The sequence below is a fragment of the Blautia liquoris genome, from assembly GCF_015159595.1.
Lineage (GTDB): Bacteria > Bacillota > Clostridia > Lachnospirales > Lachnospiraceae > Novisyntrophococcus > Novisyntrophococcus liquoris.
On sequence record NZ_CP063304.1, the window covers coordinates 3,112,377 to 3,227,719 of the forward strand.

103 protein-coding genes, 3 riboswitches and 1 other annotated feature (2 of these 107 cut by a window edge) are annotated in these 115,343 nt (G+C 43.3%); of the genes, 20 read left to right on the plus strand and 83 right to left on the minus strand.

Features of this window, described 5'->3' with window-relative positions; all coding sequences use genetic code 11:
- The 3 genes in view from INP51_RS14145 to INP51_RS14155 are tightly spaced (at most 10 nt apart) and all read left to right on the plus strand, a layout consistent with a single transcriptional unit that may run on beyond the window.
- On the plus strand, positions 1 to 975 hold the 3' portion of the coding sequence (locus INP51_RS14145) for a DnaD domain protein (protein ID WP_193735426.1). The gene continues 102 nt to the left of window position 1, outside the view; the window shows 975 of its 1,077 coding nt (coding positions 103–1,077); the start codon falls outside the window, past its left edge; it ends in the stop codon at positions 973 to 975.
- A 10-nt stretch (positions 976 to 985) separates the two neighbouring features.
- Positions 986 to 1,990, plus strand: coding sequence for an ATP-binding protein (locus tag INP51_RS14150; protein ID WP_193735427.1), 1,005 nt, complete (start codon positions 986 to 988; stop codon positions 1,988 to 1,990).
- The gene (locus tag INP51_RS14155) at positions 1,971 to 3,152 is read left to right on the plus strand and encodes a ribose-phosphate pyrophosphokinase (protein WP_193735428.1); all 1,182 of its coding nucleotides are present in this window, start codon (positions 1,971 to 1,973) and stop codon (positions 3,150 to 3,152) included. The genes INP51_RS14150 and INP51_RS14155 overlap by 20 nt, the downstream gene beginning before the upstream one ends.
- Positions 3,153 to 3,212: 60 nt before the next feature.
- Here INP51_RS14155 and INP51_RS14160 read toward each other — a convergent pair whose 3' ends face one another.
- The 7 genes from INP51_RS14160 to ade form a co-directional block, all read right to left on the minus strand.
- The gene (locus tag INP51_RS14160) at positions 3,213 to 4,058 is read right to left on the minus strand and encodes a deoxyribonuclease IV (RefSeq protein WP_193735429.1); all 846 of its coding nucleotides are present in this window, start codon (positions 4,056 to 4,058) and stop codon (positions 3,213 to 3,215) included.
- 11 nt (positions 4,059 to 4,069) lie between these two features.
- The gene (locus INP51_RS14165; protein ID WP_193735430.1) at positions 4,070 to 5,614 is read right to left on the minus strand and encodes an ATP-binding protein; all 1,545 of its coding nucleotides are present in this window, start codon (positions 5,612 to 5,614) and stop codon (positions 4,070 to 4,072) included.
- A gap of 43 nt (positions 5,615 to 5,657) precedes the next feature.
- Complete coding sequence (locus INP51_RS14170) at positions 5,658 to 6,707, minus strand: metallophosphoesterase family protein (RefSeq protein ID WP_193735431.1); 1,050 nt, start codon at positions 6,705 to 6,707, stop codon at positions 5,658 to 5,660.
- A gap of 28 nt (positions 6,708 to 6,735) precedes the next feature.
- The gene (gene asnS / locus INP51_RS14175) at positions 6,736 to 8,127 is read right to left on the minus strand and encodes an asparagine--tRNA ligase (RefSeq protein ID WP_193735432.1); all 1,392 of its coding nucleotides are present in this window, start codon (positions 8,125 to 8,127) and stop codon (positions 6,736 to 6,738) included.
- A 95-nt stretch (positions 8,128 to 8,222) separates the two neighbouring features.
- Positions 8,223 to 8,831: an NUDIX hydrolase gene (locus INP51_RS14180; protein WP_193735433.1), complete on the minus strand. Its 609-nt coding sequence runs from the start codon at positions 8,829 to 8,831 to the stop codon at positions 8,223 to 8,225.
- A 9-nt stretch (positions 8,832 to 8,840) separates the two neighbouring features.
- Complete coding sequence (locus tag INP51_RS14185; RefSeq protein WP_331463460.1) at positions 8,841 to 9,476, minus strand: ECF transporter S component; 636 nt, start codon at positions 9,474 to 9,476, stop codon at positions 8,841 to 8,843.
- Between the two features lie 100 nt (positions 9,477 to 9,576).
- Positions 9,577 to 9,700: riboswitch (FMN riboswitch) on the minus strand.
- 50 nt (positions 9,701 to 9,750) lie between these two features.
- On the minus strand, positions 9,751 to 11,451 hold the full coding sequence (ade, locus tag INP51_RS14190) for an adenine deaminase (RefSeq protein ID WP_193735434.1): 1,701 nt from the start codon (positions 11,449 to 11,451) through the stop codon (positions 9,751 to 9,753).
- A gap of 345 nt (positions 11,452 to 11,796) precedes the next feature.
- On the opposite strand from ade, the gene INP51_RS14195 reads away from it, so the two are divergent.
- Complete coding sequence (locus tag INP51_RS14195) at positions 11,797 to 13,206, plus strand: glycoside hydrolase family 43 protein (protein WP_193735435.1); 1,410 nt, start codon at positions 11,797 to 11,799, stop codon at positions 13,204 to 13,206.
- Positions 13,207 to 13,333: 127 nt separating this feature from the next.
- On the opposite strand, the gene INP51_RS14200 is transcribed toward INP51_RS14195, so the two are convergent.
- From INP51_RS14200 to thrS, 28 genes are all read right to left on the minus strand, one after another.
- Entirely contained in the window at positions 13,334 to 15,499 is a 2,166-nt protein-coding gene (locus tag INP51_RS14200) for a HelD family protein (RefSeq protein ID WP_193735436.1), read from the minus strand.
- 230 nt (positions 15,500 to 15,729) lie between these two features.
- Complete coding sequence (locus INP51_RS14205; protein WP_193735437.1) at positions 15,730 to 17,694, minus strand: glutaminase domain-containing protein; 1,965 nt, start codon at positions 17,692 to 17,694, stop codon at positions 15,730 to 15,732.
- A gap of 51 nt (positions 17,695 to 17,745) precedes the next feature.
- Complete coding sequence (locus INP51_RS14210; RefSeq protein ID WP_193735438.1) at positions 17,746 to 18,705, minus strand: ArsR/SmtB family transcription factor; 960 nt, start codon at positions 18,703 to 18,705, stop codon at positions 17,746 to 17,748.
- Between the two features lie 698 nt (positions 18,706 to 19,403).
- Positions 19,404 to 20,291, minus strand: coding sequence for a sugar phosphate isomerase/epimerase family protein (locus INP51_RS14215; protein WP_193735439.1), 888 nt, complete (start codon positions 20,289 to 20,291; stop codon positions 19,404 to 19,406).
- A 134-nt stretch (positions 20,292 to 20,425) separates the two neighbouring features.
- A complete protein-coding gene (locus INP51_RS14220) occupies positions 20,426 to 22,564 on the minus strand; it encodes a Tex family protein (RefSeq protein ID WP_193735440.1) in 2,139 nt (712 codons plus the stop codon).
- A gap of 21 nt (positions 22,565 to 22,585) precedes the next feature.
- Positions 22,586 to 23,968 (minus strand): aminopeptidase, encoded by a 1,383-nt coding sequence (locus tag INP51_RS14225; protein ID WP_193737390.1) that lies wholly within the window; start codon positions 23,966 to 23,968, stop codon positions 22,586 to 22,588.
- Between the two features lie 62 nt (positions 23,969 to 24,030).
- Positions 24,031 to 25,170 carry an alanine racemase gene (alr, locus tag INP51_RS14230; protein WP_193735441.1) on the minus strand — a complete coding sequence of 380 codons (1,140 nt, stop codon included), beginning with the start codon at positions 25,168 to 25,170 and terminating at the stop codon, positions 24,031 to 24,033.
- Complete coding sequence (locus INP51_RS14235; protein WP_193735442.1) at positions 25,167 to 25,658, minus strand: Lrp/AsnC family transcriptional regulator; 492 nt, start codon at positions 25,656 to 25,658, stop codon at positions 25,167 to 25,169. The genes alr and INP51_RS14235 overlap by 4 nt, the downstream gene beginning before the upstream one ends.
- 96 nt (positions 25,659 to 25,754) lie before the next feature.
- On the minus strand, positions 25,755 to 26,546 hold the full coding sequence (locus INP51_RS14240) for an acyl-CoA dehydratase activase (RefSeq protein ID WP_193735443.1): 792 nt from the start codon (positions 26,544 to 26,546) through the stop codon (positions 25,755 to 25,757).
- The gene (locus tag INP51_RS14245) at positions 26,546 to 27,700 is read right to left on the minus strand and encodes a double-cubane-cluster-containing anaerobic reductase (protein WP_230406955.1); all 1,155 of its coding nucleotides are present in this window, start codon (positions 27,698 to 27,700) and stop codon (positions 26,546 to 26,548) included. The genes INP51_RS14240 and INP51_RS14245 overlap by 1 nt, the downstream gene beginning before the upstream one ends.
- 263 nt (positions 27,701 to 27,963) lie before the next feature.
- Positions 27,964 to 28,644, minus strand: a complete 681-nt coding sequence (locus INP51_RS14250) for a J domain-containing protein (protein WP_193735445.1) — start codon at positions 28,642 to 28,644, stop codon at positions 27,964 to 27,966.
- Between the two features lie 6 nt (positions 28,645 to 28,650).
- Positions 28,651 to 29,508, minus strand: coding sequence for a DUF5685 family protein (locus INP51_RS14255; protein WP_193735446.1), 858 nt, complete (start codon positions 29,506 to 29,508; stop codon positions 28,651 to 28,653).
- A 15-nt stretch (positions 29,509 to 29,523) separates the two neighbouring features.
- Positions 29,524 to 29,925 carry a zinc ribbon domain-containing protein gene (locus INP51_RS14260; RefSeq protein ID WP_193735447.1) on the minus strand — a complete coding sequence of 134 codons (402 nt, stop codon included), beginning with the start codon at positions 29,923 to 29,925 and terminating at the stop codon, positions 29,524 to 29,526.
- A 109-nt stretch (positions 29,926 to 30,034) separates the two neighbouring features.
- Complete coding sequence (locus INP51_RS14265) at positions 30,035 to 30,865, minus strand: HAD family hydrolase (RefSeq protein ID WP_193735448.1); 831 nt, start codon at positions 30,863 to 30,865, stop codon at positions 30,035 to 30,037.
- Between the two features lie 16 nt (positions 30,866 to 30,881).
- Complete coding sequence (recO, locus tag INP51_RS14270; protein WP_193735449.1) at positions 30,882 to 31,532, minus strand: DNA repair protein RecO; 651 nt, start codon at positions 31,530 to 31,532, stop codon at positions 30,882 to 30,884.
- Between the two features lie 22 nt (positions 31,533 to 31,554).
- Entirely contained in the window at positions 31,555 to 32,460 is a 906-nt protein-coding gene (era, locus tag INP51_RS14275) for a GTPase Era (protein ID WP_193735450.1), read from the minus strand.
- Entirely contained in the window at positions 32,457 to 35,360 is a 2,904-nt protein-coding gene (locus INP51_RS14280; RefSeq protein ID WP_193735451.1) for an insulinase family protein, read from the minus strand. The genes era and INP51_RS14280 overlap by 4 nt, the downstream gene beginning before the upstream one ends.
- Positions 35,361 to 35,375: 15 nt before the next feature.
- On the minus strand, positions 35,376 to 36,158 hold the full coding sequence (locus INP51_RS14285; RefSeq protein ID WP_193735452.1) for an SseB family protein: 783 nt from the start codon (positions 36,156 to 36,158) through the stop codon (positions 35,376 to 35,378).
- Between the two features lie 203 nt (positions 36,159 to 36,361).
- A complete protein-coding gene (nifJ, locus tag INP51_RS14290) occupies positions 36,362 to 39,916 on the minus strand; it encodes a pyruvate:ferredoxin (flavodoxin) oxidoreductase (RefSeq protein ID WP_193735453.1) in 3,555 nt (1,184 codons plus the stop codon).
- 148 nt (positions 39,917 to 40,064) lie between these two features.
- Positions 40,065 to 41,897, minus strand: coding sequence for an ABC-F family ATP-binding cassette domain-containing protein (locus tag INP51_RS14295; RefSeq protein ID WP_329602310.1), 1,833 nt, complete (start codon positions 41,895 to 41,897; stop codon positions 40,065 to 40,067).
- The gene (locus INP51_RS14300) at positions 41,888 to 42,325 is read right to left on the minus strand and encodes a GatB/YqeY domain-containing protein (protein ID WP_193735454.1); all 438 of its coding nucleotides are present in this window, start codon (positions 42,323 to 42,325) and stop codon (positions 41,888 to 41,890) included. The genes INP51_RS14295 and INP51_RS14300 overlap by 10 nt, the downstream gene beginning before the upstream one ends.
- A gap of 20 nt (positions 42,326 to 42,345) precedes the next feature.
- Complete coding sequence (locus INP51_RS14305) at positions 42,346 to 43,518, minus strand: NAD(P)-dependent malic enzyme (protein WP_193735455.1); 1,173 nt, start codon at positions 43,516 to 43,518, stop codon at positions 42,346 to 42,348.
- 221 nt (positions 43,519 to 43,739) lie between these two features.
- The gene (locus tag INP51_RS14310; protein ID WP_193735456.1) at positions 43,740 to 44,078 is read right to left on the minus strand and encodes a helix-turn-helix transcriptional regulator; all 339 of its coding nucleotides are present in this window, start codon (positions 44,076 to 44,078) and stop codon (positions 43,740 to 43,742) included.
- Positions 44,079 to 44,403: 325 nt separating this feature from the next.
- A complete protein-coding gene (gene rplT / locus INP51_RS14315) occupies positions 44,404 to 44,763 on the minus strand; it encodes a 50S ribosomal protein L20 (RefSeq protein WP_193735457.1) in 360 nt (119 codons plus the stop codon).
- A 26-nt stretch (positions 44,764 to 44,789) separates the two neighbouring features.
- Positions 44,790 to 44,987 (minus strand): 50S ribosomal protein L35, encoded by a 198-nt coding sequence (gene rpmI / locus INP51_RS14320; RefSeq protein WP_193735458.1) that lies wholly within the window; start codon positions 44,985 to 44,987, stop codon positions 44,790 to 44,792.
- Positions 44,988 to 45,017: 30 nt separating this feature from the next.
- Positions 45,018 to 45,512 (minus strand): translation initiation factor IF-3, encoded by a 495-nt coding sequence (gene infC / locus INP51_RS14325; protein WP_193735459.1) that lies wholly within the window; start codon positions 45,510 to 45,512, stop codon positions 45,018 to 45,020.
- Between the two features lie 339 nt (positions 45,513 to 45,851).
- A complete protein-coding gene (locus INP51_RS14330) occupies positions 45,852 to 46,166 on the minus strand; it encodes a DUF1540 domain-containing protein (protein ID WP_193735460.1) in 315 nt (104 codons plus the stop codon).
- A gap of 38 nt (positions 46,167 to 46,204) precedes the next feature.
- Entirely contained in the window at positions 46,205 to 48,112 is a 1,908-nt protein-coding gene (thrS, locus tag INP51_RS14335) for a threonine--tRNA ligase (RefSeq protein WP_193735461.1), read from the minus strand.
- A 58-nt stretch (positions 48,113 to 48,170) separates the two neighbouring features.
- Positions 48,171 to 48,370: a binding site (T-box leader), on the minus strand.
- Positions 48,371 to 48,479: 109 nt separating this feature from the next.
- Here thrS and INP51_RS14340 point away from each other — a divergent pair.
- The gene (locus INP51_RS14340; protein ID WP_193735462.1) at positions 48,480 to 49,196 is read left to right on the plus strand and encodes a histidine phosphatase family protein; all 717 of its coding nucleotides are present in this window, start codon (positions 48,480 to 48,482) and stop codon (positions 49,194 to 49,196) included.
- Here the strand turns inward: INP51_RS14340 and INP51_RS14345 are convergent.
- From INP51_RS14345 to INP51_RS14375, 7 genes are all read right to left on the minus strand, one after another.
- Entirely contained in the window at positions 49,187 to 51,568 is a 2,382-nt protein-coding gene (locus INP51_RS14345) for an ATP-dependent DNA helicase (RefSeq protein ID WP_193735463.1), read from the minus strand. The two genes, INP51_RS14340 and INP51_RS14345, sit on opposite strands and share 10 nt — an antisense overlap.
- Before the next feature lie 126 nt (positions 51,569 to 51,694).
- The gene (locus INP51_RS14350; RefSeq protein ID WP_193737392.1) at positions 51,695 to 51,922 is read right to left on the minus strand and encodes an HPr family phosphocarrier protein; all 228 of its coding nucleotides are present in this window, start codon (positions 51,920 to 51,922) and stop codon (positions 51,695 to 51,697) included.
- Between the two features lie 141 nt (positions 51,923 to 52,063).
- Positions 52,064 to 52,852, minus strand: a complete 789-nt coding sequence (locus INP51_RS14355; protein ID WP_193735464.1) for an Mrp/NBP35 family ATP-binding protein — start codon at positions 52,850 to 52,852, stop codon at positions 52,064 to 52,066.
- Between the two features lie 21 nt (positions 52,853 to 52,873).
- Positions 52,874 to 53,224, minus strand: a complete 351-nt coding sequence (locus INP51_RS14360; protein ID WP_193735465.1) for a metal-sensing transcriptional repressor — start codon at positions 53,222 to 53,224, stop codon at positions 52,874 to 52,876.
- 94 nt (positions 53,225 to 53,318) lie between these two features.
- The gene (locus INP51_RS14365) at positions 53,319 to 53,822 is read right to left on the minus strand and encodes a DNA-deoxyinosine glycosylase (RefSeq protein ID WP_193737393.1); all 504 of its coding nucleotides are present in this window, start codon (positions 53,820 to 53,822) and stop codon (positions 53,319 to 53,321) included.
- Positions 53,806 to 54,051: a hypothetical protein gene (locus INP51_RS14370; RefSeq protein ID WP_193737394.1), complete on the minus strand. Its 246-nt coding sequence runs from the start codon at positions 54,049 to 54,051 to the stop codon at positions 53,806 to 53,808. The genes INP51_RS14365 and INP51_RS14370 overlap by 17 nt, the downstream gene beginning before the upstream one ends.
- 13 nt (positions 54,052 to 54,064) lie before the next feature.
- Complete coding sequence (locus INP51_RS14375) at positions 54,065 to 54,763, minus strand: glycosyltransferase family 2 protein (protein WP_193735466.1); 699 nt, start codon at positions 54,761 to 54,763, stop codon at positions 54,065 to 54,067.
- A 117-nt stretch (positions 54,764 to 54,880) separates the two neighbouring features.
- Positions 54,881 to 54,986: riboswitch (TPP riboswitch) on the plus strand.
- A gap of 42 nt (positions 54,987 to 55,028) precedes the next feature.
- Between INP51_RS14375 and INP51_RS14380 the strand changes: the two genes are divergently transcribed.
- From INP51_RS14380 to INP51_RS14395, 4 genes are all read left to right on the plus strand, one after another.
- Positions 55,029 to 55,709 (plus strand): energy-coupled thiamine transporter ThiT, encoded by a 681-nt coding sequence (locus tag INP51_RS14380; protein WP_193735467.1) that lies wholly within the window; start codon positions 55,029 to 55,031, stop codon positions 55,707 to 55,709.
- Between the two features lie 49 nt (positions 55,710 to 55,758).
- On the plus strand, positions 55,759 to 56,793 hold the full coding sequence (locus tag INP51_RS14385) for a M42 family metallopeptidase (protein WP_193735468.1): 1,035 nt from the start codon (positions 55,759 to 55,761) through the stop codon (positions 56,791 to 56,793).
- A 153-nt stretch (positions 56,794 to 56,946) separates the two neighbouring features.
- The gene (locus tag INP51_RS14390; protein ID WP_193735469.1) at positions 56,947 to 57,330 is read left to right on the plus strand and encodes a desulfoferrodoxin family protein; all 384 of its coding nucleotides are present in this window, start codon (positions 56,947 to 56,949) and stop codon (positions 57,328 to 57,330) included.
- A gap of 38 nt (positions 57,331 to 57,368) precedes the next feature.
- Positions 57,369 to 57,881 carry a ferritin gene (locus tag INP51_RS14395; protein WP_193735470.1) on the plus strand — a complete coding sequence of 171 codons (513 nt, stop codon included), beginning with the start codon at positions 57,369 to 57,371 and terminating at the stop codon, positions 57,879 to 57,881.
- Between the two features lie 98 nt (positions 57,882 to 57,979).
- On the opposite strand, the gene INP51_RS14400 is transcribed toward INP51_RS14395, so the two are convergent.
- The 18 genes from INP51_RS14400 to INP51_RS14485 all read right to left on the minus strand — a co-directional run bounded on the left by INP51_RS14400 (position 57,980) and on the right by INP51_RS14485 (position 80,018).
- Complete coding sequence (locus INP51_RS14400) at positions 57,980 to 59,074, minus strand: iron-containing alcohol dehydrogenase family protein (protein WP_193735471.1); 1,095 nt, start codon at positions 59,072 to 59,074, stop codon at positions 57,980 to 57,982.
- Between the two features lie 161 nt (positions 59,075 to 59,235).
- Positions 59,236 to 60,213: an ABC transporter substrate-binding protein gene (locus tag INP51_RS14405; protein ID WP_207736882.1), complete on the minus strand. Its 978-nt coding sequence runs from the start codon at positions 60,211 to 60,213 to the stop codon at positions 59,236 to 59,238.
- A gap of 25 nt (positions 60,214 to 60,238) precedes the next feature.
- Positions 60,239 to 61,054, minus strand: coding sequence for an ABC transporter ATP-binding protein (locus tag INP51_RS14410; RefSeq protein ID WP_331463465.1), 816 nt, complete (start codon positions 61,052 to 61,054; stop codon positions 60,239 to 60,241).
- 18 nt (positions 61,055 to 61,072) lie between these two features.
- On the minus strand, positions 61,073 to 62,140 hold the full coding sequence (locus INP51_RS14415; RefSeq protein WP_230406819.1) for a FecCD family ABC transporter permease: 1,068 nt from the start codon (positions 62,138 to 62,140) through the stop codon (positions 61,073 to 61,075).
- A 200-nt stretch (positions 62,141 to 62,340) separates the two neighbouring features.
- On the minus strand, positions 62,341 to 63,549 hold the full coding sequence (locus tag INP51_RS14420; protein ID WP_193735472.1) for a GNAT family N-acetyltransferase: 1,209 nt from the start codon (positions 63,547 to 63,549) through the stop codon (positions 62,341 to 62,343).
- A 5-nt stretch (positions 63,550 to 63,554) separates the two neighbouring features.
- Positions 63,555 to 64,235, minus strand: coding sequence for an HAD family hydrolase (locus INP51_RS14425; RefSeq protein WP_193735473.1), 681 nt, complete (start codon positions 64,233 to 64,235; stop codon positions 63,555 to 63,557).
- Between the two features lie 46 nt (positions 64,236 to 64,281).
- Positions 64,282 to 65,046, minus strand: a complete 765-nt coding sequence (locus tag INP51_RS14430) for a GntR family transcriptional regulator (RefSeq protein ID WP_193735474.1) — start codon at positions 65,044 to 65,046, stop codon at positions 64,282 to 64,284.
- A 143-nt stretch (positions 65,047 to 65,189) separates the two neighbouring features.
- A complete protein-coding gene (locus tag INP51_RS14435; protein WP_193735475.1) occupies positions 65,190 to 66,002 on the minus strand; it encodes a PfkB family carbohydrate kinase in 813 nt (270 codons plus the stop codon).
- A gap of 7 nt (positions 66,003 to 66,009) precedes the next feature.
- Entirely contained in the window at positions 66,010 to 66,858 is an 849-nt protein-coding gene (locus INP51_RS14440) for a carbohydrate ABC transporter permease (protein WP_193735476.1), read from the minus strand.
- A 2-nt stretch (positions 66,859 to 66,860) separates the two neighbouring features.
- Positions 66,861 to 67,748 (minus strand): carbohydrate ABC transporter permease, encoded by an 888-nt coding sequence (locus tag INP51_RS14445; protein WP_193735477.1) that lies wholly within the window; start codon positions 67,746 to 67,748, stop codon positions 66,861 to 66,863.
- Positions 67,749 to 67,810: 62 nt separating this feature from the next.
- Positions 67,811 to 69,133: an ABC transporter substrate-binding protein gene (locus INP51_RS14450; RefSeq protein ID WP_193735478.1), complete on the minus strand. Its 1,323-nt coding sequence runs from the start codon at positions 69,131 to 69,133 to the stop codon at positions 67,811 to 67,813.
- 33 nt (positions 69,134 to 69,166) lie between these two features.
- Entirely contained in the window at positions 69,167 to 70,141 is a 975-nt protein-coding gene (locus tag INP51_RS14455) for an SIS domain-containing protein (RefSeq protein WP_193735479.1), read from the minus strand.
- A gap of 645 nt (positions 70,142 to 70,786) precedes the next feature.
- Positions 70,787 to 73,015 (minus strand): glycoside hydrolase family 88/105 protein, encoded by a 2,229-nt coding sequence (locus tag INP51_RS14460; protein ID WP_193735480.1) that lies wholly within the window; start codon positions 73,013 to 73,015, stop codon positions 70,787 to 70,789.
- 117 nt (positions 73,016 to 73,132) lie between these two features.
- On the minus strand, positions 73,133 to 75,691 hold the full coding sequence (locus INP51_RS14465) for a hypothetical protein (protein ID WP_193735481.1): 2,559 nt from the start codon (positions 75,689 to 75,691) through the stop codon (positions 73,133 to 73,135).
- Positions 75,692 to 75,810: 119 nt separating this feature from the next.
- Positions 75,811 to 77,430, minus strand: coding sequence for an extracellular solute-binding protein (locus tag INP51_RS14470; RefSeq protein ID WP_193735482.1), 1,620 nt, complete (start codon positions 77,428 to 77,430; stop codon positions 75,811 to 75,813).
- Between the two features lie 333 nt (positions 77,431 to 77,763).
- Positions 77,764 to 77,955 (minus strand): hypothetical protein, encoded by a 192-nt coding sequence (locus tag INP51_RS14475; protein WP_193735483.1) that lies wholly within the window; start codon positions 77,953 to 77,955, stop codon positions 77,764 to 77,766.
- 202 nt (positions 77,956 to 78,157) lie between these two features.
- Positions 78,158 to 79,036 (minus strand): carbohydrate ABC transporter permease, encoded by an 879-nt coding sequence (locus INP51_RS14480; protein ID WP_193735484.1) that lies wholly within the window; start codon positions 79,034 to 79,036, stop codon positions 78,158 to 78,160.
- A gap of 13 nt (positions 79,037 to 79,049) precedes the next feature.
- Positions 79,050 to 80,018: an ABC transporter permease gene (locus INP51_RS14485; protein WP_207736883.1), complete on the minus strand. Its 969-nt coding sequence runs from the start codon at positions 80,016 to 80,018 to the stop codon at positions 79,050 to 79,052.
- Between the two features lie 377 nt (positions 80,019 to 80,395).
- On the opposite strand from INP51_RS14485, the gene INP51_RS16230 reads away from it, so the two are divergent.
- On the plus strand, positions 80,396 to 80,599 hold the full coding sequence (locus tag INP51_RS16230; protein ID WP_230406820.1) for a hypothetical protein: 204 nt from the start codon (positions 80,396 to 80,398) through the stop codon (positions 80,597 to 80,599).
- 872 nt (positions 80,600 to 81,471) lie between these two features.
- Positions 81,472 to 83,322 carry a glycoside hydrolase family 2 protein gene (locus INP51_RS14495; protein WP_193735485.1) on the plus strand — a complete coding sequence of 617 codons (1,851 nt, stop codon included), beginning with the start codon at positions 81,472 to 81,474 and terminating at the stop codon, positions 83,320 to 83,322.
- Between the two features lie 109 nt (positions 83,323 to 83,431).
- Here the strand turns inward: INP51_RS14495 and INP51_RS14500 are convergent, their stop codons facing one another.
- Positions 83,432 to 84,025, minus strand: coding sequence for a helix-turn-helix domain-containing protein (locus INP51_RS14500; RefSeq protein ID WP_193735486.1), 594 nt, complete (start codon positions 84,023 to 84,025; stop codon positions 83,432 to 83,434).
- 251 nt (positions 84,026 to 84,276) lie between these two features.
- Here INP51_RS14500 and INP51_RS14505 point away from each other — a divergent pair, with 251 nt between their 5' ends.
- A complete protein-coding gene (locus INP51_RS14505) occupies positions 84,277 to 85,074 on the plus strand; it encodes a DeoR/GlpR family DNA-binding transcription regulator (protein ID WP_193735487.1) in 798 nt (265 codons plus the stop codon).
- Between the two features lie 326 nt (positions 85,075 to 85,400).
- Positions 85,401 to 85,970: an HD domain-containing protein gene (locus INP51_RS14510; RefSeq protein WP_193735488.1), complete on the plus strand. Its 570-nt coding sequence runs from the start codon at positions 85,401 to 85,403 to the stop codon at positions 85,968 to 85,970.
- 125 nt (positions 85,971 to 86,095) lie between these two features.
- Here the strand turns inward: INP51_RS14510 and INP51_RS14515 are convergent, their stop codons facing one another.
- The 3 genes from INP51_RS14515 to INP51_RS16235 form a co-directional block, all read right to left on the minus strand.
- Entirely contained in the window at positions 86,096 to 86,548 is a 453-nt protein-coding gene (locus INP51_RS14515; RefSeq protein WP_193735489.1) for an Hsp20/alpha crystallin family protein, read from the minus strand.
- A gap of 26 nt (positions 86,549 to 86,574) precedes the next feature.
- Positions 86,575 to 86,994 carry an Hsp20/alpha crystallin family protein gene (locus INP51_RS14520; protein ID WP_193735490.1) on the minus strand — a complete coding sequence of 140 codons (420 nt, stop codon included), beginning with the start codon at positions 86,992 to 86,994 and terminating at the stop codon, positions 86,575 to 86,577.
- A gap of 598 nt (positions 86,995 to 87,592) precedes the next feature.
- Positions 87,593 to 87,739 carry a hypothetical protein gene (locus tag INP51_RS16235; protein ID WP_230406958.1) on the minus strand — a complete coding sequence of 49 codons (147 nt, stop codon included), beginning with the start codon at positions 87,737 to 87,739 and terminating at the stop codon, positions 87,593 to 87,595.
- Between INP51_RS16235 and INP51_RS14525 the strand changes: the two genes are divergently transcribed.
- Positions 87,678 to 88,133: a TVP38/TMEM64 family protein gene (locus INP51_RS14525; protein WP_230406956.1), complete on the plus strand. Its 456-nt coding sequence runs from the start codon at positions 87,678 to 87,680 to the stop codon at positions 88,131 to 88,133. The genes INP51_RS16235 and INP51_RS14525 overlap by 62 nt on opposite strands.
- A 34-nt stretch (positions 88,134 to 88,167) precedes the next feature.
- Here the strand turns inward: INP51_RS14525 and INP51_RS14530 are convergent, their stop codons facing one another.
- The 8 genes from INP51_RS14530 to mutT form a co-directional block, all read right to left on the minus strand.
- The gene (locus INP51_RS14530) at positions 88,168 to 88,917 is read right to left on the minus strand and encodes a DUF4886 domain-containing protein (RefSeq protein ID WP_193735492.1); all 750 of its coding nucleotides are present in this window, start codon (positions 88,915 to 88,917) and stop codon (positions 88,168 to 88,170) included.
- A gap of 25 nt (positions 88,918 to 88,942) precedes the next feature.
- The gene (locus INP51_RS14535) at positions 88,943 to 89,641 is read right to left on the minus strand and encodes a metallophosphoesterase (RefSeq protein ID WP_193735493.1); all 699 of its coding nucleotides are present in this window, start codon (positions 89,639 to 89,641) and stop codon (positions 88,943 to 88,945) included.
- 6 nt (positions 89,642 to 89,647) lie between these two features.
- The gene (locus INP51_RS14540) at positions 89,648 to 90,256 is read right to left on the minus strand and encodes an SGNH/GDSL hydrolase family protein (protein WP_193735494.1); all 609 of its coding nucleotides are present in this window, start codon (positions 90,254 to 90,256) and stop codon (positions 89,648 to 89,650) included.
- 42 nt (positions 90,257 to 90,298) lie between these two features.
- A complete protein-coding gene (locus INP51_RS14545; protein WP_193735495.1) occupies positions 90,299 to 90,706 on the minus strand; it encodes a hypothetical protein in 408 nt (135 codons plus the stop codon).
- 58 nt (positions 90,707 to 90,764) lie between these two features.
- Positions 90,765 to 91,937 (minus strand): MFS transporter, encoded by a 1,173-nt coding sequence (locus tag INP51_RS14550; RefSeq protein ID WP_193735496.1) that lies wholly within the window; start codon positions 91,935 to 91,937, stop codon positions 90,765 to 90,767.
- A 26-nt stretch (positions 91,938 to 91,963) separates the two neighbouring features.
- Entirely contained in the window at positions 91,964 to 92,824 is an 861-nt protein-coding gene (locus tag INP51_RS14555; protein WP_193735497.1) for an AAA family ATPase, read from the minus strand.
- Positions 92,825 to 92,927: 103 nt separating this feature from the next.
- Complete coding sequence (locus tag INP51_RS14560; protein ID WP_193735498.1) at positions 92,928 to 93,923, minus strand: uroporphyrinogen decarboxylase family protein; 996 nt, start codon at positions 93,921 to 93,923, stop codon at positions 92,928 to 92,930.
- Positions 93,924 to 94,129: 206 nt separating this feature from the next.
- On the minus strand, positions 94,130 to 94,519 hold the full coding sequence (mutT, locus tag INP51_RS14565) for an 8-oxo-dGTP diphosphatase MutT (protein ID WP_193735499.1): 390 nt from the start codon (positions 94,517 to 94,519) through the stop codon (positions 94,130 to 94,132).
- 142 nt (positions 94,520 to 94,661) lie between these two features.
- On the opposite strand from mutT, the gene INP51_RS14570 reads away from it, so the two are divergent.
- Positions 94,662 to 94,838, plus strand: a complete 177-nt coding sequence (locus tag INP51_RS14570) for a ribbon-helix-helix domain-containing protein (RefSeq protein WP_193735500.1) — start codon at positions 94,662 to 94,664, stop codon at positions 94,836 to 94,838.
- A gap of 78 nt (positions 94,839 to 94,916) precedes the next feature.
- Here the strand turns inward: INP51_RS14570 and INP51_RS14575 are convergent, their stop codons facing one another.
- The 9 genes from INP51_RS14575 to INP51_RS14615 all read right to left on the minus strand — a co-directional run bounded on the left by INP51_RS14575 (position 94,917) and on the right by INP51_RS14615 (position 107,940).
- Positions 94,917 to 96,032 (minus strand): phosphotransferase enzyme family protein, encoded by a 1,116-nt coding sequence (locus INP51_RS14575; RefSeq protein ID WP_329602311.1) that lies wholly within the window; start codon positions 96,030 to 96,032, stop codon positions 94,917 to 94,919.
- Complete coding sequence (locus INP51_RS14580; RefSeq protein WP_193735501.1) at positions 96,029 to 96,958, minus strand: sugar phosphate nucleotidyltransferase; 930 nt, start codon at positions 96,956 to 96,958, stop codon at positions 96,029 to 96,031. Before INP51_RS14580 ends, INP51_RS14575 begins: the two co-directional genes overlap by 4 nt.
- Positions 96,959 to 97,051: 93 nt before the next feature.
- Positions 97,052 to 98,167, minus strand: coding sequence for a glycoside hydrolase family 88 protein (locus tag INP51_RS14585; RefSeq protein WP_193735502.1), 1,116 nt, complete (start codon positions 98,165 to 98,167; stop codon positions 97,052 to 97,054).
- Positions 98,168 to 98,202: 35 nt separating this feature from the next.
- Complete coding sequence (locus INP51_RS14590; protein ID WP_193735503.1) at positions 98,203 to 101,202, minus strand: glycosyl hydrolase family 95 catalytic domain-containing protein; 3,000 nt, start codon at positions 101,200 to 101,202, stop codon at positions 98,203 to 98,205.
- A gap of 36 nt (positions 101,203 to 101,238) precedes the next feature.
- Positions 101,239 to 103,254: a heparinase II/III family protein gene (locus INP51_RS14595; protein WP_193735504.1), complete on the minus strand. Its 2,016-nt coding sequence runs from the start codon at positions 103,252 to 103,254 to the stop codon at positions 101,239 to 101,241.
- A gap of 5 nt (positions 103,255 to 103,259) precedes the next feature.
- Positions 103,260 to 104,105 (minus strand): carbohydrate ABC transporter permease, encoded by an 846-nt coding sequence (locus INP51_RS14600; protein WP_193735505.1) that lies wholly within the window; start codon positions 104,103 to 104,105, stop codon positions 103,260 to 103,262.
- A 10-nt stretch (positions 104,106 to 104,115) separates the two neighbouring features.
- A complete protein-coding gene (locus INP51_RS14605; RefSeq protein ID WP_193735506.1) occupies positions 104,116 to 105,015 on the minus strand; it encodes a carbohydrate ABC transporter permease in 900 nt (299 codons plus the stop codon).
- A 123-nt stretch (positions 105,016 to 105,138) separates the two neighbouring features.
- A complete protein-coding gene (locus INP51_RS14610; protein WP_193735507.1) occupies positions 105,139 to 106,497 on the minus strand; it encodes an ABC transporter substrate-binding protein in 1,359 nt (452 codons plus the stop codon).
- A 180-nt stretch (positions 106,498 to 106,677) separates the two neighbouring features.
- Positions 106,678 to 107,940, minus strand: a complete 1,263-nt coding sequence (locus INP51_RS14615; RefSeq protein WP_193735508.1) for an ABC transporter substrate-binding protein — start codon at positions 107,938 to 107,940, stop codon at positions 106,678 to 106,680.
- A 149-nt stretch (positions 107,941 to 108,089) separates the two neighbouring features.
- Between INP51_RS14615 and INP51_RS14620 the strand changes: the two genes are divergently transcribed.
- From INP51_RS14620 to INP51_RS14630, 3 genes are read left to right on the plus strand one after another with little or no spacing between them, the layout of a single operon-like run.
- Positions 108,090 to 109,904 carry a sensor histidine kinase gene (locus INP51_RS14620; protein WP_193735509.1) on the plus strand — a complete coding sequence of 605 codons (1,815 nt, stop codon included), beginning with the start codon at positions 108,090 to 108,092 and terminating at the stop codon, positions 109,902 to 109,904.
- Positions 109,897 to 111,408 carry a response regulator transcription factor gene (locus INP51_RS14625; RefSeq protein WP_193735510.1) on the plus strand — a complete coding sequence of 504 codons (1,512 nt, stop codon included), beginning with the start codon at positions 109,897 to 109,899 and terminating at the stop codon, positions 111,406 to 111,408. Before INP51_RS14620 ends, INP51_RS14625 begins: the two co-directional genes overlap by 8 nt.
- Positions 111,409 to 111,431: 23 nt before the next feature.
- Positions 111,432 to 112,214 (plus strand): discoidin domain-containing protein, encoded by a 783-nt coding sequence (locus INP51_RS14630; RefSeq protein WP_193735511.1) that lies wholly within the window; start codon positions 111,432 to 111,434, stop codon positions 112,212 to 112,214.
- A gap of 102 nt (positions 112,215 to 112,316) precedes the next feature.
- Here INP51_RS14630 and gpmA read toward each other — a convergent pair whose 3' ends face one another.
- Together gpmA and INP51_RS14640 are read right to left on the minus strand one after the other, a co-directional pair.
- On the minus strand, positions 112,317 to 113,063 hold the full coding sequence (gene gpmA / locus INP51_RS14635; RefSeq protein WP_193735512.1) for a 2,3-diphosphoglycerate-dependent phosphoglycerate mutase: 747 nt from the start codon (positions 113,061 to 113,063) through the stop codon (positions 112,317 to 112,319).
- Positions 113,064 to 113,186: 123 nt separating this feature from the next.
- Positions 113,187 to 114,398, minus strand: coding sequence for a chloride channel protein (locus tag INP51_RS14640; RefSeq protein ID WP_193735513.1), 1,212 nt, complete (start codon positions 114,396 to 114,398; stop codon positions 113,187 to 113,189).
- Between the two features lie 55 nt (positions 114,399 to 114,453).
- Positions 114,454 to 114,525: riboswitch (Fluoride riboswitch) on the minus strand.
- Positions 114,526 to 114,650: 125 nt separating this feature from the next.
- Here INP51_RS14640 and INP51_RS14645 point away from each other — a divergent pair.
- A complete protein-coding gene (locus INP51_RS14645) occupies positions 114,651 to 115,088 on the plus strand; it encodes an RbsD/FucU family protein (protein WP_193735514.1) in 438 nt (145 codons plus the stop codon).
- 51 nt (positions 115,089 to 115,139) lie between these two features.
- On the plus strand, positions 115,140 to 115,343 hold the beginning of the coding sequence (locus tag INP51_RS14650) for an ATP-binding cassette domain-containing protein (RefSeq protein ID WP_193735515.1). Its footprint extends 504 nt past the window's final position; 204 of the gene's 708 nt are visible here — the first part of the coding sequence; its start codon is at positions 115,140 to 115,142; its stop codon lies off the right edge, out of view.

Below are 115,343 nucleotides of genomic sequence, written 5' to 3' on the forward strand. Positions count from 1 at the left end.
GTAAAGATCTATCTCTATCTGCTTCGCATCACTCATGACCCGGCATATGACATCAGCTTGTCATCGATAGCTGATGCTTTTTCGTGCACGGAAAATGATGTGAAGCGGGCTTTAAAATATTGGAAAAAGGCCGGAATCTTAAAGTTAGACACAGATGAGTCAGGCTTACTTAGAGGGCTTACTCTGCTTCCTGTCAGAGGAATCACCGCAGTTTCGGAGACAAAAGCTATCCGCGAAGCTGCTGCAAGCCAGATTTCTGAGCAGACTCCTGCTCCTTCGGGAGATGTTTCAGATACACAGCCAAAATATCTCTCTCCCGGAGATATTGAACAACTCCAAAAAGAGAATCCTGATATTGTCCAGCTTTTGTTTCTGGCGGAACAGTATATGAAGAAGACCTTGAGTGCTACAGATATGCAAAGAATTCTGTATTTCTATGACGAGCTGCATTTTCCCATTGATCTGGTGGAATATCTGATCGAATACTGTGTCTCCCAAAATCACAGAAGTTTAAACTACATCGAGAAAGTAGGACTGGCATGGCATGAGGAAAGCATACATACGGTGGAAGAAGCCAAGGCACGTGCAAAAACATGGAGTAAGGATTACTATTCCATCTTAAAGGCTTTCGGCATCCGCGGAAGAGATCCCGTCGACACAGAAATCGAGTATATGAATCGCTGGCTCCGACAATATGGATTTTCTTTGGATATCATAAGGGAAGCATGTTCGAGAACAATTGCCGCAACAGCAAAGCCAAGCTTTAATTACGCCGAAGGAATTCTCTCCAACTGGAAGCAAAAAGGTGTCACATCTTATGAAGATATCCGCGGTTTGGATGAACAGCACCAAAAAAGAGTAAAATCATCCGAAAAAGGAGAACAGGCAAAAGCTGGAAAGTCAAATAAATTCAATAATTTCCACCAGCGTGAATACGATTACGAGAAACTGGAAAAACAATTATTAAATAAATAGAGGGAGTTTCATGGCACTTTCGAATACACAATATGACGCAATTATGTGTGTCTACAGCGAGAGACAGAACAGACACAGACGCGAGCATGATGAACATATGAAAACTGCATACAAAAGAATTCCCCAGTTGTCGATGATTGACAAGAAGATTGCTGAGGTTAGCATCGCGAAGGCCCGGGCACATTTTCAGGGTGTCTCTGATTCGACAGATCTTTCTGAGATAATTCAGGAATTGTCGGATCAGAGAAAAATACTTCTTGTACAACATGGCTTCCCCGAGGACTATCTGGATATGAAGTATGACTGCCATCTTTGCAAAGATACCGGATATCACGACAATCAGAAGTGTTTCTGTTTTAAAAAAGCAGAGATTGAACTTCTCTACGACCAGTCGAATATCCGGGATATCTTGAGGGAAGAAAACTTTGAGCACTGCAACTTAAGTTATTACTCCAAAGATCTCAAAAATCAGGCTACACAGATGTCCTCTTATGAAACGGCTCGTCTTACGTTCAAACGCTGTCATCAGTTCGTGATGAACTTTGATAGTTCCTTTGAAAACCTGTTCTTCTACGGTGATACAGGAGTCGGAAAAACATTTTTTTCCCACTGTATTGCAAAAGAGCTGATTGACCGTTCGTACTGTGTCATCTACTTTACAGCATTCGATCTGTTTGACTTGTTTGCCAGGAATACTTTTTCTACAACATCCGAGGCCAGAGAGGTACACAACAGTATCTTTGACTGCGACCTGCTGATCCTCGACGATCTGGGCACGGAGCTTACGAATTCGTTCGTCTCTTCCCAGTTATTTCTGTGTATCAATGAGCGGATGCTCCGAAAAAAATCTACCATTATCTCGACAAATCTTTCTCTGAATAAATTTGCCGAGACCTACTCGGAGAGAACATTTTCCCGCATCTCAAGCAATTATACCATGATAAAGCTATTTGGAAACGATATACGTATCCAGAAAAAATTAATGGAGGTACAAGATGAAGAATCAGGAATCTGAAAATTATTACGATGGTTTACCCGTAGGAAGGCTCGGTATTATACCGATGGCGAACTGTTCCCCTCTCGGTAAAAAGGTCAACGATTATCTGGTCTCCTGGCGAAAAGAAAGAGCGCATCAGAACGAATCAATTCTGCATGACTACATGAGAGATAGTTTTATCATCCCTTCCAGTGTACCCAGATTCGGTTCAGGTGAAGCTAAGGGCCTGCTGCATGAATCTGTCCGAGGCGACGACATCTATCTTCTGACTGACGTCACAAACTATAGTCTGACTTATAAGCTGTTCGGCCGTGAAACTCCTATGTCTCCAGATGACCATTATCAGGATCTGAAACGTATTATCGCCGCCATAGGCGGAAAGGCAAGAAGAATCAACGTCATTATGCCTTTTCTCTATGAGAGCCGTCAGCATAAGCGTTCTGGAAGAGAATCCCTGGACTGTGCTCTCGCACTGAAGGAACTCGTTGACATGGGCGTGGACAATATCATCACTTTCGACGCACACGATCCGAGAGTTCAGAATGCAATTCCGCTTCATGGATTCGAGACTGTACAGCCTGCGTATCAATTCATCAAAAACATCTTGAGAAATGCACCGGATATGCAGATCGACAGCAAACATCTGATGGTGATCAGCCCTGATGAGGGCGGCACAAAGCGTGCGATTTATATGGCCAACAACCTGGGCGTAGACATGGGAATGTTCTATAAAAGAAGGGATTATTCTACGATCGTAGGCGGGCGTAATCCGATCGTCGCACATGAATTTTTGGGTGCCGACGTAAAGGACAAAGACATGATTATCATAGATGATATGATTTCCTCCGGCGACAGCATGATCGAAGTCGCAACACTGCTAAAACAACACGGAGCCAGAAACATCTATCTCTGCTCCACTTTCGGTCTCTTCACAAATGGACTACTGAAATTCGATCAGGCTTATGAGCAGGGCTTATTTACAAAACTTCTCACCACAAACCTCGTATATCAGACCCCGGAACTCCTGGAAAAGCCATGGTATGTGAGCTGCGATCTGAGCAAATATACAGCGCTGATTATCGACACACTGAATCACGATTCCTCCATCAGCGGACTGCTTGATCCAGCAGAGAGAATCCAGAGAGTACTGGGGAAATTCAAAAATCACGAGAAGATCTGATAAACAATTAGGAAATTGATAAAGCCCTCGTATCCTCTTTTCCAAGAGGGAACAAGGGTTTTATTCGTAAGAGCGAACAGAAGTAAATCCCTTAAGCAGTGCAATCTCTTTCTTGTACCCATCCAGATCATTCGGTGTCTCCAGGAAGAATGGAAGTTCTCTTAAGCTCGGATGATTGATGATCTTTTGAAATGTCTTAAGTCCTATGGAACCTTCTCCGATCTTCTCATGTCGGTCTTTGTGGCTGCCAATTGTATTCTTACTGTCGTTGAGATGAATCGCTTTCAGTCTGTCAAGGCCAACGGTCTCATCAAAATGTTCCAGAACACCGTCCAAATCATTTACAATATCATATCCCCCGTCATAGATATGGCAGGTGTCCAGGCAGACTCCGAGATGCTTGTCAAGATCCACCTGATTGATGATATCCCGCAGTTCCTCGAAGGTTCTTCCCACCTCGGTTCCTTTTCCGGCCATGGTTTCCAGCAGCACCGTAGTCGTCTGTTCCGGCTTTAGGACACGGTTCAAAAGTCCTGCAATCTGACGTATGCCCTCTTCGCTTCCCTGTCCGACATGACTGCCCGGGTGAAAATTATAATAATTCCCCGGAAGATACGCAAGCCTCTTCAGATCATCTTCCATTGCCTCGAAAGCAAACTCCCTTGTCCTTTCAGTTTTCGAGCAGGGATTTAAGGTATAGGGAGCATGCGCAAGGATCACAGGAATATCATGTTCCTTTTCGTATTGAAGAAATGCCTGTATGTCCTCAAGATTTAATGCCTTTACTTTGCTTCCGCGGGGATTTCTCGAAAAATACTGAAAAGTATTGGCACCAATCTGTGTAGCTTCCTCTCCCATATGAAGAAATCCCTTCGATGATGAGAGATGACAACCGATTGTTAACATATAATTCTCCTTTATGTTGGTAATGAAATCTTATGATATGGAATTCTTAAGTTATCCAGCACCCGCTCTTCTCTGTCCTGGCAGGTAAACAAAAGTACCTGACCGCGGTTTTTTGACAGCCACGAAAGTGCACGTCCCATGCGTTTTTCATCATACATGGCAAAAACTTCATCCAGCACTAGGGGCAGCTCCTCTTCCTGACACAGGACATCCATGACCGCCATTCGGAGCGCAAAATATACCTGCTCCACAGTTCCTTTGCTCGCCTGATAGAGTGGGACAACCATATCTTCTGTGTGTAATTCAATCTGAAAATTATCCTGTACGGAAACATGGCGATACCGTCCATCGGTCAATTCGCACATGATTTCAGATATTTTCCCTTTCAGCCGTTCACCAATCACATCCTGCATGGAATCGGCAATTTTCATGATCATATCCATCGCAGCCGTGATAGCCTCGATCTCTTCATCGTATTCCGTGGGCAGGGTCATCGTCTTTTTCAGATCCCGATCCTTTTCAAGGAGATCCTCCAGCTGAGCTTCCATATTCTGTATCTCGTCTTTCAGGTCTTCTGCCTTCCACTTAAGTTTTGAAATTTCCTCCTTGCGCTCAGCGGATATTCCGCAAGATTCCTCTTGTGACGGTGCAAATGTGTTCTTTCGATTCTTTTTATATCGAAGATACAGCGCCGCCAAGACAGCGATCCCCGCTATTGCCGACATTCGAACCGAAACTTTCGGGACAAAAAGAGCCAAGGGCAACAACGCCAAAAGAAGTACGAGAAAAACAACAAATCCCACATCTGCTCTGCGCTCCTTCGAAGAACCTGCATGCCGGCTTCGTTTGTCCTCTTCAAGGCGTGTTCTTTCCGCATGATAACTCTCCACTGTCTCATTCCTAAGTTCTGTCTTATGGCTTAATTCGTCTTGTACATAGTCTATCTGAGTGGCAATCTGATTTTCTTCTTCCTCAAGATTTTTTGCAGCCGCAGCTTTCTTTGCCTCCTGTGCCTTTTTCTTCATCTTCAGAGAAGCAAGGGCACTTCCCATATCAGTCTCCTGATCCTGGGATCCCTGGTAGTTTGCCATATAATTGCGAAGAACCCTCTCAAGTTCTTCGTCTGTCTTGCTCTTCATCTGTCCCACGGAGACGGTATTGTCATAAACTGCCTCTCCAATTCCTCCGAGCAGCATATGCAGATCACCGTCTTCGACAGACAGACGTTCGCCGTCATCTTCACAGATCAGTTCCTGCCGAAGGTTTTCGCGATTGAAGATCCTCTCTACGCGGAAATGCTTTCCTCCGCTTTCAAATTTTAGTGTGCCGGCATAATATCCGGGATTTTGGTATGGTTCATATTGGTGATATAAATCCGTTCTCGCTGCCTTTCCTCTCTGCCTTTTTACACCAAAAAACATGCTGCGAATAAATGTATGAATCGTGGATTTTCCGGTTTCATTTTCACCGTAGATCAGATTGATTCCCTCGTGAAAAGAAATCGTTTTATCATGGAACCTCCCGAAATTTTTTATTTCCAACTTCCTCAGTTTCACTGTAACCCTCCCGGTTTCCGCATACAATCTGAACGCTGTATATTCAACAATTGTCGAGAAGTGCATCGAGTCCATAATACAATGCCTTCTCACTGGCTGAATCGTCCAAGTCCCGCATCCGTTTGATGAACTCACCAATCAGGCTGCCCTCATAGATTCGGGAAAGCTCGTCCAGATCATAATAAGGATGTGTGTCATCCCTCACTCTCACAACTCTTCCCAGATTTTTCAGACGTTCGAGGTCAAATTCCACACTGCGGTCACGGATTCCGCTTAGATGCACATGGAAAATATTACGATTTCCCGCTTCTTTGGCAAGGTGTCCGGCAAGAAGCTGTTCGAGATCATATTGCGTGTTAGTTTCATCTACTACAAGATCCATCACCTTGTACTCACAGACAGCTGCGGGGACAAAACATGCCTGAATATTATCTTTTTCCAAAATTACTTCCATATACCCATGGGATCCAAAATCATTGCAGTCTATGGGTTCCAGAGATCCGGAATAGGCTATTCGGTTCTTTGCGATAATTTCCGGTTTATGAATATGGCCGAGAGCCACATAATCGAAACCAGCGTTTATCAGTCTGCGTCTGTCAATCGGACTGTGTGTGGCGTCACCGCCGTGGGCGACCAGAATATGATACCTGCAGAGACCCGACGGTTCGATATCATCATAGAGAGGTTCCGGTACTTCGCGCTCATAATAGCTGCATCCATACACTGCCAGATTCAGTTTTGAAATCTCTACTTTCTCGCAGGTATGACTCATAAGTACAACGACATTGTCGTTCCAGGAATAGTCATCGAAAAACCCGCCCCTTCTCAGATAGTCATGGTTTCCCGCCACGAGAACCACGGTTGTCTTTGGGATGCTTCGAAAATAGGAATTCACTTCTTTTAACTCCCGCTTTAAAGGAGGCCGGTGAAATAGATCACCGGCTATAAGTAAAAGGTCTGTATTCTCTTTTCGGCATCGGTCTATCACTTTTCGAAACGACTCCCAGATGTCTGTTTTTCTCTGTTCGCTCCAAGAGCAGCCTATATCAGGTTCTGCCCCGAGATGAACATCTGCTATATGAATTATCTTCATAATGACCTCAAGTATCTGTTAAAACTCATTATAGTTCACAGTTTCCAACCGTACGCGGAAATGGTATGACATCGCGAATATTGCCAATACCTGTCAGGTACATAACACAGCGCTCAAATCCAAGTCCAAATCCCGCATGCCTTGTCGAGCCGTATTTGCGAAGATCCAGATAAAATTCGTATCCCTCGCTGTCCAATCCAAGTTCGTCCATACGAGATTCCAGTTTTTTATAGTCGTCTTCCCTTTGACTTCCTCCGATAATCTCACCGATTCCGGGAACCAGACAGTCCATGGCGGCTACCGTCTTACCATCTTCGTTTAATTTCATATAGAAGGCCTTAATGTCCTTTGGATAATCCGTAACAAAAATCGGTTTCTTGTAAACCTCCTCCGTCAGGTAACGCTCATGTTCTGTCTGCAAATCCGTTCCCCAGTGTACCTTATATGAAAACTTATCGTTGTTCTTTTCCAGAATCTCGACAGCTTTTGTATAGGTGACACGTGCAAAGTCAGAATTCACCACATGTTCCAGACGTTCAATCAAACCTTTGTCCACAAAGGAATTAAAGAACTTCATCTCTTCCGGCGCTTCCTGCATCACATATCGGATGACGTATTTTAGCATATCTTCTGCCAGCTGCATATCGTCGCAAAGATCTGCAAACGCAATTTCCGGCTCAATCATCCAAAACTCCGCTGCATGACGAGTCGTGTTCGAATTCTCCGCGCGAAATGTCGGACCAAAGGTATAGACCTTGCCGAATGCCTGGGCGAATGCCTCTGCGTCGAGCTGTCCGCTCACTGTCAGGTTTGTCTCTTTCCCGAAGAAATCCTGGGAATAGTCTGTGTTTCCCTTTTTGTCTTTTGGCACGTTGTTTAGATCCATCGTGGTTACCTGGAACATCTCCCCGGCTCCCTCCGCATCGCTTCCCGTGATCAGAGGGGTATTGACATAGACAAATCCTCTATCCTGAAAGAACTTGTGAATCGCATATGCACACAGAGAACGCACACGAAATACAGCCTGAAAGGTATTCGCCCTCGGGCGCAGATGCTGCATCGTTCTCAAGTACTCCATGGTATGACGTTTTTTCTGCAGTGGATAATCCGAGGCAGAAGCACCTTCCACGCTAACCTCATCAGCCTGTATCTCAAATGGCTGTTTTGCCTTAGGCGTTGCAACCAACATTCCTTTTACTATAATTGCAGCACCGACATTTAACTTTGAAATCTTCTCAAAATTAGCCAGCTTGTCGTGATAGACGATTTGAAGAGGCTCAAAATAAGTACCGTCGTGCAGAACAATAAAACCAAAGTTTTTAGATCCTCTGACGCTTCGCACCCATCCTCCGACAGTTATTTTTTTGTCAAGAAATTTTTCTCTGTTCTTATATATTTCACGTACACTCGTGATATCCATGTCATTTCTCCTTAAATTTATCGTTTTTGGGAAAATATTTGACCCTAGTATTATAAGTATACCTTTTTCCGGCAAAGTGCGCAAGGCGGAATCTGTCAGGATTCCAGGAAAGAAAAAGGATCTTCGTCTTTTATAAAATGCATCAGTTGAAAAGCACAGCCGACTGCGACTTTTTCCTCTTCTAAGATCCGTCTGACCTCGCCCCGGTCAGCCAGCACAACCTCAATCTCTTCATTCTCCTCCTGATACTTTTCAGTTATCTCTCCTAAGGCATATCCATAGACAGTTGCACAGGATTCATCTGTCATTCCAATGGTAGTAAAATAAGGCTTTTCGTATCCTTCTTTGACCGAAATCGGTTTTAAGTCAAGCCCTGTCTCCTCGTGCATTTCCCTGACTGCTGCCTGATGAAAATCCTCACCATCCTCCACAAGCCCCGCAGGGAATTCATAGATATAATCATCAATGGAATAACGGTACTGACGGACCAGGACAACTTTATCCCTTTTTTCACCATACAGGCTGTAGATAAATACACCGTCTGCGCGGTTCTTTTTTGTATTGCACTTCAGATCCTCAAGACGCTTTGCACGGGACGCCACATAGTAATGACTTGTATGTCCCTTTTTATTCTCCCCCTCCAGATAATATAAATTCACGAATTTGCTGTCTGTCAGTTTTCTTATCTGTTTGATTGTAGCCATTCTTACTTATTACCTCCCAAGTAGTCCGCTGATGCGTTTATAAAGCAGCAGAGTGATCACTGAAGCAAACACCCCTTTGAGTATGTTAAATGGAGCAACTAAGAGCAGGCAGAAATCCAACAGGCTGTCAATCGAGCTGTGTATGGCTGCACCCGCTTTGATAAAAGAATCCTGCGACATGCCAAATGCTTTTCCATAAGCCGGAAGAAGTACGTAGGCATTCATCAGGACGGCTGCCGCAGTCATCGTCACAACGCCGATCACGAGACCTGCGATTGCATGTTTCCTCGTTTTATTTCGCTGGTAAATATAACCCGCAGGTATCACGAATGCGCAGCCGACAATCAGATTCGCCAGTTCTCCCACAAACATCGTCTTCGTTCCATTCAGCAGCAGATTAATCAAGATCTTGACAAGCTCAATGGCAGCACCTGCCAGTGGTCCCATGGCAAAGCTGCCGATCAGTACGGGAACCTCGCTGAAATCGAGTTCATAGAACGACGGTGCCAGAAATGGCAGTGGAAATGCAAAAAGCATCAAGACTGCTGCCAGTGCTCCAAGCATGGCAACCTTTACCATCGTTTTCGTCTTTGATGCTCTTTGTCCCGGATGCTTCTGTGGATTTGCAGCTGTATTCATTTTCATTTTAAAATATCTCCTTTTCTATTGGAGATCCTCTGCCGAGATGTCAAAAAATAAGCCCCTGGAATGAAAATCCAGGGGCATTGATTTTATACACCGACATGTGTATCTTCTTTCATCCAGACTATACTGTTGGTTTCGGAATCACACCGAATCAGCCGCTGCATATGCAGCAGGTCGCGGACTGTACCGCCAGTGGGGAATTACGCCCCGCCCTGAAGATCTCCTATCAATCTACATACATTATAGCTCACTGCGTTTTGAAATGCAAGAAATTTCAATTGCCATTTAAAAATTTGTTTTCCTTCACGCTGTATACACCCCTTGGGGTAATCCGGATCTCCGGTATCACAGTAAGGGCCATAAATGACAGCGTGATAAAGGGATCAATCCCCTCAGCGACACCCATCTCTCGTGCTTTTTGTATCATCCGTTGTAGCTTTGAGTGAACCTCAAAAAATCCAGCATCACTCATCAGCCCCATAATGGGAAGCGGCAGAGTATCGAAGACTTTATGGTCTGATACCACGCAGTATCCACCCTGGCTTGTTACCAGTTCTTTGACGGCAAGTTCCATGTCTTCATCGTTGTCTCCCACTACGATGATGTTATGGGAATCGTGTGAAACACTGGATGCAATAGCCCCCTGTCGGATTCCATAACCGCTCACCACGCCGACTCCTACTTTTCCGGTACTTTTATGTCTCTCCACGACTGCTATCTTCTGATATTGCTCATCTGCCCGGAAGTTGGTTCCGGCCTCAGTTTTTATTTTTTTATCCTTTGTCAAAATCTGTCCCTCCACCAGTTCTATCACATGTGTCTCAGCTGTGAGCGGCAGACAAAACCTATCTTTCGAAAAGTTCTTGATATGAACTGTATTTTTTAGTTCTTTGGGACAGTGCGCCTTTTTGATGGGCTCAGATTTTTGTATTTTTTCCCCCTTATAATATACTTCATCTACCTGAATGGTATTAAGATTACTCAATACCATCAAGTCTGCCTGGTATCCCGGAGCAATCGCGCCGATACCTTTCAGACCATAGCATTTTGCCGGATGGATCGTAGCCATCTGTATTGCGGTGACCGGGTCCAGTCCTAAGCCAATTGCTTTCCGGACGTTGTGATCAATGTGTCCCTCTCTCAATATATCTTCGATATGTTTATCATCGGTGCAAAAGCAAAAGCCCTCCGTACTGATCTGATTTTCAACAATTCCTTTCACGATCTCTTCCACATTCCTCGCGGCACTTCCCTCGCGGATCAGAATTGTCATCCCGTTTCTTCGCTCCCTCATCGCATACGCAAAGGTGGATGCCTCGTGTTCCGTCTCAATTCCCGCCATGGCATAGGCTTCAAGATCGCGTTCGGACAGCTCCGGGGCATGACCGTCGCGGATACGGTTTTCAAACAAGTGCAGTTTCCTATGCATTTCAGGGTCCGAACCTACCACAGATACATAATCCATGACTTCTCCAAGGCCAAGAATTCTCTCATTTTGCAGGTAGGGTTCCATCTCCCGGGCAGTAATTGCACATCCGTTGTCGTCTATGGACGTTGCAGGTACACAAGATGGCATCATGACATAGACATTCGCCTGGCAATCTTTCGTCTGCTGCAGAATGTAGTCGATGCCCGCAAGTCCGGATACATTTGCCGATTCGTGCGGGTCCGCGATAAATGTGGTCGTGCCGCACCGCGAGGCCGCTGCCACAAGCTCTGCCGGGGTGAGTAGTGTCGATTCCAGATGCAGATGTGCATCTATAAATCCGGGACATATGTATTTTCCGGTCATATCCTTTTCCACAAGGCCCTCATATTCACCGATACCTACGATGATCCCTTCCGCTATGGCAATATCACCGGCAATAATCTCTCCCGTAAAGACATTGACAATCTTTGCATTTTTAAAAACAATCTGTGCCGGCACTTCTCCTTTTGTGTACTGGACACATCTCTGATACATATCCAAATCCATAATTGATCCCCTTTCACATCATCAAAATCCATTTTAGTTATTATAACACAAAACCGAGACAAGAGAAACGTTGCGTTGTGATACTTCACAAGAAAGAATAACCTTATCAAAAGCCTTTCCTTTTAATTATTCCACATAATATGTATGATATTACCAAGTTGGTTTATCACATCATAACTGCGCAAATCTCATTGATATCACGGTATATATCACTAACAAACGGATCTATTATAGAACTGCTTATTTTCTATCAAATACAAATTATATGCCTGTTTTGATTGATTTATTACAGTATTTATGTTATATTCATTTTATCCAAATTTACAGCAAACAGGAGGAATTCTTATGGAGTGGAAAATACTACAAAACGAAACGCAAAAGCTTCCGGCAGACGGCAATGATTATTCTGTGAAAGCCACCGCCAAAACGTGTACTTCTCTCAACTGGTTCGGCATCCTATTCTGTGCTGACTCTCTGCACTCACCGAAAAGTGGATATCTTTTTCGATTGATGGATGACGGACACACAGAGCTCTTAAGATTTTCAGATGAGCCTAAAAATACGACCAAACTTCAGACGAGGATCGGAGAGACTCCCATAGACGGCCATTCTTACCAGCTGAGAATTGAGAAATCCGGGTCAGTCTACAGAGGTTATATTAGAGACGTTACAGATGAAAAATTGACAGACAGTCAAGACACAGGCGAAGAGCCCTGGCCGGTATTTGAGTTTCCACTTAAAGCTGCGAGGGGCCGTCTGGCAGCAGTTGTGGGTGATACCGTCTTGGATAATTCAGAACACAAAACCAAGACAGGCCTACAGATCGAAAGTTGTGACAGCACGAATACGACTGGATGCGCTATAAAAACATACCAAAATCCCATTCTGGCGGGCTATGCCGATCCGGATGTGCTGTATTATCAGGGCACTTATTATCTGTACGCAACATCTTCGACCTTAAAAACAGGCTACGAAGCTTATGCTTCCAAAGATCTGGTAAACTGGGAATATGCAGGTGTTGTCATGGGTGAAGCCTGGGGAATGGGGCAGTGCTACTGGGCTCCGGACATCATGGAGCGAAATGGGAAATTTTATATTCTTGCATCGGTAAATGAGCATCTGGGTATCGCCACCTCAGATTCACCGCTCGGTCCTTTCGTGCCCGAACCGAATTATCTCTTTGACAAGAGCATCGACGGACATTTTCTGATCGATGATGACGGTTCTGTCTACATCTACTATGTGTCCTGGCGCGAAGAAAAAACTTATGCATTATACGGAATGAAGATGGAGAATGACTGTGTGACACCCATCCTTTCTACCGAAACACTTCTCATCGAAGCAAAAGAGGAATGGGAATGCCAGAAAGCGCCAGTGGCGGAAGCACCTTACATCATTAAACACAAGGGAAAATATTATCTTACATATTCGGGAAGCCATTATGAGAGCAAGGGATATGCCGTGGGCTATGCCACTTCTGATCAGCCCTTGGGACCTTATAAGAAATATGAAGCAAATCCGATCCTTTCCTATCATTATCTCGTACATGGACCCGGACATCACTGCATCGTGACCTCTCCGGACGGGAGGGATCTCTTTATTCTGTATCATACGCATCACGATACGAAGGAAGTTCAGCCGAGAAGTCTTTGCATCGACCGTATGCGTTTCACATCCGTTTCCGGAAAAGAGGACAAACTGGAAGTATACGGACCGACAGTGACCCCACAGCCATATCCCCTGTTGAGAGAATGACCAAAGGAGACCTTCATCAAGCTGATGGCTCAGCAGCCATACGCAAAAGTCACCCTCAAACCGCAAACGGTTAGGGTGACTTTTACATTCTATACCAGATCAAACCACCGAATTCTCCGGCGCTAGCTTACAGTAAATGGCTGATTTCTCCTTTACAAAATAAATTCAATCTGTGAAGTGCCCTCGTGGAGGCAATGTATAAAAGGGTTTTATCTTCCTCACTCTTATAATTCTCGCTATCTGTGTCGCAGATCAGGACTGCATCAAATTCAAGCCCCTTCGATAAATACACAGGGATAATAAATACACCCTCTACATTCTCTGCCGTCTCGTCTTTGATTAAATGGATCTTCAATTTCCCTTTTAAAATTTCATATAGGAAAGAAGCATTCTTTTCTGTTTTACATAGCAGCCCGACCGACTGATATCCTGCATCCAAACACAACTTAACTTCTGAAATAATCTTCCCACATAGTTCAAACCCATCTGAGGCAGGATGAATCTCAGGTTTATCTCCATCTCGATTAAAGCTTTCCATTGCGGATGTTTCCTGAATAAATCTCGAAGCGAATTTAAGGATTTGGTTTGTGCTTCGATAGCTTTTATCCATTGTGACAAGTGTAGCTTTCTTCTTATTCAAGATTTTACCTATGTTCTCATACAAAGACAAGTCTTCTTTCTTTTCCAGCGTCTGATTCATATCCCCCAGAATTGTATACTTTGCATCTGGAAACAAAAGCTTTAATATTTCATAATGAAGCGGATAATAGTCTTGGGCTTCATCGACCACGACTTGCTTTATGCCCCTGTATTTATCTGTACCATATATCTTAAGTTTCAGCCAGACAGCTGCTGCTGCATCATCATAATAGAATCTATTAGATATTAAGTTATCCTGCGTAAACTCCATGATATTCCTGATATCGCAGGGAAGTTCTATGTCCTTTGCCAGATGATGGAAATACATCGCATCCTCAAACATCTTGCTGTAAAGACATGGAATATTCAGTTCAGTCAATCTTCGAATTTCTTCTTTTATTTTCATGTATTCCGCTTGATTTTCGTGCTCCCTGTGATACTCTTTTGCTGCTTCCAAAGCAAATTCCGCTGCCTGATTTAATCGAAACCCCAGAGAAGTGGTTTTTCTGCCCTTCAAAAGTATTTCCCTTAGCTCTTCTTTTTCGGCGATGCATTTTTCACCATAATATAAATCTTCAAAATCGATCCATCTATACGGTAAATCGTCAATAAATCTGTCTAATATTTTCAAAAACTCAGGAGAGGTCTTAAATTGCAGGCTGTCTTTCATTGTCCTCTCATAGCAAGAATTTGTCATCATTATCTCCAGAAATTGATTTTTTGTCTGCAGACACCTGCACTGTAGAACATCAGAAAGGATTTCGTCAAACACGACTGATATCACATTATCTTCACCCAATTCAGGCAGAACATCGGAAATGTACTGTTCAAATATAGTGCTTGGAGATATAACGATGATATTATTGGCAGATAAACTGGACGATGACCCTTGATACATCAGATAAGCTGCTCTGTGAAGTGCAATGGAGGTTTTCCCACTTCCCGCTGCCCCTTGCACCATCATTAAATCATATTCCATATCTCGGATTACAACATCCTGCTCTTTTTGTATCGTCTCTACGATAGTTTTCATTTTTGAGGAAGTATTTTGAGCCAACATTTTCCTCAAAAATTCGTCTGCGATTTGAACGTCCGCATCAAAGAAATATTCCAATTTACTTTTTTTGATTTCATACTGACGTTTTAACCCAATTTCTCCCGTTATCTTCCCAACCGGAGCTTCATACAGTGCCGAACCGGACGAAAAGCGGTAAAACATACTTGCTATCGGCGCCCTCCAGTCATACACCAAAATATCTTTTGTATCGTCTTCTTTTAAAGAAGAAAGTCCTATATATATTTTATCAAACGAATCCTCATCATCAAACCTGAAGTCAATTCGTGCAAAATATGGTGAGTCAATCACCTTTTTCAATATTGTAATCTTATTGGCTATTTTCTCATAGTCTAAAAGCTTTTCTGTGATCGGATTTTGATACTGGCTCAACTCTATTAAATCTTCAAAGTTCTGACTGTTCCAAAGATTTGTTATCGAATGGGCAGAATTCTCCCTCATTTCCTTTTTTAAGAAGACAATTTCTTCACTATTCCCCTCATTATCAAGCCTCGCCTGTTTAAGTTGGCTTTCAGCCAGTAAAATTGTTTCTTCCAGCCTGTATTTTTCAAAAGCTAATTCCGATTGATTCTTCTCCATAGCGAACGTTCCCTCCATTTAAAGAAACTTATTATCGACTTATAAGAATATATCATGTTGCCGATGAAAAAAACAGACTTATTATTTTCTGAAATATATGATATGATTAAAATAGAAAGGAACAAAACAGTTTTTCGTAAAAAAATAAGAGAGAGCAGTTTGTGCTCTACTCTCTCTTATTTTTACTTTCCATGATCAATAGAATTGTCTTATTGATCTCAATATTCCAATCAGGTCATGTCCATCAGTATTGGCATGAAGATTCCACCCTGTACGCTTCGAGCAATAAATCCACACTGTTTTCCGCTCTTCGTGTCATACCAGTCTGAAAATGGAATTCGCGACTTGGTCTCTCTTTGATATTCTGCCACTGGTTCAATGAGTTGTTTTCTCTTCTCCGGATCATCCGTAATTGCCGCCGACCACAAAATCCAGTCACTCTTTGTATAGGCCTTTCTGTTGTCAAGTGGGACACCATACTTCTGGTTTTTCTTAAGATAATATTCTATCTCCATCTGATACAGCTGATCGGAAAAGAGACCGCTCTTGAAGAACTTATCCCAGATCGTATTATATTTTAAGCTCCAGCTGCCTTCACCGTCGAAGGTCAATCGATAATGATCTTTGTCAAATGCACGATCTTCCCAGCTTTTTGCCATAGTTTTTGCTTTTTCGTGATAGGTCTCATAATCTTTTTCGCTTCCTGCAAGTCTCAAGATCTGTGCATAAGCTTCGATCCCCACAATCGCCTTTGCAGAGAGATTGACATTATGTGAAAGGTGGCCTGCGAAATCATCCGTGCAGAGCTGCTCTCCCGGATCATCACCATAATCAATCAGATACTTCGCCCATTGCTTTAGACTATCCATATAGGGAAGGGCAAAATCCGCATTTTTATCCAGAAGGCAGGCGGCGGCTGTCATAATCAGCATATTCCCACACTCTTCCACCGGCATCTGGAAGTGATGCTCGTAGACGTCACACCCTTTCGGGAATTGATAATAAAAAGGAGGTATGTTTCCATTTTCACCGTCGTACTCATCTTTATGATCTTTCAGTCCATAGACCTGACCGGACGCATAAGGATAACGACCAACGTCATGCGGTGCGAAGTCAAATTCCCAAACCGGAAGCCGGCTGAACCGAAAGACCGGTCTGAGCATTCCTTTCACATATTCGGTATTATGAAGCAGATACAGAGGAACCGAAGGATAACTGACGTCCACGGTTCCAATACACCCATTCGAATCATTTTCCTTGGAAAGGAAGATGATTTCCCCGTTTTCATCTGTGATCAGCTTGTGTGCGGCGATACTCTGCCTATAGCTGAGATTGCACAGGTAAGCATAATCTTTTCCACCGGACTTCTTTGCCGTCTCTTCCAGCCACTGGTCAAATTGCCGTGCTTTCATTAAAACGATTTCTCTGTCCTCGAAGCTTGCCGCGATCGCATCAAGGATCGTTGCATATTTTTCTGTCCAATAAGCCTTCTTCCAGTTTCCAAAATAATAGATCGACAACAAATCGTCGTAAGCGATCACAAAAGATACCTTCTCCTTTTGATCGCAAATTACAGTGCTGCCCTTTAAGCGCTCCTCTTCACTGTCAAACACAATCTGTGTGTCTTCCGAATCGGAAGCGAGATACAGGGATCCCCAATCAATGGTGATGTTGTCTCCACTGTGACCGAGGGGAGTCTGATTTGCCTTACTCATAGAGGAGTAATGAAAACTGCCACCGGATGGAAGAGAAGCCTGATGGTTTCCACCGATTATCTTTCCCTTGGTATACCTGACAAGATCTGCTGTTATTTCCAGGTTTAAGCTTACTTCTAAGTCTCGTTTCTTTTCAATTACAAAATCCACATAGGTACATGGTCTTGACACCAAAAGTGGGTCGTCCAGCAAAATCGGAGAGGTAAACTGTGCGCTAAGCTTTACATCTTCGTTTTCAAAATAATAAATTGTAGATGTCGCCGTAAGCTCCATACCTGTCTGCGCAAGTACTTTATTGTCATCGTGGTTTCCCATAAAAAAATATGTTTCACTGTCCACTTTCAGACTCCCATACATTCTCTGCGGTATTCTGCTCCAATGCACAGTATCCGCGTCATAAAGATGATCTGATGGTGACCAGACCGAGAAATATGGATCGTGCGTAACCAATGGTACACTGGCTGTTTTCATTATTTTCATTTCTTTCCCCTTCCATTCACTTCTATAGTTTTTTCAACCTATGTGCAGCAATTATATTTCGTCATCCTCATTGTTCTCCATCTTTACACTCATGATAATACCTTGTGCAAAGTCTCCAAACTTTTCCCCAAATAAATTCATACCTCCGAGATTCTCAGTATCCGGCTTTACGCCAATTTTAAAACTAATATAATATCCATCCGCTATTTTAAGTGTATTCAATGTTTCATCTGAACTTTTTCTCAAATCATCAAAGCATCCTTTTTCATTGATGCGTATCGTCTGCAGTTCCCCATACTGCGTCATCGTATCACTCCACCAGTCAGGATTGAGATGACCTCTTCTGCCTCCAAAATCACCCCTGGAATATATGGTAGAGATCTCCTTTCCGTTAACCCATATCGTGATATCAGACGGCCAGTCATTTTGAAATCCCGGAGCTTCAGAGCATACTTCAAAGGAAAATGATATTTCATGTATCTTGCCTTTTTTTATCATGTAGTTAGGAAAACGATACTCCAGATTTCCCGATGCAAACCAGATTAGCTGAGCCTCATGACGATTCTCAGCATAAAACCCATAAGGTGAATCCTCAACTCCAAGGTAGGTGGTGTCACTTATGATCCCGCAATTTTCATTCACCTTGCAGTCATAATAATTTCCGATTCCCATGGGAAAATGATATTCTTTTATATTTTCATGATTGGCTTTATGTCGAAACGCATTAAAATAAATATCTTCAAATGCGATCCCGCAGACCTTCTGTGAACCTCTCACCCCTGGTTTTTCAGTAGCTGTAATCATACCTGCCTCTTCCAGCACTTTCACATGTAAGGCCGCAGAAGACAAAGGAATCTGGAAGGCATTCGCAATTTCACTTACATTCGCTGACTGATCAATCAGATATTCTAAAATATGAAGTCTCACATCAGATGATATCGCTTTTCCCACAAGTACAATCTGCTCTTTATTGTCCAATCCCAGATTAATTCTTTTCTTGTTGACTTTCATCCAGCACCACCTTTGTGATATGAGGGTCATGTTGTCCCCAAACCCTTTTATACAATCTATACATTCATGATAACATTTATTCTATATACGGTCAATATTAATTATATTTTTTATGTATTATTAAAATTGTATATTAATATCTAAGTTTCTGTCTATAATTTAAGCTATTTATACAAATTTTCAAAACATTTCATCTGTTTTCAAAATTAATAAGGATTATATTTTCATTTAAGATTCAGTATTAAACAGAGTGTATTGAATTTTTCCGACTTCAAAAGGAACTCTTTTGTTTTATTACAGTATTATTGTTACTTATAGAGCTGCTGCTGAAAAAAGCCATCACAACACTGTATTTTTTATTATGCAGTACTGCAATGGCTTTTCTATTTCTCTATTGCTCTGATATTATGAGGTTGGGGTCAAAAGTAATTTGACCCCTTATGATACACGGATTGTTACGCTCTTCGAGCTCTCACAATCCTACAAACATTCGAAATACACCCTAATCGGGTTGCTTTCTCATGTTTGTTCGGGTCCCAAGGTCATGCTTTTTCATGCAAGCATGAAACGCAGGACCTTTTGACCCTGGTATCATATTATGAGGTTGGGGTCAAAAGTAATTTGACCCCTATGATACACGGATTACTCCGCACTTTGTGCTCACGTATCTTCGCTCCGCCCCGGTCGGTGCTATATTATTAGTCCTGGAACGTTCCAACAAGGTATCTTCCTACTTTCAGCATAAATCTGGAAGCGTCACAGACAAGTTCGTCTGGAAACTGCCTGAGGAAAGAATCTGCTTCAAACGTAAACACCCCATCATAATCGATCTCTTTAAGCGCCCTCATAACTTTGTCCCACTCAATCTTTTGAGTAAACGGAAGAGTGTGCAAATCATGTATCAAATCATTGTCATGTACATGTAATGCGTGCAGGCGGTCATGTCCAAGTGCAAGAATCATATCAGTCGGTGTATTGTTTTCTCTCTTTTGCATCGCCGCATGGCCGATATCAAGGCATGCCATAAAATAGTCTGGATCAAGTGCATCGAGATATGAAACAAAATCATCCGGGCTGGAACAGGCTGCGGGTAATGCGGTGTCTGACTCCCTATCCCAATTAAACATATTTTCCAGGGCAATTTTCACATGGTACTTTTTCGCGAACGGAAGCAGATCATGATACAGTTTCATGTTTGTCTCCCAACAGCAGCGGGAATCACCGTCTCCTATGTCGTTCGGATAAATGGCCGGATGTATGATAACATTGGTTCCGCCCAGCATCCCGGTTACTTCGATCGCCCGAACCAGAAGAGGAAACATTCGTTGATTGAATGCATCATCCCCGGGAATATAACTCGGAAACGGTGCATGCGACTGATTACACACAATGCCCACTTCATCTGCCGTCTCCCGGAGTTCTTTTACATACTCCACATAACGTTCTCCGCCAATCGGGTGATTATTCTCCCCAATGTCAAACATCGAAAAATCATAACAGTCATACCCAATATCCGCAAGAATGCGAATTGTCTCTTTTTCTCCATAAATCTTTGCAATATGATCAGTTAGTGTTGAAATCTTCATAAATACCCTCCTTTTTTGCATGCTGCAAAACATCATAAGTTACCCCATTCGTGCATGGAACCTTCTTGAGTATATCATAAAAATCCGCATATCACAAAAGGAATGCGGATTTTTTTACTTAGAAACCCTGGGTATCAGATGATCATGCTAAGCCCGATTCTGTTTTTCAAAAGATCTATGGATATTACCTTTACTTCCACAATATCTCCAACGCTGACTACTTCAAGCGGATGTTTGATGTATCTCTTTGAGATCTGAGAGATATGCACCAGTCCGTCCTGGTGTACGCCGATATCCACAAAAGCCCCGAAATCTATGACGTTTCTGACGGTCCCTTTCAGGATCATCCCCTCCTTCAGATCTTTCATCTCTAATACATCAGTGCGAAGAATTGGTTTTGGCATCTCATCTCTGGGATCACGACCGGGTTTTTTCAGTTCATTTACAATATCTCTAAGTGTAATTTCGCCGATACCCAGATCCTTTGCCATCTTCTTATAGTCCGGTATGAAGTATAAAGCCGTTCCGTCCAGAATCTGTTCCGTCTGAAGGCCAAGTTTGTCAAACAGCTTTTCGACTGCCTCATAACTTTCCGGGTGTACGCTTGACGCATCCAGAGGATTCGTTCCATCATTAATTCTCATAAATCCCGCACACTGCTCATATGCCTTCGGTCCAAGTTTGCTAACCTTTAAAAGCTGCCTGCGGTTCGTAAATTTGCCATTCTTTTCGCGGTATTCTACGATGTTTTTTGCAACTGTTTTGCTGATTCCAGAAATATATTCCATCAGCGGAGCGGAAGCTGTATTCAAATCAACTCCGACTTTATTAACACAGTCCTCTACGACGCCGGTGAGGGCTTCTCCAAGCTTTTTCTGATTCATATCGTGCTGATACTGACCGACACCGATCGACTTCGGATCTATCTTTACCAGTTCTGCAAGAGGATCCTGCACACGTCTTGCAATAGATGCTGCACTTCTCTGCCCAACATCGAAATTTGGAAATTCCTCTGTTGCCAGTTTACTTGCGGAATAAACAGATGCACCCGCCTCGTTTGTAATCACATACTGTACAGGCTCTTTTATCTCTTTTAGCATATCTACAATCACCTGTTCCGACTCTCTGGAGGCTGTTCCGTTTCCGACAGAAATAAGTGTAATGTTATATTTTTTGATCATATTGATCACAGCCTCTTTTGCCGCACGGATCTTAGTCTCATTCGTCGGTGCAGTCGGATATACAACTTTTGTATCCAGCACTTTTCCAGTAGAATCCACAACAGCCAGTTTACAGCCCGTTCTAAATGCCGGATCCCATCCCAGAACAACATGTCCTTCGATCGGGGGCTGCATCAGCAGCTGCTCGAGATTCTTACCGAATACCTTAATCGCCCCGTCTTCCGCCTTTTCTGTCAGTTCACTTCGAACTTCACGCTCGATAGCAGGAGCAATCAGACGCGTGTAGGCATCTGCAATTGTGGTTTTCAGAACTGGCGTTGTGTTCGGATTATCATGTACAATCACTTTGTGCTCCAGAGATCGTAAGATATCATCTTCCGGGGCCATCACTTTGACCGTAAGGATTTTTTCTTTTTCGCCGCGGTTAAGTGCCAGAATACGATGTCCGGCAATCTTTGAAACCGCCTCTTCAAAGTTATAATACATCTCATATACCGATGAAGCATTTTCATCCTTAGCAGTCGAGACAATCATCCCCTGCTTCATGGTTGTTCTGCGAATTTTTGCCCTGTACTCAGCCTGATCGGAGATCTCTTCTGCTATAATATCACACGCTCCTGCAATTGCATCCTTTACAGAGGCAACACCATTTTCCTCTGACAGATAGCAAGCTGCCTCTTCTTCCAGAGATCTGTCTGTCATCTGAAGCATAATAATGGATGCCAGAGGCTGCAGGCCTTTTTCCTTTGCTATTGTTGCCCTGGTCCGTCTCTTAGGCTTATATGGACGGTATAAATCTTCAACCACAACCAGGGTCTGTGCCGACTGAATCTCTTTTTTCAGTTTTTCTGTCAGCTTTCCCTGTTCTTCAATACTTGAGAGTACTTGTTCTTTGCGATCTTCCAGATTTCTAAGATAAGTTAGTCTGTCATAAAGATTACGGAGAATCTCATCATTCAAAGACCCCGTAGCCTCTTTCCTGTATCTTGAAATAAACGGGATGGTATTCCCCTCATCGATCAGTTTAACAGCAGCTTCAACCTGCTGTTCTCTCACATCCAGTTCATCTGCGAGTATCTTATTCATATCCATAAAAAGCAGTACTCCTTTAAGCTATCTAATGTCTTTTAAAAATGAAGTGTATCCTTTATAGGCTTCATACACATCAGCCTTGCTGGTAATCTCAAATGGCGCATGCATATTCAGAACAGCCACACCACTGTCAACAACTTCCATTCCATATTCAGCCAATATATAAGCAATGGTTCCACCGCCCCCGACATCTACTTTTCCAAGTTCTGCAGTCTGGAACATCACCTTGTCATCATTTAACACTTTACGTATTTTTGCCAGATATTCCGCATTTGCATCGTTAGATCCACCTTTTCCACGGGAACCTGTGTATTTGTTGAATACCAGTCCTTTCCCAAAATATGCGGCATTTCTCTTTTCAAATGCAGATGCATAATTCGGGTCGAAGGCAGCACTCACATCAGATGAAAGCATACAGCAGTTTTTCAAAGCCCTGCGGAGTGCCAGCTCGGAATACTCACCTGTAAGGTTCATAATTTCAGCGATCGTGTTCTCGAAGAACCTAGATTTCATTCCCGTTGCACCGACGCTTCCGATCTCTTCTTTGTCGACCAGCAGACAGATTCCCGTTCTCTTGAGATTCTCTGCTTCAAGAATTGCGAGAAGGGATGTATAGGCACAAACTCTGTCATCCTGTCCATAGCCCAGGATCATGCTTCTGTCAAAGCCACAATCTCTGGCCTTACCCGCGGGGACAACTTCGATTTCAGCGGAAATGAAGTCCTCCTCTTCGATTTGATAATTTTCCTTTAAGATTTTTAATATGTTTTGCTTTACAGCATCTTTTTCTTCGCCTTTAAGCGGCTGACTCCCGATGAGAACATCCAACGCTTCCCCTTCGATCACATCTTTTGCCTTTTTCTCCATCTGTTCGCCTGCAAGATGGATCAGAAGGTCTGTGATGCAAAAGACCGGATCATCCTCTTTTTCGCCAATGGATATCTGAACCTTTGTACCGTCTCTTTTCACTACCACGCCATGGAGAGCAAGTGGAAGGGCAACCCACTGATACTTCTTTACCCCGCCGTAATAATGGGTGTCAAGGAGAACCATTTCGGTATCTTCGTAGAGCGGATTCTGCTTAATATCCAGTCTGGGGGAGTCAATATGCGCTCCCAGAATATTCATGCCATCTTCGATCGGATCCTGTCCGATTACGGCAAATAACATTGATTTTCCCATAAATTGTGCATAAATTTTGTCGCCTGGTTTCAGAGCTTCTTTATTCTTTATCTTATCGTCAAGATTTTTAAAGCCCTTTTTCTCAGCTTCCTCAATTGCAAGGGTTACGCATTCACGTTCTGTTTTTGCATTAGAAATATAGTTTTTATATTCCTCCGCCAACACATTTACTTTCACTTTCTGAGCTTCATCATAAGTATTCCATGCATTATTATCACTCATTTTACTCATTTGTTTTACCTCCCATTCTAATCAAGAAAATCTTTATTCCCATATCTTGTTGTTCATTCTTCTAAGCTGCCCGGATAGACTCTAGGTACACGCTGTCCTATATTGCATAACATCTCATAGTTGAATCTGGAAGATGGGTCCGCTATCTCTTCAATGGGTATGATTTTATCCCCATCCATTCCCACTAAAGTTACAACGTCTTCCACCTGAACATCTGAAATTTCGGTGACGTCAACCATCATCTGATCCATGCATATGCGGCCAAGTATCGGTGCATATTGTCCGTGAATCAGTACTCTTCCAATGGATGAAAGAGCCCGGGGATATCCATCAGCGTATCCGACAGATATCGTCGCAATCTTCGTCATCGGTTTATCCGTGACATAAGTTGCGCCATAGCTTACTCCCACACCTTTTGGAACATCTTTTACATGAATTACATGGGCTTTCCACTGTAAGGCAGGTTTCAAATCCAGTTGACTCTTCTGTACTTCTTCTGATGGGTAAATGCCATATGTCACAATTCCACAACGTACCATATCGTACCGATAATCTTTGAATTCCATAATCCCGGCTGAATTGCAGATATGTTTCAGAGGAATCTGAACACCTCTTTTTTCAAGCATATCCAGCATCTTCCTGTACTTTTGTGCCTGAATCAGACTGTAGCTTTTATCCATCTCATCCGCACGGGAAAAATGTGTGTACAAACCTTCCAGATTAATCTCAGAAAGGAGACTTACCGCTCGGATCTCATCGGCATCTTCTTCGGTCACCTGAAATCCTATCCTTGTCATCCCGGTGTCCACTGCAACATGTACTCTGGCTTTTCTCCCCTGTCTTTTTGCTTCCTCATTCAGCTTTCTTGCAGTATCCATACTGTAAATCGTCTGTGCAATATCATATGTTACAAGTTCAGGATATTGACTGGGAGAGGTATATCCCAAAATCAAAATCGGATGTCGGATGCCGCCTTCCCGAAGCGAAACCGCCTCATCAATCGTCGCAACTCCAAAGTAATCTGCCTGGTCTTCCATGAAGCGAGCAACTTTTACAGCTCCATGTCCATAGGCATCCGCTTTTATCACAATCAGCAGCTTTGTCTCGGGAGATATCTGTTTCCTGACTTCACGGATATTATGTCCAATAGCCGAAAGGGAAACTTCTGCATAGCATCTGAGATAATTATTCATGACTTCTTGCCTTCGTTTTTTTCTGCGTATTTCTGATCCCTAGGTTCCAGGATCGACGAATAAATATTTTTTACTGTTTTCACAACAACATGTGTCCGTGTATCCTTGACGCCACTCTGACTCATAATCCAGTTATAAATATCTTCAAGTTCCTGTGAATCCCGGTAAGTAATCTTCAAAATCAGATCAAAATCACCCGTTAAGTAGTAACACGATACGATATTACTGACATCCTGAACAGCCGCTGCGAATGCATCAAAATATTTCGGATGCTCAAGGCTTACTTCCATCAGCATTGTCATCGCACCACCGGTCTTCTTTTCATCTACAACAATCGTATAATTCTTTATCAGACCCGTTTCTTCCATCTTGCGAATTCGCTCAATTACCGCGGAAACTGACAGGTGAATCTGTTTGCTGATATTGGATGCAGTTTCTCTTGCATTTTTCTGCAGGATCTTTAAAATTTTATAGTCTGTTCCATCCATTCGTTTTTGTCCTCCAACAAATACTCCACTAACTTTATATCCCTTTACTAGTATAACAAAAATTTTACGAAAGTCTAGTTTTACAGATGAAATACTTCATATTCTCTCGTTGTCACGGACTTGTTTTCTGCCCTGCATTCCAGTCAGCGCCGCCCCGACTGCACCTGCATATCTGCAAAGAGGATCGGACTTTACTTCACAGCCTAAGATCTCACTTAGAATTGTTTTTAGACCCTCCATCTCTGAAAGTCCTCCTGTCAAAAGTACTGGAGATTCTACACCAATCTTGTCGGCAAGAACCGCCGCTTTTACGGCAACAGATCGGACTACCCCGCCTGCAACCTCTTCCCTGCTTTTACCGGCAGCCAGCAAAGATACAATCTCCGAGTCGGCAAATACAGCACACATGCTGCTAAGAGAACAACTTTTCCCCGCTTTCAGACATTGCGCAAATTCTTCCATATCTAATCCCATTCTGTGAGCAGACATTTCTAAAAAGCGTCCCGTTCCGGCCGCACACTTGTCATTCATCCGAAAGTCAAGTACCTTTCCGTTCTGTACGGAAATCACTTTTGAATCCTGACCGCCAATATCAATTACTGTTCGAACACCAGGCAGAATATATTGTGCACCTTGCGCATGACATGTAATTTCTGTAACTTTTTGGTCAGCAAAAGGAATCGAAACCCTTCCATATCCCGTCGCAGTCACTTTTACATCGCCGCTTTGGAGCCCTGCCTTGCCGATGAGTTCTTCGAAGATTTCCCGCGCACTCGTCTGCGGGCTCCAGCCAGTGGGCCGAATGTATTGCCCGAGGATCCCATATTCGTTCATCAGAACACCTTTGCACGTGGCTGATCCGCAGTCAATTCCCGCATATTCTTTCATCACAACATCTCCACAAAGGCCCCCGCACGCGTGGCGAGCTGTCCGATATCTGCAGTGCCATAATCCGTCTCCAACTGCAGATAAGGTATCCCTTTTTCATGTAAATGGCGGCGAATAGAATATGCTTCGACCGCATACGTATGGCATGCCTGCAGCGTCATTTCAACGACACCATCCACTGAAAACTGCTGGCAGAGACGATCCAAAAGTTCCATTCGATTCGGATTCGGAGTCATAACCGAACATCCAATCTGAATGTAGTGATCAGCTATATTTGTAATCGGGTCTCCGTCCTCCTTACACTGGCGGTCCATCTGCTTCGCACCTGTGCAGTTTTCATATGCCACAACCACAGCCCCTGCATCTTCGATGACCTTTACAACCTTTTCTGTGACACCGCCCATCGGACATCCGGTCACCAGAATTCTGGGCGCATCCTCAGACACCGTACGTTCTCCATTCTCATACGCTGTTCGAACACTGTCAATCGCATGTTGTATTTCTGCGACCTTATCCTCCCAGTTAAACTTAAACTGTGAACCAAAAAGCACCTGAAGTTGTCTTTGTCCCGTCATAGGCGGAGGTGTCATCGTACTCAGTTCATAGAATTCTTTTAAAAGTCTGCGTTCCATATTTCTCTTATGAATTGCTTCCCGCAGTTTTTCATCTGTGATTTCTATGTCAAAATCCTTTTCGACTCGTTCCTTCAGACGGACAATTTCAGCACGCCAGAGTGCCTTCGCCTCAGGGGTATCCTGTTTATGAGGCAGCTCCAGAATATGTACATTTTTCGTCTCGCCCAGCAGCTCATACATCTTTTTCTTCCCGTCACAAGTCGTCTCGCCGACAATCAGATCCGAAAAATACATGTAAGGACATTTATCGGTAATCGCAAATCCATAGCTGGACTTAATCAGCGGGCAAAGGTTTGCGGGAAGTACTTTCTCCGCCTCCTTGATTGTCTCATCACTGGTTGAGCATAACCCAACCGTGACCAGATCTGCTGCCATAAATATCTCCTGCGGTGTATACGTGCAAAACTGACCGACAACACCTTTTCCGCTGTCTTTAAGCTCTTTCATAGCAAGAAATCCCTGCTGCCTTGCATCGGCAAAACTGTCAAATACCTCAGGAAGCTCTGTTTTCACCTTAATCATAATTCTAATCCTCCGTGTTTACTTTGTCTATGCTTATAAAAGTATAACGATTTCATCAGAAAAATGCAAGCACGCAAAGAAACGGCGCCGCGGAAGTTTTCACAAACTTCCGTGACGCCTTTAGGGGAGGATAAGTATTCAAGTCATCATTCGTACAAGTATCAGTCAAAAACAAATGCTAAAAGGTGTTTGTCTTCTTCTGATAGTAAGAGTATACCCTTCTGGATTTTTATTATACACCAAATAATAAAAAATTTATATCAGATGCAGCAACAGCAGTTAAGTGCTGCATTGCATGCCAGACACTGACAGCACCAACTGCCCCAGTTGTTGTCCTGCCTGTCATATCCATAATCCTGCCCCATATTGGTATACCATTCTCCGCCTCCCTGCAGCTGCTGCAAGAGCTGGCGGTACTGAAAATTGTCCGGTTCCAGATTGACAGCCTGCTGCGCATCCTGGACCGCATTTATGTTATTGCCAAGACCATAATTCGCCATGGCATGCAGATAATACCAGTATGCTGTTCGGCCGGAGATATTATTCAGTACATTCATAGCCTCACTGAACATCCGGTTATTGATATAATTGGCAGCGGCGCGCATCTGCACATCCTCTTCACTGTTTCCATAAGTATGTCGATCCTGCTGCTGCCCATACCCGCCGAAACCACCAAAACCACCGAATCCGCCGTATCCGCCGTAACTTTGACTCTGACCTTGGGTCTGACCTTGATATCCCGATGTTTTGCCATCTTTTTCATCCATAATCTGCTTATAAGCCTGCTGAACCTGCTTGAACATCTCTTCCGCCTGATCTTTATTCGGGTTATTGATATTTGCATCCGGATGATACTTTCGGCTTAATTTTCTATATGCTTTTTTTATTTCATCCGTGCTGGCATCCCTCGAGACACCAAGCACCTTATATGGATCTTCCATCTATATCTATTTCTCCTCATGCCCACCGCTCTGTGACATATCCTTATCCTTAGAAGTAGTAAGCGTATCATATTTTGTCCAGATTCCAATATACAATATATTTCGTAAAATGTCTACATTTTCTATAATAGGAAGACGTTCAAACGCTTTGGATGCGGATGCCGCCATCATCTTGAGAATTTCTTCAACTGTATTTTGAAAATCTGATGTATCTTCTATAAATTTCAGTGGATTATAATTTCCACTTTTTTTATCTTTTTCCAGATCTTCAAAAGCATCCATCAGATAAATAAATTTACCAATATAGAATCCAAGCTCCCTCAGATCCTCACTCCAAATATCATCACCTGTAACATAAAGTTCTCCGAGTACCTCGCCGGTCAGTCCCGATGCAAGATCCAGATCCTGTGAATTATCTTTTTCACATTCGTGAATTTTTTTCAGATAATCCAAAACTGCTCTTGTCTGTCTGGGATATTTCTCTGTAATATTTCGAACGGATTTCTCGAGCAGCTTGGCTGCGGCATAACTCGCCTTCTTGTTCTCGTCTTCCCAGTCATCCATCAGATTATAATATGCCAATAAAACATTCATGTCCGCCGCATACGAAGTATATTCATTGCGAAGACATGGATGTTTTTTAACAGGATGAACAGCGCAGAAACGTTTCTGTCTGTCTGTTTTTCTTTCATACAAAGAAGTGAGCAATATCGCCAGAAATGTCATATCATAAGTGAGTGTCAGCCGTCCGGACTGCCCATAGGACTCTTTTAGCTCCTGGCATACCCCACAGTAGAATGCCTGATATTTCTGATAGTCTTTCAGTTTCAGTTCTTCTTTGTTAATCATAACGTAACCGAACATTCGGATGCACCCTCCTTATGTACGCTTTATGAACTCGTGACTGCACTTGGGGCATCGGATAGATATCGTGCCTTTTCCCTTGGGGACACGAATTTTCTGATGACAGTTCGGACACCTGAAATAGCTGTGTTCCTTATCCTTTGCCTGTTTTGCACCACCTTTGAAAAAGCCCAGAAATTTATCCTTCCATTCGAGGAATTTATCATTTTCTGCATAGCGATTGGCATGATTTTTTGACAGCATACGCACATAAGTTGTGATAATTAGTATTAATGCAATCAAAAAGAACCAGTTGTTACGTGACAAAGCAGAAATCAGCAGGAAAGCCAAAGATGCATACATCGTAAATCTTCCCAGTTGATCCATTCCGTAACGTCCCATCATAAATTGTTGTAGTTTGTCTCTAAAATTATTCATTGAACTCCTACTCCTTTTCTGTTTCACAATGCTGATACATAATCGTTAATAGAACTGTATTCCTTTTGGACAGGAAATGCAATTGATTTCACATTAAATTTTTCTAAATTTATTCTGAACCAGCCGTCATAAGAAGCCGCTCCAGTGCAGCACTTGTGTCAGGATAAGTAGTAAAACGAAGTGCCTGAAGTCCGGCATTTTTTGCCCCGTCCACGTTGTCCTGCCTGTCATCGACAAACACGGCATGTGCAGGGTTGATGTGATAAGTTCGAATCAAATCCTCGTAAATCTCCCGATCTGGTTTTATCTTATTGCATTGAAAGGAGAACAGGGACCCGTCCACGAGGGGAAGAAAATCCAGTTCTTTCTGTGTCTGTTCAAAGATCCGTTTCGAATAGTTCGATAAAATATAGACTTTTATGCCGCGTTTTTTTAATGACCGTATCCAGTCTTTCGCATAATCAAAGGCCGTAATTGTCCCTCCTGGATTCTGGTATAAAAGCCGCAGTTCCGCTTCATATTCGGGGGCATTTTTTACAAATTCTTTCGTCAGTTCTTCTGGTGTAAGGATTCCTCTGTCAGCTTCCTGCCACACAGGGCTTAAAAACATTGCATTCGCCAGAACTTCCTTCTTTTTTTCATCGTATCCGAAACTGTCCAGATATTTTTTCCAGTTATAATCAACCAGAACATTTCCCACATCAAAGATGACGGAATCCAGTCTTTCTCCATAGATTTCCCTATTCTTCTCTTTCAGCTGACGGTATACCAATACCATGACATAGATCAGCACAGGAATTGCAATCGTGCAGTACAGGCAAATCTTAAACATCATATAAGCAAATGGGCTGTCTATAAGCGCAAACACTAATGTTGCAAGATACAATCCAAGTAAAAGCGAGGCCGCAAGAAGCGCCAGGAATCTTTTTTTATTTTTCATATTTATCCTCCAGGGTTTAACTGCCATCAATCATTTCCAGTATAGGCAGACTTTTGAACTTCTTATCGATCACTCTGTGAAGATACTGGTCCATCAGATGCTCCAGTTCTGTAAGCACCTCAGGTTTCAAAGTGAACGTGTAAAGTTTATCGATTGGAGCGGACACCACATAGCGGCAGGCATAACGTGCCTGAGGGCTCATATCCTGTGCCTCCGGCGTATAGTCACCATTAATCGTAAGTATCTTAATCTCAAATACTCTTCGCACCAGATGATTAGAAAATCTATGGCTCAGCAAGGCCTTGAGCGATACGTATAGCAGGTTTAGCATCATCGTTTCATCGATACCCTCCTGTCCATAATAATCCGCAAACTCCAGAAAATAGAATCCATAATATACCCCTGGCTGTTCATTAGCCAGTTCCATAAAATAGTCTCTTACATCCGCGCTTACAAGAGTAAAGGAACTTCTCCCTTCGTATACAGTAAATATTCCAAATACGAAGGGATTTGTCGCTGCCATCAACGTGCTGTTTGACTTACGCACACCCCTGGCAAACATAGAAATTTTTCCACGCTCTCTGGTGAGCAAAACAACTCTTTTATCATACTCCCCGATTGGCATAACGGACAGGATCATCCCTGTTACTTGAATAGGTTCACTCATATTTTATCACCGGAGATTTCCATCATATCTCTTTTTTATCGTATCCATAGTTTTTAATCAAAAAATCACTGTCTCTCCAGTCTTTCTTTACTTTAACCCAGAGTTTCAGATTTACTTTCTCATCAAGAAGGTGTTCGATCTCATAGCGGGCATTGCTTCCGATTTTTTTCAGCATCGCTCCCTTTTTCCCTATGATAATACCCTTGTGAGAATCTCTTTCGCAGACAATTGTCGCTTCGATATCCGTAAGTTTGCCATTCGGCCGCTCTTTCATGCTCTCGATGGAGACTGCAATCCCATGGGGAATCTCTTCATCCAGGGCATGAAGTGCTTTCTCTCTGATAATCTCTGACACAATCTGACGCATCGGCTGATCCGTAATGGTATCCTCATCGTAGAATCTTGGCCCATAAGGCAGATACTTGAAAATAGAATCTATAATTACATCTGTATTCTCTCCTCGCAGGGCAGAAGCCGGAATAATTTCGTCAAAATCGTAGATTTTCCGATAGGCATCGATAAAAGCCAGTACCTCTTCTTTTTTCACCGTGTCCACCTTATTGATTACCAGAATCACCGGTATCTGATTTTCTTTTAGTTCCTCAGCGATATGACGTTCCCCCGCACCTATGAAGGTCGATGGCTCCACAAGCCACAGAATCAGATCTACCTCCTGTAGGGTGTGTTCGGCCACATTGACCATATATTCTCCCAGCTTATTCTTCGCTTTATGGATCCCAGGAGTATCCAAAAACACAATCTGCCCGCGCTCACAGGTATAGACTGTCCGTATCTTGGTTCTGGTTGTCTGCGGCTTCTTGGATGTAATAGCGATCTTCTGGCCAATCAGATGATTCATAAGAGTCGACTTTCCAACATTTGGTCTTCCTATAATTGCCACAAACCCCGATTTATCTTTTTCATTCAAAGTTTCTTTACCTCTTTAAAATATTCTCTGTCTTCTTCTATTTTGGCGGATGTCCCAATTACACAGATATTATTCTGTGCGATCACCGCATCCACGATTTTTGAAAGTTTTCTGATATCCTCGCATCCGGCATCCAGTATCTCCTCACGTTCCTTTTGGAAATCATCTTCTGTCAGTCCCCCAAAGTATGCGTTTAAAGACAGTTCACCTTTGGCCGAAGGATTCATCGGTGTATCGAGTGCACTGATTGTACCTATGATATATTTTGTCATATCCCTTTCAGGGCAGCTGAATTTCTCAAGATAATCTTTTATTCCACGATATACTTTCAGGGTTTTCTCCAGATGAGGATCCCGATAAGAGACAACGTACGATTCACCATTCCTCTTAAAACCGCTCATACATCCATAAGCACCTCCCTTTACGCGCAGATTTGCCCACAGATAATCATAATCCAGAATCATCTTGAGGATCCTCAAAGCCCCGGTATATTCATAGCCTGCCTCTTTAAAGTTACCACATGAAGCGACATACTGAACTTGTCCAGATGTTATGAATGCTTCATTCTTCTGCTCAAGGCGATAATTGATACATCCCTTTGCCAGCTGATCATGGCACAAGTATTCTTTTACTGCGGCAACCCTTTCCTTTGTCCCTTCAAATGCCTTCCCATCGCAGGTTATGCTGACAAAAAGATTTTCCGGACGAAAAATATAGCGCATCAAAGTCTGCAGCTTTGTCACAAGATCTGATTTCATCTCATCGAAGTTCTTGTCCAACCTCTCGACCAGTTCATAGAAAGCAATTCCTCCTACCTGTTCCTGAAAATATGCCGACGGCGAGAAATAAGAACTGGCTCTTAAAACTGCACTCGAATGCCCCGCTCCGGGAATCGATTGCTGAAGATTTGCTTTCATACTTCCCAGTATTTCGCGGAGTCTCTTCTCATCATCAATCTTAGATGTTGTGAGAATCTCTTTTATCATGTCAAATGCAAAATTCACTTTGTCATTCAGGCATTTCATCCGAACCCCAAACATCCGCGTACAGCCCAGGTTAAATTTGGGCTGCTGAAAGACCTGAGTACTGCAGTAGATTCCGCCTGTATTCGCATTGATTTCATTGAACAGTTCGGAATAGCTATAATTTCTTGTGCTTACATATCCAAGAACTGACTTTAAGATTCCCATATAAGGGATTAATTCATCTGGCACATTCTTAGTATCAAACAGAAGTGCCGCATAGGTGATTCCATTCGTACATATCTTGTGATGCAAAATTGTGGTATCTTCCTGCCTGTGCTGTTCATTGTAGAGTCGAACAGATTTCCGGTCGATGTCTGTCCGTTTCAAAAGAGGTATCCGCTGCTTGTTCTCTTCGCTGTCAGCGCTCTCCTGATATTCGTTTAAACTCTTCGTGTCCTGTACAAGCTTCGCAATCTCTGCATCCTTCAATCCGGCCTTATATTTTGCAAGCTTTTCCTTTGTCTTTTTATCTTCCTCATCAGCAAGACCCTTTTGGGGTACTAACGTAATTACCGAAGAATGCGGGTTTGAAATCAGATATTTTCGAATCAGATTTTCAAAATATCCGCTGTAGGCGTCTTTTTTCAGTTCATCAAATACATCCAATTGTTTCAGATGCAAAAATGGCTTCGTATCATCATAAAGCCAACTGTCAAAGACCGTAATTCCATACATCAGTCCCTTTGGAAATGACGCGTAATCTGCCTCACGGAAACGGAATTCGAGATAATTGATTCCAGCAAGAATTGCTTTTTTATCAACACCTTGATCTGCGATGCCCTGCAAGGTATCGTGAATAACCTGAAGGAAGCGCTCTTTGTCGGAGACATTGGCATTCCTTGCCGTAATCTCAAAATACGGCTGTAAAATTCCATCCGAATAAGAACCGTCGACATCCTTTCCGATCTGCGCATCCAAAAGAGCCTGCTTTACCGGTGCACCAGGTGCATCCAGCAGTGCATATTCCAATACGGCAAATGCAATATTGAGTTTCAAGTCTAGTTCATCGCCTACAACCATACTCTCGGACAGATACGTATTGTTCTTGTCATCCTCCTGATCCAGAATCGGATAAGAGGCACAGATCTCTCTTCTCTTATCAAATGGCTTCTGGTAAGCAATCTTTGAATCAACAGAGATCGCTTCAAAATCGCTTAAATATTCCTTATCCAGCCATTCAAGTTTCTCCTTCATGTTCATATTTCCATAGAGATAGATGTAGCTGTTTGAAGGGTGATAGTATTTTCTGTGAAAATCCAGAAATTCTTCGTAGTCAAGAGACGGAATCACCTTTGGATCACCGCCAGATTCCACACCATATGCAGTATCCGGAAACAATGAATTCAATATTTGTCTTCCCAGAACTTCTTCTGCAGAAGAAAAAGCTCCCTTCATCTCATTATAGACAACTCCGTTATAGGTAACCGGATCTGCCTCCTTTTCCAAATGATAATGCCATCCTTCCTGCTTGAAGATATTTTCATTCTTATAGATATTCGGGTAGAAGACAGCGTCGAGATAGACATCCATTAAATTTTGAAAATCTGTGTCATTGCAGCTTGCTACCGGAAACATTGTCTTGTCCGGATAGGTCATCGCATTGAGAAATGTGTTTAGGCTCCCTTTTACAAGTTCTACAAAAGGATCCTTTAAGGGGAATTTTCTGGAACCGCAAAGTACGGTATGCTCGATAATATGAGCCACTCCAGTCGAGTTAGCCGGCGGTGTCCGAAACGCAATATTAAAGACTTTATTCTCGTCATCATTCGAAAGCAGCATAACCCTGGCACCACTCTTTTTATGCCTGTAAAGATACCCCATAGCATGAATATCCTTTATTTCTTCTTTCTGCAGCAATTCATATGCTTCAGTCATAGCAAAACCTCCTTCTTAATTTTCCGGAATGAGATCCTGAAAATTATCTGTTATCATATTAATCTGATCTTTTGAAAGAGGAAGATTAAACCCAGATGGATTTAGCACAAATCCCTTTGAATCTTCGATCAGATAAGATGAAAGCTGCGCAAGTGTCAGGGGCGCAAGTTTCATCTTCAATGCCTTTTGTTTATAATGTTTCTGAAATTCCGCAAAATCACTGAATATCGGCTGGAGTATATTCTCATCCTTGTCTTTTACAAAAGGAATACGGATCTTTTCCTTTGAATCTCCTTCTTTCTTTTCCACTTCCAAACCCATGATAAATCTCGATTTGGCGATATCTCTGATCATTTCCTCTTCCATGTCGTGCAGCTGCACTTGATCATGCTGTACCGGGCGTCTCAGCTCCTGTATAAAATAAAGTGCCGAAAGCTGAAGAGAAGGATTCATCACAGGTATCTTCTCCTTCAACAAGTTCTCGAAATCCGGCTGCCTGATCAGATCCTGCAGCTGAATCCTTGTGATCGAATCTCCGTCATGGAACATGACAGCATTGACACCGATTGAATAAAGGGAATTTAAAAAGGATTTCTTTTGCTCCACTGGCACTTTCACACCTGCAAGAAGAATCTTATCCTCAAGGAAAGATTTTGCAAATTCCTGTATCTTTGTGGCATCTGCAAATACATGAATCTGATCATCGAAAGTTTCCTCATCGCACTCTACGAATGGCATCCTTGTGAACTGAGAAAAAGCAACCAGCATCTCTTCTAGTCTTTGCAGTTTCTTAATCATAAATGTATTATCTATGGACATATTTTCCCCCCGCATATCTGATTTTTTTCGAATCAATATATTTTTATTTTCAAAACTGATTCTTTAAGTATACCATAAAAGCAAATTATGGTAAACCTTATCATATGATACAGGATTACTTTCCAGAGCAAAAAAGATCTGTCATTTTTGACAGATCTTTTTTGCTTCATACTATTATCCGATTAATCCTCTCCGTAAAGAGTAACCAGTTTCTGCAGATATTCATATCTCTCTTTTGCATCCTGTGCGGACTGAGTAAAGAGTCTCTCAGCCTTTTCAGGGTTCGCACGTTTCAGAGAATTGTAACGCACTTCTCCGTTTAAGAAGTCTTCATAACTTTCTGTAGGCGCTTTACTGTCGAGGATGAATGCAGCTTTTCCTTCTTCTTTCAAAGCAGGATTGAACCTGTAGTTATTCCAGTAACCAGCTTTCACTGCTTTTTCCTCTTCCATCTGTGATTTGCCCATTCCCATCTTAATACCATGATTGATACATGGAGAATAAGCGATGATCAGTGATGGTCCCGGATATGCCTCAGCCTCTGTAAGAGCCTTAACGGTCTGGTTGAAATCAGCTCCCATAGCGATGTGTGCTACATATACATAACCATAGCTCATAGCCATGCCGCCGAGGTCTTTCTTCTTTGTCTCCTTACCGCCTGCAGCGAACTGTGCAACAGCTCCTGTCGGTGTAGACTTCGATGACTGACCGCCTGTATTAGAATAAACTTCCGTATCAAATACCATAATGTTGATATCCTGTCCACTTGCGAGAACATGATCAACACCGCCGTATCCAATATCGTAAGCCCATCCGTCACCGCCAAAGATCCACTGAGATTTTTTAGCAAGGAAATCCTTATTGTCAAGGATGTCTTTGCGTACATCGCAGTCACAATCGCAGCCCTCTAAGGCTTTTACAAGTTTATCTGTGGCATCACCGTTCGTTGCGCCAACATCGAATGTATCCAGATATTCTTTGGATGCAGCTTTCACTTCATCAGAAACCTTTTCACCATTCATGACAGACTCGACCTTCTCTTTCAGTCCGGCCCTGATCGCATTCTGAGCAAGCAACATACCATATCCAAACTCTGCGTTATCCTCAAACAATGAATTCGACCATGCCGGTCCATGTCCCTGTGCATTCGTTGTATAGGGGGTTGAAGGTGAAGAGTTGCCCCAGATAGAAGTACATCCTGTTGCATTGGCAATATACATTCTGTCACCAAACAGCTGGGTGATCAATCGTGCGTATGGTGTCTCACCACAGCCCGCACATGCTCCTGAGAACTCAAGCAGCGGTTTTCTGAACTGACTCCCCTTTACAGTATTTGCCTTGAACTTCTCAAGGACGTCCTCTTTCAGAGGAAGATCGATCGCATAATCAGAGTATTTTGCACAATCTTCGTTCTCTTCAAAGCTCTCCATAGTAAGTGCTTTCACACCTTTCTTGCCAGGGCATGTGTTCGCACAGGAACCACAACCTGTACAGTCAAGTGCAGATACAGTGATTGCGAATTTGTATTCTTTCATACCGATCATCGGCAGTGTCTGCATACCTTCCGGTGCAGCCTCTGCCTCTTCATCTGTCAGTGCAAACGGACGGATGACTGCATGCGGACATACATATGCACATCGGTTACACTGGATACAGTTTTCCGGATGCCATACAGGAATATTAACAGCGATTCCACGTTTCTCATAAGCAGAAGAGCCTGATGGCGTGGATCCGTCTGCATAATCCATGAATGCAGATACCGGCAGATCATTACCCTGCTGAGCACTAATTCTGGACTGAACATTGTTTACGAAATCTACAACATCTTTTCTGCCCTTATCGGCATGTGTCAGATGAATTCCATCTTCCTTGTCAGCATTCTTCCAGCTTTCAGGAACCTTGACTTCTACCACCTGTTTTGCACCTTCGTCAATAGCCGCCCAGTTCTTCTGAACAATATCATCACCCTTACGTCCGTAAGTCGCCTTTGCAGCAGCTTTCATCAGTTCGATTGCCTTATCTTCAGGAATGATATCAGCCAGTTTGAAGAACGCAGACTGAAGGATTGTATTGATACGAGTCGGTCCCATGCCTACCTCAATACCAATCTTAACACCATCAATTACGTAGAACTTAATATTGTGATTTGCAATATAGGACTTCATAGACCCGGGAAGATGCTCTTCCAGGCCTTCGGCATCCCATGGACAGTTCAAAAGGAATGTACCGCCATCTACCAGTTCCTGAACCATATTGTACTTGTCAACATAGGAAGGATTATGGCATGCCACAAAGTTCGCTTTGTGAATCAGGTACGTTGACTGAATTGGTTTCTTTCCGAAACGCAGATGAGACATCGTGATACCGCCCGACTTCTTTGAATCATAGTCAAAATAAGCCTGCGCATACATATCCGTATTATCGCCAATGATCTTAATGGAGTTCTTATTCGCACCTACGGTACCATCCGAACCAAGTCCCCAGAACTTGCAGTTGATTGTACCTTCCGGTGTAGTTACAAGACCTTCCTCTACGTCGAGAGACAGATGTGTCACATCATCTACAATACCAATTGTAAATCTCTTCTTCTCATGATTACCAAAAACAGCTACAATCTGTGCAGGAGTAGTGTCTTTTGATCCCAGACCATACCGTCCTGTGAATATCGGGATCTGATCGAATTTTGTTTCTTTCAATGCAGCAACAACATCAAGATATAAAGGCTCACCGATTGATCCTGGTTCTTTTGTTCTGTCAAGAACAGAAATCTGTTTAACGGAATCCGGAATGGCGTTAACCAGTGCTTCTGCAACAAATGGTCTGTACAGGCGAACCTTTACAACGCCAACCTTTTCTCCTGCCTTCATCAGATGGTCGATGGTCTCGTCAATGGTCTCACATACCGAACCCATAGCAATAATTACATGCTCAGCATCCGGTGCGCCATAGTAATTGAAGAGTTTATAGTCTGTTCCAATCTTTTCATTTACTTTGTCCATGTATTCCTGCACGATCTCAGGAAGTGCATCATAAGCAGAATTACATGCTTCTCTTGCCTGGAAGAATACATCCGGGTTCTGGGAAGATCCGCGCTGGTCCGGATGATTCGGGTTCAAAGCGTTACGACGGAATTGACTGATTGCATCTTTGTCGGCCATGTCTTCAAGATCTTCGTAATCCCAGGTCTCAATCTTCTGAATCTCATGAGAAGTACGGAATCCATCGAAGAAATTGATAAAAGGAACACTTCCTTTGATTGCCGCACCATGTGCGACCGGTGTCAGATCCATAACTTCCTGAACACTGGATTCACAGAGCATGGCACATCCGGTCTGACGACATGCATATACATCCGAGTGATCGCCAAAAATTGATAATGCATGGCTTGCAACGGCGCGTGCCGACACATCAAAAACAGCCGGAAGTCCTTCGCCGGCGATCTTGTACAGGTTTGGAATCATAAGCAGCAGCCCCTGAGAAGCTGTGTAAGTAGTTGTCAGTGCACCTGCCGATAGTGCTCCGTGTACTGCACCTGCAGCGCCTGCTTCAGACTGCATCTCAGTCACGCGAACTTCCTGTCCGAACATGTTTTTTCTGCCCTGGGTGGCCCATTCATCTGTAGCTTCAGCCATAACAGATGATGGAGTAATCGGATAAATTGCCGCTACGTCAGAATAAGCATATGAGACGTGTGCTGCAGCATGATTACCATCCATGGTCTTCATCTTTCTTGCCATATATGAAATCCTCCTTGTATAATTGAATCTTATTAACAGTACTTGAAACTGTCACCTGACAGTATTTTTATTATAGCATTCCTTAGACAGTGTGTCTATAATCCTGAGCCTATGTTTCAGGAAAAATACATAAATCACATGAAAATTATCATTTCGAAGACTGTGCCTTGATTTTTTCGTCAAGATCAGTCAGATAAATCCATCTTTCTGTCTTCTCTTCCAATTCTTTCTCAAGCTTTTCCTTTTTTTCTGATAGTTCATTCAGCTTTACAAAATCGGTTGCTGCATTTTGGATCTGGTCTTCTGTTTTTGTAATATGCTCTTCCAATGATGATATTTCTGTGTCAATCGTCTCAAATTCTCTCTGTTCCTTAAATGTGAACTTGAGTTTCTGGTTATGTCTTGGTTTTTCCGTACTTTTCTTCCTTATCGATGTCTCTTCAGATTCGGACAGGCTTTTGCCCACAGAACGCTCATCCTGCTGCCGTCTGTCTGCATTCGCGATCAGATAATCACTATAGCCGCCCTCATACTGGCGAATCTTTCCCTCTTCCTCAAAAGCAAGAATTCGCTGCACCACGCGGTCCAGAAAATATCTATCGTGAGAAACAACAATCACAATCCCATCAAAATTATCCAGATAATCCTCGAGCACATTCAGCGTTGGAATATCCAGATCATTGGTCGGTTCATCCAAAATCAAAACATTGGGGGCATCCATAAGGATGCGTAAAAGGTACAGCCTTCGCTTTTCGCCGCCGGATAGCTTTTCAATCCTTGTCCACTGCATTGTGCTGTCGAACAGAAATCGTTCCATCATGGCCGACGCTGTAATTTTACCCTCTTTTGTCTGAATATATTCAGCGCCCTCCCGAACATATTCGATCGCCTTCAAATCATCATTCATAGGAGCATATTCCTGAGCGAAATATCCAATCTTCACCGTCGCACCGACCGTTACCAATCCATGATCTGGTTCAATATCCCCGTGAATGATCTTTAAAAGCGTGGTTTTTCCGCATCCATTGGGTCCTGTAATTCCAACTCTTTCGTCCTTCAAAAAAATATGGCTGTAATCAGTAAACAACAGTTTACCACCATATGACTTCGCAAGATGCTCCGCCTCAATCGTCGTATTTCCTAGCCTTGAACTCACAGACGAAAGAGTAAGTTTTTCATCCAGAACAGGAGTCTTGACGTTCTGCATGTCCTCAATTCTTTGGATATGCGCTTTTTGTTTCGTAGATCTCGCACGTGCCCCCCTGGCCAGCCACTTTAATTCTGTCGTCAAGATACTCTGTCGTTTTCTCTCAGATGCCTGTTCGATATCCAGGCGCTGAGCCTTTTGCTCGAGATATTTTGAATAACTTCCCGGATAACTATAGAGTGATCCCCGATCCACCTCCACGATTCGCGTCGCCACACGATCCAGAAAATATCTGTCGTGGGTCACCATGATGAGTGTTCCACGGTATCCGATCAGCCTGTCCTCAAGCCACTGAGACATCTGATCATCCAGATGGTTCGTCGGCTCATCAAGAATGAGGATATCGACAGGATTTAAAAGAGTCTCAACGAGTACAGCTCTCTTCCTTTGCCCACCTGACAGCTCACTTAATTTCTGATTAAATTCTGTAAATCCCAGAGCTGCAAGCATGGCCTTTGCCTCGCTCTCTTTTGTGAATTCCTCGGGGGTTTTCGGATTCCTCTTTGAAACAAGGCCAAGTAATGTCTCGTCTTTCTCAAATACCGGAGTCTGAGAAAGGTATCCGATCCTGATATTTTTACCCTTAGTAATTTCACCATCATCTGGCTGTTCAATGCCCGCAATCAGCTTTAAAAGAGTTGACTTTCCCATCCCGTTGATACCGATCACGCCAACCTTTTCACCTTCCTGGAGGCCGAAACCGATATCGTCGAGCAAAATTCGATCACTGAAAGATTTTGTGATGTGCTCCATCGAAAGTATATTTACCTGCAAAGCTTCGTGACCACCTGATTAATTACTTTTCCGTCGGCTTTCCCCTTCATGTCAGACATAACTTTCTTCATGATCTTACCTTTATCTTTCGTTGCAATCACATCCGCAAATCTGTCTTTCATATATCTCTCAACTTCCTCTTCGCTCATCTGTTTTGGAGCATACTCACTGATTACATCGCAGCGAAACTGATACTCAGCCTTTAAATCCGCCCTGGAATCCGGGCAGGTGTCAAGTTGTTCTTTTGCTGTTTTCAGTTCCTTCAAAATAACACGGTTAACGAGCTCCTCGGAAATATTGTCTCTGTTTCCTTCATCAATTGCTGCCTTTTTCACGGCAGATACCAGAGAAGAAATCGCTTCTTTTCTTGGCTTGTCTTTAGCTTTCATTGCTTTGATCATTTCAGCCCTTAACTCTTCAAACTCCATATCTAAACCTCCAAACCAACCTATATCCGGGCTACTCCTGTATCTCTTGCAGCTTTCGCTACTGCCTCGGCAACAGCAGGAGCCACTTTTTTGTTAAATGGATTCGGGATGATATAGTCGGCATTCAATTCTTTTTCATCAACTAGGCCGGCAATTGCATATGCTGCCGCCACTTTCATCTCATCGTTGATATCACTCGCGCGAACATCTAAGGCTCCTCTAAAGATCCCCGGAAATGCTAAAACGTTATTGATCTGATTCGGAAAATCGCTTCTGCCTGTTCCAATCACGGCTGCGCCTGCTTCTTTTGCGAGATCTGGCATAATCTCCGGTACCGGATTCGCCATCGGAAACAGGATTGGATCAGGAGCCATGCTTTTTACCATCTCTTCTGTCACAGTCCCTGGAGCTGAAACCCCGATAAATACATCTGCTCCCTTGAGCATCTCTCCCAGAGTTCCCTTTTTCTTCTCGAGATTCGATATTCTGGCCATCTCCTGCTTTTCTTTATTCAGGCCTTCCCTTCCGTCATAGATGGCACCCTTTCGGTCACACATGATGACCTCTTTCAGTCCCAGACTCACCAGTAGTTTGATGATCGCTATACCTGCTGCACCTGCTCCTGAGGTGACAACTTTAATATCTGAAATGTCTTTTCCCACGAGTTTTAAGGCATTAATCATAGCAGCCGCCGTCACCACCGCTGTACCATGCTGATCATCGTGAAAGATCGGAATATCACAGCGTTCTTTTAATCTTTTTTCAATCTCAAAGCATCTTGGTGCTGAAATATCCTCAAGATTCACACCGCCAAAGCTTCCTGCTAGTAATGCAACTGTATCTACAATTTCATCCACATCATTTGTCCTCACACAGAGAGGAAATGCGTCTACACCGCCGAATTCTTTAAACAGTACACACTTTCCTTCCATAACTGGCATGCCCGCTTCCGGCCCGATATCTCCAAGGCCCAGAACTGCAGAACCGTCAGTGATCACGGCTACCATATTGCCACGGCGTGTGTACTTGTAGGATAAATCCTTATCCTCGGCGATACGAAGACAGGGCTCGGCAACACCCGGCGTATATGCAATCGACAGATCCTCGGGAGTTTCCACCTTTGCTCTGCTTGTAACTTCAATTTTTCCTCTCCATTTTTCGTGCTGCAATAATGCCTTTTCTTTCACATCCATGATTAGTCCCTTTCCGGCTTTCCCTTAAGCCTCTAGCTTCTGTTAATATAACTTTGTCCGTATGTCATAGCAGCCAAAGATTGTTATATTCTTATCATACCTCTTCGAGTAATGAATTGCAATCCAAAAATCAAATTGTTCGGCTGTAATATCTGTTTGTGCCAATCTGAACACAGTTATACTTTCGAAAAAAGACTAATAAATCTGTCCCTTCGCCGCGGCTATTTTTTCGGTGCATCAAGTAGTTTTGCAAGGCCTTTGGCATAGGCGATCAGCATTCGCCTGTCATCTTTGGAAAGATTTTTGTAAATTTCCAGCAGCTCTGTCTGAGAATTGGTAAGCGTGTATTCTTTTATGCCCTCCAAAAAGAAATCTGATAAAGTAATCTCGAAGGCATCACACATTTTCTGAAGTGTGGGAACTGTCGGTATATTCGTCCGGTGCAGCATGTTGTTAATTGTGGAGTAAGGAAGTCCGGATTCCTTTGCAAGACGGTAATACGACCACTTGCGTTCCGCACAAAGCTCCTTGATATGTTCAATAACATCTGTATCTCTCATAATTTATGCCCCATTCTTTTTCGTGTATTTTGTAGTAAACTAAGATGTCAATGCACAAAGGTTCGTTTGTGCCGGATGGAGTCCTGTTTAGACATACATTATAAATCTATTGTAGTTGACTAAATGATAAACGATAGATGTTAATAAGAGCGTGAACTATATACTTCATATGAGTGATAATTACGAGACATTTCCCCATTAGTTACGGAGCTTTCTTATTTTTGGAGATTATAAAACCACTGGAGATTTGACCAGTGGTTTTATAATTTGCTATCCTTTTAATGAAAAAAATCCCGGAAACATAAGCTTTCCGGGAAGTGATTATTTATGCAGCGATCTTTGATTTTGCAAGTTCTGCAAGTGTTGAAAAACCATCTTTATCATTGATTGCCATGTCAGCAAGAACCTTTCTGTTGAGTTCTACACCGGCAAGTTTTAATCCATACATAAATTTGCTGTATGAAAGGCCGTTGATACGTGCTGCCGCATTGATACGTGCAATCCAAAGTTGACGGAATTGTCTCTTCTTTTGCTTTCTTCCTGCATAAGAACTGGACAGTGCTCTCATCACTGACTGTTTTGCAACTCTATATTGTTTACTTCTGGCACCTCTGTACCCCTTTGCCAGCTTTAAAGTTCTGTTATGTTTTTTCTTAGCGTTCACTCCGCCTTTAACTCTTGCCATTTCTTATATTCCTCCTTGAAAACCTCTTACGAATACGGTAAGATTTTCTTCATATTCTTTACGTTTGTTGCATCAAGAACAGTAGACTTTCTAAGATTTCTCTTTCTCTTTTGAGATTTCTTGGTTAAGATATGGCTCTTATATGCTTTGTTTCTCATAATTTTGCCTGTTCCTGTTGTCTTAAAGCGCTTTGCAGCCGCTCTGTTTGTCTTCATTTTTGGCATGTTAACTTCCTCCTAAAAGCAACGTATCTTTCAACGTTTTTCTGATAAAAACATGGTCATACTTCTGCCCTCAACCTTAGGTGCCTTCTCAACCGAAGCGATATCAGACAGACTTTCAGCGAATTCATCAAGGATATGTCTCCCATTGCTCATATGTGCCATCTCACGGCCCCTGAAACGCAGAGTAACCTTAACTTTATTTCCCTTGGAAATAAACTTTCTGGCTGCACCCACTTTTGTATTCAGATCGTTGGCGCCGATGTTTGGTGACAGACGTACTTCTTTGATGTCTATCGTTTTTTGCTTTTTCTTGGCTTCCTTTTCCTTACGGGCAAGTTCATACTTATATTTTCCATAATCGATGATCTTGCAGACAGGCGGTTTCGCCTTCGGAGCAATTTTTACCAGATCCAACCCCGCCTCCTGTGCCTTTCCATAGGCGTCTCTGGAAGACATAATACCCAACTGTTCCCCATCTTTACCGATCAGACGGACCTCTCTGTCACGTATCTGTTCGTTAATCATTAATTCGCTAATTGTTGTACACCTCCATAATATTTTCCTTGTTTACACTTCGCTCTTGTTATGAAATTCCATCTTAATATAGGCTTGTCACAGCATAAAAAAAGATAGTCAGTCAGACTATCCACCGTTTACGTATCTGGACATATGTAGTCCATTCAATCGTCTTATTAACCATTAGTCGCTTCAGGCGCTAAGGTGAGAGTGGATACTCTTCTTTGTTTTCATACTCGCTTATAATATCATAGTTGAAGTCAGCCGTCAAGCACTTTTTGTTACTATTCAGCCATGCGCAAAGCGCAGCAGCTCAAAAACGAGCTTATGGCTGAATAGTTGGCATCATCAGTTTTGTGTGAATGTACTGCATCTGGTCTCGTCGCTGGTACAAGCCTCATTGCCTCCGACATTTATGGCACCCGCAACGCATTTACATTGTTCATTATAGCTGCAGTTTTCTGCTTCGCAGTCAATACCTATGGTTGTACATCCTGAGCTTGCACTATTACTCATAGAACCTTCTTTGCGCTCAATAAAGCTCTCGCATGAAGTTTGATCCGAATCGTGTGCATTTGCACCGCCTACTTTGATCTCTCCTTTTGAACAGAGCTCATCAACATTGTAAGCACAGGTTGCAGCGGAACAATTTAATACTGTCATAAGTCTCTACCTCCTTTATATACGGAGATAGTATTGACTTAATCATTCGCTTTTATTCGAATTTCCTCTTTTATTTCTTTTATGAAACCTTCCAGTTCTTTCTGTCCCAGATCGCCCTTTCTGCGGTTTCTGACAGATACACATCCGTCTTCCTCTTCTTTTGCACCGACAATCAGCATATATGGAACCTTCTGATTTTGTGCCTCTCTAATCTTATATCCGATCTTTTCAGAACGCAGATCAATCTCTGCACGAATTTTGGCGTTCTGCAATTTGTCAAGGACTTGGTTTCCATATTCTTCATATTTTTCTGATATCGGCAAAACCTTTACCTGAACCGGTGAAAGCCATGTCGGAAATGCTCCCGCATAGTGTTCAATCAGAATTCCGATAAAACGCTCCACCGATCCGAGAAGAACTCGGTGAATCATAATCGGTCTGTGTTTCTCGCCGTCCGCTCCTGTATATTCCAGGTTAAACCGCAGCGGCAGCTGAAAATCAAGCTGAATGGTCCCACACTGCCAAGTTCTTCCGAGCGAATCCTCCAGATGGAAATCAATCTTCGGCCCGTAAAATGCACCATCACCTTCATTTATAAGATAATCGGTCTCCATCTCATCAAGAGCACCACGCAGAGCATCGGTTGCCATCTCCCAGTCTTCATCACTGCCCATACTGTTATCCGGGCGAGTAGAAAGCTCCACATGGTATTTAAAACCGAACAGATTGTAAACCTCGTCGATAAGTTTTGCAACTTTCTTGATTTCTTCCTTCATCTGTTCCGGTGTCAGAAAGATATGAGCGTCGTCCTGTGTAAAACAGCGGACACGCATCAGCCCATGCAGCTGGCCTGACTTTTCATGGCGGTGTACCAGACCAAGTTCCGTAAGACGCAGCGGAAGATCACGGTAAGAACGCGGTTCCGATTCATAGACCAGGATGGATCCCGGACAGTTCATCGGTTTGATTGCGTAATCTTCCTCATCAATTTTTGTAGTATACATGTTATCTTTGTAATGATCCCAGTGTCCGGATGTCTCCCACAGAGATCTGCTCAAGATAACAGGAGTCGAAATTTCGTCATAATGATTCTTCACATGGAGTCCCCTCCAGTAATCCAAAAGAGCATTCTTAAGTGCCATTCCCTTCGGAAGGAAAAACGGGAACCCGGGACCCTCATCACTCATCATAAAAAGGCCCAGCTCACGTCCCAGTTTTCTGTGATCACGTTTTTTTGCCTCTTCAATCTTGTTCAGATACTCTTCCAGATCCGCCTTCTTTGGAAATGCAGTTCCGTAGATACGAGTGAGCATCTTATTGCGCTCATCTCCTCTCCAGTAGGCACCGGCGATACTTGTGAGCTTAAAGGCCTTCACAGGCTTTGTGCTCATCAGATGCGGTCCTGCACAGAGGTCTACAAACTCTCCTTGCTCATAGAAACTGATCTCTTCTCCTTTTGGAAGATCCTCAACCAGCTCTACCTTATATGGCTCATTACGTTTCTCCATAAAGGCAATCGCCTCATCCCTTGGTTTCGTAAATCTTTGAATCGGATAGGCCGCCTTTATAATCTTTTTCATCTCTGCCTCAATCTTAGCCAGATCTTCCGGAGTAATCGGCTCTTCACTGTCAATGTCATAATAAAATCCATCGGCGATCGACGGACCGATTGCCAGCTTTACATCCGGATATAATCTCTTAATTGCCTGTGCCATAATATGTGAAGTTGTATGGCGATATGCAGCCAGTCCTTCTGGATCTGAAGGTGTATGGATAGCAAGGGTACAATCCCGGTCGATTTCATGACGGAGATCCACAATTTCCCCGTTGACTTCCCCACAGGCAGCCATTCTTCCCAGTCCTTCACTAATATCTTTTGCAATATCAATCACGGACAACGGCTTGTCATATTCTTTTTTTGATCCATCTTTCAATGTTATAATCATATACATCCTCCTTTATTTAACTAAAAAAGTCCCTCACAGCCGTATCAAAATACATACTGTAAGGGACGAATCATCAATCACATTCGCGGTTCCACCCAAATTGTTTTAAAAACCACTCATTACGATGATAACGGAATCACCGGACCGAATTGGGGCCACTCAAAGGTAGTTTTCAACCGTTTCCCGATAAGACACTTCCAGCTTTTATGTCTCTCTCTGTAACGTTTCACGATTTACTCTTCTTCTCAACGTGTTGTCTTCTATGTGGCTTAAGTATAACACGCCATCTGGCATTGTCAAGGTGTTTTTTTTAAGTTATACTTAAGGTAAAACAGCCCACAAGGGCGAATTTGGAGGTTTTTTAAAAATGAAGCTGATATTTATACGTCACGGAGAACCCAATTACGATATCGATTCTCTCACAGAAAAAGGATGGCGCGAAGCCGAATATCTGTCAGAACGGACCAGTAGATGGGACATCACGGACATCTATTGTTCTCCCCTCGGGCGGGCACAAGATACTGCAGCTGCCTCGCTAAAAAAATTAGATCGAAAGGCAGTCACCTGTGACTGGCTAAAAGAGTTCGATTCCCCAATTGTGGACCCACAGACCGGAAAACAGGTTCTCCCCTGGGATCGAAAATCCGATTATCTCAATACTCATCCGGAATTGTTTGATTTGGACGGATGGCACCAAAGCCCGGATATGATCTCGGGAAATCTAAAGGAAAATTACGAATATGTCACGGCAAAGATGGATGAGCTGCTCGTAAAATACGGATATCGCAGGGATGGATACCGCTATCTCACTGAGAAAAATACTCATCGCGACGATGTTGTCGTCTGTTTCTGCCATCTGGGAATCACAGGTGCATTGGTCTCTCACCTGATCAATGTGACTCCCCACCAGTTATGGCAGGGATTCTTTCTCGCCCCGACCTCCGTCACTGTACTCGGAACCGAAGAGCGTACTCCGGGTGAAGCATACTTTCGATGCCAGATGATGGGCGACACCTCCCATCTGCTCCTACATAGCGAACCGGTATCCGTCTACGGATCCTTTACAGATCCATTTCAGGGGTAACGATCCCAGAATTCTTTTACCTCATCTGCGATCGTTTTGACGGAGCAGGTACTGTATGTCTTCCATTCCCGCGGAAAGAGATCCAAGTTCTCCCGATACCGGAAGCGTTCGTCTAAAAGCACGACCACTCCGGTATCTTCATCTGTTCGTATCACACGTCCCGCGGCCTGGAAGACTTTATTCATGCCGGGAAAACGATAGGCGTAATCAAAGCCTTTTTCGCCCCGCCTGTCATAGAATTCTTTCAGAATTTCCCGTTCCGTATCCAATTTTGGAATGCCTGTCCCCACAACGAGCGCTCCGATCAGTCGTTCCCCGTCCAGATCAATTCCTTCTGAGAAAATTCCTCCCATTACACAAAACGCGATCAGAGTCTCTGAATCTGTGCTGTTTAGGCTAAACGCATCTAAAAAAGCCTCTCTTTCGGTCTCGTTCATACCGGAAACCTGCTGCAGCACCTGGACACCTCCGTCAGCCTCTACCTTGGGCAAGAATGACTCCTGAAAGATATCGTTTACATCTTTCAGCATCTGATAAGATGGAAAGAACACCATGTAATTTCCCTTTTTCTGCCCCACCGTCTGACAGATATAAGAGGCAATTCTTGTATATTCCTCTGTGCTCCGCCTGGTATATTTCGTGCTCACGTCATTCGTCAGAATCAGTTTCCGTTTGTCAGGGTCAAATGGCGACTCCACATAAACCGCATAATCATCTTTTCTCACGGACAACAGTTCTTTATAATAACGGACCGGGAGAAGTGTCGCCGAGAAAAATACTGCACTCACTCCCTTATTCAGACATTCCTGCAGATTGTCCGCCGGATTTACGCAAAATAGTTTCAGCATAAAGCGTCCGTCTGCCGTATGTCTGGCATAAATCATATAATTTTCGTCCATGATTTCGTAGATATTGACAAACGACTTCACAGAAAAATAAAATTCAAGAATCTTTTTTCTCAACTCTCCATTTCCCAGATCCTGAAGAAAACGTTCCAGTTCTCCCACCAACCCCATCATAGAAAGGAGAAAATTTCCGACATTTTCAAGTTCCAGGTAATCTTTGCTGCACTCTCTTTTAAAGGCAAGAAGCTGCCGATTGCAGCGTTCCAACACCCTTGCAAGTTTTGTATCGTGTACGTAAGGCTTAATCAGCTTTTTGATCTCCAGAAAATCCTCTTTATATACGGCTGCACTGTACATCTGCCTTCCTCGTTCCACCAGATTGTGGGCCTCGTCAATCAAGAAGAGATATTCTCCCTTTCCCATGCCTTCTCCAAAGAATCTGCGAAGACGAACCACAGGATCGAAGACGTAGTTATAATCACAGATGACTGCATCGACCCATGTAGCCAAATCCAGCTGAAATTCGTAGGGGCAGACTTGTGCCTTATCTGCCGCCTCCAATACCACATCTCTCGATAACGTATCACTGTGATTCAGAAGCTCAAAAACCGCATCATTTACCCGGTCATAATGTCCTTTTGCACGTGGGCATGTCTCAGGACTGCAGTCCACCTCATCACAGACACACATCTTTTCCTTTGCCGTCAGCGTAATCACTTTATAGAGCAGGCCTCTTTCGCTTAAGATTGAAAACGCCTCTTCTGCCACGGTCCGGGTGATCGTCTTAGCAGTAAGATAAAAGATCTTATCTCCTTTGTTCTCCCCCACTGCGCGGACCGCCGGAAAAAGTACCGACAACGTCTTCCCAACACCCGTAGGTGCATTTACAAAAAGCTGTTTCCCCCTGATAATCGTGCGATATACATCTGCCACAAGCTTTTTCTGTCCTTTTCGGTATGGATAAGGAAATTCCATCCCCTGCATTGATGCATTCCTCTTCTGTCTCCACAAGTACTGAAAATCTGCCCACTTCTGGTATTGACAGATCAAATCTGTAAACCAATTGTCCAACTCTGCCATTAAAAAAGTCTCGTTGAAGCGTTTGATCTCCTCTGTCTCCAGATTACAGTAAGTCATCTGAATCCCCATCTGCTCTTTATGGTTCAAAAGGGCATAGATGTAGGCATAGCATTTTGCCTGTGCCACATGAACCGGCACCGGCTCTGTAATCTCCGAGATCAGTGTATAAGTACTCTTGATCTCGTCAATCACATCCATGCCATCTTTATAGAAGATTCCGTCTGCACGGCCTTCAATCCGCAGAGTATAGTGATCAAACTGTTTCTCATAGATAAGCGGACATTCTGGACGATAACCAGCCCCCATACTCTTTTGAATCTTTCTGTGGATACGGCTGCCTTTTTGCATCGCCTCTTTATCGGCAAACCCGTCCTTTCGGTTGTCTAGATCCCCGCTGCGAAGCAGGAATTCCACCAATGCCCGCACGGATATACGGATTGTCTCCATCCTATCACCTTTCCTGCGTCTTCTTGCGCCTGTACAAGCTGCCCGTTGTTTCCACAAGCCTGCATGATACATAGAAGGACATAACAGAACGAATGTTCCTCTGTTATGTCCTTCTTTTTGTGCCTGTCAGGCCACTGAATACTTCTGTAAAGTTTGTTTAAAATCCTGGTCTTCGCCATAGCAGTGAACAGTCAATGTTCTCGACAAGTCCATGCTTAATATACCCAGAATGGATTTGGCATCTATGATAAAGCGATTGTAAAAAATGTCTATGTCAAAGTCACACTTTGATGCTGCGCTTACGAAGTCTTCAACGGCTTTTACATTCGGCAGTTTAATTTTGCTTTCTGCCATCATAATCACCCTTTCCAAAGCGTTTGCTTACTTTTCTTGTGATAGGTAATACAATCAAAACCATATACCTATCGTATAACAATTATTGCACGATCGCTTATTCTTGTCAAACATTCTTTTTAATCATCTTATCCGTGCTGTTTATGACAGCTGAACCAGAGCAGTCAGTGCATCATCAACGTATTCATTCAATACGCCGGAAAATGTTCCCGCATCGGCAGCATTTGCATAATCTGTCCGAATCGGCATCTTTCCCAGGACTTTTGTTCCCAAATCTTCCACAATCTCATCAATATGGCTTTGACCGAATACTTCAATCTTTTTCTCGCAGTCCGGACATTTTACATAACTGTAATTCTCAACCACACCGAGTACGGGAATTGCCATCATATGTGCCATCTTATACGCTTTTGTCACAATCATACGCACCAGCTCCTGGGGAGATGATACGATGATGACTCCATCGACCGGGAGGGACTGGAAGACAGTCAACGGAACATCTCCGGTTCCCGGCGGCATATCAACAAATAAGTAATCGAGATCTCCCCAGACTACCTCACTCCAGAACTGTTTCACAACATTTACCAGAATGGGCCCTCTCCAGATCACCGGCTCCTCTTCATTTTGCAGCAGAAGATTTACGGACATAATTTTTACGCCATTTTCCGCCTCAGCCGGATACATCCCGCTGTCATTCCCCTTGATGGAACCATGAAGTCCATACATCTTGGGAATTGAAGGACCGGTGATGTCTGCGTCCAGAATACCCACGCGATATCCCATCTTTGCCATCTGATTTGCAAGTGAAGCAGTGACAAACGATTTACCCACTCCTCCTTTTCCGCTTACAATGCCAATGACATGTTTAATACTTGAATCCGGATTCAGTTTTACATGTAGATCCGGCATTTTATTCGTCTCTTTTGCCATTATTTTTTCCTCTCTGTTTTTTTACTTGATAAATCTGTCGATTGCCTTATTCAGGTCCTCAAGTGCTTCCATATCTCCGCTTTCCACGGCATCCACAATACAATGCTCAATGTGATCCTGCAGGATCACTTTTGCAGTATTATTGATTGCAGACTTCACAGCCGACAGCTGAATCAGAACTTCACTGCAGTCTCTTCCATCTTCCACCATGCGCTTTATTGACTCCATATGCCCGATCGCCCTTGAGAGACGGTTAAGCACAGCCTTTGTATTTTGATGTGTATGTGTATGCACATGATCGTGTTGATGTTCGATAACCTTCCCGTCCTCCAACACGTGTTTATGGGGCTCATGCGATATATATTCTTCCATCTTTATAATCACCTCATACTATAGTGTGGGAGCAAAAAATATTTTGCTCCATGATGCAAAGTTTAGTTTTTTATCTGTCCAAAGCTCTTTTCGCCTATAGAATCAGACATTCTCCCCAGTAACTGATCAGGCTTTCCAAAGACCAGGAAGCATTCGCCGGACTTGTAGAGGGTAGCTTTACAGCCTTAACCTTCGTATTATTTTCTATATATTTATGATACAGTCGAAAAGCTGTCCCACCATTTGTACAGATCTTTTTGATATCCGCAATCTTGAGAATCTCGGTCAGATCATTTGGCACAACATCTCTGATGCTGCTGTCGCTGGATCCCTCAACCGTACACGATGCAATCACATCCCAGACAGCTATCTGGTGTGACAACAAAAAAGTCTTTTTTTCTTTCACAGTCCCAGGAGTTTCGCACTGACAGATCCCGGCAAGCACCTTCCAGAATCGATTCTGCGGATGTCCATAGAAAAATCCGCTCTCACGGGACTTCACAGAGGGGAAACTTCCCAGAATCAGGATTCTGGAATCTTCATCATACACGGGATCAATCTCGTGTCTTTTTCTTGGCTTGTCACGACTCGGGATCATCTTCATCGAATTCGACAATTGTATAAAACCCCCTGTTTGTCTGATTTATCTCTTTTACGATACCTTGCCTGGACTTCAGGCGTTCAAAGGCAGCATAATTTCTGCTCATGGCTACTGCAGGGACAATCGTATAATAATAGGATGTCGGAAGCTGGCTCTCAGTCACCTTGACTTCCTGGCCTGTCTCCAGAAGTCCCTGTCTCTCCATCTTAAATTCCATCCTTCGCAATTCTCTCACCTCTTCATAATAATCGGTTGATTTTCCAGAAATCTCTGACGGCTGAACATCCAATCTTTACGATCTTTTTTCCGTTCATGGAATTCTTTCCTCCCTGGCGCGGTCTAAATGTAATCGGCAGCCACTTAACTTTACATCCCTTTTTTACGAAGATTACAGAAATCAGTACGTTTGCCAGGTGGAAGCCCGGAGGAATCAGGTCAATATACCGTCTTAAAGTCTGTCCCCTGATCAGACGATACGGTGTGTTAGCATCTCTGACATAAACACAAAAGCAAAGCCATATCACTGCTCTTAAGACTTTTGTCACGAATACCCGCAAGCACCCGTCGTGACGTCCTTTTCGATATCCGATGACCATGTCAAAATGTTCTCTGTTTTTCCAGAATTCTTCGAATTCTTCCGGAAGCGTCTGTCCATCTGAATCCGTCTGAAAGATATAATCGGCATGATTTTTTATTGCATAATGGTAGCCATAGAGAACTGTAGCCCCATGACCGTTGTTTTTCTTTGTAAGGACCGTAAGATGAGGCAGTTTTTTCTCCTGTGACCGCAGGATCTCATATGTGAGATCCGTGCTTCCGTCATCGATGACAACAATCTCTCCGGCATGTGCTACGGCAACGGGATACCACTGCTTTATCACTTGTTCGACATTGGCCTGTTCATTGTAAGCCGGGATGATAATACATAGTTTATCCATGTCGTTTCTATTCCTTTCATGCCTCTTCTTGTAGTTTAACATTTCTTGTCGTAAAAGTAAATCAATCCAGATTGACTTTTTTGCAGAGCTGCACTATACTTATCTCGACATAATAAAAAAATGCGCTAGGGGAGCCCCGATTGGCTGAGAAAGCGGAAACATCCGCTGACCCTTATCACTTGATGCGGTTAATGCCGCCGTAAGGAAGCTTTCTACTTATTTGATAAGGCCCCTCCTGCGAACTAATTATGAAGGAGGATTTTTTATGTTGAATTTCATGGTAAACTCTGAAGGAACACTAACCACCAGTGGATATGCCATCACAATCGTCGCAATCATCATTTTGTTTCTACTGGGAGCTGCTATCTCCGGCAAACACTTTGAGAAAGCAGAGAAAAAGCCAGTCTCTGCAAAAAAACTGGTATTTTGTGCAATGGGAATCGCTCTCGCTTTTCTCACATCTTACATCAAATTATTTGAAATGCCTTTCGGAGGCACTGTCACCTTATTCTCTATGCTTTTTATCGTTCTTATCGCAAACTGGTATGGACCCGGGACAGGAATCCTGGTCGGTTTTGCCTACGGACTTCTGCAGTTTATCCAGGAACCGTATGTCCTGTCATTCTTCCAGGTGTGCTGTGACTACGTGCTTGCTTTCGCCGCCCTGGGCTGTGCCGGATTCTTCCGCAATCAGAAGCATGGCCTCATCAAAGGCTACCTTGTTGCAATTATCGCAAGAGGTGCTTTCCACGCCCTTGGCGGATATCTGTACTGGATGGATTACATGCCTGATAACTTTCCAAAAACACTGGCTTCTCTATATCCGATTATCTACAACTACAGCTATATCCTTGCAGAAGGTGTTCTGACTGTCATCTTCATCTTGATACCAGCAGTCACCAAAGCTATAAAGCAGGTAAAGCGAATTGCTCTCGAGAATGTTTGACGTTCAGAACGTGAAATGGTATTATAACACGAAAAAGGAGCAAAAGAATATGGCTAATGAAGTAAACTATATTGTTGACACCTTGGAAACACTGGTCAACATTCCAAGTCCATCCGGTTTCACATATGAGGTGATAAACTTCGTGAAAGGTATGATCTCTGAGTTTGGTTATTCATGCGAGCTCACCGCAAAGGGCGGACTTATTATCACGGTCCCCGGAGAAAACAAAGAAGTTTTGGGCTTGAGCGCTCACACGGACACTTTAGGTGCCATGGTGCGCTCCATCAATGATACCGGGACCTTAAACCTTGTCCCAATTGGCGGTTATCTGATGGAGGCAATTGAAGGAGCTTACTGCAAGATTCATACAAGGGACAAAAAAGTCTATACAGGCACTATCTCCACGACAATGCCGTCGGTACATACATACGATGAAGCAAGGACTCTGGAACGTATACCAAAAAATATGATCGTGACCGTTGATGAACAAGTTGAAAACAAGGAAGACATAAAGGCTCTGGGAATCCAGTCCGGAGACTTTATCAGTCTGGATCCTTGTTTTGTCCACACGAAGAGCGGATTTATCAAAACCCGCCATATTGATGACAAGGGCTCAGTAGCAGTGCTTCTTACTGTTCTGAAAAAACTTTCCAAAGAGAAGATCACCCCGAAACGAACACTGAAGATCTTGATCAGCAATTACGAAGAAATTGGTCACGGGGCTTCTTTTATTCCAGAAGATATCAGGGAATTTTTGGCTGTCGATATGGGTGCGTTAGGTGCAGATCTAAATGGTGACGAATATAGTGTGTCCATCTGTGCACTAGATTCCAGCGGTCCGTATGACTATGACATGACAAACCGTCTGATTCAGCTGGCAAAAGATCATAACATCAAATATGCCATCGATATCTTCCCACACTACGGTTCCGATGTCTCCGCAGCACTTCGAGGCGGCCATGACATTCGAGGTGCTTTAATTGGTCAGGGTGTCCGTGCATCCCACGGCCTCGAGAGAACGCATGAGAAGGGATTGGAGGGAACCTTCAATCTGGTGATGGCTTATATCACAGAAATATCATAAATATATCATTGGAAATCTTTACCTTGGCTCTTGTAATTTTCATGAATTTTAAGTATAATGAGCTTAAATAGTTAGATTTCGACAATATATTTTTAAATGTTTCGAAACTAACTGTATATCTAATTTACATTTCAAATATCAGGAGGTATTTTTATGAGTGAAACAAAATTTTATCGTTGTGAACATTGCGGAAATATTGTGTCCATGGTGTATGAAGGCGGCGGAACTCTTGTATGTTGTGGAGATCCTATGACGGAACTGAAAGCAAATACTACGGATGCAGCAACAGAAAAACATGTACCGGTTATCACAGTAGACGGGAACAAGGTCACCGTGAAAGTTGGTTCAACACTTCATCCAATGACTGAGGAACACTACATTATGTGGATCTATCTTGAGACAGAAAAGGGCGGAGAGATGAAGCATCTTACTCCAAAAGATGAACCAATTGCTACATTTGCACTTGCAGAAGGTGATAAACCAGTTGCTGCTTTTGAATACTGCAACCTTCATGGACTTTGGAAAGCAGACTGCTAATATCTGGTGAACATACCAATTGAAAGGACGTGATAACAGTGCTTGACACAAAAGTAAAGAATTTGCTCGTTGAACAGATCAACAAGGAATTTTATTCCGCATATCTCTATCTTGATATTGCGGATTATTATTCGGATCAGGGACTGATGGGATTTGAAAACTATTTTACAGTACAGGCACAGGAGGAACGCGATCACGCGATGCTCTTCCGCCAGTATTTGCTGAATAACAGTGCTAAAATCACACTGACAGCTGTCGATGCACCTGCTGCATCTTACGAATCGATCAGAGATCCTCTTCCTGCCGTATTGAAACACGAGCAGTACATCACCTCATCTATCAATGAGATTTATAAAACAGCTTTCGAATGCGGAGATTACCGTACTTTGGAATTCCTCAACTGGTTCATAAAAGAACAGGGAGAAGAAGAAAAAAATGCGGAGGACAATCTAAATAATTATGATTTGTTCGCCGGTGACCCAAAGGGGCTGTACCTGCTGGATCAGGAATTAAAGAGCCGTGTATATCAGGCTCCGTCTCTTGTACTATAAGCAGGTAAAGAGACCGGAATGGAATATAACATCCGTTCCGGTCTCTTTTATTATGTCCGCATAAATGATAATACAAAGTTAACAGTGCAGCTCTTTTCCTATTGCTTCTTATATGTTTTTCCGCGTTTATCTGCATCAATAATTGCAGCCATAAATTTCTCAGTCGTAACGTCTTTGGGTCTGTGTCTCCATTCCTCAGTATCTTTTGCACGCTCCGCGATCTGTGGAACATCCTCTTTTGTGATATCGAGATCACTTAAACAGACAGGCAGTCCGAGAGAACGGTTAAATGCGGCGATTTTATCAAATTGATCGATCTGTCCGGCATACATCAGCTGCGTCAGCGCGCCAAAAGATACAATCTCACCATGCAGATGTTTTCCTTTACAGTTCTCTACTACTGTGGAACCATTATAGACACAATGTGCAAGACTGCTGTTGTAGTAATAGTCCTTTCCGGATACAAGATTTGAAACAATTCCTGTGCTTATGATGATATCCAAAACTACCTGCTCCAGTTCGAAAGATGCTTTCTTTGCCCTGCAGTCATCCAGTGCCTTCTTTCCATATCGAAGCAGCGGTTCCGTGCAGGCATGGCTGAGCTGAACTCCTAAGAGTGGTGTGTGGAATAGATCATCATCTTTTGAAGAAAAAACTGCCTCCGGCTCTTTGGAAAGAGCATCGCCGATTCCGGCCCACAGATAATCCGCCGGTGAATCTGCCACAATATCCATATCAATAAAAGTATGAATTGCCGGTTCTGGATAATAATACTCTTTAAAAGTATGATCTGGATTGTAAATCACAGAAATTGCCGTACATGCCGCACAGTTAGAACCAAGCGTGGGGAACGTAAATGCCGGTTTCTTCAGCTGATCAGCGACATACTTCCCAGTATCACAGGCACGGCCGCCTCCGACTGCGAAGATCATATCGGCCTGCAAGACCGTCTGCATTTCTTTTAATTGGTCACCATTTTCATAACTGGATTCTCCGCCATACCAGATAAAATCCATGATCTCAACATCCGACCCCTTTATCGCATCAAGAAGAGCAGCTTTTGCTTTCGACATTGCGGTCTCTCCACCTATCACGACCGCTTTCTTCCCGTAATATTTTGTTATCTCGGGAATATCCTCATAGCATCCACTGCCTACACTATAGTTCGGTAATACAACTTTATAATGACTCATCCAACTAATCCTCCGTATTAATTTAAATCAGGCATAATCCAAATCTGCCCACAAGTTACATTATCTGTTATTTTAACACTTTAGTTATAAAAATCAAGTAATATTTTCACTCATTTATATCATCCGGAGAATTAATTGCAGGTTAGACGTCTTGTGCCTGTTTATGAAAACTCGTGAAAATCCCCTGCCAGTTTTTCAATCGTATAAGCCATTCGGTCACCAGGCAGAACAGATTCTAATTCAATTGTGGCAAAGCGTTCTTTTTTCACGCATTCTAATTGTGAGAGAACAGCGTTATTTTTGATTTCATCTATCTTTTCTTTCACAGAGGGGGAATCGTAGTCGTGAATTAAGATAACGTCTGGCTCCCTCGCAATTGCCTCTTCATAGCTTACTGTAATCCACTGCTTTTTCGTCTGATCGTCAAAGATATTCTTTCCGCCTGCAAGTTCTATCAGTAAGGTTTCGAAATTATTTCCGCCACAGGTAAATATCCCGTCATTGCCACTGTCATAGACAAGAACGTTTACCGGTTTACGATTCGCGGCCTGATCCTTTACGGCGGAAATTCTGGTTTTCTGCTCCTTAACATAGGCTTCGGCTTTATCCTCGATACAAAAGATCTCCCCCAGATCTCTGATTTCCTGGTACATCTCATCTGGCGTAGACGCAGAGTTCATATATGTAGTAATTCCGAATTGTTCCAGCTCATCGACATCTAATCCCTCTTCCCCGAACTCCCAGTCAATCCCATAGATAAAATCGGCTCCCGATGTTTCAACGGACTCACGCGTCGCCGATGAATGATTCAGTTCCGGAATTTTGTCGTAAGTTTCCTTATACTGCGGCAAAGCTCCACGACTATGATTGTTCAAAGAATCACCAATTACATACTTCTCCAGCCCAAGAGCACAGAATAGTTCCGTACAGTTTGGTCCAAGGGTCAACACCTTTTTGGGCACTCCCTGAACGGTTATCTTCCTCCCATAATTATCAAATGCTAATTCTGTCTTTTCCCTGTGGTCTACATTTTCACTCTGCCCGCTTTTTGTTTCCTTTTTCCCGCATCCCGACAGTACCGAAAAGATCATCACCGCCGCCAAAAAAGCACTCATCTTTTTCTTCATCTTTTTCTTCATCTTTTCCTTTTCCAACCTTTCTCCTTTATAAAGTCTTGCCCTGCTGTTCATGCTGCTCCACAACACCTTCAGGCAAATAGGCGATATTTATCTTTCCTGTTTTCGGGTGTAATGTAATATCCGTTTTTACACCGTATATGTTCCAGATCATTTCTGTGGTCAAAATTATCTCTGGTTTTCCATTCGCAATCATCCTGCCGTTCTTTAATACATAAATCCTGTCACAGTACATCGCTGCTATGTTTAAATCGTGTATTGCAGCCAGAATGGTCACCCCAAGGCTTTTTACTAAGTCAAAGGTGGACAATTGATAACCGATATCCAGATGATTCGTGGGTTCATCTAAGATCAGAAACTCTGGCTTTTGTGCCAGTGCTCTGGCAATAATGACTCTTTGCTTTTCTCCTCCCGAAAGATACCGGTAGCTTCTTTTCGCACTGTCTTCCATACCAATTTTTTTTAATGATTCCATCACAATTTCTTTATCTTCTTGTGTATCCGTATCAAACAACTTCTTATGAGGGTTTCTTCCCATAACTACAATATCCTCAACTGTGAAGTCAAAAGGCACATAATTTTCCTGCCCTACGACACCTAATTTTTTTGCCACTTCTTTGTATGGAATTCTTCCCATCTTTTCACCGTACCAAAAGATGACGCCTTTTTCAGGCTGCAGTGACCGATAAACATTCTTTAGAATCGTTGATTTTCCACTTCCATTCGGTCCGATGATACCAACAAATTCCCCTTCTTTTACATTTAATTCGATATCTTCTACAATCTTTCTTTTTTCATAAGAAAAATCAAGATTTTGAATGGATAAGTCTATCTTATCTTTCATAGTATACCCCTCCTTATCCTATCGGTTTTTCTTTTTTAGCAGAACGATAAAAAAAGGGCCTCCAAAAATTGCCGTCAAAATTCCGAGCGGAAGCTCTTCCGGAGCAATAATCATACGTGCTGCAACATCCGTCCAGACTACGAGAATCCCACCTAATAAGGCTGCCACAGGCAATACTTTTTTATGATCTGCCCCCACCAAAAGCCGGGCAATGTGGGGACACATGAGTCCAATAAAGCCGATGCTTCCGCTTACAGAAATTGTGACCCCTGCAAGCAAAGAAGAAATTAACACCAATAGTTTCTGCATTCTTGCCACATTGACCCCTAAGGTACCCGCCGTATCCTCTCCGAGCAAAAGAGCGTTTAAGGTTCTGTAATGAATCATCAGAACAGACATACATAGGAGCATCACCACAAGTGGCAGAGTCAGATATCCCCATTTTGCACCTGCCAAGCTCCCCGACATCCAAAACTCGGCATTATGCAGCCCCAGTGCGTTCGGAGCACTCAGTGTAATCACCTTTGTCAATCCATCCATAATCATAGAAATCGCCACCCCGGATAGCAGCATCTGTGTAATATTGATTTTTCCACCTTCTCTGGAAAGGACATAAACCAACATGATGGTGGCCGCCGCGCCTAAAAAGGCACTAATAGACAAAGCGTATTTTCCCAGAAATGAAAATGCCCCGAACAACATTCCAAATGTTGCAAAAGCACAAGCTCCAGACGAGACCCCAAGAATGAACGGATCTGCAAGTTTATTTCTGACCAACGCCTGCATTGATACACCCGTCACTGCCAATGACCCGCCAACAATCATACCCAGTAAAACTCTCGGCAGACGAAGATTTATAACTATGTTTTCGTCCAACTTTCCCCAGTCAACTTGAATCCTATTGCTTATACCCGGAACCCTGTTCAAAATCACTTTAAGTGTTGTGCCGGGATTCACGCTTACCGGCCCTATCCCGACAGCTAAAACTACTGTGATCATTGCTGTTAACGTCAGAACTAATAGAATCAATCGCATGTTAGTTTCTCCGTCTTTTGATAATAAGATATGTGTTTTTTTCTTTCTCACTTACTTCTCCTCCCTTCATGCTAAATTTGACTATATTCTATCAATGTCTTCTGCTTGATACAAGCCTGTGACAGGGATCTATCTTTTAACGGCGCAAAGCCTTTAAAGCCTAGGTTCTCTTTCACCCTATATGGGTATCCGGGGGATATTGGTGCATAAAAAATAGCCGAAATGGATGCACTCTCCATTTCGGCTATTTTTTAAAAGTAATCGGATATATATGGTACCTGCTGCTCAATCGCATCTTCGAGCATATCAATGGTCGATTCCGATGCCTGTATTCTCCCAATTTTGTACAGATAATCAGGGCGTTTATAACCCATGAGCATTGTGGTCATAGTCTGTATATTGATTTCATCTGTGCAGACTAAATCAATTCGCTCGGCTTTTCCTTTCCCGGACCTGTCAACGGTCAGCCTAAACGTCCCCTGGTTGAATTCCAGCATCGGATCTGTCAGCTGAAACTCCCATCCTCTGACCTGCGTGTCAGGTTTAAAGGGATAATTCTCAACAAATTTTGTGAAGTCCACGATTCTTGCCATATAATATGGCGCGATCATTTCCTTTATGTCGGCATCCTCAAGTAAAAAAGAAAGCGGCTCATCTGTGAAGGTATCTCCCACTACCTTATCAATCATTGAAAAATGTGCGGAGACAAAATTCCAGAGCCCCTCTCTGGCCTCTTCATTTATAAAAACCATATCCTTTATATGAAAAATGTTATTAGAAATCCAATAGATCACATAGCCATCCTGTTCGCCCTTTTTGTTGTAATAGATGGCAGCTGTAATATCATCCGTATTCCACAGCCAGTATTCATTCCAGGCGAGCTCATCACGGAGGATAGCACCATGGGTATGTCTGGCATATCTCTCATAGGTATCTTTCAATTCCTCTGAATCGATATCTACCCTGCGAATCGTCCCAACAGTCTGTGTTCTCTTCGGCAATTGATAATCTTTGATTTCATATGAAATTTTGTCCGAAATGATCTCCCATCCCTTTTTCCTGTAGTATGGAATCGAGTACGGATACAGATATGTGATATACTGCTCTTTGTCCCTCATATTTCGCAGAGCCTGTTCCAGAAGCTTATGCATGAGTCCTCTTCCGGAATATTCCGGATAAGTTCCCACTCCGGTCAATCCACCCATGTCATAAATCCTGCCAAATATCGAAATTTTCATCGGATAGACCGCAACCTGTGAAATCAGGCTATCCTTGTCAAACCAACCGATCACATCCGCTTTCTCCATTGTCGGAAACTTTGCTCTTATAATCTCCTGCTCTTCCCAGCCAAGAGAACTCAGCTCCTGATCTGTCACCTGAAACACATAGCGCAGTAACTCGTTGTACTGTTCCATATATTCCTTTCTGACCGGTTTCATCATCAGATGTTTTTGATTCATCTTTGTTAAAAATCCCTTTCTGCCAGATTCAGATGAGCGTCTGCATGACGAAACCATCTGATTGCTTCTTCATAGGTCTCCCATACCAGATCCGCCTGTGATGTATCTTGTTTGATCTCGCTTCCCTTAAATCCGACAACCGTCGCTTTCGCATTGACTGCTGCTTTGATACCGGTTGGTGAATCTTCTAATATAATGCATTCTTTCGGGCCGGCATCAACATACTGCATCGCTGTAAGATAGCCTTCCGGATCGGGCTTTTTATGCTCAACCATATCTCCGCAGATAATCGCATCAAAGTAATGGATCAGATGCATGCGGTTTAACGCTGTAATGATCAGCCGGCAGTTTGTAGATGAGACAATCCCGGTCTTGATATCTTTCCTCTTCAGCAATTTCAAAAAGTCTTCTAATCCTGAGATCGGTTTTAAATCAGGACTGTTTTCATAATAACTTCCCAGTTTTGCCCTTTCCTTAAAAAACTCCTCAACAGAAACTGATACACCGGCATCTTTTAGAATCTCTTCTGTCTGTTTTCTGCCGTCTGTCCCTATATAAGATCTTCTCTGATCTTCTGTCAGTTGTATATGATACTTGTCAAATGCCTTCTCAAGATACTTTGTGGCCCCTTGTTCAGTATCCGCTATTACTCCGTCAAAGTCAAATAAAACAGCTTTTGTTTTCATAATTTCTGCAATCTTCCTATTCCTGATTTCTAATCACTAATTTCAGTTACACTCCCCACCTGACGCCGATGTGGTTCAGATGATCCTCTGTATCACTTGCGATCACATAAGAAGTATTTTCTCCTTTTATCAGGCTGATTGATATAAACAGCGGAATTTTTTCCTCATTATAAGTGATCTTGAAAATATCAAATAATGGGTCTCCCACTGTACACTGCAAGAAACCCGCAACTTCTTTTGTCGCTTTGCGTACTTTGATAACTTTATAATAATCCTCAGGATTTAACTCATATTCATCCCTCAGAACCCGAAAAATCGAGAAATCACCAGTCAGTTTATCCACAATACCTGGAAAACGATTCATGGGAAGATAGCACATATCATACATCATCGGCATGTCGTCAGCGTACATCACACGTTTCAGGTACATAACATCATTATCCCGGTTAATCTGCAGGTCCTTGGCATAAGACTCTTTCACGTGGATGATCGAACGCTCCAGAATTTCTGTCTTAACTGACTTCCCCTGCTCACCCATGGCATCATGAAAACCTCTCAGTTGATCCAAGCGGTTTTTCGTCCCCGCATTCAGCACGAAAGTTCCCTTACCCTGTTTCCGGATAAGGACTTCTTCCTCGCAGAGTTCTTTTACAGCCCTTCGCACAGTAATTCGGCTGACCCCATATTTCTGTTCTAATTCCGTTTCGCTAGGCATACGATCACCGGGTCTGTATATCTTGGCTTTGATATCCTCTGTAATCGAGTTCTTAAGCTGCTCATACAAAGGAGTCAGTGCATTTTGATCTAGCATACAAAATTCTCCCAGCTCTTGTTAAAATTTTATTACGAACCATGACATATATAATTGCTGCTGCAAACTTGCTTTCTGCAATTACAAGATTATCTGTATACTACATATTATATACCACGTGAGTTCTCAATTCAACAGTACCCTTACAATGGATGCGGATGCCCAAAGCCACCTGGCATCGTACAAGTATGTGCCGAACGTTCTGCGGCGTAATCCAGCGCTTCTTCTATTGTACCTCCATCTCCAGTGGATGTTAAAAATCCGGCAATAAAACTATCTCCTGCACCCATGGTATCCGTTGCATGAACTTTTTTTATTCCCTGATGATAAAACTTCTTCCCATCATAAAAGATGGAGCCTTTCATTCCCCTCGTAACACCTGCAATCTTCGTCCCCAGTTTTGAGACTTCATGAAGCAATTTTTTACATTCTTCTTCACTTAAACCTTCCCCTGAAAAGAATGCATAAGTCAGATAGGGACATGTTTTCTTCAAATAATCCATTTTATGTTCTTCAGAAAAATCAAAAGACAGATCACATACCTCGGACAATACTGGAAGCTCATACTCAAGATTTGAAAAACAACTGGTATGGCAAATGTCGAACTCTTTTATCACATCGATGTCTTCTTTTACAATCTTGATGGAAAAAAGATGCTGGCAACTTTCTCTTGGACCACCGGCAAAGACCCGGTCCCCGTCTTTTAGATATACTTTCGGCTGCGCGCTATGAGCATATACCTTTCGTGAGCGCTCATAGAACACACCCTCTTCGTCAAGACATTGCTGAATATATCTCGCTTTGTCATCATTTCCAAACACGCCGATATATTGTACTTTTTCAGCACCGTCTCTTTTACAATTCACCGCTACATTTACCGCATTTCCTCCCGGAAAGTAAACTCCCTCATCCACATAGCAGTCTGTCACATTATCACCGATTGCAATTAATTTCATTCTCTTTTCACCCCTTCACTGCTCCGGCTGTCATACCTCTTACAAAGCTCTTCTGCATAAACAAGAATAACACAACAATAGGCAGACAGGCAATTACCATTCCCGCGAGAACTACACCCCATTCAGTCATCAGACCGTCGCGAAATGCCATAAGACCAACGGGTATAGTTCTCATATTCGAACTGTCGACAAAAATAGTTGCAAAAACAAATTCATTCCACGCATAATATGCCGTCATGATAACAACTGTTGAGATGATTGGCTTTGAAAGCGGAAGATATATATTCGTATAGATCTTCATCAGCCCGGCACCGTCTATGATGGCCGCCTCTTGCATCTCTTTTGATATTCCGACAAAGAATGATCGGATCAGCATAATAGACACGGGAAGTCGAAATGCTATGTAAGGGAGTATCATGGCCGATAAAGTATTTTTGATTCCCATCGACTTCAACAGCATAAAGAGTGGCAGCAGACAAACCTGCGGAGAAAGCAGCAAACCGCACATGCAAATCAAAAACAGTATATTTCCCAGTTTCCCTTTCATCTGACAGATGCCAAATGCCGCAAACGTTGACACCAGAACAACTCCGATGATCGTGCACACGGTAACAATCGCACTGTTGACAAAATACTGCGAAATACCACGATTCCAGGCAAGAGAATAGTTTTCAAAGTGCCACACATCCGGCATTCCCCATACATCACCATAGATGCCTGCATAATCCTTAAACGATGACATGATGATCCAGAAAAGGGGATACAGGATAATGACTGCCAGTAAAACCAGTACTACGATCCAGATGATCTCTCCTGGTCCATAAACTTTTTTCTTTTTTGTTTTTTGTCTGCTCATAATTATCCCTCCTCGTCCGAGCCAAAAGAAAAGAACTGCACAGAGGATAATACCGCAGTAATCACAAAAATAAGCATCGCAATTGCCGAAGCATAGCCCATGTTGTTTTTGACAAATCCGGTCTGATACATGTGCAGCGATAGTACCATTGTCGCCGTACCTGGACCACCGCTTGTCAAAATGTATGGTTCGTTGAATACGGTAAATGCCCCGACCACAGTGAGAATCATCGTTACAAAGAACATTGATCTGACCTGAGGAACTGTGATATAAAAGAATCGTTTCAATTTTCCGGCTCCATCCACGGTAGCAGCCTCATAGAGATCCTCGGGAATCTTCTGAATTGCAACGATAAACAACATTACGATATAGCCAAGGCTCTGCCACTGTGACACAGCAATTACCGAATACATCGCTGTTTTTTTATTTCCAAGCCATATTTTTGCGAATTTTCCAAGCCCTATATTCTTCAGGAAACTATTTAACAACCCCATCTGTGGGTTATATATGAAATCAAAAAGCAGGCATACAACTGTCATCGAAATCAGAGTAGGAATAAAATATACACTTCTGAAGAAAGGTGATATTTTTTTAAATGCTACATCTTCCAGAACTGCCGCGATGACAAGTCCCAGTCCTACCTGACAGATAATTGATACAATCGCATACCGAAGATTGTTTTTCAAACTGATGGGAATCGTCTTATCTGAAAAAAGCTTTCTATAGTTTTCCAGTCCTACCCATTCCTTCTCTACATCCGACAATCCAAAAGACTGAAAACTATAGATTACATTTTTCACCAGCGGGTAAAACACAAAAAGTCCGAGAATTATAAGGGCCGGAATGACAAACAGGAACGCCTGTAAATTTTGCTTTTTTTGCCTTTTCATGATGGAACTCCACCTCTTTCCATTTTCAATGAGAGGCCAACGTATGGCCTCTCATTCTATCATCAATGCAGGCTGGCAGCAGCCTCTTGTACTTGTTCCATAACACTTTGAGGAGTTTCATCCCCCGTGACAATTGCCTGTGCTCCCTGTCCGTATACAGTATAAACCGAAGGGTCACATGCATTGTCAAACCATGGAGAAAGTGTCGATGCTGATTTTATGATCTCCATAGCTTCCAGCTGCGATGGCAATGCACTTGATTCATCCACAGCTCCGTCAACACTGGAAATCTCGCCGCTTTGTTTCGTAAGCTCTGCTCCGCCGTTTTTGCTGACGAGCCATTTTAAGAACTTTACACATTCTTCCGGATTCTTTGCATTTTTACTGATCATGAAGCCTTCTGGTGCACCTGTCAGTGCTTGTGGATCTCCTTTTCCCTCCTCAAATGCCGGGAAATTAAAAAATCCATATTCAAAGCCTTCCGGAATCGATTTTTCAAGCATAGGTATTTCGGCAAGCTGCATATACATGATTGGTGCCTCACCTGTGGCAAACTTCGTATTTCTGGCTGTCTCGTGGTCGATCGCAACGCTTTCCTCTCCCATATAGGAAGTAAGCTGTTTCCACTTTTCCAAAACTTCCTGATAAGCGGGATCTGTGAATTCACCTGTCTTCGAATCGTAATCCTTCTCCAGTACCTTTGGATCTACCATTCTCTGATTCATGGTTCCGAGATAATGAAGAACTGCCCAGCTGTCCGATAAACCTTCCACAACCGGAGTTTCATAACCAGACTTTTTCAACTCATCCAGCACGTTTATAAATTCCTTCCATGTCTTGGGCGTTTCAAGTTTAGTCTCCTCAAAGATCTTTTTATTATAGAAGAAGACCTTCCCGTCCTGTGACCAGGGTATTCCATAGATCTTATCATCGAAAGTAAATCCGTCAACACTGGCTTTGGCAATCTTCGACGACCATTGCGTATCATCGTCATAGATCTCGTTCAATTCCATTACATTTCCTGAATTGATCATCTCCTGTGCGAAGGTTCCCGACCAGGATGAAAAAACATCCGGAATCTCATCTGTCGTCACGACCATGCGAATTTTTTCCTTATACTGATCATTCAGGATTGCATCCATCTTAATCGTAACATTCGGATTCTCATCCATATATTCTTTGATTAATCCCTGGAACATCGCATTCTTCGGATCGTTGGGCCAGCGATGGAAGAAGTTGATCTCTACCTTTCCTTTACTGTCCTTTCCGGAAACTGTCTTATCTCCCGAACTACTTTTATCCCCGGATGCATTTCCACATGCCGGAAGAGAAAGTGACATAACAGCAGTCAACAGTAACGCAATTGCTTTCTTATTCTTCTTCATATACCGCTCCTCCTTTTATCTTGGGGTATATCTCTAATATTCCATTCTCCACATATACCGGCGGACTCCCAAATCATGTCCCCGCTGATATGCGAATTCATCTGCCAGTGATCGAAGCACTGCCCCCGCGAGAAGCGGTGCAAAGTATTCCTGAACTTCCTCATCAATACCTGTCATGTCGAATTCCGCTTCGTCAACCAGCATAATTTCATTCGAATATTTCTTACAAAAAGCATAGGCCCTGTCATCCAGGGGTCTGGTTGCTCCGACACCTTTGATAATAATAAATGGTACATCAAAGTCCGTGATTTCGAAGGGGCCGTGGAAATATTCTCCCGAGTGAATAGCACTGGAATGGATCCACTGCATCTCCATCAGCAGACAGCTGGTAAATGAATAAGCTTCCCCATAGCTGGCGCCGCTGGCCATCGTATAGATAAGAGTCTCTCTTTTATATTTGCTTCCCCATTCTTTCAGTCTATCTGCGTATTTTGTCTTTGCATCTTCAATCACACCATTCAGATGATCAACTGCATCTATACCCTTCTGATATTTCTCACACGGCTGAATTGTGTTTAACACAGAGAACAACAGACGGTACAAGATGCCTTTGTTCTTATCACTTTCATCGGCATCTCTCCAGTCATAATGGAGACAATATTCAGACGCTTTCCACAGCGGTGAATCTACCAAATTCGATAAAGCGATCGTTGTGGCACCTTTCTCGCGTGAAACTTCTGCTGCTTTTACCGTTTCCGGGGTATTTCCCGAATGAGAACAAGTGATAACCACAGAATCCGGCCCCAGTGCCTTTGGCGCTCTATGTACGAATTCGTTGGAACTGTACACACTGGAAGGTATCTCAATTTCTCTGTCGAACAGATACTGACCCGGCATCAGAAATGCCTGAGAACCTCCACATGCAACAAAATAAAAATGATTGATCCTTTCCTTAGATGCAACTGCTCTGACTGCCTCATTGATTTGATCGATATGCTCCTGTTTCATAATCCTTCCTCCTAGATATTATTATATGATGTTATCGTGTTTCTATAGATGACATTATATAACGTTATAGCAAGAACGTCAACACTAAAAAGAAATTAATTTTCGTTATCACGTTTTTTTCCAAAAATTATTCTTTATTTGTCTCTATTCGTCAAACATTTTATTTAATTTGAATTTTTTTGTCATGTAGTGAAAATTCCAACAATTTACGCGAACTACTCAGCTATTGAGTAATCAGGGACATGTGCCGCGCTCTTTGAAAAACTGCATGGGTACATTCCCCAGTGCACCCGAAATAATCAGTGGAAGAAATACTATTTTAAACTATGGCGTAATTTAGGGCTTTTTATGTATTCTGATTTTTTTAGGATATTAGTACTTTTTACTACACCATTTTATATTAGAAGAAAGTTCTAAGAATTTCATATTTTTAAGGAAGAAGTTTTTGGAAGACTTTTCACATAGCAAAAAATACGCTACATTGTGAACTTTCGTTCTTCGTAAGCGCACTTTTTAAAAGAACATCATTTTAGTTCACTGCTGTGATCAGGCTGTAAGTAAGTTGATTTACTTACTTTAAAGAAATACCCTCTCCGGACAAGCGCCTGTTTGCTCAATCCTAAGAGGGTAGAATTTTGTAGATATCTAATTAAATCCTTTGAGTTTCATCAGTTCGGCTGCCGCCATCATCACGATGCCTGTTCCGTGATCGTCATTTTTCTTGGCCGGAAGTTGTTTATAGTACTCAGCATCCTTTGCACATCCCGATCCCAAACAAACGCTGTAAACGTCTCCCACGGAATCGACGGAATTTTGCAGCAAAGCTGTCCACGCTTTTCGAATACATGGCAGATAAATTTTGCCATCCAGCCAGCCACGATTGATACCACGGGCAATGCTAAGCAGGAACATGGCGGTACAGGAGGTTTCCTGATAAGAGTCAGGCCGATTGAGTACTTGATGCCACATGCCGGATGCATCCTGCCAAGTCAGGATACCTCGCATGAATCGCTGATACAAGCATAGCTCTTCTTTCCACTTTGGGTTTTCCTGCGGCAAGAGAGTCAGAATCTCAGTGAGAGTTACGGCAATCCAGCCGTTACCGCGTCCCCAGGGAATACCGTTCCTCTGCTCTTCTTCTGGAAAATAAATATGTGAAAAAATCTGTTCTTTTTCCATCCAAAGACGTTTTCGGAAGCCTTCTATCTGCCGGTGAACCTCTTCTTCATAAACACTATTTCCAGTCAGCCGATACAGCCTGGCGAGAAATGGGCAGCTCATATACAGATCGTCGGCCCACATGGTCTTTACCCGAAAGTAAGTTCCGTCCGGAAACCGCGGGATATGCGTCATCACAGCATCTCCAATGGCATGGATGACTGAGAGCAGCTTTTGATTACCGGTTATTTCATAAGTTTCGATCAATGATACACCGATCGTGCCACAGGCGTCCAGGTCAGGAAGCCCCCAAGCCCTAGGGGTGAGCGTGGGATCACCGAACTGGTCTTTATCCCAATCCTTGTAGTCAAAGTAGTCGGCCATCGTCTGAATGCTGTCTACATAATACTGGAGCTGTTCCATATTTCCGGTCGTTTTGGCCGCATACATGAGGCCGTGCAACCCCACCTGAACAGCATAGAACCACTGCCCGAAAAATATACCGTCCCGATAGGGCCGGATATAGGTTTCTTTCTGCGGCATGCGCCAAAACGTCTGCTGATAGTTCCCCAGTGGATAGGGGTGTTTAAACTGTATCTCGTATTCCGGCGCAAAAGGAATCTCCAGTGGGTCTCCCGCCTCCGTAACATAGGGCCCGGTTATAATCCACTGTGCGGGTCCTTTGTTCCCAACCTTTACGAAAGGTACACTGCTTACCGATTTGCCATCTATTGTACGAACAGCGCCATTCATCCACCATGCACTGGCAGTACGTGGAACCTTGACCAGAACTTCTAACTGGTCTCCGTTCCCTTCAAAAGGTATGGCTGTCACACTCCCGCCAGATACATCAAAGGCCTTTTTACCCACAAAAACACGGGCATTTCCAGAAACAGAAAGCCAAAGCTCATACTTCGTTCCTTCCTGGCTCGGCACATAAGTCAATGCATAGGCACATCCCTCGCTGTCACCGTATACCTCTGCGAAGTCTACCCGGCTGCCCAGGTCCGCTTCTTTCCATCTGGGTTCCCATCGTAGTTCGTCGCCAGAGGGAAGTCTTGTGCGATCCTGGTAAGCAAATCTATTCTGCTTAAGCTCTTCCTCAAATGAATTGATATCGGTGCCGGCAGGAAAAGGTCCGATGTGTGCAAATCCCTCCATTCCTTCTGTTTCCTCAAAGGGCAGGGTCGGACGCACCGAAAGAAGATAATCCCTTGTCCAACGGAACGGATATCGGGGATAAGCGATGTAAAGCAGAAGGCCCCAGTTATGCTCTCTCTTTTGGCATCGGATAAGCAGGTCGTTTTTACCACTTTGCAGCTGCACGTTTATAATGGTGTATTCGGCCTCATCCTTCACTTTCGAAAGTGGTTTTTCCAATCTTCCGCCCCAATATATCTCCGCGCCATTTAACCAGATCTTGGCATTGCCAGCGATAGTAAGCGCGGCTTCGCTGTCTCTGTCAGCCACCACATTGGTGCGGATATAGGCTATATCTCCGACGTTGGCCTTTTTATAGACGTAATTCAGATCCAGCTCTGCCATCTGCGAGATGGGTGTCAAGGCCATGTGCTCCTGTTTAAAATATGGGCGCAGGGTCAGATCAACGCGGGGTCGGTGCGTCAGCATCCTTTCGCTGATCAGGCAAATGGCTTCTTCCGGTTCTCGCAGACCTGCAACATAGGCCGAGTCTTCTATTTTTAGCTTCTCATTCATTTTTCTTATTCCTTTCCTACAGGCAACGACAGCATTTTTAACTGCAAACCTGCGTCGCGAACCACTAATACATTGGGCCCAGCCGCTTTTACACGGCTGACCCAACGGTTATGTTTTTTATTCACTAGCGGGATACGACCACTGCGTGACGTTAAAGCCGGGGCAGGTATAGTCAAATCGTCCACTTCCATAGTGGGAACGCAGATATGGAGAGGATACCAGGTCATCAGGAATCTCAACCGATTTTCCATCGACTGAAAATCCCTCTGAGAGACCAAATTCCAATCGTCCGCTACTAGGTGAGTCGAAGGTAAACTTTTCTCCCTCCTGAACAACCTTTGCAGCGAGCATTTTTTTTATGAAATCGGTGAAACTGGCGTCCTCGCGCCTGCTGCCACATTCAGCCAGCCATACAGTCTCATTACCAAAAGAAATCAGTTCTCTTCCGGCATATAGACCCTCTTTGCGGAAGGAATGCGGTGCACTTGAGTAGATTGCTACATAGCTGTCCACCTTACGGCCAAAGGTCCATCCAGCTTCGGAAATAACTTCATCAAACTTTCGAGCATTGAAATGGCAGTGTGTCATCCAGATGTCCGGATTATTTACATTATGCCAGATGACCGCTAGTGTACGACCGTGCATCAGCACCCGTGGCAAAAACGCCTGCCCGGCCCAGTAATCCGGACGCAGACCGCTTCCCTCTGCAACATTGTTTGGTGAGGAAAAGAAAATACTGATATCGCCTGGTAGCACAATCATCGACGAGATAAAATGCATATCGCATTTCCCAACATTATGATCGCGGACCCCACCGATCATGTACTCCGGCGTACGTCGAATTGTAAAATCAGCATTGTGCTTGTCGAAATGCATGATTCCTTCTTTGAATGTAAAGGTCGCCGGCGTAAAGTTATCAGCCAGCTCACAAAGTGCTTTCGGCGGCACATAGTAGCTGAACGCCATTTCCTGATTGGCGAACTTCATGTTGGTCGGTGCATTGCCAAAGAAGATCCAAAACAGACCATTTATGGTGCTGGAGAACCTGGTTCGCAATGGCATGTTGTAGCTACGTCCCCGCGGTGTTGCCATTACGCCTTCAAAATCACTGACTGCAAAGATGAAGGTCAGAAAATCAAGTAGAATATTCACCATGTTGCGCAGCAGATATTCCTCACGCGGCAGTACCTCCCGAAGTACCAGGAGTGCCGAGATTGTCACGGGCAGATAAGAGTCTGAATGCGGCTCGTCAAAGCCCACGCGGCAGCGCTGGTTCAGCCATTCTACAAGGTGCATGCGCCCCTTCAGGGAATGATACATCCCGTTTTGACCGCAGTTTGTGAAAATGTCTTCGGGATACAAAAGGCCTGCCAGATATTCACAGACGTGAAATCCGACCCTGTGGTTTTCTGAGCAGTAGAACATAGATGAGGTTCCCGGTTCATCCACCCAGTAACGAAAATTAAGAGCGGCTTGTTTCACCATTTGCGTGATCTCCGTAGCAAGGAGGCCAGCTTCTCGATCCTCCCACATCAGCCATAAAAGCGGCATCAAATCGAAATCAGCACAGTCGGCGCGCCGTTCAATTTTATCACACATGACGCGGATTTTGTCGGCATCAATTTCGTCGGCCCGACCCAGACGGTAGAGTCCAAGCGCATTCCCCTGAGCGGCCAGACGTTCCAGCGATTGCTGCCGTCTTTCTTCGAAATGCTCCCAGCCGGGATAAGGGGCCAGAACCTCAACCATTGTGAAATTTAAGACTTTCTCCGTTAGCATCGCGCCATTGGAAAGTAGCCAGGTTAAGTCAACTTGATACTCTCCGGGCTCATTGATTCCTTCGAGTGCGATATTCTCTTCCGCATCAGCTACACTTTTAGGGTCATCTGCGCTTCCACACACTGAGGATATTATCATATCACCTTTTTCGGATACAACCTGCAGCCTAACCTGACAATGCGAAAGCGGAAAGCCGCCCACATACAGTTTCGGTATTTCGCCCTGCACATAGCTGTCGTCTTCCATATGGGTCTCCATCTGGCTGCGAATAATTTCCGTCCTTACTTCTTCGTCCATGCTTAACGGTACGGTAGCATACAGCTGAGCCTGGCTAGAGACGAGTTCCATGCTGAAGCTGATGCCCGTTCCTCTGTCAATTTTTCCCGTGACGACCATCACAATATTTTTTCCGGCGTTCAGATGAAGCGTGATTGTTTCGAAGTTCGTGTTTTCCTCATGCTCAAACACATAGCTGCGGGGATGCTTTCTGTCATAGAAGTCTTTATTATCGTAAACAGTACTGCCGTTTAGTAGCATTACCAGCCGACATTCGTGTGTCCGCACGGTAATATCCTGCACGCTTTCACTTTCCAGCTCCAGATAAATCGGCATCAATGCCACCTTCTCCATCACATAGTAGTGTCCAGCGGCATACCTGGGCGACTGCGCATCACATACCGTCCATTTGCCCTCCATCCCGCAGAGCATAAAGGTATTAAATTCCTGAAACTCCTTATTGGCAAAGTCTATCTGTGCCTGTGCCAGCATCTGCTCCATATAAGCGTGTGAAGCTTTGCTCGTGCGTTCTCCCGGATAGTCTTCCTCCAAAACACCCGCCACCATAAAAGGTCGGATCATTTTGCCCGGAGCCAGCTCCTTTTTAAAGTACGTATCCATGATTCTTTCAAACCTCCTTCTGTCCGTCCGTACCCCGCTATCATTTCGCGGGGTACTTGTCTGTATAGCGATCGCGGTCATCGAACCCGTGACCGATACTTTTCATATTGCCGGCAATGCTACTTTTCTGCCTCCAATTTTTCAAAAAGTTTAACCTTATCATCGATGATTTTCTGCCCATCATGTTTCAGGTAATTATCCAGTACTGCATCATACTCTGAATCAAACTTATCCGGATCGCAGGCGATCAGTCGTGGCAACTCATCCTCGATACTAGGTACAAGACCAGAATACTTTTTATCAGCCTCGGTTTGAATTCCCTGGAAATAGTAGTCTGTCTGCCCGCCAACCGTAGCGACCTTATCAGATTCTTGCGCTAACTGTGTCGACTTTGCTTTTACCTCATCCATTCCCTCTGTAGAATCCTCATACCCATAAGGTGCCCCGTTATAAATGATACCTAGATCACCTACTGTAAGGCGTTCGAAGTCATCGTCGGATGCAGCTTTTTCCTCATCGGTATGAGGAATGGTAACAACTTTATTTCCATCCATCTTGTAATGGACGCCTTCAAATCCATACGACAGAACTTTAGCATTATCATAATCTGCAAGCCAGTCGAGATATTTGACCGCGGTTTCGGGATGCTTGCAAGTAGAAGGAATCGAAATGTACATACCGTTCGGTGTGTATACTCTGTTGAACTGTTCTCCATTCACATTGTCAAGGTAGAAGGGAACAATCTCCGCCTTGGGATCCGCCTCATAAAGAGCCTCTACGCCTGTAAGGACAGCATTTGCGTCTTGGGCAAAGGCTAGAGTACGGCCATTACTCAAAAGACCGTTGAATGCTGTATAAGAAGTGTCTGTATCCGTCAAGAACTCTGGATCTACCAGATCTTCGTTGTATAACTGATTCAAGTACTTTACGCCTTCCTTGTAACCTGGCCAAAAACGCTCATCGTAACAAGCATGCATTTCGTCTGTCAGATTACTGGTTTCAAGAAAGGACCAGATAATGGGCCTAGTCTGCGTTGCATTCCATGCACCGACCATACCTAATGGATACATTTCTCCGCCTTGATTTGAGGGGTCCAGATCTTTAAATTGTCTGATCAGTTTTGTAAAGTCATCAATGCTCATATGATAGTAACCGTTTTCATCGGTCTTGAGCTCATATCCGACTTGATCCAGCCAGTCTTTCCGGATATAAGTGGTCTGCCATCCGACTAGAGAACGCTTCGCTGGTATCGCCCATTGTTTTCCCTCTGACTGTCCATAAGGCAGGGCATCCGCAAGATTTTTCTTCAGATTAGCTCCGTACTTATCAATTAGATCACTCAACTCCACGAGGCCGCCGTCCCTACCATATTGCGTAATCAGATTGCTGTCATAGCTGTAGATAATATCAGGTGCTGAACCGGAAGCCATCATCGTATTAATCTTCTGGGTCTCCTCATTTCTGGGCACTGCAACATATTTCAGTTTTATATTGTTTGGATCTCCAAACTTTTTCTGAATCCAGTGCGTCCAGTAATTTTTAGTTGCGCTTCCATAGGTCTCCGTCGTGTTGCCTCGGTCATACACCATAACAGTAAGTTGTTCTGTATCACCAGATTTCTTATCTGCTGCCTTACTGTAGGAACCATTTGAACCTCCGCCGCATCCGGCCAGACTAAGTGCCAAAACCGATGTCAATACTCCGCAAAATATCTGTTTACCTAATTTCATCTTTCTCATGTGACATTACCTCCCTGTAAAGTTAATTTCATTTGGCAGTCTGGATTCATTCATAACAGTTCAGACAACTATTTTTAAGCAGCTATTTGAAACGTTAAACTTAATCCACCTTGACTGCATGGATACTTGACAGCGCTGGTAGCCTTACGAAGCATTTGCTCTAAAATGTCTCGTTGCAGCGCTTTTATTGTGTTTCAGATGAAGCGTATATCTATCGTCAATCTGCCACACTTGACAGAATAACTTCACTCATTTAGTAAAATCATATCTTGCGATATGAAATCCTTTCCAGAACCGTGCAGCTTTTCCGCATACGGCTCTTCCTAATCATTTCTACATCTCTTTAAGATATCGCCCTGCTTCACTTCTGTACTCGAATCCTGCCAGATAATCATCCGCATATACTACCAGAAAGCTGTCTCCGTCCTCCAACACCCCGACCTTCAGATATTTCCGGATCAGACCCAGAATGTTCGGATCCTGAATGTAGTAGGTGACAAACTTCAGAACCCATTCATGATCCATATGGTCAGAATCCTTTGATGTTTGCATCTACTACGTAATTGATACACTTACGTACAATGCTGATACATAGATCTTTGACTGCCATGTGGCAATCCTGTTTCGAGCGGAATCCATACATGTTGTTCTATAACTTTGGTTCATATACGGGCTTCCAGTATCTTCTTTAAGCCGAGTTGTACAATCTTGTCTTCATAGGACGCGCTTATCCTTTAACGGAACCGATCATAACACCCTTGACAAAGTATTTCTGCAACCAAGGATAAACAACCAAAACCGGGATCATGCTGAAAATCAAGCAGGAGGCTTTAATTGTTTCTGCGATCAAGTTTCCCTTCATTTCTGGAATGTCCTCGATCATGGAACTCACCTGGCTTGATTGAATGAGCTGACGCAGGCGCAGCTGAATCGTAAACATCCTCTCATCGTTGATGTAGAGGATTGCATCCATAAATCCATTCCAGCGACTTACCGCGTAGAACAAGACCATCGTTGCCAGCATGGCTTTGGAGACGGGAAGTACAATCTTTAACAGCACCACCAAGTCATTGGCTCCATCCACATAGGCTGACTCTTCCAATTCTCTTGGAAGCGATTGAAAAAAGCTCTTCATCAAAATCATATTATAGGTAGACAGCGCGGTCGGAAGAACTAGTACCCAGAAAGTATCGAGCAATCCGAGCGATTTTATGTTTAAGTATCCCGGAATCATACCCCCACTGAAATACATGGTAAAAAGAATATAAAGTAGGATCGGTGATTTAAACTTCAAGCCCGGTCTGGAAAGTGGGTAGGCGCATAATATTGTCATCGCCACACTTATTATCGTGTACACTGCTGTTAAAATCAGTGTAAACCACATGGAACGCATTAATCCCTTATTATTAAATACAGCTTTGTAGGCGGAAAGATCTATCTTCTTTGGCAAAAGTAGAACATCTCCCCTGATTACAGATGTTTTGTCGGAAAAGGACACCGCCAGTACATGCAAAAATGGAAATAAACAGCATGCCGCGATAAACACTACTACCAACACTGTCACTATTTTAAATCCATCAACTTTCTTGATTTTCTTAAGCTTCATAGATTTCTCTCCTTTACCAGATACCGTCGCCGGTTATGCGCTTACTAAAGGCATTGGCGCTGATTACCAGTACAAAGTTGATTACCGACTGTGCAAGTCCCACCGCAGTACCGATACTGAAGTCTCCCTGTTCTAGTCCCACTCGATATACGAAGGTGCTGATTACATCGCCTACCTCCATTACCGTGCTGTTCTGCATAACATAAGGCTGTTCGAATCCGATGCTCGCCATACCGCCTACCGCCATAATCAGCATAATTGCAATTGTACCTTTGATACAGGGAAGCGTGATGGCTGTCATCATCCGGAATCTGGAACATCCATCCACGCGAGCTGCATCATAAATTTCTTGATCTATTCCCGTCATCGCGGAAAGATATATGATTGTGTTCCATCCAAGGCTCTGCCAAACACCGACGATGAAATAGGTAAATATCCACCAGGGCTTACTGGTGAGGAAGGGAACCTCGCCACCACCAAAGGTTTTAATAATCGTGTTGATCATTCCTGATGAAGCAAAAAACTGATACATCATGCCACCTACCACTGACCAGGAAATAAAGTGTGGCAGATAGATGAAAGTCTGTACGGCTTTTTTAAAAAATTTATGAGTGATTTCGTTTAGAAACAATGCCAGAATAATCGGCAGTGGAAAGCCTAATACCAGGCCAAGCACATTTAATACCATTGTGTTCCGAACGGCTCGCCAGAAGGTGGCAGAATGGGACACTCGTTCAAAAAATTCCATGCCGACCCATTGGCTGCCCCAGATTCCCTTAAACATGTTGTAATCTTTAAAGGCGATAACGACACCGGGCATGGCGCGGTAGCAAAACAGGAAATAGTACAAAACCGGCAAAACCAGCATTGCATAAAGCATCCAGTGTCTTCGAAGATAGGCCAACGTACTATTACGCTTTTTTAACCCCTTTGCTGCCCCCATCTGGCTGCTATTTGGTAAATTTTTTTTCTCTTTTTTCATTCCCATCCTCCATTCTTTACATATAATCTCTCGGAATCTCTAAGTCAGTAAATTCAAAACTTTCAGATCATTTTTTTATTAAAATCTCCCACCTTTTGTCAAAACCACTTGACAGTTTATTCGAAAGATGCGGCAATTCGCGCCTATGATCAAAAAGTACCGTTCGCTTGCGGGCGACATACAATTTTCGATTGGAGGCGATTTTTGTTACCTGTTAACTCTGGCGGTCATTCCGCCTATCAAGACTTTGTTCCTAAAAATCTTCGTAAATACTATCCTAATCTGATTCTATTTCCCGTTCTACCTGGACTGTTTTTCTGTTATTAAATCCAGCTTCAAAGCATGATTCACACGGTTTTCTGCTTAACCTTTTCAGAATGAAAAGTTTTCTTCCTGACTTTAATGTCGCAAAGATTCTTCTGAATTTTACACATGATGCAATGCCTTATTATAAATATTTCAGACGGGCACATACCACACCTTTTATTGACCTTAGTGGAAAAGGTGAGGTCAAACTGCCTTACAAGGATGACTTCACCCTTGGCAAAGATGGGGTTGCTATATGCGGGGGAGGCGGATGATGAACCATGATTGTTCTGAAACTTCCAAACACCGTGTGAAATCCAGATGCTCCTTAGCCAGTAGAAAATATGGATGCTCCTGTGAACATCCCTGCTCTGATTCTAGATATAGAAGAACCGTGCATGTGGCAGCGAATGATAATCCAAGGCTATTTAATATTCCACCTCGTGACTCTGATGAAAGGAAGCTTGAGTATCATGCAAGAACTTCTGCAGAACGTTCAAATAAACGTGAGAAATTAGGCTTTAAATTAGAAGACGGCAGACATCGCTCAACTAAGACGTGGTACTGCGCCTCTATCACATCCTGATGTTACAACATCTGGATTCCTGGGATATGCCCTTTGAATCTGCCTTCAGAAAGTTGATTCTGCAAGCGGCATAATCCAATTTTATTATAACCGATTTTTCAAGCATAACGACAGTTATGTCTATTTCTCATATTCTTTTTTCATCATTTATTTCATTTTAGATAATATTCACTTTTCAATGTTCTGTTGCCAACAGTGCTGGCATGATCAATTAACATTCCGAGAGATCATTTACATTTTCTATGTATCTTTAATGTTCTTAGCATCAATATAGCACTAATTCATCTCACAGTCAACAATTATTCTATAATTTCTGTATTATTTATTTTTGATATTTTTTCGTGTGATTTGGAGTATCCATACAGTAAATTGCACTCAAAGTGATATTGTACAAAATGCAAATCTCTTTTTTGTGCATTTTTGCTATAGCATATTTTTAAATTTCCATGTATTTTTATATATATAAGTTCTACGAATTATGTAGGTTTTATTTTGTTACATAAATTATGTTTCATTTTTAAATATCGAAAAGAATTAGCAAATATACTAGGAGGTTTTTATATGTTACGAAGTGAATACCCCAGACCGCAGTTTATGAGAAAAAACTGGCTCAGCCTTAATGGCCTATGGGATTTTGATTTTGACGATAAAGAAGAAGCACTGACTCACCACTGGGAACAAAAAAGCTGTCATCTAACGCATAAGATTGAAGTCCCTTTTTGTTTTCAGAGTAAGTTAAGCAATGTTCATGATACATCATTTCACGATCGATGTTTCTACAAAAGAGAATTTACACTTCCAGAAGAATGGAATGGAAAGCAGCTTTTACTTCATTTTGGAGCTGTTGATTACTTCTGCAAGGTTTATATTGATGAAACTTTATGCGGAGAACACGAAGGCGGAAGTGCATCATTTACCTTTGATATCACTAATCATATAAATAAGCAGTTCTGTCCACATTCTATTGCTGTTTATATCGAGGACCCTTCTACTGACGAGACCATTCCAAGAGGAAAACAGTTCTGGGAAGAGGAAAGTTCTGGGATTTGGTATACTCGAACATCCGGTATCTGGCAGACCGTCTGGATTGAGCCCGTCGATGCCGTTCACATAACGAATATTAAGATGACACCAGATTTTGATCAGAACACATTAAAGCTTGAAGCCAGCTTCAGCAAGCTGGTTCCGGATATGCGTCTGGACGTAAAGATTACCTATGAAGGAGAATTGGTATGTCAGGACTCTTACTCTGTCAATAGTGCCACCGTCTTTAAAAAGGATATCTATCTGGCAGGAGATCAGATTTTCCATACCAATACCCACGGGGAAGGTCGCTCTTGGTCACCGGAACATCCAGCACTTTATGATGTTGTTTTTAGATTGAATTCCGAACATAGGATCTGTGATATTGCAGAAAGCTATTTTGGCATGCGAAAAATTCATGCAGAAAACGGGATGATATATCTTAACAATCATCCCTATTACCCCAAGATGATTCTGGATCAGGGGTACTGGCCGGACAGTCTGTTAACCGCACCTGATGATAATGCTTTTCAAACTGATATTATGCTCATGAAAGAAATGGGATTTAACGGCTGCCGAAAACATCAGAAAACTGCAGATCCCAGATTTTTATACTGGGCCGACAAAATTGGTCTTATGGTATGGGAGGAGGTCCCTTCTGCCTGTCTTTTTACGGATCATGCCCTTACCCGTTATACGAAAGAATGGATGGAAGTCATTGTAAGAGATTATAACCATCCTTCCATTGTTGCCTGGGTTCCTTTCAATGAAAGTTGGGGTGTACCTGATGTCAGCCGCAATAAAAGACAGCAGGATTATACACTTTCACTTTACTACCTGTTGAAAGCATATGATCCTGTACGTCTTGTCGTCAACAATGATGGGTGGGAGCAGACAAAGACAGACATCTGCGCCATTCACAACTACGCACATGGCACTCCCAAAACGCCAAAGATGCAGGAAACATTTCAGCGTTTTGCATCAGACTTGAATCTTCTGCTCTCCCCGTATCCGGCAGGACGCAGTATCTTTGCCTCTTCCTTTCGATATGACGGCCAACCTATCATGATAACGGAATGCGGTGGAATTCGTTATAATCATTCAGATACACAGAGCTGGGGATATACCAGTGCAGAAAATGAAGATGAGTTTCTGGAACAGTATTGCTTTGTAATCAGCACTATCCTCCAGTCGGATTATATCTATGGATTCTGTTACACACAGCTCACCGATGTAGAGCAGGAGACAAATGGTCTGCTCACTTACGACCGAAAACCGAAATGTGATCCCAAGAAGATACGGAAGATTAACAACCAGTCACGGCATAATATAGCACTCATCGATCATCACTATGACTGGAAGCTTCCAAAAAATGCTTCGAAAAAATAGCTGGTTTACTGCTGCACTGCCAAAAAAGACCTTTTACTGAAAATGCTTTTTTCAGAAAAGGTCTTCTTATCTTCAATGCATATGTTTCATTGGCCAATGCCCACCTGTTCTAGATGGAAACCACAGAGTTTATCTTCTCCGGCACACGCATAAGTTCCCTGTATTGACTTGGCTTTAAACCCACCGCCTTGCGGAACTGCTGGCTGAAAAATCTGGCATCCTGATATCCCACATCATCAGCAATCTCATAAACCGGTTTTCTCGTATCCCGCAGCAACATCTTAGCATGTGCCATCCTGATATCCATCAGATATTTTGAGAAATTCTTACCTGTTTCTTCTTTGAACATCTCACAGAAGTAGTTCGGATTGAGGTCACAATTAAAGGCAAGTTCTTCAAGAGTAATCTTTTCCTTATAGTACTTGTTGATATAATTAATGGCCTCGGAAATTTCACCGCGTCTTTTCTTCGGTTTTTTCTTTGACGTCTCAAACAAATCTCTCATGACATCCGGCTCCGACAAGCTAAATGTCGGAAGGTTCACGCTTGCATCGTTCTTTCCCCTTAGCTCAATCTTGCATATGTTGTCCCTGTTCTCATTCACAATCTTCTGTAAGGACGGTTCAAGCCCTTCAAAAATTGAAAGCGTATCCATAAGTTCTCTTGTGCTTCTTTCATCATCGAATATTAAGACGTTAATCATCTGTATCCCCCTTTGCACAACAGTCAATGTCACCAGAAATAATTTACCGCAAAGGCAGCCCTTTACGGCATGATTTTTGCTTCTCATCTTTACAGATAGATATAGATTATTATAATAAATAATGGTATGATACCCATATCGGTTACGGCTCAGTTCGGGCGCGACTCTGAACCGTAACTTATATCATGAATGGGAACGCAGTCCAGACCATGCGTTTCGCGTGGTATAGCGTTCGAAAGGTAGGTGTATGAATGTATGCAATAGAACGAAAACGTGAAATATTGAGACTGTTGAGTCAACACTCCACTTTGCGTGTCAATTTCCTTGCCGAGCACCTGGATGCATCCAGGGAAACGATACGCCGCGATCTCACAGAATTACAGAATGAGGGCCTCGTGAAAAGAATACACGGAGGTGTCACCGCAAACCATGCAAGTTTAAGCACCGAGTCCCAGACTTTGGATATCATCAATGAGTCGTCTCTATATCCCCATATCCAGGATTCAGACGTAAAAAGAAAGCTCTGTCAAAAAGCGGCATCCTATATAAAACCCGGGGATATGATATACGTAGATAACAGTTCCACCACCATATTTCTTGCGGAATGTATACCGGATGGCATTGACGTCACTCTAATCAGCAATTCTATCGCATTTTTGACGGAAGCGGTGAAATATCAGAAACCAAATATCACTTATGTCTGTCTGGGCGGTATATTAACTGTGAACAGTTTATCTACCCATGGCCCAATGACCGTAAAAGATATCGAAGAATACTACCCAAATAAGGCTTTTATTTCCTGCTCAGGAGTTTCTTCTATACGTTCTGTCACTGATTCAGCGATTGACGATGCAACGGTTAAAAAGCATATGATTGACCGATCTTTTGAGGTCTTTCTGCTGGCAGACCACACGAAATTCTCTCAGAATGGTCAGGTTTTCCTAGTGCCCATTGACCGCTTGAATTATGTAATCACCGATACCTTAACCCAAGATATCGATTACACTTTTCTCATAGATGCAAATGTCAGGATTGAAACCTCCGAGTAATCAAAGCGTTACATACTGCAAAATAGTGGTTGATATTTGACCGTTTCTTTCTGTTTTATTTTGTTTCTGACTGTATGTTACCATATTCAGGCGTTTGCCGCAATACTTAATCATGATGATTTGAAAACATTGTCACATTTGAACAATATTTATGCTTCTCATTTGTTATATATGTGCACTGCTATACTTTCAGCAAAAAGATCCCCAAAGTCAGATATAGGCTAACTTTGGGGATCTTTTTGTTCCATTTCAATCAGAAATGAATTATACTAGGGATAGATACTGTCATATGCACAATCTGCAGTTATACTTTATGAGGAGTGAATATGTCTTCCGAAAAAAACCATCTGATCAATGAAGCAATCACATATGCAACCGCATGTCACGCCGGACAAGTTCGAAAAGGATCCTGTCATCCTTATATTCTTCATCCTTTGGAGACAATGCTTATCTTGTTCCATATGAACGCGGATGATAACCTGTTAATCGCTGGTGTTCTTCATGATATCGTCGAAGATACCCCCGCAACCCTGGAAGAAATATGTGACCGTTTCGGCAGTGATGTAGCTTCGTTGGTTGCTTTTCACACAGAGGATAAATCCAGAGGCTGGACAGAGAGAAAAAGTGCGGCGATTGCCTCCCTGTCTGGAGCAGGTGACCGGGAAATGATGCTAATATTAGCTGACAAGGTATCAAATCTTCGAAGCAGCATATCCGACTACAGAGAAATCGGTGAACAATTCTGGGACAAGTTCAACGCCCGCAGGGAGCAGCAGAATTGGTATTATATGAAGATGTTTGACGCATTAAAACCTATGGAATCTCACCCTGCCGCTTCCCCTTATTATCGAGAAATGAAAGACCTCTTATCTCATCTGTTTAGTGGCAGATCTTAATTTGACACTCCCCACAGCTAAAGCAGGGGGATTCTTGTTTCAACCGACACTATCTGATAAAACGAGCGGAAAGCACATCTTTACGCCTTCCGCTCGTTTATCATATCTATATAAAGAAGGGCCAATTATCCTTCAATGGCAACATATTTATTCTCTTCAATCTTTTTTTCATCCGGTTTCAGGAGTTCGACCTTTAAGATTCCATCATGAAAGGATGCTTTAATATCTTCCTGTTTCAGATTGTCACCAACATAGAAAGTTCTCTCGCAGGCACCTGCATATCTTTCACGGCGGATATACTTCCCTTCATCTTTCTTTTCTTCATCCAGATTCTTTGAAGCACTGACCTTCAAAGATCCATTCTCCAGCGAAATCTGAATTTCATCTTTTTTAAATCCCGGCAGGTCCATCTCAAGCTCATAACCCAGATCAGTTTGCCTGATATCTGTTTTCATCAGATTCTTTCCGTGATGTCCATAAAGTTTCTTCTCCGCTTTGCTAAAACTTCCGTCGTTAAACCACGGTTCAAAAAAGAAGTCATCGAATAAACTATCGTTAAAAATGCTTGGTACTATCATAAGTTTTTCCTCCTTGTAGAATGGGTTTAATCTTCAATTAATATATTTTGTTTCTGTTCCACTTGCGCTTTTTCTTCTTTTTTTGGAACCAGAAGCGTTAATGTCCCGTCTTCGAATTTTGCTTTGATGTCTTCCTGTGTTATTTGATTTCCAACATAAAAGCTTCTTCTTGCTTTTCCGGTGTATCTTTCCCTGCGAATATAGTTACCATTTTCATCTTTCTCGTCTTTCTTCGATTTGGATGAAGCCTCAATGGTAAGATAACCATCATTCAATTGCGCCTTAATGTCTTCTTTTTTAACTCCCGGCAGATCCATAGCAATCTCAAAATTGTTATCGTTTTCTTTGACATCTGTGCTCATCAGACCATTCGTCCAAAGGCTGTTTTCGAAAGGTTCCATAAAATCATCAAACATGTTTGTTCCAAAAATACTCGGCATCAACATAATTATCGCTCCCTTCTGATTAAATCTGTGATGTCTGAAATGTTACTTATTACTTTCTCGTCTTACAATCTTTATCTTTCCCTTCCTTCGTTCTAAATATGTTATAACACAATTATTAGCACTCGTCAAGAGTGAGTGCTAATAATTTCTGTGAACTTTCTGTGAAGTTATTCGTTTACCTTTTCCAATTGATAATTTTTGAGTATTCAAGTATACTAATATTTATGATACCAGGGTCAAAAGGTCCTGCGTTTCATGCTTGCATGAAAAAGCATGACCTTGAGACCCGAACAAACATGAGAAAGCAACCCGATTAGGGTGTATTTCGAATGTTTGTAGGATTACGTGAGCACAAAGTGCGGAGTAATCCGTGTATCATATGGGGTCAAAAGGTCCTGCTTTTCATGCGAGCATGAAAAAGCAGGACCTTGGAACCCGAACAAACATTTATCAGGGTCAGATGACCCCGGACAAGAAGGAGGATTTTGATGCGCTGGCTTTACTCACATCGGAAACAATTAACCATAGGTTTTATCATAATAATTACCCTTATTCTTATTCCGGTCGTCCACAATCTGAGTGTTGATGATATCATACACTATACGCCATCGTCTCCGTTTTTCGCAGCCTTGGCATTGATTGGACTATATTGTCTCAGATCAATCATCATGGCAATTCCCAACATGCTTGTCTGCATTGCCATCGGCATAATATTTCCGCCTGTCTGGGGCATTCTTATCAGCATAACAGGAATGATCTGTGAAACAACGATCAGTTATTATCTTGGAAAGAAACTCGGCGCAGAAGAAGTCACCCGGATGCTGCAGAAGAATGAGAAAGCAAAAAAGTTCTTTTCGTCTAATCAGAACAACACTACGACGACCTGCTTTATCGCTCGGATCACTCCGCTTCCCATCGGATTAACCAGCATGTTCTTTGGTGCAGCAGGAATGCCGTGGAGCAAATATATAATTGCATCAATCCTTGGCTTAAGCCCTAAGATGATTCCCTATGTACTGGCCGGGACTTCCATCGAGGGTCCTCTGTCTACAAGATTTCTGCTTCCATTTGTGATCAGCTTTGCCATCACACTGGCCGCATTTATCATTTACCAAACAGTGACGAAGACAAAATCATAGTTTCCAAACATGAAAGGCTTGACCTTCCCCCGAATCAATCAATTTCCTTTATACTGTTTTTTATTATATGAAATTCGTCTTCCGTCATTTGTTTTCCATCCTGAACTGGCGGCCGATAAGGATTCTCCATGATATTACCGCCTAAAAGATGATCGAACCAGAGTGCTGCGACGGCATATCTTCCATATAGAAGATGCATATGAAACCCATCTCTGCAAAGGCTCTTTCCACCTTCCAGATAGAGGAAGGGCTCCTTTCTTCTCAGACTTTGAATCAAATCACCGGCAGGAATCAGATCTGTCCGATACTCATCGGCAACTTTATCATAACATTCCGAAAGTTTTTTATACATTTCCTCTTGACTGTTATGATAAAATTCAAAGTGCTCATGTGTGGAATCGACCTCATAGGCCCAGGTCTGCATAATCACCCGTTTTGCATTGGGGCATTTTGTCTGCACATAGGCAAGAAGATTTCCAAGATAGGGATAATAGGTGTCCATTAGACCACTGTAACCACTGCACTGCTGTGTTACAATATAATCCCATTCTTCCTCTTTCAGGATCTCTTCGACTGTTACATAATGTTCCCCTTCGACTCCATTTAACTGATACTGATAATCCGCTTTATTGTGCTCTATATTATTCCAGTGTCGCTCTAATGAGCAGCCACCGATATAAAGATTTACAACTTTTGTATCTATCCCTCCGCTCTTGGCCAAATCATGCAGATATGTTGTCGCATCCTGAGAGAAACTATTTCCTATCGCTAATATGTTAACCATTGTATACTCCTTTCGCCTTTTTAGTTCATCGTAAAATCAGCTCCGGCTTAAAGTTCAGATAATCACCGGATACTAATTGATACTCAATCCCATTGAAATATCCCTTCAAACTGTCATCAAACCGTTCTTTTCCATGACAATGAGAATAAATCACCTTTGAAGTATCATAAACTTCGGCCATCTGTGTGAACGGACTTTCTTCTTCCCCGATACTTGTGGGTGGAAAATGAAGGAACATGATAAATCTGTGATATCCGGCGTCTTTTGCTGCCTCAAATGACGTCCTTAAGCGTTCCAGCTCACGATCTCTGATTTTCAGAAAATGCTTATATGAGTCCTTTCCTTCGTAACAATATCCTTTAGTCCCGACCAGTCCGTAATCCTGGTAAGTATAGAAATTATTCTGGAGAAAAAAAAGCCTCCCTTTGAATATTTCATTTAGTTTCTCGGTCTTTTTTGCATTCCAAAACATATCGTGATTGCCCCGAAGCAAAATTTTTCGCCCGGGCAGATCAGCAATAAAAGCAAGATCTGCCCCGGCTTCTTCAAGATTACGGCCCCAGGAGTGATCTCCGGTTATGACCACAGTATCATCCATGGTTACTCGCCGATTCCAGTATTTTTGTATCTTTTTCTCATGATTTTTCCACACTGACCCGAACATATCCATGGGTTTATCCACAGAATTCGCCAGATGGAAATCACCAATTGCGTATAAAGCCATATTCTCCTACCTGCCTCGATATTCCTCAAGCCACGCCTCTGCAATCAGGCGATGTCCCAATGGCGTCGGATGGACACCATCTTGAGCCAGTGCGGTATACCCCTCACGAATAGCCGCTTTAGAAAATATCCCGTCCAGTGTTACCAGTCCCGTCTGATATTTTACCGCGAACTGGCGCACCGCCTGAATATAGGGATCCAACGTGACTCTCCACTCTTTTCTGTCTTCCGGGAAGGGAAGCACAAAGGGCTCCATCAGGATAATGCGGGCATCTGTTTCGCTTTTTGACCGGTCCATCAATTTTGTATAATTGGATACAAAGGCATCAAGGGATGTCTCATCATTTCTGTCATACTTTCTCCAGCAATCATTAATACCAATTAAGATCGTCAGTACATCGGGCTTGATATCAATGCAGTCCCTGGTCCAGCGATTTATGAGATCGCAAGTTCTGTTTCCCGATACTCCTCGATTCAAAACAACAGTGTTCTCGTTTTGTTCCTTTAAACGCTCTGCGATCAGCTTCGGATAGCCATTGCCCAGACCGTCTCCGCCTTCTGCCCTCCGATCCACATCGGTGACACTGTCTCCTTGAAATAAAATCACTTTGCTCATTCTACATTACCTCTTTATTTTATGTTTTTTGATTTAACAGATTTATCCCATTCTTCGAAGGCTTGAAACAATCTGGCTTACCTGCCGGATCGCACGATCCACCTGCTTTCTTGCATCCGATATCTTCGATTGCACGAGATAATCTGCTACAACTCCGTCAAAGAAAAAATCCGCAAATGTCAGAAAATCTCCAACCTCCAAATTCAGATCTGTATTCACCGTCACATCCTGAAGTTCTCTTTGAAATACACGCAGATTACTTTTGGCTTCCTCCATATGTGATACGGCATGATTCATCTTAGAATGCTTCATAAGCCCGATGATTGATCCCCCTCCCAGCAAATCAGCAATCCCCCATGATCTTGCACTGTCCAGATCCTCTTTTGCGTATTTCAGACTGTTAAGAGCTCTTTCACCCGCGGCTATAGCTTCGCGTACTTCTCTATCCATAATTTAATCCTCACTTTTCCATACATTTTCTTTATTCTATCATTCTCAAAGGATACTGTCACTTTATGTTTGCTGTTTTGATGAGAAGTGACTCGTGCATAGCAAATATAAGAATCAAGATCAACAATAGATAAAACGGAAACAATCCCACACTGATACGATTGGCAATAACACCAAATAAAGGAGGCATCAGACACGTTCCCACATAGGCACTGGCCATCTGAACACCGATCACTGCCTGAGATTTATCTGCACCGAAGTGCTCTGGTGTTGCATGTATAATACAGGGATAGATGGGGGCACATCCCAGACCAATCAAAATCAGTCCCAGCATCGCTGCTTTCTGATTGAATGGCAGTAACAATATCAGAATACCGACAAGTGTGGTTCCTTCTCCCAGGCGAACCATCTTCGCATCATTCATCTTAATTGTAAGAAAACCACTGAACGCCCGACCGATTGTAATTCCAATAAAAAACAAGCTGGCAAAGCCTGCAGCTGTGCTCTTTGAAATCTCATACTTCAGTGTGAGATAGCTGCTGGCCCACAATCCCGTTGTCTGCTCTATCGCGCAGTAGCAGAAAAAAGTAAGCATCACTTCTTTTGCCCCGGGAATCTTAAAAATCTCATGATATTTCAAAGGCCCGACCGATTTTTTCGATTCTTCTTCAAGTAGACTTTTACTTCCACGTTTCCAAAGAGGCAAGCTGATTACAAGAATAATGGTCAAAACCATCTGAACGACAGCGATAATCCGGTATCCCATATTCCAGCGATATCCGCCTGACAATGCATATCCCATAATGTACGGGCCAAAAGAAGCCCCGACTCCCCACATACAATGAAGCCAGCTCATATGACGGCTTGCATAGTTAAGTGCCACATAATTATTCAGCGATGCATCAACACTTCCGGCCCCTAGTCCATAGGGAATTGCCCAAAGGCAGAGTGCCCAAAAAGAATGACTGACAGAGAATCCAAATAAAGCCGCTGCAGTCATGGCAACACTCATGGCTGTGACTTTACCTGTTCCAAACTTTCTGGTAACCCGATCGCTTTGCAGGCTTGACACCACTGTACCAAGTGCAATAATCATGGATATGATTCCCGCGTAAGAGATAGGGACTCCAAATTGTGGATACATCGCCGGCCATGCTGAGCCAAGCAATGAATCCGGAAGACCCAGACTAATGAAAGCAAGATAGATGATTGCCAAAAGTAACTGTATCATAATTCTTCTCCTGTATGTAATTGTGCTTACTCCCCCAGTTCATCCTCGTGTGCCTTAAAGAAATCATAATAAGCACGCACGCTTGATAGTTTGGTCCACTTTTTCACATCCACTGGTTCTTCGTCCATATCATATATCTTAGCACCCTTCATAGACAAAAGAAAAGGAGAATGCGTTGCCATAATAAACTGGCATCCAAAAAATCTCGCTGAATCTTCCAAAAACCTCAAAAGTTCCTGCTGCTTTCCGGGAGAAAGACTATTTTCCGGCTCATCCAAAAGGTATAGTCCTTCTTCCTGAATCTTCTCCGTGAAGTATAAAAAAGCACTCTCTCCATTTGAATGTTCTCGGACATTATCCATTAGACTGTGTCTGACAAATTTTGACTGTGTCTTTCTTCGGGCAAGATTAACCTTCTTGAGTTGATCATAATCATCCAAAGATCTCATCTGAAATTTAGAATACTTTGCACCAAGGTATTCCTCGAATAACTCTTCGCGTTTGTGATCAATCCCATCATTCAAAGCTCTTAGATTCAGCATAAAATCAAATACATCATCGCTTGTAATGATTCTGCTGGCCTGCGTTATCTCATGACACAAATCAAACGAACATCTATCTGTATAATCGTCAAAGAAATTTGAGCGGTTATATGGCGTATCTCTCACAAGACCCAACTTTTCTCCAATGCCGTTTAAAGCAGTCGTTTTTCCGGATCCGTTCCCTCCATATAAAATCGTCACTGGCTCAAAATCAAGCAGGTACAACTGATGCTTTGACAGTATCTGAAACGGATAAAAACTGTCATAGCAGGTTCTTTTGATCGACATTCGAAAATCTATCTCTTCCTCTGCACCAGGAAAAGAAAAATGAGACAAATAAATCATACGCACTCCTTAGCATTTTCTGACTGTATCATTAAAATACCGTCCGCCAAACTCTGGCGGGCGGCTGATCCCATAATCAATCAAGGCAGAGATCCCCCTGGAATCAGAACATCTCTTTGCTCATCTTATCAATCTCTTCTGAAGTTGTCTCATAGACACCTTCAAAGGTAGACACAGGCAGTCCCTGTATAATATTGGGAATATAATAGTGTTTGTCCTTTCCGTATTCGGTACAGACTCTTTGAACTTCTTTTGCAATTTCTTCTCTTGTCCATCCTGGATGATCTACAGTTGCGGAGTTGATGCCACCCATAAAGGAGATCTTTCCGCCGTATTTTCTGATCATCTCAGGAATGTTGTTTGTCGCCATAACACCCTGCCAGATATCGATCCCAATGTCAATCATATCTGGTACAAAGGGCTCTGCATAGGAGTCTGAATGATGGACAACCAGCTCCACACCGTGATTCTTATAATATCCGTATATCTCTTTATAGGCGTCCACGAAAAATTCTTCGAACATCTCCTTCGAGAAGAATGTTGACTTCTGGCTGCCCCAGTCATCATGATGGAACAGTGCATCCGGATGAAGGTGACTGCAGAGCAGATCTGCATATTCGAGTTCCCATTCTGTTATGTACTTAATCAGATCCTTTACTTCTTCCGGCTCTTCATAAAAATTAACCATGGCATCTTCCATGCCCATCAGATAGTGCAGTCTCTCAAAAAGTCCCGGTGCTACAAAAGGTGCTACGAATTGTTCGTTTCGGTCAACACCTTCAACTTCCTTTATTGCCGGTTCCCAGGAACTCTCAGAGAATACAAGTTTCGGTGCTTTTATGACTTTCTTCCAGTCATCAATATCTTTAAGTACTCTGTGTTCCTCGTCAAGAACCGGGAATGCTCCGGGAGTTCCCTCAGGCCACGATTTTGTGATACCCCATTTATTTGTCACATTGACTTGTCCGTACTTCGGGGCCGGATCTGAAGCATTATACGGATCACTCATAAAGATATGAATAAATTCGTACTGATTCACAAATCGGTCCGGATTTCCACCATGTATTGTCTCTAACAGATTTTGTTTCTTTGTCAACATTTTGATAATTCCTCCATTTACCATTTCGTTGTCTTTCACATCATCCCTGAGAACTCTCAGGTATTATCATAATAGCACAAAAAAAAGAGTAATTATATATTACTATTTTACAAAAAATCTCAAAACATTTATGCATATCGCTTTATTTTAATTGACATCTGATTTTCACGGGATACCATAATGCCTCACAGCAACACCGAGCTGCACTATGAAAGCTTTTTTTCCAGATGGCTGATAATTCCGATATCTGCAGGGAGCCAGTCGACGTCAAACAGATGCTCCCTGTCCAGCCATTTTGCATTCTCGTGCTCTTTTAATCTGAGATCTCCCTCTTTCACTTGACACAGATAGCATTGCATGGACAGGTGAAACTTTGGATAATCATACTCTACCGTATCAAACAGTTCTCCTACCATTACCTTTGTATCCAGCTCTTCCATGATCTCACGGCGCAGGGCCTCTTCTGGTGTCTCGCCGTCTTCGATCTTCCCGCCTGGGAACTCCCATCCGTCTTTAAACTCACCATATCCTCTCTGTGTGGCAAAAACTTTCCCTTCTTCTATAATAATTGCAGCAGTCACATGTAATGTCTTCATCCCATCTATACTCCTTCCTCGTTTTCGTATTACCTCTGTCTGAATCCGGTACACCCGGATCTGAAAAAGGTATAGTTGCATTCTGTAGTACATAACGTTATAATTCTTTTGAGATATATTTATTGAAAAGGAGGCGCTATACGTGGTAAAAAAAAGAGGACGACCGACAGACAGTCCAAAACGATTTGTTGTACGATCACGGGTCGATGCTGAAACTTTCCAGATTTTGCAGGACTACTGCGAAAAGAAAAACAAAAACATTTCAGAGGCTCTTCGCGATGCGATACACGCATTGGACGGTGCAAGATCCACACCCTGACAATTTTATCAGGATCGCTGCCACCAACATTCGGACACGTTGGTGACGGCAGCGACACGATTGCAGAAACGCATGGATTCATCTTCCGGATAATTTACCGACGATGTCATTCATGATATCCCACTTTTGTTCCATATCTTTCACCAGTTTCAGCTGTGTACGGCAGCGGTCCAAATTGTGGTGCTCGCGGTCTGTCTTAAAATAGGTATCTCCCACTAGGTAATCATTAAGAAAACGCATTCCGCATTCGTAAGTCATCACCTTTGCGCCCATTGGAAGAAGCTCCACCTCTTTTTGCGTCAGCTTACCGCGACAGCCTTCTAAGTATCCTCTGGTATAAAGTTCAAACAATTCCATGCTGCAGGAAACTTTATTAAGATCCGTCTCGTCCTCTAATGCTGTGCTTGCACCAAAGCGAATCGAATCGCCAAAATCGTTGACTGCAAGTCCCGGCATAACCGTGTCCAGATCAATTACACAGATTCCCTTTTGTGATTTCTTATCAATCATGATATTGTTCAGCTTTGTATCATTGTGTGTCACGCGAAGAGGAATCTCTTTTTTTGCAAGTAAATCTGTGAAGCAGTCTGCAACATCCTTTCGTTCCATGATAAACTTTATTTCATCTGACACTTCGCCAGCACGTCCCATAATGTCATCTGATACCGCCTTTTTGAAAACCTCAAACCGCGCTTTCGTATCATGAAAACCAGAAATAGTCTCATGCAGAGTCTCTGCCGGATAATCGGCCAGAAGATACTGGAAATTGCCAAAGGCAACCGCACTCTCGTAAAACTGCTGTGGATTCTCTACCTGATCAAAGCAGTACGCATCCGTGATGAACTTATAGGCCCGGAAACAGTCCCCGGATTTATTCTCATAATATGACTTTTTGTCAACCGTGGGAATAATATTTAAAGTTTCACGCTCCGGATCTCCTCCGCCTTCAAGGATCCTCTTCCGCAAAAATGCAGTGACCCCAGAGATATTGGCCATCAGCTCATCTGGTCTTGTGAATACTTCTGTGTTAATCCTCTGCAGTATCACTTTCTTCAGGTTTTCTTTCGTTTCAAGTTTCACCAGATATGTATCATTGATATGGCCGCTTCCGTAGGGCTCACAGGAAATTACATTGCCCGGAATGGCCAAATTAGAAATAGCTTCTTTTAATTCTTTCTCTGTCACTGGTTTCAATTATTACCCTCCCATAGATTTTCGGGATATAAGCCTTCTTTCTTCATCTTTCTGATCGCAGCCTCGACCAGTGGCTTATCCTCTTTATACGTAACACCGTACCATCTGTCCCGGGATGTCAAGACATCCACCGTAGCTCTGTCCTCATCCAGCAGTCTGCTAACTACAGACGGAAGAAAATACTCGCATTTGAACGGATTTGTTTTTATACCCTCTTTTAAAAATGCACCAAACCCTGCTTCGATTTCTCTCATGATACTCTTGCCGAACCCCCACAGATTCATAGACACAATCGTGTCCTTCGGCAGCATATGCCAAGTCTTCCCGTCATCTTCTGTGTATTCGATGGAGTCATGTCTCTTCTCAATATGGGTTCGCTCCTGAACTTTTCCAAGCCGACCGCTCGGGTCGATTTCACAAACTCCGCGGGATACATAACCATTATCCGTGACGGTATTAGAAAGCTGATAGCCGACCATGGCATAACGGTACTTGTCATCATCCGTATGGGATGCAAGATAATCATAGATAAGCTGAAATGCTTCTTTCCCATAATAATCATCTGCATTGATCACAGCAAATGGTCCGTGAATCAGATCTGAACAGGATAAAATTGCATGGGCAGTTCCCCATGGTTTCGTGCGTCCTTCGGGAACTTCACAGCCTGCCGGTATGTTGTCAAGCTCCTGGTAGGCATAGGATACATCCATGTACTTCGCAATGCGCTCTCCAACTGCTGCCCTGAAATCGGATTCATCTTCCCTTTTGATGATAAAGATCACTTTTTCAAATCCTGCAGCCTTCGCATCGTACATCGAAAAATCGATAATGATGTGTCCCTCTTCATCGATGGGGTCAATCTGTTTTTGTCCGCCATAGCGGCTTCCCATCCCGGCTGCCATAATCACTAATACTGGTTTTTCCATTGTTCTTGTTCATTCCTTTCCCTTTACGTATAAGAATTCATGATGCCTCGGATTGCCTCTCCTCTTGTTCTCTTAACAATCCGCATCCTGTGATTACCAATAAGTCCTGAACTCCGGTCTCAATACACGCATCAATGCTTCCATGTAAAAATAATCCCCAAACAAACAGCATTCATCGATGCCATCTCCAAGCAGACGTCCATACGTCGAGTGAAGGAGAATGCCATTCATCTCATCGTTTTCGGGTGCCGCATAGAGCTTTGCCAGATTTTCCAAAATCTCGTAAGCCTGGGTCAGATAATTTTCATCACAAATCCCCCGGTTATAGGCCTCAAGGATTCCGCATACTGCAATTGCAGATGCCGAACTGTCACGTGGTTCCTTCCCATCCCTGTAATGGAAATCCCAGTATGCCACTTTGTCCTCCGGCAGATGTCTCAGAAAATAGTCTGTCACCTTTTTCCACTCATCCGGGATGGTGTCATCTTTTACATACATATAGTTAAGCATCAGCCCATACACACCCCAGGCCTGCCCTCTCGACCAGGTGGATTCATCGGAATATCCCTGTTTTGTGGCACCATAAGCTGGTTTTCCTGTCTCCACGTCGAAGTAATACGTATGATGTGTCGAATAATCCGGACGATAGATTACCTTTCTGGTTGTAGCAAGATGTTTTTCAGCCACATCCCGGTAGGAAGAGTCGCCTGTGATATCCGCCGCCCAGTAGAGAATTGGAAGATTTAAGAGGCAGTCAATGATCAGACGATAATTCTCCTTCAGATCCAGTTCACCCCATGCCTGAATAAACTGACCCTTTTTTCGGAATCTGGACTTTAAGTTGTCCGCTGCAAGAAGTGCCGTCTCTCTGGCAAACTCGTCCCCTGTGATCTTATAAGCCGCCACGCATGAAAGGCTGTAGATAAATCCCATATCGTGATGATCTACGACCACACGGTGGTCGATGCGATAACGATAACTCTGTATCTGCTCCATTGCAACATTGTAAAAGGCGCGATCTTTAGAATACTCATAGCACATCCACAGAATTCCCGTATAGAATCCTGCAGTCCAGTCATTATTCTCGATTTTCGGATAACGATTGCCCTCACTGGCCGGTGCCGGAAAACCACCCCGGAAATCTTCCAGATGATTTCTGGTGATCTTAAGCCCCTTTTCAAACGCCTCCTGATATAATTTTTTGTTCATAAATCCCTCCTGGTTTACGGGTTTCTACCCTAGTATCATACCATAAATATTTTATTAATAAAGATAGAATTTAGTTTCCATTTCATATTTTGTTTTGTGTTGATAGAAATCTTTAGAACTCCGTCAAAATTATGCATAATGGGCAGGATCTGATACTGGTATCTTCCTGCATCCAGCCTTCGCCCTTGTGCCCGAACTCCTGCCTCTTTTACGGCAAGCTCGGTAAATGAAGCCTCCTTTTCATCCCCAGAGATGATCAGCAGGTCGTACTTGCCTGCCGGAAGTTCCACTCCAAATATCACAGGGACCTCACCCTCAGCGAAATCACGCCGAAGTACATCTGGTTTCATTCTTTTTCGAATAGATATTGCACCCTCCAGATCACTGTAAAATCCATAACCTAAATCCTCCGAATACGCTGTAGTTCCAACAGTCCTCGGTCCGCCGGCAAGAAGTACCGAACGCTGGGCCTGCAAAATCTGTATATCATATACTTCACTGTAATCTTTCTCGTTTTCTTCTGTAAAATCAAAGATATAGGGCGTCATAGGATACCTCAAGGTCCCGGCAAAATCATAGGGGCAGACAAAAGAATCCACCGCCTTATAGAATGCAGTGTCTTTATTCTCCCCCAGAAAAATTCTCCGATGTGTAATGGAAGCACGGTGTACCTGCACTTTTGAAAACTCAGTCTGATTTTGTAAGCCATCTTTCTCCAAAGATTCTGACCGTGAGCCAAACACTAAAGTCTCATCTTGTTTCATGTCACACGTGTATACCAAACCCTGCCCACTTTCATATCTTGAGCTGGTTTTAGAAAGCTCCGCCGGCAGATAAAGAGACATTCGTCCATCCCTTTTGGCGTATATCTGAATCCATGTGACTTTTTTATTTCTCATCTGGGCTGATACCTCGAAAGCACCAGGTGCCAGCAAATTCTCGAATTCGCAGTCCCTCCAAGGTCCGTAATCTGTGTGGATCAGATCATCCGCCGCCGCATATTGTGTGTTATGTTCGGCATAGCTGTCATTCCCATCGGGAATCGCAGGAAATACATAGATGACACCGTCCAGTTCCTGCAGAAGCATCTCACCTATCACCGCCGTCACTCCTCCGGAGAATTCACACATCGCCGGGAGGTAGTTCGCAGGCTTCGTCAAATGGCAGTAATTGATGAAACGTTCGGATTCTTCATATCCCAAACCGTTCGAATGTAGCATCAGATCCAGCCCCTTTTCATACAAGATACGAACTGCACTTTCTCCTTCTCCCATTCTCGCAGATGCAGCGGCAATCCACTCAAATCCGAAAGTTCCCTCTTCCGTATTTTCCGCAGCATATCGGATCGTGCAATCTGCAAGTTCTCTTAAAGCATCCGGACTCTTTTGATGAATCTCATCTGCTGGGAAAACTGCCATCAGTACCGACGGATGGCGCAAAAATATATCATCCTGCACCATCAACGAATCCTTCCATCTGCTGCCGTCTCTTGTCAGTGCATACTCTGGTATCTCACTTAATAAACGCTCAAAATCAAGCACTTCCTCTTTTGGACGTTTCAGTATTTTTACGGCTTGTATTGCATCCTTTGTCAGCTGTTTCAAAGCGGCTGTTGTGATCACACTGTCTCTCGTTACTGGTCCTTGCTCCGGGCAGATATCGTAATCAATGTGCCGGATTTTGTGTTCATCCAGCCGCCCTGTCTTTACATAAAAGTCCAGAATTTCACAAAATGTCGGGTAAACCTTATCTCTTAAAAAGGTCTCATCTTTCGTATAAGTATAGTATTTCCACAGAAACAGCGCACACCAGGGCTGAATGCAGTGATAGAGAGGATGGGGGTAGTCAAGTGCCCAACCTTCCTCTCCATAGAATTCCTCTGCAAACTTTTTGATGTCCGGTTCATATGACAAAAAACCGTCACAAAAAACTTTTGCAAGTTCCATATGATTCGAGGAAAATGTACCGTAAAACGCCGTTTGAATATTCACGTCCCAGTACCACATACTTCCCCACATGCATGGTTTTCTGATGTCCCACAAACCGCTCAGACCGCAGGCCTGCTCACTGTGAACACTGCCTTTGCCGCTGCAGCACTCAAGCAGGTACACGTAGAGGTACCAGAGTGTCTCCAGATAATAGTCCGGAAGCGTAATACTTGATTTCCAGAAAGATTTCCAGGCTATGCGGTGTGCATTCCTGTCCGAGGTTATGTTTTTCCAAAGGTCTTCTGCCCGATGACGTGCAGTTCCTTTCCCCGGAGCAATCGAAGCGATAAGGAAAAAGGACTCCAAATCCGGGTTTACGTCTGGTACATACAATGTGGTTTCCTGTATAAAGGGTCTGGCATCTTCAGCTTCTTTTTCCGGGTGAAATTCACAGAGCATTGTAACAGCATTATTTTCACAGATATCCTGATAATGATAACGGCTCTGACCGCGTGCTCTCTGTCTCGTGACATTTCCATTCTTCCAAAGTCCAGCGCAGCTTTGATGAAGTTCGAACACCATACCATCCCGTGTTTTTGACAAATACAGATGAGCAGTGACTTGATTTCTTCCTTCTCCTGCCGAAAAATCAATGGTTCCTTCCTCGATGTTCAAAGCGAGCAGTGAGTGATCGGTCCTGACCTTTTCGGAGAATCCAATCACGATCTCTCCACCCTGCGGACCACTTGTACCCTGATAAAGAGGTCTTCCCCCCAAAGGCTGAGCGTTCTGAGACTTTTGCAAGGTTTTGGTATAATGAAAGAACTCATAGTCTGGATTCTGTCTTTCTTCATCCACCACTGCCTTTACATCCTCAAATGTCATCTTGCCTGACAGGTTTTGCACCTGAGCGGACAGATCACATTTATCCGGATATCTGGGATCGGCATAACGCTCCAACACCTGATAGTAACAGTCATAATGATTCAAAGCTGCATGCAGAGCGTGATCTCTATAATAGACCGACGCACCCATCTTCCCATTGCCGAGTGGAAGAGCATTCGACCATCCATTCTCTACATTCCAAAAACAAATCTGATGTCCCAATTCTAACCTCCAATCCAGGCAGCCCTGCCCTGGCAGCTACCAGGAAAGGATCTCCCCTGCGATAATCTCATCTTTTTCCATGCTGCGGTCAAAGAGAACTGTTTTTCCATATCCCCTGCAGTTTTCCCAGCAAAGGATATCCGTGGGTGTCATCACTTCCTGGTGACAGAGAAAAAGAACGTATTCTTTCTGTCCAGAGATAATCTGAAGACCTTCGGCCTGACTCCGATCCAGATCCCTCTCATATCCGGAAAGCCTGAGATTGATATTTTTCACCTGAACTTTCGAGGTCTTTCCCTTTTTACTGCCATTAATTACTGTGATTTGGTGAAAGGAATCATTCGTCTGGACTGTCCCCACATATGTCTGGTTTTGATGCTTTTCGTTATAATGAAAAGACTGCCATGTGTGGCGGATCTCTCCTGTCTGCGGCGTGACAAACTGAACATAAGCCTCCATCTCATCTCCGGTGAAATGAAGATCCCCTGCCAAATCTTCTACTGTTCCATGGCCGCTGAAGTGAAGATGGTTCTCGTAAAGATGACTGCCATGGCTCAGATAATTATCGCAGATTATATAGATGTCTGGTTTGATCCAGATAATCTTCTTGTTTACAATCACACTATCTTCCCAGTATCCCAGATGACTTCCCTCTACATATCCGGCCAGACTGCCATCATAAAATTCCTGTTTCACACAGGTACATAGTTTTTGATAAATCCACGAAGTATCACATGGTGCAAATCCCCTGCCATCCACGAGGGTGACATTGTGAGCTCCAGCTTCTTTGAATCGAAAACGCTCCGATCCGTCCACATAGGTATATCTTCCGGAATCGACCAACAGATCTTCTCCGCAAATCACGAGATCAAAATGCAGTTTGTCTGCATGTCCATGTCCTCCGCCGGTATCTCCACAGTGAAAATGAAGTAGATTTGCGTTCTCATCCCACCCACTCCGAAAATAATAGTTTCCTCCAAAGGGAAGTTCCAGTGACAAAAAGTCAGGTTCCTGTGCACCCAACGTTTCATAAATACAACGTCCGTCATCGCCGAACAGCCAGATATTATCAAAATCAAGGTTCTCATAACCGCCGGATTTTAGCATCTCATCTTTTAAGATCAGGGCACCGGCGCTGATCTGATCCCTCAGATCAGTTGTATCGCTGTCGCCCTGGGCGAACTGCGTGTGATCCGGTTTCATCCACTTATAATTGACATATGCCATGTTCTCTACCGTCTTGCAGATGATGTCCGGCATCAAAATACCGGCGCGTCGTCCATAGAAAAGTACCGCAAGATAGCCATGATAAACTTCATTATGATACATCGGAGACTGCTCCCACTGCATCCCATCCGGCAGGACCTGAATAGCTGCAGCTTTACAAAGGCGTGTAAGAGCCGTCTGCAGTACTTCTTTAGAATCCGGCAGAACAAGAGACAGCAGAAAAAGTCCCTCGCTTTCAAGTACTCCCCAGTTACTGATATATTTGTGATCGTCAAAATTTGTAAGCAGTCTGTTCTGATGCTTTTTCAGACAGTCATACACCTTTTGGAGGAATATAGCATCGACCATATCACTTTCCAAAACCAGCGGTACTGTGCGGAGCCAGGTTTCCGGTCGAATTCCCGTCTCCAGCGTTCGCCATGGTCCAAGGCCTATATTCTCACCCGGTTTTGCATGATCGATCCAGTCGGCGAGCAGACGAACATAGTTTTTGGCATACTTTTCGTCCTTTGTCATCTGATAAGCCTCTGCAAGACACAGCAGAAATCGATGACGGTTAAACTGCCAGAGAAACTCCCGGTCTCCTCTTGGAATGAAACTCCAGTCAATCTTATCTTCAAAGATCATCGGCTGATTCGTCTGCTCCATATCCCAGGGAAAATCAAACAAAAAACTATTTTCACAGGCAGCATCGGCAACTCTCATGACATGTGCGACATCTTCCGGCCAGTTTTTCCTACTGTATGATACAATTCTCTCCAAGTGATCCAGTCCGAAGATCCGACAGGTATCTTGTACCCATTTGGGCTGTGTATTTTTTTCCATCTCAGTCACCCTTTCACGGCTCCGCCTGTCACACCTGCAATAATCTTATTCGACAGGAAGATGTATAGAAGAAATGTAGGAAGGAATACAATGATAACACCAGCAAATAACCCAGCCCAGTCACCGGAATATTTCATAGACTGTACGATTGCCTGAAGACCGGTCGAAACAGTCCGAAGCTCTGTCTTATTTGCAAAGATCAATGCCATAAAATATTCATTCCATATGTTAATAAAGTTAAAAATCGTAAGTGTCATGATTCCCGGCTGTGCCAACGGGAACATGATTTTCCAGAATGCTTCGGAAGGAGTACAGCCATCAATCTCGGCAGCCTCTTCAAGAGCTTTCGGAAGCGAGATAAAAAATCCCGAAAGAAAAAACACGCCAAACGGTACATTTACGGCAATATAGAGAATCATTAGTGTCCATCTGGATCCAATCAGATTCATCGATGTCGCCATCTTGAATAAAGGCATAACAAGCATCACCTGTGGAATTGACATGCCAATCACGAAGATGTTATTGACGATATGTTTTCCTTTGAACTTAATTCTGGAAAGTGCATATGCCGCCGGTGCCGAAATCAATACAATTCCCACACAACCCACAATGCAGTAGATCAGACTGTTCATAAAGTAAATGCCCAATTTGTGCTTTTTCATGACGTTGATATAATTTTCAAGATGAAAACCACTTGAGAGAATGCTGTCACTGTAGATCTCGCTTGTGGTGGACAAGGATGCCATAAAAATCCATCCAATCATGGCAATCGTAAATCCAAGCCAGATCACAAGAGGAATGTACTTTGGCACCTGACGGAGTCCTTTTTTGTAATTTCTCTTCTTATTCATACTTTTCCTCCTACTCTGCCTCTTCCGTGCGAATGACCTTGTCAAGGACGGTATTTAAAAGCAAGACAATCACCATGATGATCACACCCGCCGTCGCACCCGCTCCGACATTCAATTCCACGGAACCGGCCGAATTGCCAAATACCACCTCATACATATAAACCATCGGGGTAACCGTCGCATTTTCCGTATTAAAGGAAAACAACGTTGAATATACAAAAAATGCCGCAGCCGCCGCAGAGTAAAGCACGATACAGCGCTTGATGATGTCCTTTAAAAGCGGAACGGTGATATCCGTAAACTGTCTCCATGCCCCGGCACCTTCGATTTTTGCTGCTTCATAGTAATCTTGTGAAATCCCATCGATTCCGGCAACCATGATCAACATGTAAAACCCGACGCCGGCATAGATATAAGCAATCATCATCGCAAGAAACAGATGCTCCGGCGATGTCCACTGAAAGTCGGCCATCTTCTGCCAGTGAAGTGCTTCAAACATCTTCTTCATCATCCCATACTGATTGTTATAGACATACTGCAGCCACATCGTAACCAACGCGACAGAACTGATGATATGTGGAAGATAGATTGCGGCTCGCCAGAAGTTCTTTCCCTTAATTCCTGATGTGATGATAACAGAGAACAACATGGCCAGACTTAATACAATAACGCCTCCAATCAGCCAGATCTTCACAAAATTGACCATGGACTGACGAAACAGAGGACTCGTGAGCAATTCCTTATAGTTAGAAAGTCCGACAAACTCCCAGCTGCTCATATTATCTGTGATAAAAGACACTTTAAAAAAGCTCATAAGCAGCGTTCTGACACTGGGATATAAGAAAATCACAACCATACAGATAACGGCCGGTGCCAGAAAACGGATGAGAAACCAGTTCTTTTTCTTCATATAAATAACCCTTTCTTCTCTTGAGATTCATACAACCAATGATAATTTCAAAAACAGGGAAGAGGTAAATTCCCCTCTTCCCTCCATTTGACATGTCTTGTTTTACTCCCTGCTGCGGATCTCTTATTTCTTTGCAGCCGCTGCCATATTTTCCACGAACTGGTCAGCCGTGATATCTCCGGCTGCAAGTTTTGTAAAGTTCTCCTGAATCGTAGGAGCCAGATCAGCATTTGATGCAATATCAGCACCATATTTTAACGGAGTTTCATTAGACGTGAATACATCTTTCATGTTCTCCAGACTCTTTGGCCACTCGGTCCCAGCCGTTGCAGGTGTTGTTCCGGCATGTTCTACCATCTTCTGGTCGTTTTCCTGATCGAGTGCATAGGCGATGAATTCCATAGCAAGATCCGGATCTTTCGTGTCCTTATTCACTGCCAGCATTGTGCAGCCTGCCGGATCCTCTTTTTCAAATTTATTCTGTCCCTCTTCAACATCCGGGAAAGAAAATCCGCCCCATACGAAATCATCTCCGGTGACATCCTTTACTTCCGTTGTAAGACCTGTCAGATTATAATACATAGCCACTTTACCGTTTCCGACATCCATCTGGCCGGCAGGATATTTATTTCCGCTTACACTCTTGTCAAAGTAACCTTTTTTCGCGAAATCCTCATATGCTTTAGCCATCTTGACAACCGCATCATCTTTCCACATCTCACCGGTCTTATCCTGTACCAGTTCGCGGATCCAGTCTTGTCCCTTTTCTCTGTCGAGATACATGCCCGGAAGCCATGACGCATAGGCATCATCAAAAGTGAGTGGTGAATATCCTGCCTCCTTCAGCTTTGCACATGCCTCATCCAGCTCTTCCCAGGTCTTTGGCTCTTCCTTGATTTCTGCCTTGTCGAATGCAGCCTGACTGTACATAAAAAGTGACATCCACGGTTTATATCCGACAGCCGGCTGATAGTCTACATCAAGCATTGACTTCGGTGTCGTCAGAAGATTTGGCAAAACCACCTCGGAAAGCTTCTTCCCATCTGTTGCCTGATATGTTTTGTCGACATATGGCGTCATGTCGAGAATATAATCTTTCAAATCAATCTCAATCGGATATTCGAATACATCAATCGTCTCTCCGCCTTCCAGTGCTGGTTTTAAGATCTTCTTATTATCTCGTCCGCACCACTGAATCTCAATATCCACATTGGGATGTTCTTTTTCAAAACCGTCTTTGATCTCCTGCCAAACTTCACCTTGCGGCTCAGTGTCATTCCACATAGACCAATAAACCAATTTTCCACTGAGATCATCTCCACTTTTGGACTTACTGTCTGATTTGGCAGATGCCGAAGATGATGATGCTGAACCTCCTTTTGCACTGTCTTCTTTGCTGTCTGATCCGGATCCACATCCGATCATGCCCAGTCCCATCGATACCGCCAGCGTAGCCGCCAGAACCTTACTGTAATTTTTCATAGCAAAAACTTCCTCCTTTAAATGATTCGTTCCCATACCATTACGGATTTCAGGCTCATGTTTTTATACAGACCTGAAACCGGATGAACTTTCCATCGTTATCACTATTATAGATACGAATCATTCAAAACAGAATGTCACATGTTATCCCACAAAGATGTAAGATCGTAAACTTGAACATCAATGCTGTTCATGAAGAGAAAGCTGGCTTTCAAAGGACTGATCCCACCGATCGAGAATTTCCCTGGCACTCATCTGACCGGTGTAAAGTTTCTGCTGATCTGCCCAGAAACCTGTCATATCGATGCCGTTCAGCCGTTCGTTAATCTCCAGAGCTGTTTTCTTCGGAACTATATAGTTATCATACAGATTTTGCTGCCAGTCAGACATCTCCATATTTTGATCTTTGAACACCGGAGTGTGATTCCACCCGATGTTGAACTCATTCATATTATCTGGTTTCGAAAACCAGTCAAGGAATTTTTTTGCCTCTTTGATATGTGAAGATTCTGCAGAGACAGCAAACAGACCCATCCCTGCTTTAATTGTAAGTACATCCCCGTTATAGGGTGCAGGTGTCATCGCAAGATTCACTTTCGGATTCAATGTCTGTGCATCATGAATACAGAACTGGCCGGACAAGTACATTGCAGTCTTTGAAGCTGCAAGGGCATCCACCGCTCCATTGTAAGTTGCCTGTGTATAGTCCGGATTCGTAAAACCCTCCTTTCTCACTGCCGCAAACTCCTCCAGAACCGACCTGTATTCCTCGTTATTCCATTTCATCTGACCCTTTACAAGTTTTTGATAGGTATCATCTGTCATTGTCTGTGAAACTGTGGTAGAGAATCCAAATGCCGTCGTCCAGGAATCCTTGTCTGATACATAAAAAGGCGTATAGCCGCCATCTTTTATTTGCCTGCAGGCCATTCGAAACTCATCCAGATTGCTGGGAACCTTCAGGTTCAGCTTCCGGAAAATATCACGGTTATAGACCAGACCCACGCTGCTCGTGCCGCCAATGGGGAGACCATAAAGTTTCCCGTCTATCTTCTTATTATCCAACTGTTCCGGGAGGACACGGTCATACCACTTTTCCTTCTCGGTCATTTCCACAAAACGCTTTGCTCCAATCTCTTCCATCAGTCCTCTGTCGATACGCACCAAATCTGTCAGCTCGCCGGTTGCCGCTTTCGCTTTCGTCACATCAATCCACTGATTGTCCGGAATACGCAAGACATCAATGTGATAGTCCGGATTTTCCTTCTCAAAACGCCGGATCTCATTCTGAAAAAAATCACGATAATGAGATTGCGGCATCATAAATGACAGCGTAACCCCTTCTTTCTTCACGTTTGACCTGTCTGTGCCACATCCTCCTGCACCCAATACTGCGGCTGCTATTACAGCCGTCATAATATATAAATATCTTAACCTTTTCATACCTTTTCCTGCCCCCATGTAACATTAACGTCTAAAAACCTTTTGACCCTTTATGATACCATGAATTACTGAAAAAAAACAGCCTCTCATTGCTTTCCATGGGCATGAATGATAGAATAGTACCAAGATTCAAAAGAGGAGACATCATCATGCGAAAAACGCGAAAAGGAAAAAAGTATTTCAATCAGCTTTTTGTCACATACTCTGTGGCTTTTTTATTGTTTTTTTCTCTTCTGTTTGTCACTGTGCTTGGCGGAATCTACCGGGAACAGTACAGTCGTAATGTCGATGTCCAGCATCAGCTGATATCTAAAATCCAGTCAAAGCTTGATTCATCTCTTTCGGGGATGGATCGAATTCTGACCGGTCTGCTGTTTAACCGCTCTTTCATTGATATGATGGCTGATTCCAAAAACACAGCAGTACTGCCGGAATACGACAGTCGGATGATGAATTACTTTCTGACGCTGGATGCGCCGGATCTCTCCACCTACCGCACAATTGCATTCAATGATGACACCTATTATACATTGACAAAATCCGATGAAAATCCATCCTATATTAAAAAATCGGCAGAAACCTACCCCTGGAAAGAACAGGTCTGTCAGGCAGATGGGGAAAAGGTAATTCTTCCCGTTCACAAGGATAGCTTCTCCAGTCAGGGTGCTCTCGTATACTCCATCGCACGCCTGGTTACAGATGGCTTCCATAATTATGGTATTGTTGAAGTACAAAATGAATATAAAAACATCGCTTTGGCCTGCTCAATTGAAAATATATCGGGACAAATACTCTTGTTTTCTTCGGATGGGACTCAGATCTATCCCGAGACCTCACACGAGACGACCCGTTCCAAAAATCTTTCAAGAGATATATTCCAACTGGTATCCGAGGAAAAAACTTCTGAGGGAAGTCTGCAAAAGAACAGGGCACAGATTACCTACATCACATCACCCTACTCCGAATGGACCGCCGTCATGTACTGTCCCGTGATGGATGTTGTTCCCTGGGGCTTGCAGATGATTCTGTTTTCCATACTGGCATTCGTCTCACTGATCGCCATTGTGCTGATCTTATTTCGCATTCTCACAAAACGTATGGTTGCCCCATTAAACGAACTCAGTGAATCTCTCAATGATGTCTCTTTGGAAAACCTTTCGTTGGAGCTTGGTCAGCAGTATAATATTGAAGAGATCGATAATATTAATCATTCCTTCCAGCGAATGTTTGAACACCTGAAGCATGCTATCAATGTAAGCGTTCAAAGTAAGACCAACGAAGAACGTGCGAACTATCTGGCGCTGCAGTCACAGATGAATCCGCATACGATCTACAACACAATTTCCATGATCGAGGGCGTGGCCTACATGAACGATGATTTTGAAGTATCCGAGCTGTGTATCCGCTTTTCCAAAATGCTCCGCTACCTGTCTGATTTCAGCCGTGATACTTACACCATCCTTGACGAGGTATCGCATCTTGAGAATTATGCTTTTCTGGTGCAGAAACGATATGATGGGAAATTAAAGATTCAAATATCTGTACAAGAGGGTCTGGATGCGGAAATTATCCCCAAATTCACCCTCCAGCCTCTGGCTGAAAACTGCGTCAAACACGGATTTCGCTCCTCAAACGATCGGTTCGTGGTAAATGTCACTGTGTCCGGTGACTCAGCTTCCTGGCACATTAAAATCTCGGACAACGGATCTGGTTTCACGACCAAAAGCCTTGAAACAATATCGAAACAACTGAAAGAATCTGATGCGGGGCTGAAAACACAAAAAGACCTTATCAACCGTAAGATCGGAAATCTCACAATCAGCAACATCTATATTCGATTTTGCATTCTATATGGAGAGAGATTTCGTTTTCACTATGGCAACAATCACGATGCACCCGGGGCATATATAGACCTCAAGGTATTGTGGAACGCAAAAGCTGCAAAAGGAGAAGAATATGATTAAGATATTTCTTGTGGAAGACGAGGTTTTTGCACTTAAAACCCTTCACCGAAAAATCACTGATCTGAATCAGGATTACGAAATTGTAGGCACCGCCACAGACGGTACCGAGGCACTGCCCAAGATCCAGGCCACCCATCCAGCGATCGTCATCACGGATATCCGCATGAGTGACATGGACGGTCTGACTTTGATTGAGAATATGAAGAAAATGCATATTGATGCTCTTCCGGTCATCGTCAGCGGCTATCAGGAATTTGAATACGCCAAGCAGGCAATGAAACTCGGTGTCGAAGATTACCTCTTAAAACCCGTGGAACTCTCCGAACTGGATAAATGTCTCCGGCAGTGTCTTATGAGGTTGGAAAGCAGATATCTTCCCAAAAACATCTATTCATTTTTGATTGGAAATGAGGCATTTAATCTGGAGCCGATTATCTCAGACGGACCACTTACACTTCTCTATCTGATCTTTTCTAATCCGTTAAATCACACTGACACGATGTTCCACCCGAATACGGGATATCTGCCCGGAGAAAAGGTAAAGGAGATCTTTAAGAAAGAAGTCAAAGCCGCCTCCATCTTCTGTTTTGATGGTATCTACAGCAATGAAAAGGTCCTGCTGATCCCTCAGACAGACCATCTGAAAGCAAAGGAAGATATGTACCTGGAGAAGATACTACCCATTCTTGTACAAGAATTCTCTTTTCCGGTCACGATCTATTATATGGAGAGCCGTGCAAAGTCACTGACATATGACATCCGGACTGCAAGAAAATGCTGCACCAGGAATGTCATACCCGGAACAAGTGGATACAATCATAAACTTCTCGAGGATCCGGCACCCGAGGATTTATCCGGAATGATCGAACTGCTCTCACTCCTGATAAGACAGGAAGACTATAAGCTGATTTATTCGAACCTGCTGCGGCTCTTAAAGCGATGGCAAACAGAAAAAAGGCCGATCCTATCCTGTCAGTCAGAGCTTGTATTTATCCTGAACTCTCTGAAACGCAGCTTTCAAGTAAAGAAAATAGCAGGCCTTGACAGCACATTTCTGGTGGAAAACATTCTGTGTTTTTCCTCATCACCAAAGGAACTTGCCTGTGACTTCACCCAGCTGATGGCTGATCTGACATCGGGAAATAAAGGATCGAATGAAAGTACAATAAGCGGAGAAGAGCTTGTGAGGAGAATTGATATGTATTTTCAAAACCATCTGTCAAGCAGCATCACTCTTCAGATGCTTGCAGATGAATTGAACGTGTCCAAAGTTTATCTGTGCCGGGTATTTAAAAAATATAAAAATGTCACCCCGATGGATTACTTCAACCGAATGAAGATTCACCATGCCTGCGAGCTGATCCGGGAATTTCCATCCCTTCAGCTGGCAGAGATATCAGATAAACTAGGTTTCAACGATGTTTATTACTTCAGCAAAGTATTCAAGAGAATCACTGGTATAGCCCCATCTTCTTACCGAAAAGAGAACAGAAACTCAGACTGATAAATTAAGGAGGATTATGTAACATGTATTGCATCAAAATAATGGACAAAGACGGCTGCACACTGGCGCTTGGACGAGGCGAGGAAGAGATCAATCTCGTCTACACAGATGCTTATCACAAAGGGGATCAGATTCTGATCGAAACTTCCGGAAAACCTGTTTTTCTCTGGATCCAACTCGACGACGCCCTGGGACAGTCACTGAATTATCTTAAGGGGAATTATGTATACCATATCCCGTTTGAGGAAATGCGAAACAATCTCTCACCAAAGGCATTCTCAGGAAAAAAGCATCTGATTCGCCTGAAAAAGGCAAAAGAATATGAGCTTGAAACTTACAAAAATCTCGCTTTTAATGTCAACGACTCTCACGAAAATCAATCCTGCTATCCCCATGCATCCGCCAATGTAGAGACACGGGGAGAATCAGTCTTCGCAGCTAAGAATGCAATCGACGGCGTCACTGCAAATTCCTCTCACGGAACATGGCCCTATTCATCCTGGGGAATCAACCGTGACCCGAATGCCGCTCTTACACTGGATTTTGGCAGGGAGGTGGAGATTGACTGCATCACCCTCTATCTGCGTGCTGATTTCCCACACGATAACTGGTGGAAGGCGGCAAAACTCACATTTTCAGACGATTCTGCAATGAATATTGATCTGCAAAAGACAGCCTCCGGACAGGAATTCCACTTTGAGAAAAAGAGAGTCAGCTGGCTGAAACTTTCAGAACTGATTCCATCTGATGAGCCATCCCCTTTCCCGGCACTGACGCAGATTGAAGTATACGGAAAAGACTCGTAATACCTTATGTCCAGCACCGACCGGAGCGAAGATATATCATGGGGGTCAAATTACTTTCGACCCCCACATCATATCACTGAAAGCCATCGGCTTTTCATTCAGTTACTTCGCTTTGCCCTGTGATGCCACGGCTTTCATCTTAGCCTCGATTTCAGCGGCATCTCCGAGATAAAATTTCTTACTCATCTTGCCCTGATCATCGAACTCATACACCAGCGGCACACCGGTTGGGATGTTCACTTTCGTGATTTCTTCCTCGGTCAGTCCCTCAAAATACATCATAAGTGCACGCAGGGAATTACCATGTGCTGCGATGATGACACGTTTTTTCTCATTCATCTTCGGAAGAATCTCCTGTTCATAATAGGGAATCACGCGGGCAATCGTATCTTTCAGGCTCTCTGTAAGTGGAAGATCGGCCTTATCAATTTCGTTATACAACTCCTGTCTTGCAGGATTTCTGTCATCCTCCGGTTTCAGTGCCGGCGGCTGTATATCAAAAGATCTTCTCCAGATTTGAACCTGCTCTTCCCCATATTTCTTTGCCGTCTCTGCCTTATTCAGACCTTGCAGAGCACCGTAATGGCGCTCATTCAACTTCCATGTCTTCACAACCGGCAGGTTCTCACGCCCCATCTCCTTTAATGCCAGCTGCAGAGTATGAATTGCACGCTGCAGGTAAGAAGTATAGGCAATATCAAAATCATAACCCTTTTCTTTTAAAAGTTTTCCGGCGTTTTTCGCCTCTTCAATTCCCTTCGTTGAAAGATCAACATCTGTCCACCCGGTAAATTTATTCTCAAGATTCCATTCACTCTCTCCATGACGGAGCAAAACTAAAGTTTTCATAAACAAATCTCTCCTTTCATTGACACCGGCTGCAAGAATACTGCACAGTCGAGTTTTATAGTCTTAGAATACCACAGATATACAAAAACTTCTATATTAATTGAATTTTCTTCAATTCTTGATTTATCTTATTCTCTGCATGGTATAAATTGATTTATTCATATTAAACGCATATGCAATTGTACACACGATAAAAAAGTGCGGAAGAAACTGAAACCCGAATACTTCTGCTCCGATCAGAACCGGTGCGAAGAAGGTATTGGTGCCGGCTGCAAACACACTGACATAGCCCATAGCCGCCACCAACTCGACCGGCAAGTGGAAGATCCCTGCGAGTACCACACCGAGACTTGATCCGATCGCAAAAAGGGGCGTAACCTCTCCGCCCTGAAAACCAGCGGATAAAGAGACCACCGTCAGGATGAATTTGAGCAGCCAGTCATAACGATAGATCTTTCCTCCTGTAAAGCTGTCTGTAATCAGGTTTGAACCCGTACCGGAGTAGCGTCCCTGATACAGGATTAACATGCAGATACTGATCACGGCACCCATGACTGCGATACGGATCATCGGATTGCTGATCTTATCTGCCACAAGCTTTTTTGTCCATTTCAGACACCATGCAAAAGCAGCCCCCACGATTCCAAAGATCATTCCAAGTACAATCATTTTCCAGAAGACAGAGACGTTGATTGTATGATCCGCACTTAGGGCAAATGCCGTATTCTTAAGTCCCAGTGCTTTGGAAACCTCACAGGCCGTATAAGCTGCCGTGAATGCCGGAATCAGCGCTTCATATTCCAATACACCGGCAGTCATAATCCCCATGGCAAACACAACTGCTGCGATTGGTGTCTGAAACAACCCTGCAAAACCGGCTGCAAGTCCAGTGACCAAAAAGATGTTTGACGCATCTTTAAAGGGAAGACGTCTTCCCACCCAGTGTGAAAACGTTGCACCGATCTGCATTGCAACGCCCTCTCTTCCTGTGCTGGCGCCAAAGAGATTTGACAGCCACGTTCCCAGAATTGAAAAGGGAATCAGCCTTTTTGGTATAATCTCCTCCTCGCCCTGCCCCACTTCAAAGACAAGATTCATTCCCTGACTGCTCTTACCGCCAAATTTCATATAACAGTATGCGATAAACACACCGGCCAGGGCAAGAAACGGGATAAAATACAGCGGATGCTGCTCACGGGTCCGGGACATCAAGAGCAGTCCTCTTCCAAAAAATGTCTCAATCACGCCTACCACTGCACCAATCGGAATTCCGGCAGCACCAAGCAAAAATAATCCGCCGTAAGTTCGAAAAACTCTGTTTACTTTCTCTTTCATAAGTATCCTCCACTTTTAAATATATTTTTACACAAAAGAAGCTGATCACTCCGTGGTCAACACAGAAGTCATCAGCCTACAGGCAATTTTGGATAGTCCATGGGAGAACTTCATTCCCATATCTATTATATAACAATTTGTCAAAAACGCAAGTGGCTTGACTTGCTGATGCGATAAACTCTATTCACATACCTTCGTTCCTGTGCTATGATAGAAAGAAAATCAAATCCATAAAGTAAGGAGTGTCAAATTATGTTAAAAGGAATTCCTCAGATACTATCCCCTGAATTGTTAAAAGTTTTATCCGAAATGGGTCACAGTGACCGTATTGTTCTCGCCGATGGAAATTTTCCCGCTGAGAGTATGGGGAAGAGTGCGGTTGTGATCCGATGTGACGGTCACGGAATCCCGGAACTGTTGGATGCGATCCTTCAGCTGTTTCCTCTGGATACCTATGTAGAACAACCTGTCAGCCTGATGAGTGTCATGCCCGGAGATGATGTAAAAACACCAATCTGGGATGTCTATAAGGGAATTGTAGCGGAGCATGATCCCCGTGGAGAATTGGCTGTGGGAAACATCGAACGCTTTAAGTTCTATGAAGAATCAAAGAAAGCCTACGCAATTATTGCCACTGGTGAACATGCACTTTATGCGAATGTCATGCTGCAAAAAGGTGTTATCGCATAGATTCCATCAAAGTCGGAATCTATGAAGCTTTACTGAACAAGGGAGGACTTAATGAGGTTTGAAATTGAACATTTATCAAAGAGTTTCGAGAAGAAAGAGGTGCTGCGTGATATTAACTTTGTATTTGAAGAGGGTAAGATCTATGGCCTCCTCGGGCGGAATGGCGCCGGCAAGACAACGCTGTTTAACTGCCTGAACAGGGATATCAAGATGGACAGTGGAAACCTTTTCCTTGAATCTTGCGATACACGGCGT

Excerpts from the sequence above, each read along its gene's own strand:
- INP51_RS14150 (WP_193735427.1), top strand. The coding sequence starts at position 986 with ATGGCACTTTCGAATACACAATATGACGCAATTATGTGTGTCTACAGC.
- INP51_RS14155 (WP_193735428.1), top strand. The coding sequence starts at position 1,971 with ATGAAGAATCAGGAATCTGAAAATTATTACGATGGTTTACCCGTAGGA.
- INP51_RS14160 (WP_193735429.1), bottom strand. The coding sequence starts at position 4,058 with ATGTTAACAATCGGTTGTCATCTCTCATCATCGAAGGGATTTCTTCAT.
- INP51_RS14170 (WP_193735431.1), bottom strand. The coding sequence starts at position 6,707 with ATGAAGATAATTCATATAGCAGATGTTCATCTCGGGGCAGAACCTGAT.
- asnS (WP_193735432.1), bottom strand. The coding sequence starts at position 8,127 with ATGGATATCACGAGTGTACGTGAAATATATAAGAACAGAGAAAAATTT.
- INP51_RS14180 (WP_193735433.1), bottom strand. The coding sequence starts at position 8,831 with ATGGCTACAATCAAACAGATAAGAAAACTGACAGACAGCAAATTCGTG.
- INP51_RS14185 (WP_331463460.1), bottom strand. The coding sequence starts at position 9,476 with ATGAAAATGAATACAGCTGCAAATCCACAGAAGCATCCGGGACAAAGA.
- ade (WP_193735434.1), bottom strand. The coding sequence starts at position 11,451 with ATGGATTTGGATATGTATCAGAGATGTGTCCAGTACACAAAAGGAGAA.
- INP51_RS14195 (WP_193735435.1), top strand. The coding sequence starts at position 11,797 with ATGGAGTGGAAAATACTACAAAACGAAACGCAAAAGCTTCCGGCAGAC.
- INP51_RS14200 (WP_193735436.1), bottom strand. The coding sequence starts at position 15,499 with ATGGAGAAGAATCAATCGGAATTAGCTTTTGAAAAATACAGGCTGGAA.
- INP51_RS14205 (WP_193735437.1), bottom strand. The coding sequence starts at position 17,694 with ATGAAAATAATGAAAACAGCCAGTGTACCATTGGTTACGCACGATCCA.
- INP51_RS14210 (WP_193735438.1), bottom strand. The coding sequence starts at position 18,705 with ATGAAAGTCAACAAGAAAAGAATTAATCTGGGATTGGACAATAAAGAG.
- INP51_RS14215 (WP_193735439.1), bottom strand. The coding sequence starts at position 20,291 with ATGAAGATTTCAACACTAACTGATCATATTGCAAAGATTTATGGAGAA.
- INP51_RS14220 (WP_193735440.1), bottom strand. The coding sequence starts at position 22,564 with ATGGATATGAATAAGATACTCGCAGATGAACTGGATGTGAGAGAACAG.
- INP51_RS14225 (WP_193737390.1), bottom strand. The coding sequence starts at position 23,968 with ATGAGTGATAATAATGCATGGAATACTTATGATGAAGCTCAGAAAGTG.
- alr (WP_193735441.1), bottom strand. The coding sequence starts at position 25,170 with ATGAATAATTATCTCAGATGCTATGCAGAAGTTTCCCTTTCGGCTATT.
- INP51_RS14235 (WP_193735442.1), bottom strand. The coding sequence starts at position 25,658 with ATGGATGGAACAGACTATAAAATTTTAAAGATCCTGCAGAAAAATGCA.
- INP51_RS14240 (WP_193735443.1), bottom strand. The coding sequence starts at position 26,546 with ATGAAAGAATATGCGGGAATTGACTGCGGATCAGCCACGTGCAAAGGT.
- INP51_RS14250 (WP_193735445.1), bottom strand. The coding sequence starts at position 28,644 with ATGGAAGATCCATATAAGGTGCTTGGTGTCTCGAGGGATGCCAGCACG.
- INP51_RS14255 (WP_193735446.1), bottom strand. The coding sequence starts at position 29,508 with ATGTTCGGTTACGTTATGATTAACAAAGAAGAACTGAAACTGAAAGAC.
- INP51_RS14260 (WP_193735447.1), bottom strand. The coding sequence starts at position 29,925 with ATGAATAATTTTAGAGACAAACTACAACAATTTATGATGGGACGTTAC.
- INP51_RS14265 (WP_193735448.1), bottom strand. The coding sequence starts at position 30,865 with ATGAAAAATAAAAAAAGATTCCTGGCGCTTCTTGCGGCCTCGCTTTTA.
- recO (WP_193735449.1), bottom strand. The coding sequence starts at position 31,532 with ATGAGTGAACCTATTCAAGTAACAGGGATGATCCTGTCCGTTATGCCA.
- INP51_RS14280 (WP_193735451.1), bottom strand. The coding sequence starts at position 35,360 with ATGACTGAAGCATATGAATTGCTGCAGAAAGAAGAAATAAAGGATATT.
- INP51_RS14285 (WP_193735452.1), bottom strand. The coding sequence starts at position 36,158 with ATGATTAAGAAACTGCAAAGACTAGAAGAGATGCTGGTTGCTTTTTCT.
- nifJ (WP_193735453.1), bottom strand. The coding sequence starts at position 39,916 with ATGGCAAGAAAGATGAAGACCATGGATGGTAATCATGCTGCAGCACAC.
- INP51_RS14300 (WP_193735454.1), bottom strand. The coding sequence starts at position 42,325 with ATGGAGTTTGAAGAGTTAAGGGCTGAAATGATCAAAGCAATGAAAGCT.
- INP51_RS14305 (WP_193735455.1), bottom strand. The coding sequence starts at position 43,518 with ATGGATGTGAAAGAAAAGGCATTATTGCAGCACGAAAAATGGAGAGGA.
- INP51_RS14310 (WP_193735456.1), bottom strand. The coding sequence starts at position 44,078 with ATGAGAGATACAGATGTTATTGAACATATCAAGGAGCTTTGTGCGGAA.
- rplT (WP_193735457.1), bottom strand. The coding sequence starts at position 44,763 with ATGGCAAGAGTTAAAGGCGGAGTGAACGCTAAGAAAAAACATAACAGA.
- rpmI (WP_193735458.1), bottom strand. The coding sequence starts at position 44,987 with ATGCCAAAAATGAAGACAAACAGAGCGGCTGCAAAGCGCTTTAAGACA.
- infC (WP_193735459.1), bottom strand. The coding sequence starts at position 45,512 with ATGATTAACGAACAGATACGTGACAGAGAGGTCCGTCTGATCGGTAAA.
- INP51_RS14330 (WP_193735460.1), bottom strand. The coding sequence starts at position 46,166 with ATGACAGTATTAAATTGTTCCGCTGCAACCTGTGCTTACAATGTTGAT.
- thrS (WP_193735461.1), bottom strand. The coding sequence starts at position 48,112 with ATGATTATAACATTGAAAGATGGATCAAAAAAAGAATATGACAAGCCG.
- INP51_RS14340 (WP_193735462.1), top strand. The coding sequence starts at position 48,480 with ATGAAGCTGATATTTATACGTCACGGAGAACCCAATTACGATATCGAT.
- INP51_RS14345 (WP_193735463.1), bottom strand. The coding sequence starts at position 51,568 with ATGGAGACAATCCGTATATCCGTGCGGGCATTGGTGGAATTCCTGCTT.
- INP51_RS14350 (WP_193737392.1), bottom strand. The coding sequence starts at position 51,922 with ATGGCAGAAAGCAAAATTAAACTGCCGAATGTAAAAGCCGTTGAAGAC.
- INP51_RS14355 (WP_193735464.1), bottom strand. The coding sequence starts at position 52,852 with ATGGCAAAAGAGACGAATAAAATGCCGGATCTACATGTAAAACTGAAT.
- INP51_RS14360 (WP_193735465.1), bottom strand. The coding sequence starts at position 53,224 with ATGGAAGAATATATATCGCATGAGCCCCATAAACACGTGTTGGAGGAC.
- INP51_RS14365 (WP_193737393.1), bottom strand. The coding sequence starts at position 53,822 with ATGATCCCGAGTCGTGACAAGCCAAGAAAAAGACACGAGATTGATCCC.
- INP51_RS14375 (WP_193735466.1), bottom strand. The coding sequence starts at position 54,763 with ATGGATAAACTATGTATTATCATCCCGGCTTACAATGAACAGGCCAAT.
- INP51_RS14380 (WP_193735467.1), top strand. The coding sequence starts at position 55,029 with ATGTTGAATTTCATGGTAAACTCTGAAGGAACACTAACCACCAGTGGA.
- INP51_RS14385 (WP_193735468.1), top strand. The coding sequence starts at position 55,759 with ATGGCTAATGAAGTAAACTATATTGTTGACACCTTGGAAACACTGGTC.
- INP51_RS14390 (WP_193735469.1), top strand. The coding sequence starts at position 56,947 with ATGAGTGAAACAAAATTTTATCGTTGTGAACATTGCGGAAATATTGTG.
- INP51_RS14400 (WP_193735471.1), bottom strand. The coding sequence starts at position 59,074 with ATGAGTCATTATAAAGTTGTATTACCGAACTATAGTGTAGGCAGTGGA.
- INP51_RS14405 (WP_207736882.1), bottom strand. The coding sequence starts at position 60,213 with ATGAAGAAAAAGATGAAGAAAAAGATGAGTGCTTTTTTGGCGGCGGTG.
- INP51_RS14410 (WP_331463465.1), bottom strand. The coding sequence starts at position 61,054 with ATGAAAGATAAGATAGACTTATCCATTCAAAATCTTGATTTTTCTTAT.
- INP51_RS14420 (WP_193735472.1), bottom strand. The coding sequence starts at position 63,549 with ATGAATCAAAAACATCTGATGATGAAACCGGTCAGAAAGGAATATATG.
- INP51_RS14425 (WP_193735473.1), bottom strand. The coding sequence starts at position 64,235 with ATGAAAACAAAAGCTGTTTTATTTGACTTTGACGGAGTAATAGCGGAT.
- INP51_RS14430 (WP_193735474.1), bottom strand. The coding sequence starts at position 65,046 with ATGCTAGATCAAAATGCACTGACTCCTTTGTATGAGCAGCTTAAGAAC.
- INP51_RS14435 (WP_193735475.1), bottom strand. The coding sequence starts at position 66,002 with ATGAAATTAATTGCAATCGGTGATAATGTGACAGACTGCTATGTGGAT.
- INP51_RS14440 (WP_193735476.1), bottom strand. The coding sequence starts at position 66,858 with ATGAGCAGACAAAAAACAAAAAAGAAAAAAGTTTATGGACCAGGAGAG.
- INP51_RS14445 (WP_193735477.1), bottom strand. The coding sequence starts at position 67,748 with ATGAAAAGGCAAAAAAAGCAAAATTTACAGGCGTTCCTGTTTGTCATT.
- INP51_RS14450 (WP_193735478.1), bottom strand. The coding sequence starts at position 69,133 with ATGAAGAAGAATAAGAAAGCAATTGCGTTACTGTTGACTGCTGTTATG.
- INP51_RS14455 (WP_193735479.1), bottom strand. The coding sequence starts at position 70,141 with ATGAAACAGGAGCATATCGATCAAATCAATGAGGCAGTCAGAGCAGTT.
- INP51_RS14460 (WP_193735480.1), bottom strand. The coding sequence starts at position 73,015 with ATGAATGAGAAGCTAAAAATAGAAGACTCGGCCTATGTTGCAGGTCTG.
- INP51_RS14465 (WP_193735481.1), bottom strand. The coding sequence starts at position 75,691 with ATGGATACGTACTTTAAAAAGGAGCTGGCTCCGGGCAAAATGATCCGA.
- INP51_RS14470 (WP_193735482.1), bottom strand. The coding sequence starts at position 77,430 with ATGAGAAAGATGAAATTAGGTAAACAGATATTTTGCGGAGTATTGACA.
- INP51_RS14475 (WP_193735483.1), bottom strand. The coding sequence starts at position 77,955 with ATGGATCATGAATGGGTTCTGAAGTTTGTCACCTACTACATTCAGGAT.
- INP51_RS14480 (WP_193735484.1), bottom strand. The coding sequence starts at position 79,036 with ATGAAGCTTAAGAAAATCAAGAAAGTTGATGGATTTAAAATAGTGACA.
- INP51_RS14485 (WP_207736883.1), bottom strand. The coding sequence starts at position 80,018 with ATGAAAAAAGAGAAAAAAAATTTACCAAATAGCAGCCAGATGGGGGCA.
- INP51_RS16230 (WP_230406820.1), top strand. The coding sequence starts at position 80,396 with ATGAAAAGTTTTCTTCCTGACTTTAATGTCGCAAAGATTCTTCTGAAT.
- INP51_RS14495 (WP_193735485.1), top strand. The coding sequence starts at position 81,472 with ATGTTACGAAGTGAATACCCCAGACCGCAGTTTATGAGAAAAAACTGG.
- INP51_RS14500 (WP_193735486.1), bottom strand. The coding sequence starts at position 84,025 with ATGATTAACGTCTTAATATTCGATGATGAAAGAAGCACAAGAGAACTT.
- INP51_RS14505 (WP_193735487.1), top strand. The coding sequence starts at position 84,277 with ATGTATGCAATAGAACGAAAACGTGAAATATTGAGACTGTTGAGTCAA.
- INP51_RS14510 (WP_193735488.1), top strand. The coding sequence starts at position 85,401 with ATGTCTTCCGAAAAAAACCATCTGATCAATGAAGCAATCACATATGCA.
- INP51_RS14515 (WP_193735489.1), bottom strand. The coding sequence starts at position 86,548 with ATGATAGTACCAAGCATTTTTAACGATAGTTTATTCGATGACTTCTTT.
- INP51_RS14520 (WP_193735490.1), bottom strand. The coding sequence starts at position 86,994 with ATGTTGATGCCGAGTATTTTTGGAACAAACATGTTTGATGATTTTATG.
- INP51_RS14525 (WP_230406956.1), top strand. The coding sequence starts at position 87,678 with ATGCTTGTCTGCATTGCCATCGGCATAATATTTCCGCCTGTCTGGGGC.
- INP51_RS16235 (WP_230406958.1), bottom strand. The coding sequence starts at position 87,739 with ATGCTGATAAGAATGCCCCAGACAGGCGGAAATATTATGCCGATGGCA.
- INP51_RS14530 (WP_193735492.1), bottom strand. The coding sequence starts at position 88,917 with ATGGTTAACATATTAGCGATAGGAAATAGTTTCTCTCAGGATGCGACA.
- INP51_RS14535 (WP_193735493.1), bottom strand. The coding sequence starts at position 89,641 with ATGGCTTTATACGCAATTGGTGATTTCCATCTGGCGAATTCTGTGGAT.
- INP51_RS14540 (WP_193735494.1), bottom strand. The coding sequence starts at position 90,256 with ATGAGCAAAGTGATTTTATTTCAAGGAGACAGTGTCACCGATGTGGAT.
- INP51_RS14545 (WP_193735495.1), bottom strand. The coding sequence starts at position 90,706 with ATGGATAGAGAAGTACGCGAAGCTATAGCCGCGGGTGAAAGAGCTCTT.
- INP51_RS14550 (WP_193735496.1), bottom strand. The coding sequence starts at position 91,937 with ATGATACAGTTACTTTTGGCAATCATCTATCTTGCTTTCATTAGTCTG.
- INP51_RS14555 (WP_193735497.1), bottom strand. The coding sequence starts at position 92,824 with ATGATTTATTTGTCTCATTTTTCTTTTCCTGGTGCAGAGGAAGAGATA.
- INP51_RS14560 (WP_193735498.1), bottom strand. The coding sequence starts at position 93,923 with ATGTTGACAAAGAAACAAAATCTGTTAGAGACAATACATGGTGGAAAT.
- mutT (WP_193735499.1), bottom strand. The coding sequence starts at position 94,519 with ATGAAGACATTACATGTGACTGCTGCAATTATTATAGAAGAAGGGAAA.
- INP51_RS14580 (WP_193735501.1), bottom strand. The coding sequence starts at position 96,958 with ATGGAAAAACCAGTATTAGTGATTATGGCAGCCGGGATGGGAAGCCGC.
- INP51_RS14585 (WP_193735502.1), bottom strand. The coding sequence starts at position 98,167 with ATGAACAAAAAATTATATCAGGAGGCGTTTGAAAAGGGGCTTAAGATC.
- INP51_RS14595 (WP_193735504.1), bottom strand. The coding sequence starts at position 103,254 with ATGGAAAAAAATACACAGCCCAAATGGGTACAAGATACCTGTCGGATC.
- INP51_RS14600 (WP_193735505.1), bottom strand. The coding sequence starts at position 104,105 with ATGAATAAGAAGAGAAATTACAAAAAAGGACTCCGTCAGGTGCCAAAG.
- INP51_RS14605 (WP_193735506.1), bottom strand. The coding sequence starts at position 105,015 with ATGAAGAAAAAGAACTGGTTTCTCATCCGTTTTCTGGCACCGGCCGTT.
- INP51_RS14610 (WP_193735507.1), bottom strand. The coding sequence starts at position 106,497 with ATGAAAAATTACAGTAAGGTTCTGGCGGCTACGCTGGCGGTATCGATG.
- INP51_RS14615 (WP_193735508.1), bottom strand. The coding sequence starts at position 107,940 with ATGAAAAGGTTAAGATATTTATATATTATGACGGCTGTAATAGCAGCC.
- INP51_RS14620 (WP_193735509.1), top strand. The coding sequence starts at position 108,090 with ATGCGAAAAACGCGAAAAGGAAAAAAGTATTTCAATCAGCTTTTTGTC.
- INP51_RS14625 (WP_193735510.1), top strand. The coding sequence starts at position 109,897 with ATGATTAAGATATTTCTTGTGGAAGACGAGGTTTTTGCACTTAAAACC.
- INP51_RS14630 (WP_193735511.1), top strand. The coding sequence starts at position 111,432 with ATGTATTGCATCAAAATAATGGACAAAGACGGCTGCACACTGGCGCTT.
- gpmA (WP_193735512.1), bottom strand. The coding sequence starts at position 113,063 with ATGAAAACTTTAGTTTTGCTCCGTCATGGAGAGAGTGAATGGAATCTT.
- INP51_RS14640 (WP_193735513.1), bottom strand. The coding sequence starts at position 114,398 with ATGAAAGAGAAAGTAAACAGAGTTTTTCGAACTTACGGCGGATTATTT.
- INP51_RS14645 (WP_193735514.1), top strand. The coding sequence starts at position 114,651 with ATGTTAAAAGGAATTCCTCAGATACTATCCCCTGAATTGTTAAAAGTT.